The following is a 110,138-nucleotide window of genomic DNA, read 5'->3' as shown; positions in this document are numbered from 1 at the left end:
AGCAGCTTCGTCTGCCGTAGCTTCTTCGGCGGCAGTCTCTTCCGCGGTGGCTTCCGCCGCGCCTTCCGCGTCAGCAGCGGCCTCTTCGGTATCGGCCTCTTCTCCGGATGGGGCCTCCGTCGCTGCGCCCGCTTCGGTTTCAGCCGTTGCAGGAGCCTCTTCGATGATGGTTACGGCGTCTACCGTTTCGCCTTCCTGCGCCCAGCCTTGGGCAGCAAGGGTCAGCGCGGCCACGGCCGTGAGGGTCGTGATTCTCATGGTCATGCTTGCCTCTCCTTACTCGGCAGGATGGGTTTGTGCGGCGTGGTGCGCGTTAAAGTCTTCCTCGATCGTCGAGGGCATCGGCTCGGGCTTCTCGATGATGCCGAGGAGCGGCAGGATCACAAGGAAATAGGCGAACCAATAGGCCGAGCCAGCCAGCGCGATATAGGGATAGATCCCCTCTGCCGGCATGGCGCCCACCCACATCAGAACCACGAAGTCGATGCAGAGCAGCCAGAACCACCACTTGAACTGAGGACGAAACCGGCCAGAGCGGACCCGGCTGGTGTCCAGCCACGGCACCAGAGCCATAACCAGGATCGCGCCGAACATGGCCAGCACACCGAAGAACTTTGCGTCGATGATCCCGAAGGACACGAAGTTCACCAGCTGCACGACCCAGACATCGGCGGTGAAGGCGCGCAGGATCGCGTAGAAGGGCAGGAAATACCATTCCGGCACGATATGTTCCGGCGTCGCCAGCGGGTTCGCCTCGATATAGTTGTCGGGGTGGCCCAGATAATTCGGCATGAAGCCGACCACGGCAAAGAAGAGCACCAGGATCACCGCCAGAGCGAACAGATCCTTGATGACGAAATAGGGCCAGAATGGCAGCGTGTCCTTTTCCGCCTCGGCCTTCGATGTGCGGCGAACCTCGATCCCGGTCGGGTTGTTGTTGCCGGTCGAGTGGAAGGCCCAGATATGGACGACCACCAGCCCGGCAATGACGAAGGGCAGCAGATAATGCAGCGAGAAGAAGCGGTTCAGCGTGGCATTATCCACCGCCGGCCCACCGAGCAGCCACTCCTGGATGCTCGGGCCGATGCCGGGGATGGCGCCGAAGAGCCCGGTGATCACGGTCGCGCCCCAGAAGGACATCTGACCCCAGGGCAGCACATAGCCCATGAACGCGGTGCCCATCATGCACAGATAGATCAGCATGCCGATGATCCAGGTCACCTCGCGCGGGGCTTTATAGGACCCGTAGAACAGCCCGCGGAAGATGTGCAGATACACCGCAAAGAAGAACAGCGAGGCACCGTTCATGTGCAGATAGCGGATCATCTGGCCGCCATTCACGTTACGCATGATATGTTCGACGCTGTCGAAGGCCATGTTCACATGGGGCGTATAATGCATCGCAAGCACGATGCCGGTGACGATCTGCAACGCCAGGCAGAAGGTCAGGACGATGCCCCAGATCCACATCCAGTTGAGGTTCTTGGGCGTCGGGATCATCAGCGTGTCATAGATGACACCGGCGATCGGCAGGCGGCGATGCAGCCAGCGCTCGGCGCCCGTTTTCGGTTCATAGTGATCGTGCGGGATTCCGGACATTGGGCGCCTCCTCAGCCGAGTTGCAGCGTTGCGTCGTCGACGAAGGACGCCACGGGAATATCCATGTTGCGGGGCGCGGGACCGCGGCGGATGCGGCCCGCCGTGTCGTAATGCGAGCCGTGGCAGGGGCAGAACCAGCCGCCGAAATCGCCCGCACCCTCGCCGATCGGCACGCAGCCGAGATGGGTGCAGACACCGATCTGGACCAGCCATTCGCCCTCGGGGTCGAGGGTGCGGTTTTCATCGGTCGCGGGTTCCTCGCCCGACAGATTCGCGTTCTGCGCGACCGGGTCGATGAGATCAGAGACATCGACGGCGCGACCGGCCTCAATCTCTTCCGGGGTGCGGCGGCGGATGAAGACCGGCTTGCCGAGCCATTTGACCGTCAGCTGCGTGCCCACATCGACGCCGCTGATATCGACCATGATCGAGGACAGGGCCTGCACATCGGCCGAGGGATTCATCTGGTTGATGAGCGTCCAGGCGGCGGCACCCGTCGCGACCGCTCCGGCCCCGGCGGTAGCGTAGTAGAGGAAATCCCTCCGCGTGCCTTCGTGTTCTTCAGCGTGGGTCACGGCAATTCTCCGGTTCAGGCCCGGCGGGCGGGCCTTCTATGTTGTATCGGGCCGCTTGAATCGCAGCCTTTGCGTGCTCATCTCTAGCGATCAATTTCGTGCCAGTCCAGAAGGGGCGGGCGCGGTATTTCGGGCAAATCACCGCATGTGTTGCGTTTTCGTCTCCGCATCCCGCGCCGGATTGCGACATTCCGACGCAGCCCGACCATGCGCCCCGTGGCCGCGCCGCATAGGAAAGACCTATCCGCGCAGAAAACGGCGCAGCAGTTTTTCCAGCTTGGCCGCGCCCAGTGGCGCCATCTGCTTGGTGTGATCATGGCTGATAGATTCGTCAGACATGCCCGCGCCCATATTGGTGATGACCGAGATCGCCGCGCAGCGCAGGCCGAGGAACCGGCCGAGGATGATTTCCGGCACGGTGGACATGCCGACCGCATCCATCCCCAGCACACGCGCCGCGCGAATCTCTGCCGGCGTCTCGAAGCTTGGGCCAGAGAACCAGCCATAGACGCCTTCGGGCAGTTCTACCCCTTCGGCGGCGGCGGCCTCTCTCAGCGCGGCGCGCATCTCCGGGTCATGCGCCTCGGTCATGGGGACAAACCGCGCGTCGGTCTTTTCCCCGATCAGCGGGTTGGTGCCTGCAAAGGCGATATGATCGTTCAGCAGCATCAGCCCGCCCGGCGCGAGTTCGGCATTCACAGCCCCCGCCGCATTGGTGAGGATAAGCTTTTCGGTGCCAAGCGCCGCGAGCGTTTCCAGTGGCAGCCGCATCGCATCGGCCTTTCCGCTCTCATAGTAATGCGAGCGCCCGCCGAACACCGCGACGCGAGCGCCCTCCAACGCGCCGATCACAAGCTGCGGAACATGACCCGACACACCCGCATGAGGAAAGCCGGGCAGCGAGTCGTAAGGGATCGCGACCCCATCCACAGCCTCGGAGAGATGCCCGAGCCCCGAGCCGAGGATCAGCCCGTATTCCGGCGCCGCCTCCCCTGCCCGGCTGCGGATGAGATCGGCGAGTTCAGCGCTCTTTGACATAGGGTTCTCCGCCCGCGCGCGGCGGGATGGCGCGGCCCACGAAGCCGGCAAGGATGATGACGGTAAGAATATAGGGCAGCGCGTTCATGAACATGGACGGGATGGTGATCGGGCCCAGATCCAGATTGGGATAGCGGTTGGCGATTGCCTCCAGCAGGCCGAACAGGAAGGTCGCGAACAGCGCCCCCCAGGGCCGCCACTTGGCGAAAATCAGCGCCGCCAGCGCGATGAAGCCGCGCCCGGCGGTCATTTCCTTGACGAAACCCGCAGACAGGCCCGTGGCCAGATAGGCCCCCGCCAGCCCGCACAGCACCCCTGCAATCGCAATGGCGACATAGCGCAGCCTTGTGACCGACACCCCCGCCGTATCGACCGAGGCCGGATTCTCGCCGACCGCGCGCAGGCGCAGACCGAAACGGGTGCGGAACAACAGCCACCAGGTCAGCGGCACCGCCAGGAACGCGACATAGACAAGGATCGAATGTCCCGAGATCAGCTCGTCATAGATCGGCCCGATCACCGGCACCGGCGCAAGCGCATCGGCGAAGGGCAGTTCGATCGAACCGAAGCGGCCCGCGCCGGACAGGGGCGGTGTGCGCCCGCCAAGGCCGAACCATGTCTGCCCGAGCAGCACGGTCATGCCCGAGGCCAGAAAGTTGATCGCCACGCCCGAAATCAGCTGGTTGCCACGGAAGGTGATCGAGGCCACGCCATGCACGATGGACAGCAGCAGCGAGCCCGCCACCGCCGCGATCAGCCCAAGCCATGCCGAGCCGGTGACAGCCGCCACCGCCGCCGCCGAAAAGGCCGCCATCAGCATCTTGCCTTCCAGCCCGATATCGAACACGCCCGAGCGTTCCGAATAAAGCCCGGCCAGACAGGCCAGCAAAAGCGGCGTCATCAGCCGCACGGCGGAATCGAGGATCTGGATGATCGTGTTGATATCCATCACGCGCTCCTCTTCTTGCGGCGCGCAACGAAAAACGCCTCGAGCGGCATCCGCACCATATTGTCCAACGCGCCGGTAAAGAGGATCACGAGGGCCTGGATCACCACGATCAATTCACGCGGGATCGAGGTCCATAGCGCAAGCTCGCCTCCGCCCTGATAGAGAAATCCGAAGAGCAGCGCCGCCAGCGCCACGCCAAGCGGGTGATTGCGGCCCATCAGCGCCACGGCGATGCCGATGAAACCGGCGCCCTCGACATTGTTCAGCACCAGCCTTTCGGCCTCGCCCATCACATTGTTGATCGCCATCATTCCGGCCAGCCCGCCCGAGACCAGCATGGCGATCACGGTGATTTTCACCGGCGAGATGCCGGCATAGCGCGCAGCCGTCTCGGACCGGCCGAGCGCGCGGATCTCATAGCCGAGCTTGGTGCGCCAGATCAGCAGCCAGACCATGACGCAGGCGGCAAGCGCGATCAGGAAGGTGACATTGACCGGGGTATGCGTGCCCCATTCTATGCCGAACGCGGCGAAGAAGTCGGTGATTTTCGGCAGATGGGTGGCCTCGGGGAAGTTGGCCGAGGCCGGGTCCATGCTGCCAACCGGGCGCAGCCAGTTCACCAAGGCCCAGTTCAGCAGCGCCGCGGCGATGAAGTTGAACATGATGGTGGTGATGACGATGTGGCTGCCGCGCTTGGCCTGCAAGATTGCCGGAATGAAGGCCCATGCCGCGCCGAACGCCGCCGAGGCCAGCATTGCCGCGATCAGCGCCAGCGACCAGTGCGGCCAGGGCAGAAACAGGCAGACGATGGCCACGCCAAGACCGCCGAGCCCCGCCTGCCCCTCGCCCCCGATATTGAACAGCCGCGCGTGATAAGCCACCGCCACCGCCAGACCGGTAAAGATAAAATTTGTCGTGTAATACAGGGTGAAGCCCCAACCGTAGCTGGAGCCGAGCGCCCCGGTCACCATCGTCTGCAACGCCACCCAGGGGCTTTCCCCGATAGCGAGGATCACCAGGGCGGATATGGCAAACGCCAGCACCAAAGAGATCAGCGGCGTGAGCAGCACATCCGCCCATTTCGGCATCTTATCCATTATTCACCCTGCTCGATCTGCTGAATCCGGTCATGCGCCGAGCGACAGCTATCCTGTTTCGCCAGCCGTGGCATGCGGTCATCCCCGGCCGCCTCTGCGGCACCAAGCGACAGTCGCACCGGCATTTCATAGTCCCGGCCGGTCTCGGAGATCGCGGAGAGGGTGAAGGTCATCACCCCTTCCGCGTCCGGCCCGACCACGTCGCGAAGCTCGCATAATCTTCCATCCGACAACTCGATTCGCTCGACAGCCCCGCCCGCAGGGGCCGCATCGCTGTAAAGCGGTGCGAGTGCGGCATCGGGCAACTCCGGCATGTCCGGTATCTCGGCGTCGTCCCCCGGCGCTGCATCCGGTGCGGGCGTCACCGTGATCTCGGTATCAGAGCCGGCCGGTGCGATCTGCACAGCCTCCCGCCAGACGACATCAAGCAAGAATAACGCGAAGATGAGATCCAGAATCGACATCACCCGCCCCCAACGCCGAAACGCCTGTCACCGATTGCCGGGATCATGGGCGGTCCGCCGGGTTCTGCGGCGCCTCGCCGTGATCGACCGGGTGGCTGTGTTCTGGCGGGATGCCATCCTCGGCAGAGGCGTGCTCGGTATCGGTGACGCCGGCCATGAGCAGCCCGAGCTCGCGCGCCGAGGTGTTCTCGGCCCGTCTCTCACCCGTGATGGTGCCGTCGAACATCACCAGGATCCGGTCGCTGAGCGACATGATCTCATCCAGCTCGACGCTGACCAGCAACACCGCCTTGCCGGCGTCGCGAAGCTCGACGATGCGTTTATGAATGAATTCGATCGCGCCGATATCCACGCCGCGGGTCGGCTGGCCGATCAAAAGCAGATCCGGGTTGCGCTCGACCTCTCGGGCGACGACGATCTTCTGCTGGTTCCCGCCCGAGAAATTGCGCGCCGCAAGATCGCAGCTTGGCGGGCGGATGTCGAAGCGCTCGATCTTGGCCTCGGCATCCTTTCGGATCGCGATGCGATCCATGAAGATCCCGTTCGAATACTCCTCGGAATGGTGATAGCCGAAGGCGACATTCTCCCACGCCGCGAAATCCATGATGAGCCCCTCGTCCTGCCGGTCCTCGGGCACATGGCCGATGCCGCGCGCGCGCCGTGTCGCCGCGTCGGATTTCGAGCCGGTGAGGTCCAGCGAATCTCCGTTCATCACGATCTCGCCGCTGACCGTCGCGCCTTTTTCCGGGAACCCGCCCAGCAATTCCAAAAGCTGGGTCTGGCCGTTGCCGCTGACACCGGCAATGCCGACGATCTCGCCCGCGCGAATCTCGAAATCGATGCCGCGGATACGCTCGACCCCGTCCTCATCGACCATGCGCAGATTGCGGACCTGCAACACGGTATCTCCGGGCTGGGCCGGTGTCTTGTCGACCTCCATCAGCACCTTGCGCCCCACCATCAGCTCGGCCAGCTCCTCTGGAGAGGTCTCGGCGGTCTTGACCGAGGCCACCATCTCGCCGCGCCGCATCACGCTGACCGTGTCGGTGATATCCATGATCTCGCGCAGCTTGTGCGTGATGAGAATGATCGTCTTCCCCTCGTCGCGCAGCCCCTGAAGAATGCGGAACAGGTGATCTGCTTCGGCAGGGGTCAGCACGCCCGTGGGCTCGTCGAGGATCAGGATATCAGCCTGTCGATACAGCGCCTTGAGGATCTCGACCCGCTGCTGATGGCCGACCGACAACTCCTCGACCGTCTCGTCGGGATCGACCTGAAGTTCGTATTCCTCGGCCAGTTCACGAAGTCGGGTGCGCGCACGCGCCAGAGACGGGCGCAGCATCGGCCCGTCCTCGGCACCAAGAATGATGTTTTCGAGAACAGTGAAGTTCCGCACCAGCTTGAAATGCTGGAAGACCATGCCGATCCCGGCGCGGATCGCGGTCATGGAATCGGTGATCTGGATTGGCGTGCCGTTGATGCGGATCTCGCCCCGGTCGGGCTTGTAGAAGCCATACAGGATCGACATCAGCGTCGATTTACCGGCGCCGTTTTCGCCGATGATCCCGTGGATCGAGCCGCGCGCGACGGTCAGGTCGATATCCTTGTTGGCCTGAACCGGACCAAAGGATTTGGAAATCCCGCGCAACTCGATGGCGGGCGCCGCATCTTTCGGAGCGTTATGGGGGGCCGCGGACGGCCCCCCTGCATTGGTCGCGCCGTCCGGCATCAATCCACCGGGCAGCTATTATCGGTCATGTAGTCATGCACCTCGATCTCGCCGGAGGCGATCTTTTCGCGGGCCTCGTCGACGGCGGCCTGCATCTCATCGGTGACCAGCTCGGCGTTGTTGTCGTCGATGGCGACCGTCACCCCGTCCGAGGCCACGTCCCAGACTTTCACGCCCGGCTCGACCTCTTCTCCGGCGGTGAAAGCGTCGAACACCGCGACATCGACGTTCTTGACCACCGAGGTCAGCACCTGCCCCGGGTGAAGATGGTTCTGGTTACTGTCCACGCCGATCGACAGGACGCCCTCATCGGCGGCGGTTTGCAGCACACCGATCCCGGTGCCGCCCGCTGCGGCATAGATCACATCGGCGCCTTGCGAGATCTGGGCGCGAGTCAGTTCGCCGCCCTTCACCGGGTCGTTCCACGCTGCGGGGGTGGTGCCGGTATAGTTGATCAGCACCTCGCCTTCGGGATTCGCCGCCAGGAAGCCCTGACGATAGCCGCATTCGAATTTGTGGATCAGCGGAATGTCCATGCCGCCGATAAAGCCTACCGTGCCGGATTCCGAGGCCTGCGCGGCCATGATCCCGGCGAGATACGAGCCCTCGCCTTCATTGAAGACATTCGACTGCACATTGGGCTGTTCGACGACGGCGTCGATGATGACGAATTTCGTGTCCGGATAGTCGGGGGCGATCTTGTTCAGCACCTCGCCGAAGGCAAAGCCGGTCATCACGATCGGGTTCGCACCGCTCTGCGCCAGACGCCGCAGCGCCTGTTCGCGCTGTGCTTCGGACTGCATTTCCAACTCCTTGTAGGAGTTGCCGGTTTCCTCGGCCCAACGCGCCGCGCCAGTATAGGCGGCCTCGTTGAAGGATTTGTCGAATTTACCTCCCAGATCGAAGATCAGCGCCGGCTCTGCCGACGCCATGCCCGCCATCAGGCCGAACGCAGCGGCCGAGGCGAAAAGGGTTTTCTGCACCGTCATGGCAACCTCTTATGTCCTGCGGGCGAGATAGCCCGCGATGGTCCCGAGTTTAGGGCGAAAGCCGGGCCGGGGGTCAAGGCGGTTTCTTGCCACTGACCCAAGGTCAGCACCGGGAGGCAACCGGCGATTCCTGAAAAAAGCGTGCCGTGCGCAGTCGGTGTGAAGCTTTGGGAAGCCGGGCGCTCTCAGGCTTTGTCGTGCGGCCGGGTTAAGTTTTTCTTAATCAGCCATGCCCATGCTGACGCCATGCCACCGAATCGAGACCGGTTTCACGGAACGCCCCTGCCCCTGTTCCGACCGGACGGGGACGAGGCGATACCCGACGGCCCGGCGTTACGTGCGGGCCGTGTTCCATCCTACCTGGCGGATCACCGCGCCCGGCTGCGGGAACGTTTCATGGCGGGCGGGGCTGAAGCGATGCCGGATTACGAATTGCTGGAACTGGTTCTGTTCCGGGCCATTCCGCGTCAGGACGCAAAGCCTCTGGCACGCCGCCTGATCGAGACATTCGGCGATTTCGCGCGGGTGCTGGCCGCGCCTCCGGCCCGCCTGTCCGCGGTCACGGGGGCCGGGCCCGCCGTGGTGACCGAGCTGAAGATCGTCGCCGCCGCGGCCCAGCGCATGGCGCGCGGGCGGGTCCTGCAACGCCCTGTGCTGTCCAGCTGGGACGCGCTGCTCGATTACTGTCACACCGCGCTGAGCCATGCGGGCACCGAGGAATTCCGCGTGCTGTTTCTCGACCGCAAGAACGTGCTGATCGCGGATGAAGCGCAGGGGCGCGGCACGGTCGATCACGTTCCGGTCTATCCGCGCGAAATTCTGCGCCGCGCGTTGGAGCTTGGGGCCTCGGCGCTGATCCTTGTCCATAATCACCCCTCTGGCGATCCCACCCCTTCGGAGGCGGATATCGAAATGACGCATCGCATCCTGACCGGGGCCGAGGTCATGGGAATCGCCATTCATGACCATCTGGTGATAGGCGCGGGGCGCGAAGTGAGTTTCCGGCGCGAAGGGCTGCTCTGATCGCATCACCGGACCGGGGCGCTGCCCCGGAGCCCGAGATATTTCCATTGCCGAAGACGAAGAAAAGCGTGCAGGAGCGCGCGCCGAACAGCACCGCGCTGCCCTTTGAGGTTGCGGCGGAGACCTGCCGATGCTCCGGCTCTCGAAAAATTTTTTAATGATTGTTAACGGGTTGTGCGCCATTGCGGAGTCGGCAGTGCGGCTTGCGCTTGCCTCTGGTTAACACTCCGGTCAATCTCTGAACCGAACCGACTAGGACGACCAGATGAAATATCTTGTTCCGCTTGCCGCGATTGCGGCGTTGAGTGCCTGCGGCGGCTCTTCAAGCGCTTCCCGGAGCGGGGGGTCGGGCGCGGCCCTGCCACTGACGCCCTCGATCCTCTATTGCCAGAGGGTCGGCGGAGAGGTGATCGCGGCGACGGCGGGCGGGCGGCGCGCCGATCTGTGCAAACTGCCAAGCGGTCGGACGGTCCGCGCCGCCGATCTGCTGAACAGCGATAACAGCCTGTAAGATCGCCGGCGGGATGCGCGCGGTCAGAGCGACCGGAAGCTGTCGCGCTGCCGTTCGGTCCAGTTCACATGAACGGTCAGCCCGTCATCCGTGGCCTCTTCGCGTTCGACCACCCCAGCCTCGTGCAGCCAAGCCCTGCGGCGTCCGTCACTGAAATCGAGACTCAGCCGCTCCTGGCTTCGAGGCTGCTCGAGCGCAGTTTCCAAAGCCTCGTCAATGGCTTGCGACAGCTCATCAAGCCCGTCCCCGGTCAGCGCGCTGACTGCCTGCACCCCTTCGGTGCGCTGATCTGCGCGGCGCAGCGCTTGCTGGGTGGCCGGGGTCAGCGCGTCGATCTTGTTCCACACCTCGATCAGCGCGACATCCTCGGCGACGCCGAGCGAATCCAGGATCTCGGCGACATCCGCGGCCTGTTCCTCGGTCTCGGGATGGCTGATGTCGCGGACATGCAGGATCAGGTCGGCCTCAAGCACCTCTTCCAGAGTGGCGCGAAAGGCGGCGACCAGTTCGGTCGGCAATTCGCTGATGAACCCCACCGTGTCCGAAAGGATGATCTGCCGCCCGCCCGGCAGCCGGATCGCGCGCATGGTCGGGTCGAGCGTCGCAAACAGCATGTCCTTGGCCATGACCTCGGCCCCGGTCAGCCTGTTGAACAGCGTCGATTTTCCGGCATTGGTATAGCCGACAAGCGCGACGATCGGATAAGGCACCTTGGCGCGCGAGGCGCGGTGCAGCGTGCGCGTCTTTACCACCCGGTCAAGCTGGCGGCGCAGCCGGGTCATCTGTTCATCAATCGCACGGCGGTCGGCCTCGATCTGGGTTTCGCCGGGGCCGCCGACAAAACCCAGCCCGCCACGCTGGCGTTCCAGATGGGTCCAGGCGCGGACGAGCCGGGTCCGCTGATAAGAGAGCGCGGCGAGTTCGACCTGCAACACACCTTCGCGCGTCCTTGCGCGGTCGGCAAAGATTTCGAGGATCAACCCGGTCCGGTCGAGGATCTTCACGTCCCAGGCTTTTTCCAGATTGCGTTGCTGAACCGGGCTGACCGGCCCGTCGACCAGCACCAGTTCGGCCTCGGCTGCTTTCAGCGCGGTCGCGACCTCTTTCAGCTTGCCGGCTGAAAAAAGCTGCCCCGGAGAGGGGTTGCGCAGCCGCACGACCTGCGATCCGATGATCCGGGTCCCCGGAAGCGCTTCCGCGAGTGCGACAGCCTCTTCCAGAGCATTCTCAGGCGTCCGGCGATTGCCGCCGCTGCCGTCGATATCGGGATGGATCACAAAGGCGCGGGTCGGGGCGCGTTCGGTGATATGGGCCTCGGCCAATCAGTCTTCACCTTCATACAGGCTGATCGGTGCGCCCGGCATGATCGTGGAGATGGCCGATTTATACACCAGCTGCGACTGGCCGTCGCGGCGCAGCAGCACGCAGAAATTGTCGAACCAGGTGATCACGCCCTGCAACTTGACCCCGTTGATCAGAAAGATCGTGACCGGGACCTTGGCCTTTCGGACGTGGTTGAGGAAGGCGTCCTGAAGATTTTGCTTGTCACCGGCCATGGTCGGAACCCTGTTCTAATTGTTTTCCAAAACTTAAGAGACGAATCGGGTACTGACAAGCATGTGAGCACGAAGTGAGCCGCGCTGTGGCCGATCCGCGACTCAGCGCCGCCAAAAATCCGGTGTGAGCAGGGCCAGAATCACCAGCGTTTCGACACGGCCCACGATCATCGCGCCCGCGAGCACGGTTTTCGGCAAGGTCGCGAGGCCCGACCATCCCTCCCATGGGTTCGAGGCAATGCCGGCGCTGGCTTCAAAGCTGGGAGTCAGCGCGATGGTCCCCGCCAGCGGACCGGTATTGGTCAGCGCCGACACCGACAGCATCACTGCCGTGTCGAACTCGATCTGGTGGATCGAGATCAGGATCACTGTCGCCGCGATGGATAGGGCGAACAGCATGAAAAAGATAAAGGCGAGATAGGCCCCCTCGCCGCGCAGACGCCGCCCCATACGCCCGCCGCCGGAAACCGAGGTCGGGTGCACGATACGTTCCAGTTCGCGCTCGCTCTGCCGTGCCAGAGCAAACACGCGGAGCAGCTTCACCCCGCCCGCCGTCGTAGCGATGCCGCCGCCCATAATCGCCAGCCCGGCCAGCAGCAGCCCCGGAGATTCCAGCCCCGACCAGCTTCGCGCGCCCTGCCAGTCGACGGAATTCCAGCCGGTGGTGGTCAGGAAGGACAAAGCGTTGAAAAGCCCTCCCCATGTGGCCAGCGCCGCGTCCTGAAGCGTGATCAGCAGCCCCGTCGCAGGGTCCTCGGCGTCGGTCACCTGTTCAAACGTGGCAAAGAAATGCCGCGCGAAAAGCACCGCGGCCACCAGCAGAACCACCCCGACGCCAAGGCGCAATTCGGGGTCGCTGCGCAGCGAGTCGGTCGCGCGGAGTTGCTCTCCTCCGGGCCAGAACCGCCGCGATGTGGCGAGGATCATGAAGGCAAACACCATCATTTCGCCGAAAATGCCGGAATGCACCCCCGTCGCCCCCGAGACCGGCGAGATGCCCGATGTCGAGATGGTGCCCATGGCCCGAGACAGCGCGATCAGCCCCGGATCGCCGCCCAGCAACAGCAGCACCCAGAGCACCAGGGTGAAGCCCGCATAATAGGGCAGGACATCAAAGAGCGACCGAAGCGCGCGCGAACTGGGCGTGCCTCGATCGCCATCGGCGAGGTAATATTGCGCGGCTTGTTTGGGCGGACCGGCGCTGTCAGGCAGACGCGGGAAACGCTCATCGCGCCCATAGGGCGAAGAGAGGATCTCGAATCCGCCGACCTTCAACGGGGCAAGGATGGCGACGGCGGTGACCAGGATGAAAAGCCCACCCATCCAGCCGACCAGAGAGCGCCAGAGATGCAGCGGCGGGGCCAGCATCTCGGCGGCATAGAGCGTTGCGCCGGTGGTGGTCAGGCAGCTCACCATTTCCCACCAGGCGTTGAACATGCCCGTATCGGGCAGCGACATGGCCAGCGGCAGGCCCAGCGCCACCGGCAGCAGCCCGAACACACCGAGCATCGTCGCAAGCGCCGAGCGACCATGAGGTCCGGACGAAATCGGGCTGGCGGCGAGCGCCACGGCAAGCAATGCGGCCATCACCAGCAACAGGATACCGCTGAAGAAGAAATTCCGCGCGATGGCGTTCCAGTCTCCTGCCGCGGCATAGCCCGCGGGCAGCATCATCGCCGCCCCGGCAACACCGATGAGCAGCACGAAGAGTGGCAGACGCGACAAACGCTCCATCAGAAGAAGTCGATGGCGACCTGCAACAGCCGCTCGACCTCCGGAACATCCGCGGTGAGCGCGAAGATGCAGACGATATCGCCCTCTTCGATGCGCGTATCGGGGTTCGGCTTGATGATCCGGTCATCCTTCATGACCATGCCGATCAGCGCGCCCTCGGGCAGGTCGATATCGCGGATCGTCCTGCCCGACATGGACGAGGTGGGAAGGATCTGCGCCTCGATCACCTCGGCCTCGGCGTCGCCGATCGAATAGATGTCGCGCACCCGCCCGTGGCGAACATGGCGCAGGATGGTCGAGACCGTGGTCGAGCGCGGATTGATATAGGCGTCGATGTCCAGAGGCCCCATCAGCGGCACCAGCGTCGGATCGTTCACGAGGCTGACCACCAGCTTGGCACCGGCCAGCTTGGCGCGCACCGCGGCGAGGATGTTGACCTTGTCGTCATGGGTCAGGGTCAGCACCGCGTCGGCCTTTGCGACAGCCGCCTCTTCCAGCAGCTCGCTCGACAGACCGTCGCCATGCAGAACGATGGTGCGTTCCAGCACGTCGGCGCTGATTTCCGCCCGCTCGCGATTGCTTTCGATGATCTTGGTGCGGACGCGGTTGCGGCTTTTTTCCAGCTCGCGCGCGACGGCGAGCCCGACATTGCCGCCGCCGATGATGACGACGCGCTCGGGCCGGGTGGTTTCCTTGCCGAAGATTTCCAAGGTGCGGACCACATCGTCGCGATCCGTGAAGACATAGATCTGATCGCCAGCGAAAAGCTGGTCATTGGCCTCGGGCGCGAAGAGCCGCCCCTCGCGGCGCACCCCGACGACGATCGCGCGCAGGCTCGAGAACAGGTCGCTCAGCTGTCGCAGCGGCGTGTTCAGTGCCGGGCTGTCCTGATCCAGCGCCAGCCCGAGAAGCCGGACCCGCCCGTCGAGGAAATCCTCGGCCTCGAAGGTCTGCGGCGCGCGCAGCCGGGACAGCGCGGCCTGCGCGACCTCGCGCTCGGGGCTGATGACCACATCGATGGGCAGGTGATCGGTGCGGTAAAGATCGGAATAGATCGCATCCAGATAGGCCGAGCTGCGCAGCCGGGCGATCTTGCGCGGCACCCGGAACACCGAATGGGCGACCTGGCAGGTGACCATGTTCACCTCGTCCGAGAATGTCGCCGCGATGATCAGATCGGCATCGCGGGCGCCCGCCCGGTCGAGCACGTCGGGATGGCTGGCGAAGCCTTCGACGCCCTGCACGTCCAGCGACTCGGTCGCGCGGCGGACGAGTTCGCCGTTATTGTCGATGATGGTGACATCGTTGCGTTCGCCCGACAGGTGGCGCGCGATCTGCCACCCGACCTGCCCTGCCCCGCATATGATGATCTTCATGCCGACCCCTTCGCCTTTGCGCCAGCATTAGGCGCATGGGCACGGGTGGTCAATCAGACGCCTCAGCGTGCCGGAGTCGGCTTGACCACCTCGTCGAGATCCTCGCCCCCAGCGGGTTCGGGCGTCTCTGACGGGCGCGGCGGTGGCGGGCCGTCGCGATAAAGCAGCGAGTTCCCCTCGTGGAAGAGATGCATGACCTCGGGATCGGCGGTCAGCCGAACCGTCTGGTGATTCAGCTGGCTGTGGATGCCGGGCAGTTTGGCGATGACCGGATCGGCCTCCTGCCCGGTGCCGAAATACAGAAGCGTGACCTCGCCCAGGGCTTCCGTCAGATCGACCTTGCCCTCGAACAATGACGGGCCATCGGTGATGCGCATATCTTCCGGGCGAACGCCGAGATTGACCTGCATCCCCTCATCCTCGGGCTTCGTCGGGATCGCAACCTCGCATTCGCCACCGCCATCGAGCCGGACACTGGTGCGCGCGCCGGTGCCGGTGATCCGGCCCGGCAACAGATTCATCGCAGGAGAGCCGATGAACTGGGCCACGAATTCATTGACCGGACGTTCGTAAAGCTCCAGCGGGGCGCCCACCTGGGCAATGCCGCCACCGGCGAGGACGACGATGCGGTCGGCCAGCGTCATCGCCTCGGTCTGGTCGTGGGTGACATAGATCATCGTGCGGTCAGGCATCGATTCCTTGAGCTGCGCGATCTCGATCCGCGTCGCCACGCGCAATGCGGCATCAAGGTTTGAAAGCGGCTCGTCGAAGAGATAAACCTTCGGGTCGCGCACGATGGCCCGGCCGATGGCCACGCGCTGCCGCTGACCGCCCGACAGCGCCTTCGGCAGGCGGTCCAGATAGGGCGTCAGTTGCAGCATCTTTCCGGCGCGGTCGGTGGCCTGCTGGATCTGATCCTTGGACTGGCCTGCGATCTTCAGCGCGAAGGCCATATTGTCGCGCACCGTCATATGCGGATAGAGCGCGTAGGACTGGAACACCATCGCGATACCGCGCTGGCTGGGCGGAATATCGTTCATTTTCTCCCCGTCGATCTCCAGCGTGCCGCCGGTGATCCGTTCCAGCCCCGCGATCATGCGCAGAAGCGTGGATTTGCCGCAGCCAGAGGGGCCGACAAAGACAATGAACTCGCCCGATTTGATGTCGAGATCGATATTCCGCAGCACATTCACGTCGCCATAGGATTTGGCGATATCCGTCAGCTTCAGATCGGCCATGTTGTTCTCCCCCCGGTTGCGGTCCGGCTATGCTTCAGTGATCTCGACCTGCCACGGTCCCAGCCCGTCCGCATCCGTGTCGGACAGGTTGATGCGCAGCGTGACGCGGTCGTCATTCTCGCGCCGTTCGATGGTCAGCACGTTGCGCTCGGCCCGCAGCTCCTGCGTGCCGGTCTGCAAGGCGCGATGCTTGTGGCGCAGCGCGATGGCGTTGCGGTAATGGTTCAGCGCCGAGCCGGCGCGCTGGTCCTGCTCGGACACGGCGAGCGAAAGATGCTCGGCCGGGATCGGCAGCCACGGCACGCCGGTGGTAAAACCGGCATTGGTATTGGATTGCGCCTGCCAGACCATCGGAGTCCGGCAGCCGTCGCGGCCCTTGAATTCAGGCCAGAACTCGATGCCATACGGGTCTTGCAACGCTTCGAAAGGCACATCCGCCTCGCGCAGCCCAAGCTCTTCGCCCTGATATATGCAGACCGATCCGCGCATCCCCAGCAGAACATGCGCATAGGCGGCAACGGCAGCGTCGCTGAGCCCCCAGCGTGTCGCGTGGCGCACCACGTCGTGATTGGAAAACGCCCAGCAAGGCCAGCCGTCCGGGGCCTTTTCAGCCACGTCTTCGAACACATCTATGACGCGCTGCGCCGTCAGGTCGCGGCCCGAGAGAAACTCGAACGCATAGGACATATGCATCCGCTTATCGCCTGACGTGTATTCGCCCAAGAGCTCCAACCCGCGCTGGCTGTCGCCGATCTCGCCAACGGCGGCGGCGTTGTAAGGCTCCATCACCGCACGCAGCTTTTCGAGGAAGATCAGGTTCTCGGGGCGCGATTTGTCATAGAGATGCAGCTGGTGATTATAGGGGTTCACCTTGGGCGCGGTCTGGTCGTTACGCTCTTCCGGCGGCAGGGCCGGGTTGTCGCGCAGCTCGGCGTCATGGGTGTAGAAGTTGATCGTATCCAGCCGGAACCCGTCCACGCCACGTTCCAGCCAGAACTTCGCCACATCGAGAAGCGCCTGCTGCACATCCGGGTTGTGAAAATTCAGATCGGGCTGCGCGGTCAGGAAATTATGCAGATAATACTGCTCACGCCGGGAATCCCACTGCCAGGCAGAGCCGCCGAAGATCGACAGCCAATTATTCGGCGGCGTCCCGTCCGGCTTCGGATCGGACCAGACATACCAGTCGGCCCTGGGATTGTCGCGGCTGGCGCGGCTTTCGACGAACCAGGGATGCTGGTCCGAGCTGTGCGACAGCACCAGATCGATCAGCACCTTCAGCCCGAGTTCATGCGCACGCAACACGAGCGTATCGAAATCGGACATGGTCCCGAAGATCGGGTCGATGTCGCGGTAATCGCTGACATCATAGCCGAAATCCTTCATCGGCGACCGGAAGAAGGGCGAGATCCAGACCGCATCCGCCCCGAGCGAGGCGATGTAGTCCAACCTGTCGGTGATGCCCGCCAGATCGCCCGTCCCGTCCCCCGTCGTGTCCTGATAGCTGCGCGGATAGACCTGATAGATCACCGCGCCTTTCCACCAGTCCTTCGCCTTGTCCAACTGTGTCATCATCCACCCTTGACCGATCCTGCCAGCAGGCCGCGGACCAGATATTTCTGCATGGCGAAGAACACAAGCAGCGGAACGGCAATCGAGATGAATGCAGAGGTGGCGAGGATTTCCCAGTCACCGCCGCGCGACCCCATCAACTCGCGCAGCACGCCGGTCATGACCAGCTGTTCACGGGTATTGCCGAGGAACACGGTGGCCACGAGAAGGTCGTTCCAGACCCAGAGGAACTGGAAGATCGCAAATGAGGCCAGTGCCGGGAAGGACAGCGGCAGGATGATCTTGCGGAAGATCTGGAACTCCGTCGCGCCGTCGACGCGGGCGGACTCGATCACCTCGCGGGGCAGTCCGGCCATGTAGTTGCGCAGCAAATAAACCGCCAGTGGCAGACCGAAGCCCGTATGGGCAAGCCAGATGCCGACATACCCCTTGCCGAGCCCGATCTCGTTGTGAAGCCTCAGCAGCGGGATCAGCGAGACCTGTAGCGGCACGACCAGCAAGCCGACCACCGCCGCGGTCAGCAGCGCTCGGCCCGGGAACTCCATCCACGCCAGCGCATAGGCTGCGAAGGCCGCGATCAGGATCGGGATCACCGTCGCCGGAATGGTTACCGTCATGGTGTTCATGAAGGCACGACCGATCCCCTCGGCGTTCAGAACCCGGCTGTAATTCTCGGTGGTGAAGCTTGGCGGGCTCTCGGTAACGACGAAGATCCGCTCGCCGCGCCGCATTTCGAAGGGCACGGTCGATTCGAGCCGATAGCCGCCATTCTCGGCCACGCTCAGCGTGGCGCCGTCCACCTCGGTCGAATCCCCCGGCGCGAAGGCCCCCGGATCGCGCGAGCTGGTGCCCCAGGCGGCAAGCGTCTGACCCTCTTCGACGAGGCTGCCCTCAAGCACGTAAAGATCGCCATCCTGCACCTGATCGTCCGCTCCGCCCGTGCGCACGAAGCCGGTCTGCTCTTGCGCGACCATGGATTTCCACCACCCCGTCGCCGAGATCTGATCGCGGTCGCGGAAGGACGAGACCAGCAGACCCGCAGTCGGGATGGTCCAGAGGATCACCAGCAGCAGAGCTGCGATATTCACCGCCCAGGTGAGCGAGGATTTCTGTCCGGCCATGCCTTCCATCAGCGCATCTCCTTGCGGACGTTCCTGATGTTCCAGATCATGATCGGCAGCACCAGCACCATCAGCACGATGGCGATGGCCGAGCCGCGTCCGTAATCGGGCGTCCCGCGGAACATCCAGTCATACATCAGGTTCGCCAGCACCTGCGTGCCCCACTGGCCGTTGGTCATCACGAAGACGATGTCGAAGACCTTCAGCACGGTGATGGTGATCGTGGTCCAGACAACGGCGATGGTGCCCATGATCTGCGGCACCTTGATCTTGAAGAAGATCTGCCAGTGCGAGGCACCGTCCAGCACCGCGGCTTCGATGGTTTCTTCGGGGATGCCGCGCAACGCGGCCGAGAGGATCACCATGGCAAAGCCGGTCTGGATCCAGACCAGCACGATCATCAGGAAGAAGTTGTTCCAGGGCTGAAGTGTCAGCCAGGTCTGCGGGTCGCCGCCCAGCGCCTGAACGATGGCATTCAGCAGACCGATCTGCTCGGCTCCGGGCTCGCGATATTCATAGATCAGCTTCCAGATGACACCCGCACCCACGAAAGAGATCGCCATCGGCATGAAGATCAGCGACTTGCCGATATTGCCCCAGCGGATGCGGTCGGTCAGCTGTGCGGCGATCAGCCCGAACAGCGTCGACAGCGCCGGCACGATCAGCAGCCAGAAGAAATTGTTGATCATCGACTCCTGGAATTTCGAGTCGCCGACCAGCCAGGTATAGTTATCGACGCCGATGAAGCGTGTGCTCGACCCGTTCAGAAGCGACAGCCAGAGCGAGTTCACCACCGGGTAGACAAGATACACCCCGAGAAACAGGATCGCCGGGCCGAGAAACAACCAGGGGCGGATCGTGCTGGCACGGCGGATATTCTCGCCCGCATTCGGCCCGCGCGGCGGATAGATGGAATCGAGGACGAAATTCGATCCCCAGAACCACAATACGCAGCCGAAAACGCCGATGATGATCGTGCCCACGGCCAGCAGGAATAATTCCATCCCCGTTCCTCCCCGAAAATGGGCCGGCCCCGGCTGGGGCCGGCCGGTTTCGCCTCAGTTCAGCGTGTCCCAGGTGGACTGGATCGCGGCTGCCGAGTCTTCGGCGGACTGCCCGCCGACATAATCGACCATGCCGGTCCAGAACGCGCCTGCCCCGATCGCGCCCGGCATCAGATCCGAGCCGTCGAAGCGGAACGTGGTCGCGTTCAGAAGGATGTCGCCCATACGCTTCAGCGTCTCATCGCCATAGACCTCGGTATTGACCCCGGTATGCGGCGTCAGGAAGCCGGTTTGCGCCATCCAGATTTCCTGCGCGATCGGAGTCTTGAGGAACTCGATGAAGGCCATCGCCGCCTCGTTTTCCGTCAGCACCGAAAACAGCGTTCCGCCGCCCAGAACCGGCTGGCCCTGATCGTTTTCGGACGAGGCCGGGAGGTAGAAGAAATCTACATCTTCACCGATGAAGGTGCCCTCCGGGAAGAAGGTCGGGATGAAGCTCGCCTGGCGATGCAGATAGCAGCCGGGCGGGTATTCAAAGAGACCGGCGGGGCTTTCACGGAAATCGGTAGCCGCCACCGAACCGACACCGCCCGATACGAAATCCTCGTTCTTTGCGAACCAGCCGAATTCCTCGATCGCCGCGAGCACCTTGGGATCGTTGAAGGGGATCTCGTTGGTGGTCCAGGCGTCGTAATCCTCCGGCGAGTTCAGCCGCAGCATCAGATCTTCGACCCAATCGGTCGCCGGCCAGCCGGTCGCGCCGCCCGAACCCAGCCCGATGCACCAGGGCGTTTCGCCATCCGCCGCAATCTGCTCGGTCAGCGCCTTGAGATCCTCGAGCGTCTCGGGGACTTCATAACCGGCATCCTCGAAGTTCTCCGGGACATACCAGACCAGCGATTTCACGTCGGCCTTGTAGGGGAAGGCATAGACCTGTTCTTCGCCTTCGGGTCCGGCATAGGTGACAAGGTCGGCCCAGCTTTCGCCGGCGGCATAGTTGTCGACGATCCACTGGCGGGTTTCCTCGGGCAGCGGCTGAAGCTGGCCCTTCGCGGCCAGACCCGCGGCCAGGCCCGGTTGCGGGAACACGGCCATGTCGGGCGGAGAGCCGGCCTCGCTGTCGATCACGATCTGCTGCTCGAAACTGTCCGAGCCATTATATTCGACCTGAGCGCCGGTCGCTTCTTCGAAATAGGGCAGCACCGATTCGAACAGTTCGAGATCCTGACCGAGCCAGGGCCCGAGGATCGTGAAGCTTTGCCCGTCGAGCCCGGAATACTCCTCGGCAAAGGCATCGAGGCTGTCCCAGTTGAAACGATCGTCCTCGCCCGGCTCGAAGATCATCTGCGCCTGAGCGACACTCGCTGTGAGCGCTATCACAGCCGCGGAGCCCATAATTATTCTTGTCATCACATCTCCTCCGTTGGTTGTCCCGCCAGGCGGGTTTCTCTCAAACTCAGCGCGCAGAGCGGGAATGTCAAATGGTCACCAGCACTGACACATCGGCGCCGCCTGCGGCCCGCAGGCCCGGCCACGAAACCTGGTTTTTGGCGGGCGATCTGCCCGAAATAGACGCAGCTCGTCTTCGCACGCGGAGCTTCTCAGTCGCGGCATTAACCATTAACATTTAATTAACCCTAACTAATTGAAACTTTAGTTAAAAATTGATGGTTAGCGTTGATTTTGTTGGACAGCAGGCGTCGAATTGGGAATCTCATTCGCGTCATGCTGAGTTTCTCTTTACCTTCCGTTTTCATCGCTCAATTGCAGCGCCATGCAGCGATCTCGGCGGACCTGTTCGAACGAATCGGTCTGATTCGTTCTCGTCAGGTGCGACTCGCCGATGGTGACATGATCTTCTGCGGAAACGAGCGGACGGCGCAGAGCTGCGTGATCGCGCAAGGGATGGCAATCTGCCAGCTCAAGGTCGACAGCGAGCATCGCAAGCGGGTGATCACCGGGCTGAAGGTTCCGGGCGATATCGTTGCTCTGGACGGGTTCATACTCACACGGTTGCTGCATGGGCTCGTCGCCTGCGGACCGACCACGGTCAACTATATCGACCACGAAGAACTGCGTCGCGCGACCACCGAAAGCCCTCGGCTGGCGAGGCTGTTCATGAGCCTGACAGCGCGCGAGGCCGCGATCAGCCGGCAATGGCTCGCCGCGTCAGCCCGGCTAAATGTCGCTGGGCATCTGGCCCATCTGCTCTGCGAGCTGCATTTCCGCCTTTCAGAGGCGGATGCGGTGAATAGCGGTGTGTTTTCGCTGCCGATTCTGCAACGCGATCTGGGCGACGCGCTTGGCTATTCGCCGGTGCATATCAACCGCGCCGTGCGCGAGCTGCGCCAGAGGGGGCTGATCGAATGGCACGGTCAGCAAATCCGACTGCTCGATCTGGAACGACTCACGCGGCTGGCGAGGTTCGATCCGTCCTATCTCAAGCTCTGCGCAAATCTCGACGCGGGAACGCTGTGAGCCCCGGAGCGACCGCGTCGCAAACCCAGATACTCGGAAGCGCCGCAGGGGTGGTGCCGGTGATAGGACTCGAACCTACGACCCCATCATTACGAATGACGTGCTCTACCAGCTGAGCTACACCGGCCCCGTCTGCGTGCCGCGCCGGATAGCAGTTTCCGGCGCGGGGGAAAAGACCCTATCGGCGCGAATTTCGCCGCAATCAGCGCGGCTTGTCGGCCTTGTCGATCGGCTCGACATCGGGCCGGGGTGGGTTGTCCGCATCGAGCACAAGACGGCTGGACCGGTCGGCCTCGCGGGCCGGGGGGAGCGAGGCGTCTTCGGGCGGCTCTACATCAGGCCGCACTGGCTCGTGTAGCGGCTCGGCATCGCGCCCGTCGACTGGGGTGCGGGTCGTGACAGTGGTCTCGTCACGCGCAGGCGTCGGTTTCGCATGCGCCGGAGTGGGGGATTCACTGGCGGGCACGATCTTGGGTGCCGGCGCCTGCTTCGCCTGCGTAACAGCCGGCTCGTTAACGAAGTCGGATTCGCGCGGCACGATGCCCGGCGCAACATCCGCAACCACAGAACCGCTCGCCGCGCCATTGGCTTGAGCAGCTTCCGGCACAGACTCGGTTTCGTTCACCGGTTGCGCGTTATCTCCCGGCGTCGTCTCGGGCTCATCCCTGTCCGAGGGACGCCCCACCAGTAGCGGCAACAGCTCGGCCCCGGAGGTCGCAACCGAGGTGCCGCGCTTCTGCGCAGGCTCGCGCCAGCTGAGCGTGTCGAAACCGCCACAGTTTTCGCAGATCGGCGCCCATTCATCCATGACATGTTCGCATTTGTCACAGACCCATTGCGGCCCGCGCGAAGCGTTCATCGCCTTGACCAGCCAGGCCCGGACCGCCGCGTCGTCCCCGCCCTCGCCACGTTCCACAGCGGCCATGATCGACAAGGTCCGCGTCGTCGGATGGGTCTCGGCCAGATCGCCGAGCGCCCGGCGCGCGCCGGGGAAATCTTCGTTGGCGAGCAGCAGCTCGGCGCGCAGAAGCCGGGTTTCCTCGTGATCCGCGTTCTTCTTCATCAGTGATTCGAAGCGCCGCAGACGCTGGTTCGGGGTCTCGTCCGGTTTGATCGCGGCAAAGGTCGCGGCGAGATCGGGATGCGGGTTGACCGACCAGGCCTTCTCCAGCAGACGCTCGGCATTGCGCGGATCCTTCTGCGCCATATAGCTGCGCGCCGCCAGCACCACCGCCGGGATCAGATCGGGCGAGGCCTTCGCTGCCGAGATCGCCGCCTCGCGCGCGGAAACCGAGGTGCCGCCGGCCAGCACGTTGCGCGCTTCCTGAAGTGCCAGCACGGCATCGCGGCGGATATGGACGTCTTTCGGCAGATCGCCCTGACGACGCTTGTCCTTGAGAATGCCACGAGCGCCCTTCCAGTCACCCTGCTTGGTGGTCAATTCGAGAAGCGTGTTCTGCGTTTCGGTATGACGCGGGCGCAGCGCATAAGCCTTCTGCGCCAATTGCAGCGCCGTTTCGGTGTCGCCCGCCGAGAGCTTCTGTTTCAGCAGACCGCGCACGCCCACAAAGCGGGTGCGGTCGTCTTCGAGCATCTCGCGATAGACGGTCTCGGCCTGGCTGTCATCGCCGGCAACTTCAGCCGCCTGCGCGGCCAGAAGCCGCGTCGCGCGCTTGTCGTCCAGATATTTATTCGCTTTCGCGGCCTGACTCTGCGCTTCCTTGGCGTCGCCTGCCGCCACGGCCAGCAGACCCTGCGACAGCGCCTCAAGCCCCTTTTCGCGGCGCGACCGGGCGAAATAGCGGTTGATCGCCGTTTCATCCCCCATCACGAAGCGCAGGAACGCCCAGGCAATGCCCAGCAGTTTGAACAGCAACCAGACCGCGACCAGCAGGATCAGCAGTGCGACAACCGCCTGGATCGGGCCGAGCGTGTATTCGGTTCCGGCCAGCACGACCCGCACCCCTTCCGAGGTCGCCGACAGCGCATTCAGCCCCAGCGCGACCGCGAGGATCACGGCGAAGAACAGAAGGATCTTCAACAAAGACAGCAGCATGATTAACCCCTCAGTTCAGCGTGTTTGCGACGTCGTTCAGCGCGGCTTCGGCAGCGAGATAGGCCTCTGCCTGGGCGCGCCAGTCGGCCATCGCCTCCTGCCCGGCATCCGGCAAGGCCTGAAGCTCCTCCAGCGCGGTGCTCAGATCGCCCTGTTCGACCAGCGCCCCGGCGCGTGACAGGATCGCATCGGCGCTGTTGCCTTCCCGCGGCTCGACCGAGCGCGCGCCAGTCTGCATACGCAGGAAATTCCCGACTGCGCCCATCGCGCCGCCATTGCCGTCCCCGGCCTGCAACGAGGCCCGCAGCGCCGCGCGCGAGGCCGCGTCGAAGCCGATCTGGACCTGGTCCAGCGTCGGAAGATCTTCCTGCGCCAGCGGCTCGGGCACCTCGACGCCGGAATTCTCGAGCTGCTCGACCGCCTCGGTCGGCGAACCGCCCCGCTCCAGAGCCGCGCCAAGGGCTGCGACTGATGCGACCGCCTGCGCCCGCTGCGTGGCTGCCTCGGCCTCGGACTGGACCGAGGACAGGCTGTCGCGCGCTTCGGCGGCGGCGGACTCGATTTCCGATTTGACCTGCTCTGCGTTCTGGGCAAGCGTCTCGACCCGCTCGAGCGCCTCGGGATCGACCTGCGGACGATTGGAGAGTTCGGCGATGGTTTCCTGCTGAGCCGAGAGCTGCTGGCGAAGTTCCTCGAGCTGCGCCGCCATATCCGGGCCGGCCGATGCGCTTTCGGTCGGCTCGTCCGAAGCGGTGCCTTGCTGTGAAGGTACGTCGCTGCCGGAACCCGATGCCGGGGCCGCCGCGCTCTGTTCCTGCTGCGCCAGAGCCTCCTCAAGGGCGGCGATCTGTTCGGCTTGCGCCTGAAGCGCCGCCTGGACCTCTGCCGTGGTGTCCACCCCTTCGGGCATCTCGGCGATAATCTCCTGCGCGGCCTGTGCGCCGGCCTCTTCGGCAGCGGCGACCGCCTCGTCGCGAAGCCCTGCCACCTCGGCTCTGGCAGCCTCAGTGGCAGCAGCAACTGCGTCGGAGGTCACCGCATCCGGGTCGATTTGTTCCACAGCGGCCTCGTCGCCGGTGCCGTCAAGATACGGCATTGCAATGATCGCTGCTGCGGCACCCAGCCCTGCGGCCACCACACCGCCAAGCGCGGTCGGCCAGAACCCCGAGCCGCCCGCAGAGGATTTCTTGCGCGACGCGGACCCTCCGCCGACAGCTGCGGCGGGAACATCGCCCTTCGGCAGATCGCTTTGCTTGGCTTCGGCGGCGGTTTCGGTGCGGCCCTGGGTATTCGGCAACGCGCTTCCGCCGGATTTCGTCGCCGAAGCCTTCCGCGAGGCGGGCGTGGTGCCCTCTGCGCCGCCAACGAGCCCTGACTCGATCGGCTGCGAGGGCGGTATCCGCGAGACTGTGGCCTCGCCCGCATCGACCTTTGTCGACGGGACGACCGTCTTGTCGGAAGGCTGCGATTTCCTGGCGGTTGTCTTCTTTCCGTTCTTGTTCGGCTTACCGGACGTGGCCACGTCTTATCCCCCTGAAATTACGTCGGTCGACGGCTTGGCCGGACCGGTTTCGAAGGCAGTCTAGCGACCGCCCCTTTCCGCCTCAACCCACGGCTGACCGCTTCGTTCCAATGAAATCAGCGCCATGACCGCATCGACCATCGCCTGCCGCGCCGGATACTCGGCGATAAGCCGCCGCACCGATTTGCCGCGATAGGCGGCATCGGACCGGGCGCTGATCGCCACGCTGACGATCGATGCCGCGGCACTGGCGGCAGGGCCCGAGATCAGCGCAGCGCTGCGCGGGGAAAACAGCGGCAGGATCAGCGGTCGCTTGCCGTCAAGCGCCTTTTGTCCGGCCTCTGACAGGGGCATCGCAAGCTGATCATAGACCACGATCCCCGGCACAGGCAGCTGGACCGCGACATGGCGTCCGCGCAGATGCAGCCAGCCGGGCCGCTCGCGAAGCATCGGGATCAGCCCGTCGCCATCGCCCGGTCCCTCGGTCACGGTAAAGCCGGCCTCTCGCGCCGCCTGGGCCGTTTGCGGCCCGACGCAGAGCGCGGCGCGGCCCTGCCCCGGCCCTGCCGCGCCGACCGCATGGGCCGATGTAAAGACCAGCCCCGGAGCCGCGTCGACCTGGCTTCGTTCAAACGGGACCGCGACGATGCGCAACAACGGCGCGATCAGGCAGTCGACACCGGGCAATTCCGCGGCGAAGGCGCGGGATTGCGCCTCGGGTCGGGTCAGAAGGCAAAGAGGCGCGGTCATTGCGGCTCCGCTGTCGGGGGGCTATCTGGATGGAGTAGCCGCTCCGGGCGAAGGACCGCAACCATGACACTCGTTTTCCTCGGCATCGAAAGCAGCTGCGACGACACCGCAGCCGCCGTCGTGCGCGATGATGGCAGCATATTGTCGTCCGTCGTCGCCGGGCAGAACGATCTGCACGCCGCGTTCGGCGGCGTCGTGCCCGAGATCGCCGCCCGCGCCCATGCCGAGAGGCTGGATCTCTGCGTCGAGGCGGCTCTGGATGAGGCAGGGCTGGATCTCTCCGGGCTTGACGGAATCGCGGTGACCGCGGGGCCCGGGCTGATCGGTGGGGTGATGGCCGGGGTGATGCTGGCCAAGGGCATCGCCGCGGGCAGCGGGCTGCCTCTTGTCGGGGTGAACCATCTGGCCGGTCACGCCCTGACCCCGCGCCTGACCGATGGGATCGCCTACCCCTATCTCATGCTGCTGGTGTCCGGCGGGCATTGCCAGTTTCTGCATGTGGCGGGACCGGATCGCTTCCAGCGTCTGGGCGGGACCATCGACGACGCGCCGGGCGAGGCCTTCGACAAGGTGGCCCGGTTGCTTGGACTGGCGCAGCCCGGCGGCCCCGCAGTCGAGGCCGAGGCGCAAACGGGCGACGCGGCGCGTTTCGCCCTGCCCCGCCCGCTATTGGACCGGCCAGGCTGCGACATGTCGTTCTCGGGGCTGAAAACCGCCGTGCTGCGGCTGCGCGACGATCTGAGCGCGCGTCAAGGCGGGCTGACGCGGCAGGATCGCGCCGATCTCTGCGCCGGGTTTCAGAGCGCAGTGGCCGAGGTCATGGCCGAAAAGACCCGGCGCGCGCTTTCCGCCCACCCGGCTCCGGTCCTGGCTGTGGCGGGCGGGGTGGCGGCGAATGCGACGATCCGCGAGGCGCTGAAAATCGTCGCAGCCGAGGCCGGGGCGCGGTTTCTCGCCCCGCCGCTGCGGCTTTGCACCGATAATGCCGCGATGATCGCCTGGGCCGGGATCGAGGCTTTTCGCCTCGGTCGCCGCGACGGCATGGATCTGGCCGGCCGCCCCCGCTGGCCGCTGGATGAAGCCGCGGTCCCGATGCTGGGCGCGGGGCGCAAAGGAGCCAAGGCGTGAGCCCGGAGCTGCAAATCCTGTCCGTCAATGCCACCATCCTGGCAACGGCCTATCTGGGGATCTACCCCACAATGCGGCAGCGGACGCTGAACCGGATGCTGCGCACGGATCTGGTTTTGACGGGGATCGCGTTGGTAACGGCATGGGGGCTGTTCGGCGGTGCCCGCATCAGTTTCGACGCCCTCCTTTTCGACACGAACTGGTTCCTGTTCAGCCTGCTGTCGCTTTCCTTCATGGAAACGCCACTTTTCCTGTGGTTCTGCAAACGCAACGGTATCGACCTGACCGCGGGGGATGAGCAATGATCGGGATCCTCGGCGCAGGCGCTTTTGGCACCGCTCTGGCCTGCGCGCTGAGCGAGACTCAGCCGGTGACGCTCTGGGCCCGGCGGCTGCCAAAGGGGCGCGAGGCGCCGCGTCTGCCCGGTGTGCCTATCCCCGATACGGTGAGGCTGACCGAGGATCTCGAACAGGCCCGGCAGAAGATCGTGATCCTCGCCTTGCCGGCGCAGGCGCTGCGCGGATTTCTTGCCGATCACGGCGCGGCGCTGGACGGGCGCGCATTGGTCAACACGGCAAAGGGGATCGATCTCGCGACCGGAGATTCGCCGTCGACACTGATCGCGCAATCCTGCCCAAAGGCCAGCATCGCCATACTCACCGGCCCTAGCTTCGCCGCTGATATCGCTCGCGGCCTGCCCACCGCACTGACACTCGCCTGCGCCGATCAAGAGGCCGAGGCGTTGCAGCACAGCCTGTCGACCCCGACGCTGAGGCTGTATCGGACCGACGATCTGCGCGGGGCAGAGCTGGGCGGCGCGCTGAAGAACGTGATCGCCATCGCGGCGGGTGTCGCCATCGGCGCCCGGCTGGGCGACAGCGCCCGCGCCGCGCTCATCACCCGCGGATTTGCCGAGATGACCCGGCTGGCAATAAGGTTGGGGGCGCGGGCCGAGACGCTGGCCGGGCTGTCCGGTCTGGGTGATCTTGTGCTGACGGCCACATCGGACCTGTCGCGAAATTTCCGCTATGGCCGTGCGCTCGGCGCGGGTGAAAGCTTTGACGGCACGATCACCGTCGAGGGCGCGAAAACCGCGCAGGCGGTCAGCGCGCTCGCCGCGGATCGCGGCATCCCGATGCCGATTGCCGATTCCGTCGCAGCGCTTGCCGAAGGCCGCGCCAGCGTGGCAGATACCGTTCTGCAACTGCTCAGCCGACCACTGAAGGAGGAATGATGCCGCTTTACGCCGTGATCTGCAAAGACAAGGAGGGCGCTCTGCCCATTCGTCAGGAAAACCGCCCCGCCCATCTCGATTATATCAACGAGACCGGCATCGTCATGCTGGGCGGCCCGCTGATGGAAGACGGGAAAATGTGCGGCTCGCTGGTCATTCTCGAAGCGCCGGATCTGGACGCCGCGAAGGCGTGGGCCGCTGGCGATCCCTACGGCAAGGCCGGTCTGTTCGAAAGCGTGAGCGTCACCGAATGGAAGAAGGTGATCGGCTGATGGGCTACTGGTTGTTCAAATCCGAACCGAATGTCTTTGGCTGGGACGATCTGGTGGCCAAGGGCGATGCGGGCGAGGAATGGGACGGCGTGCGCAATTATCAGGCGCGCAATAATATGCGCGACATGAAGAAGGGCGATCGCGGCGTTCTGTATCACTCGAATATCGGGAAGGAATGCGTCGGCATCGTCGAGGTGGTGGCAGAGGCTCATCCCGATTCGACCACCGATGACGAGCGCTGGGAATGCGTCGACATCAAGGCGATCGAACCGCTCCGGACGACGGTCACGCTGGATCAGGCCAAGGAAGAGCCACGGCTGAAGGACATGGTGCTGGTCAATAATTCGCGCCTATCGGTCCAGCCGGTGACCGAGGCGGAATGGCAGGTGCTGATGGAACTCGGCGGCATGGGCTGAGCCTCGTCGCCATGGGCGGCCAGACACCGGAGAAGCAGGCAGATCAGATGCTCGCGGCCATGTCCGGGCGGATCAGCCAGTCAAGGGCCAGCGCCGGCAGATCGTCATAGCTGCGCAGCAACGCATCCGGGTTCAGCCGCCTGATGTCTTCGCCCTCTGGTCCGAACGCGACGAGCGCCACCCTGACACCCGCTGCCGCGGCGGTTTTCGCGTCGGTGACGGTGTCTCCGATCAGAAAGGATTCTGCGACCTCGCCCCCGGCGCGTTGCACCGCCTCGCGATAGGGCATCGGGTCGGGTTTGCGCACCGGCAGCGTATCCGCACCTATCATCGCCGCGAAGGCATCGCGGATGCCGAGCTCGCGCAGTAATTTTTCGGCCAGACCCTCGGGCTTGTTGGTGCACACAGCGAGCAGGTGCCCATCGGCGGCAAGCTGGCTCAGCGCGGGCTCGACCCCCGGATAGAGCCGCGTCTGCGCTGCGATATTTGCGTCATATTCCTCGAGCAGCCGGGCCAGATCGGCGTCCTCCGCGCCGGGCGGGATAAGAAACTCGTCGCCGGCCCGCGCATAGCCTTCGCGCAGCATCGCCCGCCCGCCGTGAAAGGCAATCGCCGCATCGGCAGCCGGGTCCAGCCCGTCCAGCCCCCGAGCGGCAAGTGCCGCATTCGCCGCTGCGATCAGGTCCGCTGCCGTATCCGCCAGCGTGCCGTCAAGGTCGAAGACAACCGTTCCCGCCATATTGAAACCTTTCGTCAAAACCTGTGAAGCAGCCCGGCTTGCGGCCAGCCGCCCGCTAGGGGTAAACCGCTGGACAAGAAACAGCAAACGACGAAGCGGGCAGCATGACGGCGGGACAGCAGGATCAGGACATCGCAGTGGTCATTCTGGCCGCCGGACAGGGCAGCCGGATGAAGTCGGACCTGCCGAAGGTGCTGCACAAGGTGGGCGCGGTCCCGATGGTGGGCCATGCGCTTGCCGCCGCGCGCAGCCTCAACCCGTCGCGGATCATCGTTGTGGCCGGGCACGGGGCCGAGCATGTGACCAAGGCCGTCGCGAAGCTGGACGGGTCGGCGCAGATCGCGCTTCAGACCGAACAGCTCGGCACCGGACATGCGGTCGCGCAGGCGCTGCCGGCGCTAGAGGGGTTCGCGGGCCGGGTGATCGTGCTTTACGGCGACACACCCTTTATCGGCGCGGCGACGCTGGCTGATCTGGCCGCGCATGATGCAGATGTGGTGGTGCTCGGATTCGAGGCAGCCGATCCGGGCCGCTATGGGCGGCTGGTGACGGATGCCGATGGCACGCTGGAGCGGATCGTCGAGTTCAAGGACGCGGATGAAGCCACCCGCGCGATCCGGCTGTGCAATTCCGGCGTGATGGCGGCCGATGCGGCGCTGCTGCGCGAATTCACCGCGCGGCTCGGCAATGACAATGCGTCGGGCGAGTATTACCTGACCGACATTCCGGGCCTCGCGCGCGCAGCCGGCCATCGGGCCGCGGTCGTGACCTGCGACGAGGCAGAGACGCTCGGCGTCAATTCCCGTGCCGAACTGGCCCGCGCCGAGGCCATTTTCCAGACCCGCCGCCGCGCCGAGGCGCTGGCCGAGGGAATTACACTAACCGCGCCTGAAACGGTTTGGTTTGCGCTTGACACCCATATCGGACGCGACGCGATCATCGGGCCGAATGTCATCTTCGGCCCCGGCGTCACCGTGGAAAGCGGCGCCGAGGTGCTCGGCTTCTGCCATCTCGAGGGGTGCCACCTCTCCACCGGCGCGACGGTCGGGCCCTTCGCTCGCCTGCGCCCCGGCGCCGAGCTAGGCGGCGATGCCCATGTCGGTAACTTCGTCGAAATCAAGAACTCCGTGCTGGAGGAAGGCGTGAAGGTCGGCCATCTGACCTATCTCGGCGACGCCCATATCGGCGAGCGGACCAATATCGGCGCGGGGACGATCACCTGCAATTATGACGGGGTGATGAAGCACCGCACCGAGATCGGGGCCGAGGCCTTTATCGGCTCTGACACGATGCTGGTTGCGCCGGTGCGTGTGGGCGCCCGGGCGATGACAGGCTCTGGCTCGGTCATCACCCAGGATGTGCCCGAGGACGCGCTTGGGCTGGGACGGGCCCGCCAGACCAACAAGCCAGGATTGGCAGGGCGCATCATGCAGGCATTGCGGGATCAGAAATCAAAGAAGGACACGGCCTGATGTGTGGCATTATCGGAATTCTCGGCAGCCACCAGGTCGCGCCACAGCTGGTCGAGGCGCTCAAGCGGCTGGAATATCGCGGCTATGACAGCGCAGGAGTCGCCACGATTGACGGCGAAGGTCGGCTGGACCGGCGGCGTGCGGTGGGCAAGCTGGTGCATTTGTCCGACCGGCTGGTCACCGAGCCGCTCTCGGGCCGCTCGGGCATTGGCCATACGCGATGGGCAACTCATGGAGCGGCGACCGAGATCAACGCACATCCGCATCGACGCGGGCGGGTGGCGGTTGTCCATAACGGAATCATCGAGAACTTCAGGGAACTCCGCGAAGAGCTGGTCGCGGCAGGATATGCCCCCGAATCCGACACCGATACCGAAACCGTCGCCATGCTGACCGCGAAGCATATGGATGAGGGCAAGAGCCCGGTCGAGGCTGCGCGCGCGACGCTCTCTCGCTTGCAAGGGGCCTTCGCACTCGCCTTCCTCTTCGACGGAGAGGGCGATCTGATGGTCGCCGCGCGCAAGGGCAGCCCGCTGGTCGTCGGTCATGGCGAGGGTGAGATGTTCGTCGGCTCGGACGCGATCGCGCTCGCCCCGTTCACCGACCGGATCACCTATCTGGAAGATGGCGATCATGTCGTCGTCACGCGCGAGGGCAGCGATATTTTCGATGCCGATGCGAACCCGGTCAGCCGGGACATCGCCCAGATCGATGTCGGCGCGACCGCCATCGACAAGGGCGGCTACCGTCATTTCATGGCCAAGGAGATCGCCGAACAGCCCGCCGTTCTCGGCGATGTGCTGAACCACTATGTGAAGGACGACCGGATCGTTCTGCCGGATGGGATGGATTTCTCGACCGTGGACCGGCTGACGATGGTCGCATGCGGCACCGCCTATCTGGCCGGCCATGTCGCGAAATACTGGTTTGAACAGCTCGCCGGCCTGCCCTGCGATCTCGATGTCGCCTCGGAGTTCCGCTATCGCGAGCCGCCGCTGTCGGAAAAAAGCTGGGGGCTTTTCATCAGCCAGTCGGGCGAGACCGCAGACACGTTGGCGGCGCTGCATTACGCGCGCGGCAAGGTGGCCAGGACGATCGGCGTGGTGAATGTCGGCACCTCTGCCATTGCGCGCGATACCGACACCGCCCTGCCGACACTGGCCGGGGTCGAAGTCTGCGTCGCCTCTTCCAAGGCCTTTACCTGCCAGCTTGCGGTGCTTGCGGTGCTGGCTCTGAAAGCCGCGCATGACCGTGGCTGTATCGACGATGCCGGGCTGGCAGCACATCTGGCCGATCTGCGCGCGATCCCCGCCCTGGTCAATCAGGCATTGAACAGCGCCGAGGCCTGCGCCGAACTGGCCGAGTGGCTATCGGAAGCGGATGACGTGCTGTTTCTGGGCCGCGGGCCGCTTTATCCGGTAGCACTCGAAGGGGCGCTGAAGCTGAAGGAGCTCAGCTATATCCATGCCGAGGGCTATGCCTCGGGCGAGCTGAAACACGGCCCCATCGCGCTGATCGACCAGAACATGCCCGTGGTCGTGGTGGCGCCGCGCGATGCGCTGTTCGAGAAGACCGTCTCGAACATGCAGGAAGTCATGGCGCGTCACGGTCAGGTGCTGCTGATCTCGGATAATGACGGCCTCAGCGAGGCCGGAGACGGGATTCGCGCCGGGCTGGCAATGCCTGAAGGCGGCGGGGTGTTCCGGCCCATCGTCTATGCGGTGCCGATGCAGTATCTGGCCTATTACACGGCGGTCGCCAAGGGGACCGATGTCGATCAGCCGCGCAACCTCGCGAAATCTGTGACGGTGGAGTAACCGCCCGGCGCGGCGCGTTCCCTGCCCGGCAAGACAGTTGCGCGCGGGGCCGCCGCTTGCCAAGCTGCGCAGAAAGGAGAACTCCATGCCCGTCAAGAACCGCTTCGCCGAGCTGTTGCCCGAGATCACTGCCTGGCGCCATGATTTCCATGCCCATCCCGAGCTGGATTACGATGTGCATCGCACCGCTGGCCGGGTGGCCGAGCTGTTGCGGGAATTCGGTGCCGACGAGGTCACCGAGGGGGTCGGCCGCAGCGGAGTTGTGGCCGTGATCCGGGGCCGCAACGACGCGTCGGGACGGATGATCGCGCTGCGCGCCGATATGGACGCGCTGCCGATCCACGAGGCAACCGGGCTGGAATTCGCTTCGACCGCGCCCGGCAAGATGCATGCCTGCGGACATGACGGCCACACCTCCATGCTGCTCGGTGCGGCGAAATATCTGGCCGAAACACGGAATTTTGACGGCACCGCGATACTGATCTTCCAGCCCGCCGAGGAAGGCGGCGCCGGTGCGCGGACCATGCTTGAGGATGGGCTTCTCGAACGCTGGCCGGTGCAGGAATTCTATGGGCTGCACAATATGCCCGGCATTCCGGTCGGACAGTTCGCCATCCGCGAGGGCGGCATCATGGCCGCTGCGGATGAATTCGAGATCACCGTCACCGGCAAGGGCGGCCATGCCGCAAAGCCCGATGAGTGCATCGACACGCTGCTTGTCGCCTCGCAGATCGTGGTGGCGCTGCAATCGGTGGTGTCGCGCAATGTCGATCCGCTGAAAAGCGGGGTCGTGTCGTGCTGCACGATGAGCACCGACTCTACCGCGCATAACGTGATCCCACAGGTGGTCAAGATCCGCGGCACCGCCCGCAGCCTTGATGACGGCGTGCGCGAGCTTCAGGCCAAGGCGATTGCCCGCGTGGTCGAGAACACCGCCGCCGCGTTCGGTGCCCGGGCCGAACTGGATTATCATTATGGCTATCCGGTGACGTCCAATCACGCCGAACCCGTGAGGCACGCCGCCGAGGTTGCCCGCGCCGTCGCTGGCGATGTCGATACCGATGTCGCCCCGATGATGGCCGGAGAGGATTTCAGCTTTATGCTCAACGAGCGGCCCGGCGCTTATATCTTTCTCGGCAACGGCGATACGGCGATGCTGCATCATCCGGAATACCGCTTTGCCGATGACGCGATCCCCTTCGGGGCAAGCTGGCTGGCCGAGATCGTGGAACAGCGGATGCCCATCGCCTGAGACGCTGCGCGAGGCTGCGCCGGCAAAGGGGTGCTGTCAGCCGCCGGTATGGCTCATGTGACGGCTCATCTGGCCTGCGACGCGCTGGCGGGAATAGTCGAAATCATGGCCCTTGGGCTTGCGGGCAATCGCCGCGCGGATCGCCTCTGTCAGCAGCCCGTCATCAGGTGACGCACGCAGGGGCGCGCGCAGATCGGCGCGATCCTCCTGACCGAGGCACATGAACAGCTCGCCCGTGCAGGTGACGCGGACCCGGTTGCAGCTTTCGCAGAAATTATGGCTCAGCGGGGTGATGAAACCGATCTTCTGGCCGGTCTCTGCCAGCCTGACATAGCGCGCCGGCCCGCCCGTGCGCTCGGCCAGATCGACGAGCGTATAGCGCGCGGCAAGGCTCGCGCGCAGATCCGACAGCGGCCAGTACTGATCCAGCCGCGCCTCTTCGCCCATGTCGCCCATCGGCATGACCTCGATGAAGGTCAGGTCGTGATCTTCTGCCGCGCACCATTCGACCAGATCGAACAGCTCGGAATCGTTGAAGCCCTTCAGGGCCACGGCGTTGATCTTGACGCGAAGCCCGGCGGACTTTGCGGCTTCGAGCCCCGCCATCACCTGCGGCAGACGCCCCCAGCGGGTGATGCGGGCGAATTTCTCCGGATCGAGCGTGTCGAGCGACACATTCACCCGGCGCACACCGATTTCCGCCAGTTCTCCGGCAAAACGCGCGAGTTGGCTGCCATTGGTGGTGAGCGTCAGCTCGTCCAGCCCATCACCCAAATGACGCGACACGGCGCGGAAAAAGGACATGATGTCGCGCCGGACCAGCGGCTCACCCCCGGTAATGCGCAGCTTGCGCACGCCCAGCCCGACAAAGGCCGTGCACAGCCGGTCAAGCTCTTCCAGCGACAGCAGGTCACGCTTGGGCAGGAACTGCATATGTTCGGCCATGCAGTAGGTGCAGCGAAAATCGCAGCGATCGGTAACCGACACCCTGAGATAGGTGATGGGGCGGGCGAACGGGTCAATGAGCGGTTGCGGCTGCATCTTCCCGAGATAGGCCGAACCCTGCCCCGCTTCAAGCGCGGCCATTGCGCCGCGCCCGGCGCGACGCTAGCCTCCGGCGGAAATCGAGAGGAATCGAGCATGATCCGCACCCAGACCGCCACGGCGCTTTGCCTGGTAACGATGATGATGAGCGCCTGCGGCCTCGCCGGCGGCACCGGGATCGTGTCCCGCGAGCAGGCCGCGGCGCGCGAAGGGCAAGCGGCAGGCAGCGAGACCGGCGGTTATGTCGAGCCCGCTGCCGACGCTGCACCGGCCTCAGCCGCCGTGCCCGCGGGTGCCTCGCAATCCGCGGGCGCTATCTTGCAGGGCGGCGCGCAGACCGTCGCCGCGCTGGACACGACCACCGCCGAGGAAAAAGCCGCGGCAGCGGCTCCGGCCAGCGGTGGCGGAATTATCGGCACCACCGTCGCATCATTGGGCGACGCCACCGAGGGCGGGTTCTGGCTGAAAACGCCGCTTGTCGATGCCCCAGCGAAAGGGCGCGTGGTCAACCCGGAAAACGGCAAATCGGCAAATGTCGATTTGCAGCCCCTCGCGGGCGGCGGCGCGGGCAGCCAGATCTCGCTGGCCGCGATGCAGACGCTGGGACTGTCCGTCACCGATCTGCCCGAGCTGGAAGTGTGGCGGAACTGACCGCGCTGGCTGCGGTATCGGCGCAGGGATGCGCTGGTAGCTAGACATGAAAACGGGGCAGGATCGCAATGTCCCGCCCCGCTCGAATTCCGGCGACCCGCTTACTCGGCGGTGACAGCCTTGTTCATCACGTGGAAGATCAGGTTCTGCTCGATCACGCCCCGGAACAGATGCGACCAGGGTCCGGCGGCCATCAGGGCGACATCCTCGCCCGAATGGGTTTCAGAGGTCATCGGGATCAGCGCCTGCTGCATATAGTCCGGATCGGTCGCTTCATCCTGGGTCAGATCGGGACGCGAGCCCGAGAACTCTGCCGGACCCTGCTGCGCGGCCTCACTCTCAGCCGAAGCCTCGGGCTGCTGCGCGCCATCGCCTTCCGCGTCGGCAGCATTCGGATCATCCTCCGGCACGATCTCCTTAAGGATCGACCCGGCCCCGTTCAGATAGCCTGCCACGGTATAGGGCTTGCCATCCAGACCCTGAGCAGGCTCGTCGCTATGCGTGCTGCCATTGTCGTCGACATTATAGCAAAGCCCGGTGATCGGGGAGCCAATCCCGCAATAGCCATTGAAGGCGATGGCGTGCTCGTGGTCGGCGGTTACGATGACCAGCGTTTCTTCGAGATCCACCTTGGCGATGGCCTGCTCGATCGCTTCGGCGAAGGCAGCGCCATCGGTGACGGCGCGGTGCAGATTGCCGTCGTGATTGGCGTGATCGACACGGCCCGCTTCGACCTGCAGATAAAAGCCCTCTTCGTTGCCCGACAGGTTGTCGATCGCCATCGAGGTCATCTCGGCGAGGCTCGGTTCATCCTCGCGGTCTTCCTCATACTGCATGTGGCTGGATTCAAAGAGGCCCAGCACCGGCTGACCCGGCTTGATGCCGGCTGCGGTCTCCGAGTTCCAGACATATTGCCAGCCCTTCTCCTGAACTTCGTCGATGAGGTTCCGGTCATCGGTGCGGCGGCCCTCATCGCCTTCCTCATCGGTGATGCCGTTGGGCAGGAAATGGCGGCGACCGCCGCCCATGACGAAATCCACCGTTCCTGCGTCGATTGCATCGACAAGCTGCGCTGCGATATCCTTCTGGGCACAGTTCTCCGGAAGCTGGGTGTCGTCCTCCCAGTCGCGATTGGTGGTCTTGGCATACACCGCTGCCGGGGTGGCGTGGGTAATCCGCGCGGTCGAGACGATGCCGACGGACTTGCCCATGTCGGACACCATCTCCGAGAAGGTTGTCAGGCCAGCATTCGCCGCACCTTCGCAATTGTCATAACCGCCCGCATCACCGACATTGATCGTCCCGTTGCGCGACTTGATGCCGCTGTTCATGGCGCTGGCGGTAGGCGCGGAATCCGGGGTCTGGCCGTTGGTGGTATAGGTCTTGACCAGAGCGAGGTTCGGGAATTCTTCCTGCGGCAGGACATGGCCTTCGCCATTGCCGCCGTCCTGCTGCCCGACGAACAGGCGCGTCGCATAGTTGGTGCCGACGCCATTGCCGTCCGCGATGAACAGAATGACGTTCTTGGCTTTGCCCGTGTTCGGCTGCACTGCTTCCAGCTCGGCAATACGGCTCTGCGCATCGCTGAACCACTGGTCGTCCTGCTGACGGATCTCGATTTGGGCGAGCGCCGTAGAGGCGAAGAAGATCCCGGCGAGGGACAGGGTGAATTTCGAGATATTCATGGCGGTCTCCGGAGTTGTTCGACGCGGTACATGGCAGCGCCCTGTAACAGCGGTCTGACAGTTTTGCGGAGCTCGGGTGACAAGAACGCGCCACGAGGCGAAGCCGATAAAATCATTTCTGTCCAGAAAGTTAGGCTGCCGCCGCGCCGAGGCCTGCGGTCCCGCATGTTTCCGGGCGCGAGCGCTGCCCGGACGACCGCGAACTGCCGCGCGCGTGTTTATCTTTGACGAAAAGAAACCCGTTGAACCGGCCGATCTGGCGTGTGGCAGGGTTTGAACAGGCCAAGTCGGATCGGCGCCTTCTGGTGAGTTGGCCTGCATGGATGCTGCCGCACGCGGCGCGCTGATTCCCCGGCATGTATATGGCGCAGCGGCGGGATCATGCATTCACAACTTTCCCGCGACGACCTGACTGCCACCACACGCAACTTGGTCCGCATCGGCAAGAAACCGCGGAAAGACCTGTCAGAATAGCGGTGTCCCGCCTTCGGCTGTTTCCCAAACGTCATAATTCTGTGGAAAAGAAGCCTGCGGCTCAACTATCAAGTAAGCAGTAAAATCCGGGTCTTGTCATGTCATATCCAGTTTTCAGTTTCGTCCGCCCGCGCCACGCGCCCCTTCTTGCCGTCCTGACCGCGCTGGCTGGCTGTGCCGATCCGAATTTCGGGCAGGATCCTTCCGCGCTGACCACATCGACGCAGCGGCTGGCCGAGTTGCGCGGGGATCTTCAACGCGATCCGAACGACTCGGCGGCGCTGCGCAATATCGGCGACATGCAGGCGGAAAGCGGCAATTGGAGCGAGGCGATGGGGGCCTATCGCGAGGCGCTTCTCGTCGATTCGACGGATCGGCAGGCGCGGCTTGGCTTCGGCGAAGGCCAGCTCGCGCTCGGGGATTATTCCGGCGCGCTCGAGACCGTGCGGCAGGCCGGAGGCACCGATATCCGCTCGACCCTGCTAAGGGCTGGCGCGCTGGCAGGGCTGAACAGGCTCTCGGAAGCGCGGCAGGTTCTGGATGCCGCCAGTGCGACGGCGCCGCGCAATCTGGATGTGCGCACCAATATCGCGATTGTCGGCGGGCTGTCAGGCGATCCCGAAGCCTATGCGATCGCACGCGCTGCCGCATTCGCGCCGGATTCGACCTATTCGCATCGGCGAAATCTGGTTCTTGTCGGCGGCATGACCGGTTATGACGCCTTCGCCCGGCAGGATGGCGCGCAGCTTGGGCTGGGATCGGATGAGATCAACGAGATCCTGACCCTTGGCCGCCGCGCCCGGACCAAGGGCATGGACGCCTTTGGCGTGCTGGCAAGCTGAGATCATGCGCGACGGGCGGCGGCAGCCATCCGGCCGCCAAACCACTCTAATATGGCATCTGTGGCGCGTATGGGTCGTAAGGCGCCCCGCCCTGCCCTGTCAGCATCCGTCCCGTCGGTGCAGAACCCGGCACATCCGGCACCCCTGAGGTGATCGGCGGCTCTGGATTGACATAGCTATCAACGGCGCGGCCCACGGGCCCCGCTGGCGGCGGACCGGCCGGACGCGGCGCGACGAGATCCGACGGATTCACCACCTGCCGGGCAAAGGCCACGTCGCGTTGACAGGCCGAGGCCGTGCCGGAATAGCTGGAGGCCCGGCCCAGGCATGAGCTGGGGATGATCTGGCCGCCCTCGCTATAGGTATAGGCGGGATCGGCTGCATTCCGGATCACATCCGAATCCTTGATCATCGGCTCGGCACAGGCGGCGAGCATCAGCGGGGCAAGGAATATAAGCCTTTTCATCGTGTCATGAACCCCACGCTGGCTTGCGGCGCGCGGCGCTGTGCACGTGGCTGCGCGACGTCACGCGCTTCCGAGAGATAGGGCGTGATGAAGATGATCAGCTCGCGCTCGCGCCGGGTGCGGGAATTATTTCCAAGCACATTGCCGAAGCCCGGCACGCCCTGCGATTCGTTTTCGGAGAATTGTTCGTACAGCCCGGCAATCGCGAAGGTCTGGCCGCTGGCCACCTCGACCGTCGTATCGGCCCGGCGCACCGAGACGCCCGGCACCTGAAACCCCTCGACCGAGACAGAGCTCGAGGCGTCGAGAAAGCTCACCTCGGGCTGAACCTCGATGGCGATGCGATTATTGGGCAGGATGGTCGGGGTGAAATCGATGGACACGCCATATTCCTTGAACCCGGCCGAGATCACCCCGTCGCCCTGATTGATCGGATAGGCGATCTCGCCCCCGGCGCGAAAGCTGGCCCGCGTGCCAGAGGTGGTCGTCAGCGTCGGCTCGGACAGGATTTGCACCGCGCCGCGTGTTTCCAGCGCGTCGATCAGCGTGTCGATGGTGAAGCTGCCCGACGTCGCCGCGCCTCCGATGGCCGGCCCGCCCGCGCTGCCGCCGCCGATGAAGCCGCTCGGATCGGCCAGCCCCGTGGTCACCCGCAGCGGCCCGCCGGACGACGATCCGAGCGCAGCAAGATTGACACCCAGCCGTTGCAGATCGTTGCGCGATGCCTCGACAAAGCGCACCCGCAGCGAAACCTGCGTGCCGCCGCTATAGCTGGTCTGGTCCTGCACCTGGAGCCCTTGGGATTCGAACGCGCCCTGCGCCGCCGCAACTGAGCGCGCCGCGTTCACATTGCCCGCATTCCCCGAAATGATGACGACATTCTCGCGCTGCTGCGCCGACAAACCGTCATCCAGCAATGCCCCGGCACCGCCGCCAGCGGCCTGCACCTCGATCGTGTAGGTGCCGATCTGGTTATTGTTGATGTCACTCAAGACGAGATTTGTGCGTCCCGAAGACATCCCGGTCACATAGATCGAGCCGGGAGCCATGGCCTGCGCGTCGGCGATGCTGGGATCGGCGACGAAGACCGTCTCGGTCCCGGCGGGAAGGTCGATGGCGCGGCCCTCTCCTTCGGTGATGACCATGCGGGTCTGGGCCACGGCATCGGTCGTCAGCATCATCATGACGAGAATGGCGCCGAGGGCCAGGGAAAGCGGTAAACGGATCAACTGGTTCATTTGATTGTCAACATGGCGAGAGGTTGGACCTTGTAATTGGGCGCGACTTCCTTGTGCGACATCACCGCAAGGTTGATGTCGTGATTGGCCAGGAAGCGGCGCAGGAACCGGCGAATATCCATACTGGACAGAAACACCGGTGGGCGGACATGGCCGGACACATCGCCGACCGCGGATTTCAGCGTATCGAGAAGCTTGCGCGATTGCTGCGCCTCGAGCGCAAGATAGACGCCGGAGGGCGCCTGACGGATGGCGCCGCGAATCGTTTCCTCGATATCCGCTTCGACGACATAGGCCGGGATGAGGCGATCCTCGTCGGCATATTTGAAGCTGATCTGCCGGGCGAGCGCGGCGCGAACATATTCGGCCAGAAGTTCCGGGTCTTTCTCGCGCGGGGCCCAGTCCACGATGGTTTCCAGAACGATCCGCATGTTGCGGATCGGGATCTCCTCCTCCACCAGACGGCGCAGCACTGCCGCGATCTTCTGCAAGGGCAGCGCCTTCTGTGCCTCGGCGACGAGGCTGGCATAGCGGGCCTCGGTTGCGGAAAGCAGCGCGCTGACCTCCTGCACACCGAGAAATTCGGCGGCATGACGCGGCAGGCGGGTGCCGACCATGCGGACAAGCGCGTCGGACGGGGTCTGAAACGGGATACCGGCGCGGCGCAGATCGTTCGCCGCATCCTGCGGGCACCACCAGCCTTGCAGATCCGCCGCTGCGTCGCCTCCGCGTTCGACCGGCGCCCCGGCGATGCGCGCCGCATCGGGCTGATCGGTCAGCCGCAATTTGCGCACCGGCATCTGACCTTCGGCCACCGGCACATTCTCGACCCGCAACTGCCAGCGATCCTCGGGCATCGCCGGATCGGCGGAAAGCTGAAGCCGTGGAAATGGCACGCCGAGTTCGTCGAAGAGCCGCGTGCGCTCACGCAGCGCGGCATCCTCGAATGCCCCGCGCTCGACACTGCCCAGTATCCCCGAGCCGACCGAAAGCTGCACCGGCGGCATCGGCACCATCAGCAGATCCTGCCGCGTTTCCACCCGGCCCTGATTGGCCTCCAGCGCGGCCTCGTCGCTCGCACGGGCGCGGCGCGAGGCGAGCAGCCCGGCCACCGCGAAGGCCGCCGAAAGTGCGATGAAGGTCAGGGTCGGGAAGCCCGGGATCGCGGCGAAACCCAGCAACACGACCGCGGCGACATAGAGCGGGCGCGCGCTGCCACCGATCTGTGCGGCAATATCGCGGCCGAGATCCGACGATCCCTCATGCGTGATCCGGGTGATGACGATGCCCGAGCTGATCGCGATGATGAGCGCCGGGATCTGGCTGACCATCCCGTCACCGACGGTCAGCACCGAATAGAGTTGCAGCGCGTCGGGGAAACTCATCCCGTTCTGCCCGACGCCGACGCCAAGCCCGCCCAGAATATTCACCGCAATGATGATCAGCCCGGCAATCGCGTCGCCCTTCACGAATTTCATCGCGCCGTCCATGGCACCGTAGAATTCGCTTTCCATCTGCAATGCTTCGCGGCGGCGTCGCGCCTCGGCCATGTCGATCTCGCCCGCGCGCATGTCGCTGTCGATGGACATCTGCCGCCCCGGCAGCGCGTCGAGCGAGAACCGCGCCGAGACCTCGGCCACACGCTCGGATCCTTTGGTGATGACGATGAACTGCACGATGGTGATGATGAGAAACACCACGATGCCGACCACCAGCGAACCGCCGAGCACGAATTCCCCGAAGGTCTCGACGATGCGCCCGGCATCCGCCTGCAACAGGATCATCCGCGTGGTCGAGATGCCGATGGCCAGCCTGAACAGCGTCGCAAAGAGAAGGATCGCCGGCAGCGTCGAAAGCGAAACGGGATTGCGCAGATAGACCGCGACGATGAGGATCAGCACCGAAAGCGACAGGTTGAAGCCGATTGCCAGATCGATCAGCCAGGTCGGCAGCGGCAGCACGATCATGAACACGATCAGGATCAGCAGCACCACAAGCGCCAAGTCCTGGCTGGCGGTCACGCGACGCAGAAACCCGGTGACGAGGTTCATGGCGCGTCTCCGGCCGATGCGCCGGTTGCTGCGATCTTGCGCGCGATGGCCATTTCGTCCTGCGCGGCCTCGATATTTCCGCGCCGATAGAGCACTCGCGCCGCGAGATAATGCCGCGCCGCGCGTTCGGCCTGGCTAGGCGTCTCTTCCAGCCCGTCATCGCGGTCGAACCGGCTCAGCACGCTCAGCGCCTGTTCGGGATCGCCCGCAGCCAGCATCGCCTCGCCGACCATGAGGATTGTGGCCGGGCGCAGATCGCCCATCGACATTGCCGCAAGACCCAGCACCATCGCCCGCGCCGGATGGTTATGACGCAGATAGACCAGCCCGAGCCCGGCAAGCGTCCGCCCATGTTCGCGCGGCAGCGTTTCATCCCGCCCAGCCCAGCCGGTGCCAGCGTCGTCGAAACTCCAGCCGCTCAGATCGGTGATCTCTGGCGTATCGGCGTAAAGCTCGTCGTCGAGATAGCGCGCATCTATGGGGAGGGACTGAGGAAGCTGAGACACGTCGTTCCGATCCGGCTAGACGCCACGCAGGTCGAGATAGCGGGCCAGCTTGCGCGACTCGTCCTCGATCACCGCAGAGACGAGCTTGCCCAGGCCCGGCACGGCCTTATCCGCCATCGCCGCATGGTCGCGTGCGGCATCGAGCGCCGCGACGAGCTCCAGCGCGTTGGGCAGGCGCGTCTGGCCCAGGCCGTCCTGCATGATCGCAGCAAAGCCCTGAAGCCGTTCGGCGGGCGCTTCGCTGCGACGCGGCTCGCCCTGTTGCGGGGGTTGCGGGGCGGAAACCGGGCTGTGGCGCGGGGCCTGGTCGGCCCGGCTTGGCGCAAGGCTGCGGGTGGGCGGAAAGGGCGTGATCTGGTTGGCCATGACGCTCAGAACCGCACGCTGATCTGTTCGCCGTCCCGCTCCAGACCGACCTCCCCGCGCGAGATCGCCTCGACCGTCCAGCCATCGCCCGTCTGATCGCCGACGCGCAGCACATCGCCGCTTCGGGTGCGGATCTCGGGATCCTGACCCAGCCAGACAGAGGCGATCGCCAGAACCGGCTTGGGCTGACCCTCGCTGATCTGGGCGACAAGCGGCAGGCTCTGCCCGTTCTCGGCTTCGAATTTCGCCCTCAATTCGCGCCAGACGCCAGCTTGTTCAGCCGACATCGTGCCATCGACGCGCAGCACACCATCCTCGGCGCGCAGCGTCAGACCGGTCAGCCCGGCATCGCGCATCCGGGCGCGGAATTCTGTCGAAATCCCCTCGACGCATTCCGCATCGCAGCTCAGCCGGGGCGAGGTGGCGACAAGCCGCGCGGCGCCGGTTGTCGTCGTTTCGAAATCTTCCGCGGTAGCGTCTGCCACGCCCGGAGTGCCGGCAGCCGCAATCGCTGTATCGGCGCTCTCGACCGCGCTGAAGGCGGCATTGGCCGGCGTCGCCGGACCGCCGAATTGCGCACCGATCCACAACCCCGCCGCCAGCGCCAGCCCGGCAGCACCGGCACCGGCCCGCAGGCCACGCTTTGCCGGACCATGCGCGCCGGTGCGCGAAAGCAGGATGCTCGTTTCGGCATCGAGCCGTAGCGTCGCAGGCAACTCGGCCTCATGGGTCTTGTCGGCCCGGAGAATCCGCAGCTCGCCGCTGTGATGATCCTCGTAACGGATCTCGGCACCTGCGGGGCGCAGCCGCACGCGATCATCCGTCAGGCGCAGCGCCAGACGATCGGCCGGCAGACCCGAGAGCACGATCCGGTCGCTTTCTCCGCCGCCAATGGAAAAGCGACCCGAGGCAATGCGGGCGGTGGCGCCGGCATTGGGGCCGCTGAGAACTGTCAGCAAAAAGGGCTTCGCTTGGCTGGTCATGGGTAACACCGCATCGCTTAACCGCGTCGCCCGATCCGGCCGGGCCGGACCGCGAAACGCATTATTCGGGAATGGGCGCGACCGGAGCCGCGCCCGAAAGACAACGGAGACTTACCCGCTTACCTTGTCCCAGGCCTTCTTGGACGCGTCTTTCGCGGCCATGGCGCTGTTGAACAGCATCTGCTGCTTGTTGATTTCGGTCTGGGTGGCCAGAGCCGTTTCCTGCATCTTCTTCATCTCAGCGAGCGAGGAACCGATATTCAGCATTGTAGCACTCTCTCTTTACAAGGGGTTTTGGTCTTCATTGATGGATGCCCACAGCTTCGGCAGCGCATCGATGCCAGCATCATACGCCTGAGCGAGAAGGGAGAGCCGGGCATATTCGTCAGTGCTCACCCCACGGCCCATCTCCTGGACCACACGCCCTTTACCTGCCTCAAGCCGTTCCGTGAGGCGCTTCAGCTCGACCCCGTCAGGATCATTCCCAAAGCGCCTGTCCAGCTCGACGATCTCGATTGCACGTTCGGACACATCTTCCTCCATTCGGATCGTCATTCACGGATGCCGTACAGAGGTGCACGACATCTTCACCCGGAGGCTCGACGAGATTTATGACGGCGGCAAGACAATATCATCGCGCATAAGTAACAACTATTCCGACTGGCAGATTCTCGCGTGTCGTGCGGTTTTGTTACGCAGCTTTCCGCGCAGGGTAAGGCGCTGCCACTAAATCGTCACATTCTTTCTGGACAGTAAGCCTCGCTGGCGACTGAGTAGTGTTAACCACCGTAAAGAGGGATGACGATGACAAGCATCAGCAACACCTACAATTACTTCACGCCTCAATGCTCCGGGACGACCGGATGCCAGTCGCAGCGGGGGTTTGGCGGCCTCTTTGGCGGCGCGGGGTCGAACTCTGGCCTGCAGGGCTTCGACATGCTGATGGCATTTGCCGGGCTTGCAAGCCTCGCGCGGATGCTGGGCGGCAATGAAAGCGGCAGCGAAGGCAGCGGAAGCGCCAGCGGCGCGGGGGAGTTCTCGTTCCTCGACGACGCGCTGTGGAACGGCTCGAAAGGGTTCGACGGCGAATCGCTTTGGAACGCCTCCGAACAGACCGAACAGCCCGCCATCTCGGGCTCGGCGCGGATCTGGGGCGACCCCCATTTCATCGGCGCCGATGGCGGCAAATACGATGTGCAGGGCGAGGCGGGCAAGACCTACAACCTGCTCTCCGATCGCGGCTTCCAGATGAACGGCACCTTCGAGAAATGGGGGAATGGCGGCGCGACCGTGGTCGGCAAGGCCGGAATCACCGCCGGCAGCAACTATGTCGAGGTCGACAAGAGCGGCGCCGTCATCGTTAACGGGCAGGCGCTGAAGGATGGCGACCGCGTCGGGCTGAGCGGCGGCGGCTATGTCGAGAAGAACGGCGACGATATCACCGTCAAGAAAGGCGAGTGGGAGGTCGAATTCCAGACCAAGGGCAACATGATCAACATGGATATCGATACCGCCAACGCGGTGTCGGACGGCGTGCGCCCCCACGGTCTGATCGGCCAGACCTTCGACGGCGACGGCAAGGCGCGCAACGGCGACAAGGGCAAAGGCGCCCAGGGCGGCGGCGCGATCGAGCGGGCCGACGGCTCCATGTCGCGCCGTGGTGACAAGGACACGGTAGAGAGCTACGAGGTCGGCGCGCTGTTCGACACCAGCTTCGGCAGCCACAACGCCGACGACGCCCAGAACAGCCGTTATGTCGACATGGCGCAGGAAACCATGCAGTTCGCGATGATGCTGGGTTACGCCACGCTCACCAACTCGCTGCTCTCCTCGGCGAGCAACTCGGGCTATAACAGCTGGAACAGCTATAGCTGATACTGGCGACCCGGTCATTGAACCCATGACAATCACGGCCCCGCCCCTCACCGGGTGGGGCTTTTTCTGGTCATCGGTCGCCGTTTCGCGCAGCAACGCACGCAGGAAGATTCCGCTGCAAGCTTCGGCTCAGCCCGGCCGCAGGAAATGCGCAATCGCTTCGATCTGATCGTCCTCGACAACATAATCGCCGACCGCCACGCCGGAAATCGCCGCCACCGCTGCCGGATCGTGGCTGATCCGGATCCTCGCCGCTGCTGCGCGCAAGATGCGACTCACCGAATCACCGCCGCGCGCGCGGATCACCACGAGCGGCGCGGGGGTGTCCCCATCGACATAGCGCAGCCCGACGACGCTGTTCGGTGCGTCATGGATCAGCGCCGTGGCCTGCGACAGCCCGGTGGGACGCTCGACCATCGCCCGCTGGTCCTGACGCATCTGGCCTTTCAGAAGCGGGTCGCCATCCTGATCCTTCAGCTCACGCTTGAACTCGGTGATCGACATCTTCTGTTCGCGCATGAACTCCGAGCGCTGCACGAGGTAATCCAGCAACATCGCCACGACCAACATGGTCAGCAAGGCGATGAGCAGCGGCACCAGCATCGCCTGTATCGCCTCGCCCATGCATCCCAGCCCGCAGGGCGGCGCCGCCATCAGAGCCCCGAAGCTGCCCCATAGAATCAGCGCCGGTGCGACCAACAGCGTGATCAGCCGAACGCAATGCATCAGGAACCCCATCATCGCGCGGCGCCCGAAGATCTTTTTAAACCCGCCAGCCGGGTTGATCTTGTTGAAATCCGGGATCAGCGGATGGGTCGAGAAGACCGGCCCGCCCGAAACCACCACCCCGCCCAGAACCGAGACGGTGACAACGGTGATGAGAATCGGCAGCACGATCCCCACCGCCAGCCTGAAACAGATCCGCGCCTTTTCCGCGAGCGCCCCGGCAAATCCCGCATCGGTGACCTCCTCCAGCATGAACAGCGTTTGAAGATCCGCGCTGATCGCGTCGCGGCGCATGAACAGATAGATCAGCACCGCAGCCATCGAGACCGAGGCGAGCGCTTCTTTCGAGGTCACCACCTGCCCCTTTTCGCGCGCCTTGCGCAGCTTGTGCTGCGACGGCGGAAGGTTTTTTTCTTCCGAAGTCTCGTTACTCATCGACGCTGCCCCGCAGGAAGGGTGCAAGCGCCTCGGTTCCGAACGGGCCCTGCCCGATCTGGCTCATCGCATAGCTGGCGAGCAGCACCGTATAGACCAGCATCAGCAACGCATTCACGCCCTGCTTGATCGACATCGACAGGAACATCGCATTGATCTGCTGGGTGTATTTCGTGGCAATCGCGACCACGATCTCGGTCAGCAGGAGCGGGATGAGGATCGGCAGCGCCATGATGACCCCGGCGCGAAGAAGCTGATCCAGCAGGCCGAGCGCCAGCGCGCCCTGACGCGGATCGGGCAGCGACAGGCCGGAGAGCGCCGGAAACAGGCGATAGCTCTCCATTAGGGGGCCGAAAATGGTCGGAAACAGCACGCCCTCTGCCGCCAGAACGAGAATGCAGGTCAGAAACAGCAGCGTGCCCGTCACCGAGGTCTCGCCCGAAGATTGCGGGTCCATCAGATTCGCCATCGAAGCGCTTCGCTGGTTGTCGATCAGATCGCCCGCCGCCGAAGCTGCCCAGAACGGGATTCCGGTCATCAGACCCAGCAAGGCGCCGATGAACAGCTCGGCCAGGATCAGCCCCGGCACCGCGGCGGGCGCGACGATGCCCGGATCTGCCGTAATCATCGCCGCGGCCCCGGGCAGCACCGGCGCCACCATCGCCACGATGACCGCGCCGCGCAGCACGCCGCTGCTGATGCCGAACCGCCCGAAGATCGGATGCAGCATCACGAAGCCCATAGGCCGCGCGCCCACCACTGCGAGCAGCACGAGAATCCGCGTCACGCTGTCAGGCAACGTGTCGGCAAGTTCGGTCATCCCGTCGCGATCCGCGAGAACACGTCCTCGGCGAACGCCACAAGCTGCGCGGCCAGCCCGCCGCCGAGGATGATGATGACCCCCGCCACCGCCAGCAGCTTCAGCGCGTGGGGCAGGGTCTGATCCTGGATCTGGGTCAGCGCCTGCACCAGCCCGATGACCAGCCCGACAGCGGTCGCCGCGATGATGACCGGCAGCGACAATTGCAGGATCAGGATCAGCGCCTGGGTGAGCGAATCATACAGTCTCATGCTCAGGCCCCCGGCACATAGCTCATGACCAGCCCGTGGGTCAGCCGCGTCCAGCCATCAACGGCGACGAAGAGCAGCACCTTGAAGGGCAACGATATCAGCGTCGGAGAGACCATCATCATCCCCATCGCGGTCAGGATATTGGTGATGACCAGATCGACCACGATGAACGGCAGATACAGCAGCACGCCAATCTCGAATGCGCGGGTCAGCTCGGCCGTGACAAAGGCCGGGGCGAGGATGAAGATGTCGCTGTCCGAGGGCGTCACCGTGGTGTCGGCGTGCATTTCCTCAGCAGCCGAGAGGAAGAACGCCCTGTCCTCGTCCGTCGTGAAGCGCAGCAGGAACTCGCGCACCGGCTCCAGCCCGCGCTGCAACATCCCGGGCCATTCCGTCGGATCGGGCAGCGCGGTCATGTTGCCGTTATTGGTCATCGCGGCGAAGGATTCTGCCAGGACCGGCGACATGACATAGGATGTCAGCACGATGGTGACGCCATACAGCACCAGATTCGGCGGCGTCTGCTGCACGCCAAGGGCGCTGCGCACAAGAAAAAGCACCACGGCGATCTTTACGAATGCCGTCAGGCTGACGACCAGAAACGGGACGATCATCAGCCCCGTGGCGGCGATCAGAAGCGGAAACGGGCTTTCCATATCGCGCGTCAGTCGTCGCCGAAGAGGCTGCGGATCTCGACCGCGCGCTGCCCGGCGACGGCGATCACCTCGCCGGTGCCGATGAGCTGGCCATTGGCGAGAATATCGACAACCGCTCCGTCCGGGCGATCCAGCGTCACCACCGTCCCCGGCCCGGCCTTGCGCAGATCCGCAACCGACATGAGCGTCTCGCCCAATCGGAACGACAGCCGCATCTCGACCGCATCGAGCGTCGAGGGCTGTTCGGGCTCGGGCTGGCGCGGAGGTTTCGCCGCGCTCGTTTCAGTCTCGTCATTCCGCCCCTCGGCCTGCTTCTCGTCAGTGCGAGGCGCGGTCTCGGCGGCGGGGTCTTTCGGCGTATCATCGGACATCGTGATTTTCGACTCGTCACTTGAGATCAGGGAAAAAGGCGCGCGCGGCGCAAAGCCGGATTGCAGCACCCAGCGATCGGGCAACGGCCCGTCAGAGCCCGGCATTGCCGGGGCGATCAGCTGCGATTCGATCAGCACATGACCAGCCTGCGGCAGATCCGGCAGGACAAGCGCATCGCCTGGCACGAGAGAGCGCAGCTCTTGCATACTCAGCCGCATTGAATCGATCTCGGCGCTGACCTTCAGGAAAACTCCGCCGGGGATGCCGCGGGGCCGGTTCCAGCGCGTCAGCGCGGCGGCAAAGCTGCGCCCGGCCTCGGCAGAAAGCGCCAGCGGCAGGTTCAGTCGCTGTGGCGCCGGCGCGCTGCGGCTGCGCAGCTCGGCCCGGAGGCTGAAGCGCAACATGGTGTCGTCAGGGGCCTCGGCGGACAGCCGCGTCAGCCGCAATGACAGGCTGGTCTGATCCTCGACATCGTCCAGCCAGCCCGACAACGCCTCTTCGATCAGCAGCGCGGCGTCGCCGGGGTCGGCGCTTTCCAGCGGCAGCCCGGTCAGGCGGCGCGCGTGGCCCCAGGACAGACCGATCCGCGCGGGATAACTGTCGATCTCCAGCCCCAGCCAGACCCCGCCCGCAGGCATGTTAATCGGCGCGGCGAGCCAGGCCTGCAAGGCCACGCCGCCGGCGCGCAGCGTGACTGGCCCGCGATGACGGCAGAGCAGGTTCTGAACATCAGCCTGCTCGCGGCCAAGCCGGCGCCGCGCGAGAACCGCCTGCCGCGGCGCGTCGCCCTCAGCCACTCCCGAAGCTGGACCAGAGAGCACCAGCCGCCCGGTCAGCGCCTGCGTATCGAGCCCGGAATCTCTCATCGCGCGTTCTCATCCAGCATGGCGGCTGCGCTCGTGACACGACGGATCATGCGGGTTTCTTCGGCCTCGGCCTCCTCGCGCCGTTCACGCTGCCGCGCAATGGCTTCGGCAATGGGCGCGCGCATCCGGCGGCGCTTTTCCGACAGACGGCATGCACGCAGCAGGGACGTTCGGGCCTCGTCGAGCTCTTTTTCGGCGGCGGTGATCGCCTGAGCGGCGGCGGCAATCGCCGCCTGCGCCTGCGCCTCGCGGTCGCGATCCGCCTCGAATGTGGTCAGCACCGATGACAGCGCTCCGCGCAGCTGCGCCGAACCGATAAGCGGATCGCGCAATGCCGCGCGCCGCTCGGCCTGTTCGCGGGACAGCGCCGCCAGCGCCGCCTCGGCCCGACGCTTCTCGGACCGCTGCTCCGACAGGGCATGCAGCGCCGCCGCCACCCCGCGCCGCGCTGCCTCTTCACGCAGCTCGGCAAGCTGCACCAGCCGGTCGACCTGATACAGACGCTGTGTCATGGCTCACTCACCAGAGCCGCGAGCGCCCCGAGCGTCTCGTCGCGCGAGCTGCGCTCATCGCTGCCCTGACGCAGGAAGGCTTCGGTCTGGGCGCGCATCTTCAGCGCCTCGTCGGCCAGGGGATCGGCGCCGGCGCGATATTCCCCGACCTGCACAAGGATCTCGATCTCGTTCAGCTTCGCCAGCCGCGCGGCGATGCGCTGGCTCTGGCTCATCTGATCGGGTGCAGAGACGGCCCCCATGATCCGGCTCTTGCTGCGCAGCACATCGATGGCAGGGTAATGCCCCTGCGCGGCCATATTGCGTGACAGGATGATATGGCCGTCCAACAGGCTGCGCATTTCGTCCGCGACGGGATCGGCATCGTCATCGTCGCCCTCGACCAGGATCGTATAGATGGCGGTGATCACCCCATCGCGCGTCCGTCCGGGTCGTTCCACCAGGCGCGGCAGCGCGGCAAAGACCGACGGTGGGAAGCCGCGCCTGACCGGAGGCTCACCAGCGGCGAGCCCGATTTCCCGCAGCGCGCGGGCGACACGGGTGATGCTGTCGATCAACAGCAGCACGCGTTTGCCGCGCCGGCGCAGATCTTCGGCGCAGGCCGTCGCTGCCAGCGTGGCGCGCAGCCGTTCCGTGGCGGGCCGATCCGAGGTGGCGACGAACACCGCTGCCCGCTTGCGCCCCTCGGGGCCGAGATCGCGTTCCAGAAACTCGGCCACCTCCCGCCCCCGCTCGCCGATCAGTCCGAGCACGATGGCATCGGCATCCGCACCCCGGATGATCTGCGACAGCAAGGTCGATTTCCCGACACCGGCGGCGCCGAAAACGCCCATGCGCTGCCCCTCTCCCATGGTCAACAGCCCGTCTATGGCGCGCACCCCGGTCGCGAAGGGCCGGTCGATCACAGGCCGCTGCAATGGCCCCGGCGGGGCCGCGTTCAGCGACGCCGAGCCCTTGATTGCCGCGCCGTCATCGAGGGGACGGCCGAACCCATCCACCACGCGGCCCAGAAGCTCCGGCCCGGCGGGCCCCAGCGGTTCGGCGCGGGTCGGCAACACTTCGGTGCGCGACGACAGACCACGCACATCGCCCGACGGCGCGAGAATCGCCTCTTCGCCGTCGAAGCCGATGATCTCGGCGGTGATCTCGACCCGGCTGACCGGATCGCGCAGCAGACATTCCTCGCCCACGCGCCCATCGGCCATCCGGGCATGAACCACGCAGCCGAGAATGCGCGTGACCCGGCCACGCAACTCGACCGCTTCGATCCGGCTGGCGCGGGCGCGAAGCTGATCCAACAGCGGGTTGGCGGCGATCTCGGTCATGATCCGTCCCCATCCTGGCCGCCTGTTGCATTGCTGCGTTCCCAAGGCGAAAGCGCCTGTGCCGTCAGCCTGTCCAGCCCGATTTCTGTGCTGCCCCGGTCGCTGCTCAGTACGGCGCTGCCGCGCTCCATCGCGGGATCGGGGATCACCGACAGGATCTCGGGGCCGTTCTCGCCCAGATCGTCCACGGCGCGACCCACCGGCCCCGCCATCTCCGGCGCCGCGAAGATGCGACCGCGCCGATGGTCGCGCAGTTTCGACAGAGCCTGCCGCGCGGCAAGATAGCTGGCCTCTTCCGGCTCGAAATCGCCGAGAATGCTGCGCACGGTCTGCGCCACCAGCCGCGCCAGCTCGGGTTCCAGATCGCGCAGCCGTGCCTCGGCGGCCTCTTCAGCCCGCGCAATCAGGCTGGCTGCGGTCCTGGCCGATTCTCGCATCGCCTTCAGCCGGGCCTCGCTGACGATATCCTGTTCCAGCTTCGCGCTGTGTTCGCGGCTTTCCCGTTCGGCCCGTTCTGCGTCACGCAGGATGCGGTCAGCCGCGCGCAGCCGGCCCACCTCATCGCGGCTGAGAATGCGCGAACGGCTCATGCGGCAACTTCCCCGCGCGCAGACCCAGAGAGGGCCTCAATCGCGGCATTCAGCGCGGCAAGAAAGCGGTTCTCCTGCCGCGCGGCGCCATGCGAACCCAGCACGACTTGCGGCGCGCGGCGCAGGCGGAATCGGCGCTTACGCGGCGCCGGAGCGGAGCCGGGCTTCGCTGTCGGCATCTCAGGCAGGGACGCGCCGCCGCCATATTCCGCCGCAAAGGGCTCGGGCAGAGTTGACGCCCACAGTGCCGCCAGCTGACCCACAAGTTTCGCATGATCCGGAAGGGTGTCGTCGTCGGGCAGGGACAACGCCCGGTGCCGCAGCGCAAAGCCGCGCGCCTCGGCCGAAATACCCGAACCGGCCAGCGCATCAGAGGTGATGAGCCGCGACAGCCGCGTCGCCATCAAAGCCGCCGCGGCAGCTTCGAAGACGCGCGCCGCAAGGTCGCGGTCCAGAACCAGATCAAGACCCGAGGCATCATAAGTATCATCTATATTCAACGGGGCCAGATCCTGGCCCAGACGTCCGGCCAGACGGCCCTTCGCCGACAACCCGGGATGCGTCCTCACCGCACGCGCTGCCATCAGCCGCGCCCGTCTCTGCGCTGCTGCGCCCTGCGCCGGATCGGTGCGGGACGCGCCGGCGCTCATGGCCCTGCCTCCTCGCCAAGATCGTCTGTCAGGACCGGCGATGTCGCGGACCGGCGCGGTTTTCGGCTGCCGCGCCACAGCATCAGTCCCAGCCCCGCCGCCAGCGCCAACACAGCCGCCGCCAGCCCGCCGAGCGTCAGCCAAAGGCGCTGCTCAGAGCCCGGATGGGTCCAGATCCCGAGCACATTGGCGAATTCGACCGGCGCGGCCTCTTCGGCATCCGCGGCCGCGGGCACCATGACTACGGTGATATTGTCGTAGAGCAGACCCTCGATGGAATTCGCCACCAGCAACTTGATCTGCGAGGCGTAGTCCTGAACATTCGTATCCGCCGCATAGCGCACGAAGACCGACGCCGAGGATGGCTTTACGTCACGGCCAAGCATGTCCGATTCCGGCAGCACGACATGGATCCGCGCCGACAGCACCCCGTCGATTTCGGCCACGGTTCGGGAAAGCTCCTCGCTCAGCGCATAGATCAGCCGGGCACGTTCCTCGGTTGGAGAAGACACGAGCCCCTCTTTCTCGAACACCTCGCCCATGCTCTCGTATTGGCGCGCTGGCAGGCCGCGCTTGTCCAGCAGAGCCATCGCTTCGGGGAAACGCGCCTCATCTACCGAGACCGCGACACCTTCGGCCCCACCCGTCTTAGATGCGGGGATGCCGGCCCCCATCAGCGCCGCGACCATTTCATTCGCCTCGCGCTCGGTGAGCCCGGTATAGAGTTCGGCCTTGCAGCCCGCGAGGGCGAGCATCGCACAGAATGCGATGAGAAAACGATATATACGCATCACAGTGACCCGGCTGAGCGCGGCTCAGGTCCCTTTCAGGAAGCTGTTGAGATTATTTCCGAGGCTCTGCGAAATCGAGGTCGCCATCGAGAACTGCACGATCTGGCTTTGCACCTGCGAGGCGGTGCGGAACGCATCCGCCGCAGCCTGCACCGACCGGGCGAGATCGTCTCCCTGTCCCGACGCCACGCCGGTGGCCGGGGCGGCCTCGGTCTGGCTGCGCATGGCAACGGCGCTTTCGTTGAAATTGCTGTGCATATTGCCCAGCCGTTCCAGCGTCGCCTGTGCGAGATCGCTCAGCACCGGATCCTGTGCAGGCGTGGCGGCGGCGGGGGTTGCGACGGCGTTAACTGCTGTGACCATGTCTTGGGCCTCTCGTCATTCTCTGGACTGGCTCCGCCTCGTGGCGCGGAGTAATCGGCACATGTCGGACCTTGACCGCATCGCCCGGACTGCCGCCGCCGCCGCCCGCAAGGCCGAGGCCAAGGGCAGTCAGGCAGTGAAGGCCGGGTTGGATACGGATGGTCAGGGAAAGACGGCCCGGGTTGCAAAGCCGGACACGGCGCGCCGTCAGGACGCGGCCCACCGCCCGGGACAGGCGGAGGAACGGGTTGGACAGACGACCGCCCGCGCGCCGTGTCATGCGGCGGCGAAGCCATGCCCGCATCAGCGCGGTGTTGCGCGCTGTGTCGTGGCTGTCTGTGGCGGGTCGGGTCATTCTGGTCCGTTAACTATCTGTTTCATGTGGCCCGCGAGCGGCGGGCGAAAAGGCGGGAAAAGAGGGTGGAAGTTGCTGGCGACCGATCCCCCTTTTCCCGGCCCGAAATTCAGTATTCAGCGCCTCCGCCGATACCGCCGGCAAGATTGCCCATCATGCCGCTGAAATTCAGGAACGAGCTGGCCAGAGCGAGCTGCGGGAAGGCCAGTTTCATCAGCGCGCCGAATGGCGAGTTCAGAAGGCCCGAAATGCTTTTCATGATCTGGCCGAGACCCAACGCCTTGCCGATGCCGCCAAGCGCGTTGGAAATTCCGCTAAACAGTCCCATTTACGTCTCCATCCTGGGTATCATGCCCGCTCTGCATCCTGACCGCCGCGCGCGAGCTCGGCGTCGGTCGCCATCGCAAGGCCCTGATTTCCCTGCGTGGTCTCTGGGACACCATCCACCAGAAGATCGGTGAAGGCTTCGGCAGCCCCTCCGGTGCCCTTCAATTCCTGCTGAAGGCGGCGTGCCTCGTCGTGCTCATTCTCGATCGACTTGCACATGGCGAGGATCGCCCGCGCCTCGTCCCGCCCTTCGAGATCCGAGCCGATGATCCGGGTCAACCGCTCATCCGCCTCCGCGAAACGGCCTGCCACCATCTCCTGAAGCGCGATGCCGATCTCGCCCGCCGCATATTGCGGCATCCATTCGCCAATCGCTTCGAAGATCGGGGTCAGATCGGTATCGATGCCTCGCATTACTCCGCTATATCCGGCTTCGATCAGCAGCTTCATATCGGCGCGGTCGATCTTCATGACGGGCTCCTTCGGATCAGCGGGCGAGTTCGGGCATGTCCTGTTCGAGCGAGGCAAGCACCTCGCGGGCCTGATCGACCCGGGTCTTTGCGGTCTCGGCAGCCTGGGCGATCATCTGGTATCCGGCCTCGGCATTGCCGTTCCCGATCATGAACAGGCCGCGCCCGATATTGGCGAGCGCGTCTTCGGGATAATGCTGCGCCCAGCTGTCGAAGATCGGCATCAACTCGGCCTCGACCCCGCGCTGACCGCATAAGATCGCGGCCGCCATCATCAGATGCAGATCGTCGATCCGGTCGGCATTATCCTGGTTCATGGTCATGAGTACTCCTTGATATTGCATTCCGCGCCGATCATTGCCGGACGCGGCCCCTTCCGCGGATGACCGTGGGCAGTCTTTTTTCGGCTGGCGCGGTTTCTTCGCGGGTGGCGGTCATATGCGCCGCCAGCTCGGCCACCGCATCGGCATAGCCCTGCGGCGCCACCAGCCGCGCCATCTCGGCGTCGGCACCGCCGCGCAGCGGGTAGCGGTCGCTTGCCAGGCCGGTTTCGGCAAGCTGATCGCGCAACTCGCCGATGCTGAAACCGTTCAGCGGAATCAGACGGCTGACCATGCTGCCCGCGCCCTCGATATGGATCGCGCGCCCGTCGAACCACCAGGCCGCCTTACCGTCGCGCGCCATCTCATCCAGCAGATCACGCAACGTGCCGTCAGGATTGGAAACAGAGACCCGTCCGCCCAGATTCTCGGCGAGAATCACCGGCATGTCGGTCTTGCTCATCACGTCCTGCATCATCGCCTCGATCTGCACTTCATTCGCCTCATAGGGAAACGGAAGCTCAAGCATTTCGTTATCGCTAGACACGTCCAGCTGAGCCCGCGCTTCGCCCAGTGTTGCGACCAGCATCGTCAAGCCAAGCGAAATCAACCGGAGGACCGGCGCAATCCGTGACATCTGAGCGCCGAAATCTCGTAACATTCACTTCACCCGCAGGCAGGCTAGGACAGGGACTGTGACAGGTCCATGAAGACAAATTGCGATAAGCGTGTATTTGCTGGTCGGATGCAGGTTTCGGCAGCTTCTCGCGCACAGCGGCGCGCGGGTCATGCAAGCATCACCCGATCGCGCCAGTATCGTCATGTCCGTTGTTCAGCAAAGGAGCCAGGCATGGCTGTCCTGACCAGAAAAATTGCGCTGACCTCGCTTTTGGCCTCATGTGCCGCCACGGCGGGCGCAGCCCCTGCCGATCCCGATATCTGGGCACCTCGCATGGCGGAGGCCTATCAGAAAATGATGGGCAGCGAATCGCAGCCCGAGGACGCCGCTCAGATCGAAGAGGACATGCGCCGCCTCATCTCTGCCTATGCTGTCGAGCCGCTTCTCGCGGAAAAGGCACCGCCCGCTTTCGTGCAGGCTGCGACTCTGGCCCGAGAGGGCAGCGAGCCCGCGACGCGTGGCGCGATGTATGATCTGGCGCGTGACACGCTGACCACCGCCGCCGCCCTCTCGGGCGAGCCGGCCGGCAGCTTCGCCCCGCTCGCGGCATGGGAAGAGGCTGACCCGTTCGAAGAGGAGCTGATCACCGGCATGGGTCTGGCCAGCAGCGATGTGGCCGCGCTCGGGCGGATGAAGGCGCTGCAGGATCAGGACGGGCTGTCGGTCATCCCCGAGGGCGATCCCGCCGCGCTCGTTCACGAGGCCTGGGACGGCGAGGGACAGCAGGTCAATCTGGTCTTCCCGACCCGGCTTCAGGCCTGGGCGGACGGGGTCGAGGCGGCCTGGCCCGAGCTGGACGCGTCCGAACGCGAAGCCGCGCTCGCAGTTCTTTTCCGGGAAGAAATCCCGCCCGCCGCGACGATGGAAAAGATCCTCGGGACGGACGATGTGATCCACTGGCTTGCGGCGGTCGATATTCCGATGACCGATGCCGAGCGCGAGGCCAGCCCCGAGCTGATCCATTTCATGGAAATGGGCGCCTTTGCCGGACCGTTGAAAGAACCGCTGATGGAGATCGCGCAGCTTCGCGCGGCGCAGGGTTCCATGTCCGGGATGAGCTCGGCGGCAAATCAGCTCATGCGACTGAACAACTGGGGAGCGGGTTCATACGAGATGCATAGCTGGGAATCGTATCGCTACATGACGCAGGGGTTCTGAGCTCCGCCGGCGCATCGAACGAGGCCCGGCGCGATGCCGGGCCTTTCTTCGCGTCGGTGGCTTTCACTGTCCCGCCATCGGCTCCGGCGGCTGAGCGACAAGGCGCACCGAGACATATGGGCCGGGGTCTTTCGTGTGCACGACCAGTGCCGCATCAGTGCCATAGGCCCTGGCGTCGGTGCCGACCAGACGCGGCTCGCTGGTGAAGGCGACCTGCTCGACGATCTCGTCGTCGCGGGTGAACACCAGCAGCGCATCATCTTCGTACCAGCTCTCGCGCAATTTGGCGAGTTCAGGGCGGTAGGCGGCACCCAAGGCCTGTTCCAGCATCTCCGGCGGCATGGTCGCGCTGAAACCATAGACCTGGTCCCAGTCGAAATCGGTCACCTCGGCCAGATTCAGCGCCGCACCGTTCGGGCCTGCCGCGGCAAACTCGGCTATTCTGTCGATCATGGCCGTCTCTTCTATCTGCGCCTCACCCGCCGAGCCGGTTGTGTTTTCGGCGTCGGCACGCATCTCCCACAGGCCGATCAGACCGGCAATACCGAGCGCGGCGATGATCAGGCTGTTCCGCTGTCTCTTCATCACGAGGTCGCATCATCGAGTTGCGGCGGAGCGTTTCCGCCAAAATGCGGTGCGTCATCGGCGATCCCGGTCGCTCCGATGGCGACCTGATCGGAATAAGCCAACTCGTTCTGGCCGTCGATAACCAGCAATTCGCCATTCTCAAGCGCCGCATAGACCAGATCGGCGAGTTCATCGGCAGTGGCATCGGGGTTTTCAACGGCGATGCGGCGTCCGACCTCGTTGTTATAGAGATCCATCGCCTCGCGATCCGCCTGGTTGTTGGGCACGCCCTCATGCGCCGTGGCGAAGGATGCGGCGTAATCCTCGCCGAAGCGGCTCGTCATCGTCGCATTCCAATAGGCGTGGCGGAAAGCATCGTTATGCCCGTCATTGCCGCCGGCCACGGGCATGCCATCCGCACCGGTCTGCGGGATCTGCGCATCGGCCCGCGCATAGGCGGCGTCCTTGATGTCCTTCATATCCTTCAGCTCGAACGCGCTCAGCCGGTCCAGCAGATCGGCTTCGGCCCTAGTCACGCGCTGCGCCGGAAACACCGAGATTTCGACGCCTGCGAATTTGGGGCGATATTCCTCGACCATCTGGTCCTCGCGGACCTGATATTCCTGCAGGATCCGATCCAGATCAGCGCGACCACCGGCGTCGCCGGGACCAGCTGCCGGCGCGGGCGAAGGCGCGGCGGGATCGGTTTCCGCGGGCGCTTCGCTGGCAGTCGGTGCCGGATTCTGCGGTCCGTAAACCGGGCCGGGCGACGGCTGTGGGCTACTGGCAGAACCGGGGTATCCGGGCGGCACGGGCTGCGCACCGCTGCCGCTTGGAAGATCAGGCGAGGTCTCGTCGTCCGATACGCGACCCGGCTCCGCCCCGGATGTCGGTTCCGGGTTGGTCGGCACCTCGCTTCCCGGCGACCCTGAACGCTCGGAGGTTGCGCGCTCGGGCGCGAGCGGCGAACTCGCAGCCGGAGGCGTCGCCGGTTGCGCTATCGTCTCCGGCTCCGGTCCGCGTGAAGTGCCGGGCATATAGACGGTGTCGCCCTTGAAGATAAGCGACGGGTTTTGCAGGTGATCGCGGTTCAGCGCCACCATTTCCTGCGGGTCCGCTCCGTATTGCTTGGCAAGATCCCAGAGATTGTCGTCATTTTCCACTGTCACCGCGTCATAGCGCTGGTGTTCCAGCGACGGGTTGGTGCGCCCGGTCGCGTCCATCGCGCCGGTAGCGCTGCTATGCGGGGCCAGAATGTCGGCGGCGACCCAGCCCTCGACGGGGCGATCGTTCACATCGGTGCCGCTGACCTTGATAAAGTCATTTCCGGCGGCATCGGTCCCGCGATCGCCTGTGTCGCGCAGAAAGCTGCCACTCTGGATCACCGTGTCCTGCGCCCCGCCGGGCGCGTCCCTCATGGCCGCACCGCTCCATGGTGTGACAACAAATGTCTTGCCGTCATCCTCCGGTCCCGGCGGGATCCGGGTGGCGCCGGTTGATCTCGCCATGCCGCCCGGCAACCCCTCCGCGACCGCCTTCGGGTGACCGGCTGAGACGGTGAGGCTGTGCTCGGCGGTGATCTCGTCCACGCCGCTTTCGAAAATGACCGAGGCGTCGACATTGCCGATCCCGAAGTCGAAGCTGACCCCGCTCACAGTGTCCACACCGGAGCGCGAAATTTCCTGGCTGTTCAGTTCGACCTCGGCACCGCTCGCGGCCGCCGCGCCTTCGAAATCGCCGTCGCGGAGCCGCGACATGGCGGTTTTGATTTGATCGGGGTCATTTAACGTGACCTCTGCCGAAAGACGGCGCAGATCGGTGCGGGACGGATCATGAAGCGACTGCGCGCTGAACTCGGCCTCCTGACGAAGCTGCACAGAATCGAGTTCCAGATCGCCCTTTCCGGTCAAGGCATCATATTCCGGCACCGGTCGACCGCCGGGTGAGCGGGTCGGATCGGTATTGGCGGGAAGTTCGTAGTTCAGCGTTACCTCGGTGCTGGCCGAGGCGAGATCCTTGAGGTTCGCGACGCGCCCGCCGATCCCGGCACCCTGCGCCTCGAAACCCTTCTTCAGCTTTTGCGAGCCGGTCACATCCACTCCCGCCCGCATCGTATAGCTCAGACTGCCCGCCTGAGTGTCGGTGGCCAGTTCGACGCGGCGCGTGATCCGCTGGGTCGGATCGACACGGCCCTCGACGGCGGCGTCGAAATGCTTAACATCGCCGCCCAGTTCCAGCGCGAGGCGCTGACGTCCCCCGAATGTGGATTCATAGGCGGTGATATTCTCCTCGAGATGGGCCATATCCTCGGCCGAGACTCCCGCCAAACGCTGCGCGAGTGGACCCGGCGCGCCGTCCCCGTTCAGCGGGTTTGCCAAAGGATTACCGCCAGAGCCGGTCGCAATTCCAATAGGCCCCAGGCCGGGGCCGGTCGCACCGAACACATCGCCTGCAGCATCCGCCAGCGTCAGTCGTTGCAGCGTTTCGGCGGCGCGGATCGCGTCCTCCTTACTGTCGAAGGTCATTTCGACCGCATCGAAGGACTGTCCGCTGAGCGCAGCCTTCCCGGCGGCGTCGACGGGCAGATCCTCGCCCGTCTTGTCAGCGCGTCCGCGACCCAGAGTATCGGTGCCCATCTTCCCGGTCGCACCGGCAAGCGCGTGTTTTTCATAGCGCAGCGTATAGGTGGCGTCATCGCCCTCGCCATTCTGCGTCACCCGCATATCGGCGCCCAGCATCGCCTCTCCGCCGAGTTCCGCCACGCGCAAATTTCCCGCCGCCCCGATGGCGGGGGTCATGCGCAGATAGGCGGAATCGCCCTCTCCGTTCAGCCCGTCGACGCCCTCTGCGATCAGAACCCCGTCCTTCGCGCCCTTGGCGGCATCGACGATGCCCGAGCCAGTGCCGTCGCCAAGCGGCTCGACCTTGACCGGTGGCTCACCGCCGCGCCGGCCAGAGCCGGTATCGGGCAGTTTCACCTCCGGCAGATCGGTGCATCCGCCATTGCGCTCGGACGATTTCGGTTCGGGTTTGGGGGCGAACTGGCGCGGTAATGCGGTGATCCGGTCGGCGATCTGCTGCGGGCGAAGACCCAGGACAAACATGCTCGTTACTCCCGTATGGCAGGCTCGCATCGGCCAGGACGATGCGACGATGGATGGCGGACAGCCAAGGCAGTTCCATCAAGAGCAAGACTGTATGACGCTTTCCTGTCGGTCCACGACAAATCCGGGCGGCTTGACCGGTTCGGCGGAAACTTGCGCCAAAAGCTGAACGCCTTGGTGCGGACCAGACGCTGCGGTTCGTGCGGCCCCAGGCCGCGCGCCGTGCTTGCACCACGCGCGCCGCCGGACCAGAGTTGGACGGGCGATCACAGGAGAGCCGCAGATGCAGCAGGGACGAAGAAACCTCATCACCGACATCGCCGGTCTGCGGGTCGGGAACGCGCATGACGAGGCGCTGCGGTCGGGCACGACGGTGCTTGCTGCGGACAAGCCCTTCGCGGCGGCGGTGCATGTCATGGGCGGCGCACCCGGTACGCGAGAGACCGATCTGCTGGCCCCCGACAAGCTCGTCGAACAGATCGATGCGCTTTTCCTGTCGGGCGGCTCTGCCTTCGGGTTGTCGGCGGGGGATGGGGTGATGGACGGGCTGCGGGCGCAGGGGCGCGGCTTTGCCGTCGGCGACGCGCGCGTGCCCATCGCGCCGGGGGCCATCGTCTTCGATCTGCTCAATGGCGGCGACAAGGGCTGGACAGGCAACCCCTATCCGGCGCTGGGACGCCGCGCGTTCGATGCGGCGGGGGACGCATTCGAGATCGGCACTGCAGGCGCAGGTTTCGGAGCGATGACCGGCACGCTGAAAGGCGGGCTCGGCTCGGCCTCGACGGTGCTGGATTGCGGCGTGACGGTCGGAGCGCTCGTTGTTATCAATGCGCTCGGCACTGTCACGATGGGCGATGGGCCACATTTCTGGGCCGCGCCCTGGGAGCTCGGAGGAGAGTTCGGCGGGCTCGGCCTGGCGCCGAACCCCGATCCCGGCCATGAGCCCCTGCCGGTGAAACAAAGCGGAGAAGCCACGACCATCGCCATCGTCGCCACCGACGCGGCGCTGAGCAAAGCCGCGCTGCAACGGCTCGCGACGGCAGCGCATGACGGCATGGCCCGCGCCATTGTGCCCAGCCATACGCCGTTCGACGGGGATCTGGTCTTTTCTGTCTCGACCGGCGAAAAGCCGCTGCCGGACCCGGCCGTCACGCCGTTCCAGCTCGGCCATGCCGCCGCCTCGGTGCTGGCGCGCGCGATTGCCCGCGGTGTCCATGCCGCCCGGCAACGGCCCGGAGACCTTCAAAGAAGCTGGCACCAGATCGCTGATCCGGCGGGATAAAATGAAAAAGGCGGGGCCGAAACCCCGCCTTCCCGATCGCCAAGAGGGAACTTAGCGATACACGTAAACGATCTTGCGGTCGTCCGGGTTCACCAGAACGCGCTGACCGTTGATGGTCACATACTGATACTGCTCGTTTTCCGGGATGTCGTAGAGCGTGACTTCTTCCGGGATACCGGCGCCGACGACGACTTCACCTTCCAGCATGACCGGCTCTTGCGGGTTTTCCTCGACATAGGTGGTCACGGTCTCTTCCGGCTCGGTTGCAGCGGCGCCCGCAGCGGTGCCTGCCGTCGCCCCGACGATGGCGCCCAGCGGGCCGGCGATCAACGCGCCCATCGCGGCACCGGTGCCTGCGCCGACGGCGGCGTTCTGGCCCTGCTCTTCAGGGTCGATCTCTTCGCTCTCGATGATGGTAACGCCGATTTCCTGGCGATTCGGATAGATCGGCTTGAACTCTTCACCGACCTTGGCGGCCAGATAATCGCCGTAAGCCCAACCGTTCTGATCGCCGTAATTCACCTCGCACCAGTTGGCCGACTCGATGCAGCCCACGACGCTGACCTCGTCGCCGCCGGTGATGACGCCGGTCACCTCATGCTGGACGCCGGGACCGGCGCGCAGGTTCAGATCGGTGCCCGCAGTTGCGGCGGTCTGTGCAAAGGCCGTGCCCGCGAAAACCAGCGAAGCGGCGGTGGTGGCTGCGAAAATCTTGTACATATCTCACTCCAGTAGCTGAGCCGGTTCCCACCGGCGATGAGCTGACAACATCCGCCATGCAGGGATCGTTGCATCACGTCGGCTACGCAAATGCGTGATCCGAAGTTGTTCACCCCTCGCTCGGCAAACAGGCGCGCCTCGCCCGGTTCCAGGCCGAGATGCGGGCTTGTCATGACGGGCCAAACGCGCGAGCGTAACTGAAGCCCCAGACAAGGACAGGACGCCATGACCAAGCATGCCACCGATCTCAAGATGCAGCTCAAGGACCCCTCGCTTCTGGAGACCCGCGCCTATGTCGCGGGCGAGTGGATCGATGCCGATGACGGCAAGACGTTTCAGGTGACCAACCCGGCGCGCGGCGATGTCATCGCCGAGGTTGCCGACCTGTCCCGCGCCGAGGTGGCCCGCGCCATCGATGCCGCCGCCGAGGCGATGAAGGACTGGTCCGCACGCACCGCCAAAGAGCGCGCCCAGATCATGCGCAAATGGTTCGATCTGATGATGGACAACCAGGAGGATCTGGGACGTATCCTCACTGCCGAGATGGGCAAACCGCTACAGGAGGCCAAGGGCGAAATCGCCTATGGCGCCAGCTTCATCGAATGGTTCGGAGAAGAGGCCAAGCGTGTCTATGGCGAGACCATCCCCGGCCACCAGCCCGACAAGCGGCTGACCGTGATCCGCCAGCCCATCGGGGTGGTCGGCTCGATCACGCCGTGGAATTTCCCCAACGCCATGATCGCCCGCAAATGCGGCCCGGCCCTCGCCGTGGGCTGCGGCTTTGTCGGACGCCCCGCCGCCGAGACCCCGCTTTCGGCCCTGGCCATGGCGGTTCTGGGCGAACGCGCCGGGCTGCCGAAGGGGATCTTCTCGATCGTGACCTCCTCGCGCAGCAGCGAGATCGGCAAGGAATTCTGCGAGAATCCGCTGATCCGCAAGCTGACCTTCACCGGCTCGACGGCGGTGGGTCGGATCCTGCTGGCGCAGGCAGCGGATCAGGTTCTCAAATGCTCGATGGAGCTGGGCGGCAATGCCCCCTTCATCGTGTTCGACGATGCCGATCTGGATGCGGCGGTCGAGGGCGCGATGGCGTCGAAATTCCGCAATAACGGCCAGACCTGTGTCTGCGCCAACCGGATCTATGTGCAGTCGGGTGTCTATGACGCCTTTTCGAAGAAACTCGCTGCCGCCGTCGAAAAGCTTCGCGTCGGTGACGGGATGGAAGACGGCGTGACCACCGGCCCGCTCATCAACGAGGATGCGGTCGAGAAGGTGCAGGAACATATCGCGGATGTGGTGGATCATGGCGGCGAAATCGTGACCGGCGGAAAGCGCAAGGACGGGTTATTCTTCGAACCGACCGTCGTGACCGGCGTCACTGACGAGATGAAGGTCGCGACCGAGGAAACCTTCGGCCCGCTCGCCCCGCTCTTCCGCTTCGACAGCGACGACGAGGCGATCAAGAAGGCCAACAACACCATCTTCGGCCTCGCCTGCTATTTCTACGCCCGCGATATCACCCGCATCACCCGTGTGCAGGAGGCGCTGGAATACGGGATCGTCGGCGTGAATACCGGCATCATCTCGACCGAAATGGCACCGTTCGGTGGCGTCAAGCAATCGGGTCTTGGGCGCGAAGGCAGCCGGCACGGCATCGACGACTATCTGGAGATGAAATATATCTGCCTGTCGATCTGACCTGCTCACACGCTGACACAGTTACGCGAACTGGGCCCGTATAAGCTGCCATTCAGCAAAGATATGCGCATTATCTCGCGCGACGCGCCCCGCGCGCGAGACCCGCGAAAACAGAAGAAACAGAATTGAGGCATCTCATGTTCGGCAGGCTCCTCTCGGCAACCGCCATCACCGTTGCGCTCTGCGTGCCCGTCTGGGGGCAGAACGCCGCCAACCCGATCATTTTCCCGGTCGGCGAGACCGGCACCCGGATCGAGGGCAGCATCGCCGGACGCGAAGTCGCCGATTTCGCGCTCACCGCGCGAAAGGGCCAGACGCTGTCGGTCCGTATGGAGACGGATAATCCGACCAGCTATTTCAATATATTCGCCCCCGGCGCGACGCCCGGTGAGGATGAGGCGATCTTTATCGGCAGCACCGCCGGGCTCGAGGCGACGCTGACCATGCCCGCAGAGGGCAGCTATCTGATCCGCGCTTATCTGATGCCGAGCGCGGGGCGGCGTGGCGAGACGGCGAACTACACCCTCGCGGTCAGTGTCGATGGCGGCGAAGCGACGGGCGGTGACGGCGCGACGATCTCTGCCGAAGGGCCGGATCTCTGGACCGTTTCCGGTGTCGACGGGCAGCTGAACATCCGCTCGGAGCCGTCGACCGATGCCGAGGTGCTGACCACGGTCGGCAATGGTGCCGAGCTGCGCAATGACGGCTGCAAGCCGCTAGGCGGGACGCAGTGGTGCCAGGTCAGTACCACCAGCGGAACGGCGGTCACCGGATGGGCGGTTGGCACGCATCTCTCGGCGGCAGAGCCCGGCGCAGAAGCGCCCGAGCCCGCGACGATCGGATCGACCGCCCCGCCCGCGAAACCGGCCGAAGCAGCGAGCCGCATGGCCGTTGACGACACCCGCCCGTCCGATGCCCCGGACCGGTCGCCGTCGTCAGAGCCGCCGCGCGAAAGCCCCGCGGTCTCTGCCAAGAAACCGGCCCCGAAACCGGATTCCGCTGCGCCCGATGCGACGGGTGAAGTTCCCTGTTCGGTCGCCGCCGGAATGCCGACGCGCAACTGCGCCATGTCGGTCACGCGCACAGGCGAAGGCACGGCCACCGTCACCATCGCATGGCCGGATGGCGGCAGCCGCGAGATCCGTTTCGAAGCCGGCGCTCCGGTCCCGGCAGAGGGGCTGAGCAGCGAGCGACGCGGAGATCTGACCGTGGTGACCATCGGCGAGGAACGCTACGAGATCCCCGATGCCGTCGTGAACGGCGGCTGATCGCGGTTCAGCGGTTATGAAAAAGGCCCCGGTCGATCCGGGGCCTTTTGCATCATTCCGAACGACTCAGCGCTTGTCGTCGCCGTCATCCTCATCTGTGTCGTCACCCGAATCCGGCAGGTTGAAGAAGCTCTCCGCGTCATATTCGCGCTCCTTCTCCTTTTCCTCACCGTCTTCATCCTTGGACAGCGAGAAATTCTCCAGGCCGGCAATCGCGCTCGGCAGGCGGGGCTCGTCCTCCATCGACAGCGAGGTTTCGGTCGAGACCAGCTTGCGGCGCTCGTCATCCGACATCACACCGCCATCGGCAGCCTGTTTCTTCGCGGCTTTCTGCACTGCAGCGTCCAGCTCGGTCTGTTTTGCCAGTCCCAGCGCCACCGGGTCGATGGGCTGAATGTTCTGGATATTCCAGTGGGTCCGCTCGCGGATCGCCTGGATGGTCGGCTTGGTGGTGCCGACAAGCTTGGCGATCTGGGAATCGGCCAGCTCGGGGTGGAACTTGACCAGCCAGAGGATCGCCGCCGGACGGTCCTGCCGCTTCGACAACGGCGTATAGCGCGGCCCGCGACGTTTTTCCTCGCCCTCGGCGGCGGGGTTGTATTTCAGCTTCAGCTTATAGGCCGGATCCGCCTGCCCCTTTTCGATTTCCTCGTGATCGAGCTGATGCGAGGCCACGGGATCGAACCCTTTCACGCCGGCGGCAACGTCGCCATCGGCGATCCCCTGCACCTCCAATTCGTGCAGGCCGCAGAAATCGGCGATCTGCTTGAAGCTGAGCGTCGTGTTGTCGATCAGCCAGACGGCAGTGGCTTTGGCCATCAGCGGTTTGTTCATCGGATCACTCCTTGCGCATATCTCTCCCGGCCGGGAAAACGGCTTTTTGGCGGCTGCCAGTCCACGTTTTCTGGGGAATTGCAGCGGTATATATGCCGATGCGCGGCCAAGGAAAAGAGGTTTTCGGGGGTTTTTGCAGGACATCGCGCGGATTCATCCTGATAAAAATATCCATTCGGCGGTTTTTGCCCGGCGCCACTGGCCGGTGCAGCGCGCAACGAGACGCTCGCCTCCGCCGCGACTTCCGGCTAAGAATGCGGCGTCAGACCGGAGTTTCCGAATGCCTCGCACAGCGCCCGCCGCCATGGCCATCATCGCCGCCGCGTTTGCCGCCGCCTTGCCGCTTTCCGGCGCCGCGCAATCGCATCGTGCAGGCGAATTCGACTATTATGTGATGGCGCTAAGCTGGTCCCCTAGCTGGTGCCGCGCCGATGGCGACAAGCGCGGCGCGACCCAATGCGAGACCGGCGGCAAGGTGGATTTCGTGCTGCACGGGCTCTGGCCGCAATATGAGGAAGGCTGGCCGCAGAACTGCCGCACCGCCGAGCGCGACCCGTCGCGGGCGCAGTCTCAGGCCATGGCCGACATCATGGGGTCTGGCGGGCTCGCCTGGTATCAGTGGCAGAAACACGGGCGCTGTTCGGGGCTGTCGGCAGCGGATTACTATCAAACCTCGCGCGAGGCATTCGGTTCTGTCGCCTTGCCCGAATACTTTGTCGATCTGGACAAGGATATCTCGATCCCGCCGGCACTGATCGAGCAGGCTTTCATGGAATATAACCCCGCCATGTCCGCAGATGGCATCACCGTCACCTGCCGCAGCGAGGCGTTGCAGGAGGTGAGGATCTGCCTCACCCGCGATCTTCAGCCCCGCGACTGCGCCCCCGATGTGCGCGAGGATTGCCGCCGCGAGGCCGTCATCATGGAACAGGTGCGCTGAGCGTCAGAGCCCGCTACCGCCGACCGAGCCGAAATACTCTCCGGTGATATAGCTCGCTTCATCCGAAGCCAGCAGCACATAGATCGGCGCGATCTCGACCGGCTGGCCGGGGCGGGCCAGCGGCTGCGACTTTCCGTGCTCGGCGGCCTTCTCGGTCGGCTGACCGCCCGAGATCTGCAATGCCGTCCAGTAAGGACCGGGGCAGACCGCATTCACCCGGATCCCGCGCGGCCCGAGCTGCTTGGCCAATGACTGCGCATAGGCCACATTCGCAGCCTTGCTCTGCGCGTAATCGAACAGGATCCCTGCCGGAGAGAAGGCTTGCACCGACGAGGTGATGATGATCGACGCCCCGCTTTCCAGATGCGGCAGCGCTGCCTTGGTGATCCAGAACGGCGCATAGATATTGGTCTTCATCGTCGCATCGAAGGACTCGGTCGTGAGATCGGCGAGATCGTGGCAGAACTGCTGCCGCCCGGCATTGTTCACCAGCACATCCAGCCCGCCCAGACCCGAAACGGCCTGCTCCACCAGCGAGGCACAGAACGCCTCGTCGGTGATGTCGCCCGGTATGGCGATGGCCTTGCGGCCCGCAGCCTCGATTGCGGCGATCACCCGGTCGGCATCTTCCTGTTCCTCGGGCAGATAGTTGATCGCCACATCGGCCCCCTCGCGCGCATAGGCGATGGCCGCCGCAGCCCCGATGCCGCTGTCGCCGCCGGTGATAAGGGCACGCTTTCCAGCCAGTCGCCCTGTCCCGCGATAGCTTTCCTCGCCATGATCCGGGAGCGGGTCCATTTTCGAGGCAAGCCCCGGGAACGCCTGCTCCTGCGCCGGAAAGTCGGGGCGCGGCAAGCGCGGATCGCTCAGCGCGCCGCTGCGGAAAGGTTGGTCGGGGGCGTGGTCGTCAGCCATGAAGATGATCCTTCTAGAAACCATATTCCGTTCAACGACCCCGCCATGCCGGGAGTTTCAGCCCCTGCGAAAGATCAATCCCCGGCCACCCGCATCACGATCTTGCCGATATGGACGCTGCTCTCCATGCGTCGATGCGCCTCGGCCGCCTCGGCCAGATCATACTCGCTGTCGATCAGGATACGCACCCGCCCGGCCTCGATGAGCGGCCAGAGATGGCGGCGCAGCTCGGCCGCGATACGTGCCTTCGCCGCGTCAGATTGGGGCCGCAGCGTCGAGCCGGTCATGGTCAGCCGCCGCGTCATGAGATGGGCGAAATTGATCTCTGCCTTAGGCCCCTGAAGAAAGGCGATCTGGACGAGCCGCCCGTCCATATCCAGCGATTTGAGGTTCTTCTGGATATAATCTCCACCAACCATGTCGAGGATCAGGTCGGCACCGCCCGCCTCGCGCATGACGGCGACGAAATCCTCGTCGCGATAGTTGATCGGCGTGGCACCCAGATCCTTGCAGGCGGCGCATTTCTCATCGGTACCCGCGGTCGCCCAGACCCGCGCGCCCAGCGCCGTCGCCACCTGTATCGCCATCGTGCCGATCCCGGACGAGCCGCCATGCACGAGAAACTTCTCGCCCGCCTGCAAGCCGCCACGCATAACCATATTCGACCAGACGGTGAAGGCGGTTTCGGGCAGTGCCGCCGCCTCGCGCAGTGACATCGTCTTGGGCACCGGCAGCGCGTGGAGATGGTGGCAGGCGACATATTCGGCATAGCCGCCGCCCGGCAGCAGCGCGCAGACCCGGTCGCCGGGCTTCCAGCCGGTGACCCCGCTGCCCACGGCGACGATCTCGCCCGCGCCCTCCAGCCCCGGCAGATCAGAGGCGTTGGGCGGCGGGGCGTAATTGCCCAGACGCTGCGCCACATCGGGGCGGTTCACCCCGGCATATGCCAGCCGGATGACAATCTGGTCATGGCAGGGCATCGGCACCGGACGCTGAACCTCGACCAGCATGTCGGGGCCGCCTGGTTCGGCGATCTCTATCGCGCGCATTGCGTCGGGCAGCGTCATGCCTGTCCTCCCTCATCAGCGGATTTCGGGGCGCGGATCCAGCCGGTCGCCAGATCGGCCAGCATGGTCGCGCCGGGGATCTTCCGAGCGCTGGCCTTCAGCTTTTCGAACCGCATCACCCCGTCGATGCGCCGGTCTATGAAGGCCCGCGTGTCGGCATAACCTTCGGAGTTGTCTCCCAGCCAGTAGAGCACACAGGCCGAATGCACTGCCGAGAGCGTCGCGCGCTTGGAATACCAGTTCACATCCCGCGACGTATCGCCCAGCCCGTCCCAGATCGTATCGGCGGTTTCCCAGACCAGCCTGGCGGCAAGCGGCTGGTTTTGCGGCAGCGCCATCACCGAAGACGCGGCGCGAACCATCTCCTTATCCGTCGCCTCGAGCCGGAACATGATCGCATCGGCAATGCGGTCCCGGATCTTTCCGCCGGGCGCAGTTTCCAACCAGTCGGCAAGCTTGCTGTCGCCGCGCCGGTGCAGCCAGCCCGCCAGATCCGCGCCGCCGCCTGGAAAGAATGCCTCGGCGATATCCGGAGACAGGCCCAGATCTCTCGCGCCCGCGCGCACCGCCTTGATGTTCATCCCGTCGAAGGGCACATGTGTGATGGCTGCCTCGGCAAGCCTGTCGCGTGTGTCGGTCATCGGTTCCTCCGGGCTGGACAAGAGGGCAAAATCGCCCTATATCGTCGCTTCCTGCAATTTCGATCAACTCTAACCTAGGAAGGTGGTGACAACCACATGCAGGTTAACGTTCGCGACAACAACGTCGAACAGGCAATGCGCGCCCTGAAGAAAAAGCTTCAGCGCGAAGGCGTGTTTCGCGAGATGAAGCTTCGGCAGCATTTCGAGAAACCCTCCGTCAAGAAGGCCCGTGAAAAGGCCGAGGCCGTGCGCCGCGCCCGCAAGCTGGCCCGTAAAAAGGCACAGCGCGAAGGCGCTCTGTAAGACAAGCGGACCGATTGAGGTTCAAGACCCCCGCAGGCCCGGCCGGCGGGGGTTTTCCATTCTGCGAGGCAGCTTATCGGCACGCACCGCCTCGGTTCACGTCAAATTTGGATGCAGCACGCCACGCAAGCCTCTATCCTGTCGCGAAATGACGGAGACGGATATGACAAGGCTAACTACGCTTGTCTTCACGGGACTGCTCGCAGCCTGCCAGGCCCCGGCCCTGCCCGAGGCCGAGCGAATCGATGGGATCGACTGGAAGCTGACGCAGCTCAACGGGCTGCCCTTTGCGCAGGATGTCTCGCTGCGGCTCGACGGCGACCGGCTGAGCGGGGTGCTGCCCTGCAACGCCTATTCCGGTGCCCGCGCAGGCACCGCTCCCGCCTTCGGCGCGCAGGAGATCGCGACGACGGAACTGGCCTGCGCCGACCCGGTCCGCCAGCAGGCAGAGGCGGAGTATCTCGCGTTGCTGCCCCGCGCAGAGGTGATCGAACGTGACGGCAGCCGGCTTGTGCTGAGCGGACCCGGCTTGCAGATGATCTTCGAACCCAGAGAGGCACGCGGCGATGAAGTTTTCTGATCTTGTTCTGGCGGGGGGCCTGTTATTGGCGGGATGTGGGCAGACGCCTCCGGGTTTCGAGGGCAGCTATCGGCTGCTCGACATCGACGGCGCGCCGATCCCGGGCAGCGCCACATTGCACATCGCGCAAAACAGCGTGTCGGGACAGGGCCCCTGCAATCTCTATCGCAGCGAGAATGTCTCGGACTGGCCGCAGGTCGATCTCGGGCCCATCGCGATCACCCGCCGCGCCTGCCTTGCCGAAACCGGAGAGGATACGTTTTTCGGCGCGCTGGAACAGACGGCCATCGCGGCGCGTGACGGTCGCATCCTGACGCTTACCGGGCCGGATCACGTGATGAGGTTCCGGGCCGAGTAAGCCGCGCCACCAGCCGGTCGCGCGCCGCGGGCAAGGGCCGCGCGACATGTTCCGCCGCCAGCCAGCGATGCAGAAAATGACCGGTCAGCCGCAACGCATGGCCGAGTTCATCATTGCTGGGCGGACCGCCCAGTATCTTCGGAAGGCGCAGCAGGCGCGGCGCATAATCCCCCGCCGCGGCCGCCGTCACCGCCCGGCCCGTGCTGGGGCTGACATAGCTCAGCCCCTCGGTCGCCCCGCTGAGCGCGCAGCGCGACAGGTCCAGTCCGAAGCCCATCTCGTCCAGCAACAACACTTCCCAGCGGAGATAGTCCTCGGCCCAGTCCGCGCCCGCATCCATCGCATCCCAGAGCGTTTCCGAAGCCTGCGCCAAGCGCGGATGCGGGTCGCGTTCCGGCAGGGCGAAGCGCAGCAGGGCGGCGGTGGCGTTCATGCCGTCAAGCGCCGCCGCGTCGGCCAGAAGACCGGGCCGGGCCCCCGCCGGTTCGGCGGTGAAGGTGCCAAGCTGATCTTCCAGCCGGGCCCGCCACGACAACGCCACGCGATTGCCGGGTTGCAGCATCGCCGCCTTTTTCCGGCTCGCCCCGCCCGGCACGATGCCCGAAACACGCCCCGCATCGAGGCTCAGCACCTCTAACAGCACCGCATGTTCGCCATGCTTGCGACGCGCAATTACCGTGGCTTCGCCGCGCCACTCCATCAGGCGGTGAAATCGGCCGCGCGTGCACCGCTGACACGCATGAGATCGTCAGGAGATATCGCGAACACATGGCGCGGCGTCCCCGCGGCGGCCCAGACCCGTGCGAACTCGGTGAGGCGCGGGTCAAGATAGGCAGCGACCGGCGACAGATGCCCGAGCGGCGCGACACCGCCAATGGCAAAACCCGTCTCGGCCCGGATCAGCGCGGCATCTGCCTTTCCGAGCGGCTCTCCCGCCAGTTCGGCGGCCTTCTTCGCATCGACGCGATTTCCCCCGGCGGTGAGAAAAAGCACGACATGCCCGCTGCTCTCGCCGCGGAAGATGATCGACTTGGCGATCTGGTCCAGCGCGCAGCCCACCGCCGCCGCTGCATCCGCCGCGGTGCGCGTATCGCCCATCTCGCGGATCTCACTGGCAATCCCGGCCTCTCGCAGCGCGGCTTCGACCCTTGCCAAACTCTTGCTCATCACGCACTCCCTTGCTGAACCAAGAGTTAAGGGGGCGCGGATGGCGCAACAAGTCTATACGCTGCTGGTGCAGGTCGGCCGCTCGGAAGGGGACGGGTTGCCCAGACGGGCCACCGGGGCGGGGCTGTTATGCTATGCCTCGGGAAAGGACGAAGACGAAGCGGTCCGCGAGACCGTCGCGATCCTGAAACAGGCCGAGATGGCGCCGCTGGATGTCACCGGCTACGGCACGCTGGAAGAGCGTGAAGCGGAAGGCCACGAAATCGGCGAAGAGGACCGGGCCCTGATGCAGCGCGCCCTCGACGAGAACGCGGTGATCGTCGCGCAAATAGAGCCATTTTTCGCCGATGAGCGACCGCAGCATTGATCGGCGATTTTCCGCCGACGCCCCCGGCGCTGCACCACCCGGTTTTCCTGACAACTGAGCTGCGCTATCGTGCCCGTAAATCACCTTCAAAGGGCAGGGATAAGATGAGCAGAACCATCACCAGATTGACAATTTCGGCGGCCGCGCTGGCCATTCTCAGCGCCTGCGCCACGGCGCCGGTCGGCTCGGTCTCGACCGGGTCCTCGACCACGCCAGAGCCGATCCCCGCCGCCTCGCCGGCCTCCGAGGCCGGGTTGCAGAACTGGATCCAGAATTTCCGCCCGCGCGCCCTGTCCTCGGGCGTCAGCGCCGCGACTTACGACAATGCGATGCGTATCGCTCGCTATAATCCCGAGGTGATCCGGCTGGACCGCAAGCAGGCCGAGTTCAATCGCCCGGTCTGGGAATATCTGGACAGCGCTGCATCGGACAGCCGCACCACCAAGGGCCGCGGACTTGCGCGGACCTATTCCAGCACGCTGAGCCAGATCGAAGGGCGCTATGGCGTTGACCGGAATATCGTCATGGCCATCTGGGGGATGGAATCGAATTTCGGCGGCAATCGCGGCAAGATGCAGATCATCCCCTCTCTGGCGACCCTCGCCTATGACGGGCGGCGTGGCGAAATGTTCTCGAAACAGCTCATTGCGGCGCTGAAGATCATCCAGGCGGGCGATGTGAACCCGTCCGGCATGCTGGGAAGCTGGGCGGGTGCGATGGGGCACACGCAGTTCATGCCGACCTCCTATCTGGAATATGCGGTCGATTTCACCGGCGACGGACGTCGCGACATCTGGTCTGATGACCCGACGGATTCGCTTGCGTCCACGGCGGCCTATCTGAAGCGGTCGGGCTGGGTCACGGGCCTGCCGGCGGTGGTCGAGGTGCGCCTGCCCCAGGGCTTCAACTATGGCCAGACCGGGCGCAGCAACACCAAATCCGGCAGCGCATGGGCCGCGCAGGGCGTGCGCTCGGTCAGCGGGCAGTCGCTTCCGGCAGGCGGGATCATCGCGCCGGCAGGGCGTTCCGGCCCCGCCTTCCTGGTGACGCGCAACTTCATGGCACTGCGGGCCTATAACGCTTCGGACAATTACTCGCTGGGCGTTGCAATGCTGGCCAACCGCATCGGCGGCGGGCCGGGCATCGTCGGCAGTTTCCCCCGCGCGGCCGGGTCGCTGACCCATAATCAGAAGGAAGAGGTGCAGCGTCTGCTGAACCGGCTGGGCTATAATGTCGGCGAGCCGGACGGCGCCATCGGCGAGAACACCATCGCCGGGATCAAGGCGTTCCAGCGCCGCATCGGGGTCGAGCCCGACGGCTATGCGAACACCACCCTGCTCAAGCAGTTGCAGCAGGCGACCTGAGACGAGGCCGGGGGCGCTGCCCCCGGACCCCCGGGATATTTCGATCAGGATGAAGAAAGGCGCAGGAGCAACCCCGCGCCTTTTTTCTGTCCGGGACCGGCAGGTTCAGACGGTCTCTTCCTCTTCGACCGCGCGACCGCCGACCACTCCGAGCGATTTCAGCTTGCGGTGCAGCGCGCTGCGCTCCATCCCGACAAATTGCGCGGTGCGGCTAATATTGCCGCCGAAGCGGTTGATCTGGTTCACCAGATATTCCCGCTCGAACAGCTCACGCGCCTCGCGCAGCGGCAGAGAGGTGATGCGGGGCCCGAGTGTCAGCGTATCGGCACCGCCGCCTTCGGCGCTCTGCCCCTGCAATTCCGTCGGGTTGATGGGACCGCTATCCTCGGCCAAGATCAGCACCCGCTCGATCACGTTGCGCAGCTGGCGGATATTGCCCGGCCAGTCCATCACCTGAAGCGCCGCCGCGCTGTCATCGGAAAGCTCGCGCATCGCGAGACCCTGTTCGTCATGCATCTGCTGCATGAAATGCAGTGCCAGCATCGGGATATCCTCGCGCCGCTCGGCGAGCGAGGGGACCACCAGCGGCACCACGTTCAGCCGGTCGTAGAGCTCTTGCCGGAAGCGACCGGCGGCGATCTCTGCCGTCAGGTCGCGATTGGTCGAAGAGATCACCCTCAGATCGACCCGCACCTTGTCCGAGCCACCGGCGCGGGCGAATTGCTGTTCGGTCAGCACGCGCAGGATCTTGGGTTGGGTGCCCAGGGGCATGTCGGCCACCTCGTCGAAATAGATCACCCCGCCATGCGCCTGTTCCAGCAGCCCCGGCTCGACCCCGCGATCCGGGCTCTCGCGACCGAACAACACCTCTTCCATGCGTTCGGGCTCGATCGTGGCGCAGGGCACGACCACGAAGGGCGCCGCAGCGCGCGGGCTGTGCGAATGGATATAGCGCGCCGCCAGTTCCTTGCCCGCGCCCGGCTCGCCGGTCAGCATCACACGGCCATTGGATTTGGACAGCTTGTCGAGCTGGTCGCGCATCCGTTTGAAGGAAGCCGAGCTCCCCAGCATGTCCGCCGCCTTCACATCGCCGCGGCGAAGCTGAGCGTTCTCACGCCGCAGCCGGTTGGTTTCCATCGCCCGGTTGATGACCACCAGAAGCTGGTCGATATTGAAGGGCTTTTCGATGAAGTCATAGGCACCCTGCCGGATCGCGGCGACGGCGATTTCGATATTGCCGTGCCCCGAGATGATGATGACCGGCACATCGGGGTTGTTGCGCTTGACCTGCTTGAGAATGTCGATCCCGTCCATGCGGCTGTCCTTCAGCCAGATGTCGAGGATCATCAGCGCCGGTTCGGCCTCGTTGAGCGCCCCCACCGCCTCGTCCGAATTGGCTGCGGTGCGGGTCACGAAACCCTCGTCCTGAAGAATATCCGCGATCAGCTCGCGGATGTCCTTTTCGTCGTCAACGATCAGAATGTCGCTCATGTCACGTCCTGCTCTTTGTTTTTGCGTGCGAAGCGCACGGGGTTTCGTTCGCGCGGCAGGCGGATCTCGGCCATAGCGCCGCGCTCGGGGGCGTCGGTCAGGGTCAGACCGCCGCCATGTTCCTCGATGATCTTCTTGACGATGGGCAGGCCGAGCCCGGTGCCGCCGGGTTTCAGCGTCACATAGGGCTCAAACAGCCGCGACCGGTCCTCGGGCAGGCCCGGCCCGTTATCGGCGATGGTGATACCCACCCAATCCGGCCCCTCCTCCATCTCGACGCGGATCGTCGGCTGCCAGCCCTCGGGCGGGGCGTCGCGCATCCCGTCAATCGCTTCCGAGGCATTCTTGAGAAGATTGGTGAAGACCTGCGCCATCATCGTCGGGTCGCAATCGATACGCAGCGGCTTGGCAGGAATGTCCGTGATAAGTTCCGCGTTCACCGCATCCTGTTGCAGCAGCACCGTATCGCGCAGCAACTTGGCGATGTCGGTCTCACGCCGGTCCGGCTCTGGCATCCGGGCAAAGCGCGAGAACTCGTCGATGATCCGGCGCAGATCGTTGGTCTGGCGGATGATGACATCGACATAGGAATCCACCGTCTCGCGTTCGGCCCCCTCGGGCGCGATGCGCGTGAATTTTCGCCGCAACCGCTCGGCCGAAAGCTGGATCGGGGTGAGCGGATTCTTGATCTCATGGGCGACGCGGCGGGCGACATCGCCCCAGGCCGCCATGCGCTGCGCGCTGACCAGATCGGTCACATCGTCGAACGCCACCACATAGCCTTCCAGCCCGCCATCGGCGCGGTGCCGCATCGCCAGCCGGACCAGCAGGCTCTCCATGCGGCCGTCGCGAACCAGCCGGATCTCGTCCTGCACCGACTCGTTGACGGTGCCCGAAAGCCGTTCGAGCAGCGGCGCGAATTCCGGCACCACCTCGCCCAGGGGACGGTCATGGTCGCGCGCGGGATCGACCCCGACCATGCGCATCGCCGAGCGGTTCATGAAATCGACATCGCCTTCCTCATCCAGCCCGATCACCCCCGCCGTGACGCTGGAGAGCACGGAATCGAAAAGCCGCCGCTGTTCTTCACTGCTGCGATGGGTCTCGACAAGCTGCTCGCGCTGTGCCTTGAGCTGGCGGGTCATTCGGTTGAAGCTCTGACCGAGTGTCTGGATCTCATCGCCCGTATCCGGTTCGGGGATCTGCAAGTCCAGATCGCCCTCGCCGACCCGCTCAGACGCTTCGGCGAGCCGTCCGATTGGCCGCGACAGCCGGTCGGCAAACCACAGCGCCAACCACATCGCCGCCGCAATCAGCAGCAGCGCAAAGCCGAGATAGACCAGCGAGAACTCCAGCAGCACCCGGCCCCGGTCCTGTTCCAGCTGGCGGTATTCGCCGATCGTTTCTCGGGTTTCGTCCAGCAGGCCAAGCAGACGCCCGTCCACGTCACGCGCAACATACAGGAAGCGGTCGGCCAGCGGTGGCAGCGCCACGAGCGCGCGGAACGCGTTTTGATTCCAATCTTCGATCAGCACCACCCCGTCGGCGCGGGCAGCGTCGAATTGTTCGGGCGTGGGATCGACATACCAGAAGTCATAGGACCGCTCGCCGCGGGCATGGATCGCCCCCGCGGCGTCGATCACATAGGCCTCGCGCAGACCACGTTGGATACCTGCCTGCTGCTCGGTCAGGATAAGCCGCAGATCGCCGTCTCCGATCAGCGGATCGGCGGCGGCGGCCCGGCGCAGGACCGAGGCGATATAGGTTGCGTCCTCGGTCAGATCCTCGCGATGCTCGGTCTGATAGGCGATCGCGGCGGATTGCGCGTTGGTCACCACCTCGCGGACCCGGTCCGAGAACCAGCCCTCAAGCCCGATATTGATGACCACCCCGGCGAAGAGCGCCACCAGCACGGTCGGCACCATCGCGATCAGCGCGAAGATTCCGACCAGCCGGGCATGCAGCCGCGAACCCGCGCGCACACGGCGCCGCGCGGCGATCATCTGCGCGAGCCGGGTCAACACCATCCCCAGCAGGAACAGCAGATAGACGAAATCGAGCACGAGGATCAGGCCGAGCACCCGCGATCCGCCCGCAATGCCGACGAAAATCAGCGCCGCGACGGTTGCCACGCCCAGCAACACGCCGACCATCACGATGGTCAGCGTCGCCGCCGTGCGCCAGCGGCGCCGCGCCGCCAGCCGGGCCAGCCTGTCGGCCAGCCGCGACGTGCGCATGGATGTCAGGCCGGGTGCTGCCATGGCCTCGCTCTGCTCGGTCTGCGCCGCTTCTTGGCGGCATCTTGTTGCACGGGCGCGACGTTCTGCGCGTCCCTGTGACCGTTTTACATCACCCGGCGGCGGCGTGTCACCTGAATATTCAGATCGCTGAGCTTCTTACGCAGCGTATTGCGGTTGATCCCCAGCAATTCCGCGCAACGAAGCTGGTTTCCGCCGGTCGCGTCGAGGGCGATTTCCAGCAGCGGCACTTCGATCTCGCGCAGGATACGGTCGTAAAGCCCCGGTGGCGGAAGCGCATCGCCATGAAGGTCGAAATAACGTTGAAGATGCTCCGCGACCGACGCGGAAAGCTGCCCCGCCCGGCCCTGACCGCGCCCATTCGTCGAGGCGCGCTGGGGCTCGGCGGTTCCACGCATCGGCGCGGGAAGCCCCGGCATCTCGGTCAGCTCCTCGACGCTGACCGGGCCAGATCCGGTCAGCGCCAGCCGCCGGATCAGATTTTCAAGCTGGCGGACATTGCCCGGATAGTCCTGACCGCGCAGCTCGGCCAGCACGGCGTCGGGCAGCTCGCGCCCGGCGAGCCCCTGCGCCGTGGCGCGCGCCATCAGGTGCCGCGCCAGCGCCGGAAGGTCGTCGCGACGCGCCGCAAGCGGTGGAACCGAAATGGTCGCGCCGGCCAGACGATAGAACAGGTCAGGCCGCAGCCGGCCCTCATCCATGTCCTGCTGCGGATCCGGCCCGCCGGTCGAGATCAGCCGCGGCGCGTCGTTCATCCCGTCAAGCTGCTCCAGAAGCGCCAGCAGCCGGGTCTGCGCCGCGGAATCGAATCCGGCCGGGTTCTCGATCAGCAAGCTGCCGCCACGCGCCGCCTGCACCGCGCCAGACAGCGCTTCCGACGCGCCATCGGCGGGGGTCAGAACCCGCAGCGGCCCCGAGCTACGATCCGAGAAATCATGCAGCGCTCGGGCAATTGTCGATTTGCCGACCCCGGCCTGACCGCTGACCATCACCGGCAGATCCGCGTTCAGCACCTTGGCCACCAGCCGGAACAGCGCCTGCATCGACGGCGCGTGTCCGATCAGCGGCAGCGTGCCCTCCTTGGGGCTTTCGGACGTGCTCAGGTCGGTCGGCGGGCTCTGCGGCACCTGCGGGGTCAGCTCGGCTTGCCGCGGCCGGCGCGACAGCGCGTCGCGCGCGCGGGCCAGCAAATCGGGCAGGTCGAAGGGCTTGGGCAGATAATCGAACACCTCCGCCTCGGTGGCGCGGATGGCGGTGACGATGGTGTTCTGCGCCGAGATCACGATCACCGGCAGCGCCGGGCGTGCGCGGCGGATCGCAGGGATGGTGTCGATCCCGTTGCCGTCCGGCATCATCACATCGGTCACCACCAGATCGCCGCGCCCCTCCTCGACCCATTTCAGCAGTTGCTGGAGGCTCCCAGTGGCATGAACCCGGCACCCCGCGCGTGTCAGCGCCTGGCTCAGCACGGTGCGAATGCTTCGGTCGTCATCGGCGATCAGAATGGTTCCGTCCATAAAATCAAGCCTTTGGTAGAGAAATGCGGAAAACGGTGCGTCCCGGCCGAGACTCGAACCGAAGCCAGCCGCCATGATCCGCGACGATTTTCGACACCAGTGACAGCCCCAGCCCGGTGCCGTTCTCGCGCCCCGACACGAAGGGTTCGAAAATCTGGGCCGAGATCGTCTCTGGGATGCCCGGACCGTCATCTTCGATCTCGATCTGAAGCGGCAGGGCGCGGCCATGAGGGGCATCCGGCGACGGCGACAGCCTTAGCGCCCCGTCATAGAGGCTGCGGATACGGATGCGCCGTCCGCCGGGGCCACGTTGCAGCGCCTCGGCGGCGTTTTTCAGCAGGTTAAGCGCCACCTGTATCAGCTTGTCTCCATCTCCGAGCGCATCGGGCAGCGAGGGATCATAATCTGTCACCAGGTCCAGATCGCGGGCAAATCCCAGCGCCGCCGAGCGCCGCGCGCGCTCGAGCACGTCATGCAGATTGACCGCGCGCAGATTGGGGGCGGTGGTGTCGCCAAAACGCTCGACCTGTTCCAGCAGCGCGACGATCCGGCGGGACTCGACGACGATGAGATCGGTGAGTTCGCGATCCTCCGGCGCGGCGCTCATCGACAAAAGCTGCGCCGCGCCGCGAATCCCGGCCAGCGGGTTCTTGATTTCATGGGCCAGCATCTCGGCCATGCCGACAGCCTGGCGAGCCGCGCGGCGGGCGGCGTGGCCCGGCGCCAAACCCTCGGCAGCATCGGTGGGCGCGATCAGCACCGCGACACCGCCCGCGAGCGCCTCGGGGGCGGGGCCGAGATGCACATCGCCGAAGCGCGGCGCATGCCCGCCCGATCGGTCGCCCAGATCGAAGCGCATTCTCGGCTGACCGACCGGCGCCTGTGTCGCCCGCACGCGCGCGACAAGCGGGTCGAGCGCCGGGGTGATGCGCAGCCGCGCCTCGATCAGCTCCTCGGCCAGCCGGTGCCCGAGCGCCAGCCGCCGCGACAGGTTCAACCATTGCTCGGCAGCATCGTTAAGCCCGACGAGACGCCCCTCCCCGTCCAGCATCAGCCCCGGCAGCGGCAGCGCGTCGAAGCTCGGGCCGAGGATGAAACCGGGCAGGATCGTCATGCGGCGGCTCTTTCCTGCGGTCCGGGACTGTCGGCGAAGATGGCGCGGATCAGCCGCAGCGTTTCGGCGGCGCTTGCGGCGCGAAACAGCTCTGGCTTGCCGGCCGCCACGCCATTGGCATCGGCATACCAGCCAAGATGCTTGCGCGCGACGCGCAGCCCCGGATCGGTCCCGTAAAATCCGATCATGTCCTCGTAATGTGCAGCTACCAGATCGGCCAGCGCCGCGCCGCGCGGGATCTCGGGTGCGGGGGTGCCGTGCAGGGCATGGGCGATCTCTGCCAGCTTCCAGGGCGCGCCCTGCGCGCCACGCCCGATCATCACCGCGTCCGCGCCCGATTGCGCCAGCGCCGCCAAAGCCGAGTCCGCATCGACGATATCGCCATTGGCGACCAGCGGAGGCCGGCCAGGCAGATTGGCCACACCGCGGATTGCCGCCCAGTCGGCCCGCCCCTTGTAGAACTGGGCGCGGGTGCGCCCATGCACGGTCAGCATCCGCACCCCGGCATCGCGGGCGCGCGCCGACAAATCGGCCGCGTTCAGGCAGGCATCGTCCCAGCCGAGCCGCATCTTCAGCGTGACCGGCAGATCGACCGCGCCGACCACCGCGTCGATCAGGCTCAGCGCGTGATCCAGATCCCGCATCAGCGCCGCGCCGGACAGACCGCCCGTCACTTTTTTCGCCGGACAGCCCATATTGATGTCGATGATCCTCGCCCCCATCCCGGCGACGATCCGCGCCGTTTCGGCCATCGGCGCGGGCTCGCGGCCGGCAATCTGGACAGAGACCGGCGTCGCCCCCTCGGTCAGCGCCTTGGCCCGCACCGAGGCGCGGGGCGAGGGGCGCGTCGTCACCATCTCGCTCGACGCGACCATCTCGCTGACCACCAGACCCGCGCCGAACCGCGCCACCGCCCGGCGGAACGGCAGATCGGTGATCCCGGCCATCGGCGCGAGAAACACCGGTATGTCGATCGTCACCTGACCGAGCCGGATCGGATCGTGGCAAATCGGGGTCATCCTGGTCTCCATCACGTCAAAAGGCCGCGCCGCTGCGGCTTTTTCAATCAGCCCACGCGCACAGCCGCCTTGCGCACCGAGGTCGTTGCTCAACAAATAGGCAAATATCCGGCATCTGACCACAGGCAAGGCACAGCCCGCACCGTGTCGCTGCGGCGTCGGAGCCGGGTGCGGGTCGCTGCTGTTGGCGGGAAGCTTGCCGCGCAGTGCCGGATTAAGCTATGGCAGGCGAAAGAGCCAAGACCTAAGAACGCTCCGGAACTCTAACGAAGGACAGAGAGATGAAACTTCGCTTCGCCCTGGCGCTTTTGCCGCTCGCGCTCGCCGCCTGCGACGAACAGGCCATGCAGGATCTGCGCATGCCCTGGGATCAGCCGCTCGACGCCACGCCCGATCCGCAGGCCGAGGCCGAGGCAGAACCCGTCGATCCGATGCAGCGCCCCTTCAACGCGCCGGAAGTGTCGCCGACCCAGGTGCCGATCGAGGTCGAAGGCAATCGCAGCGCCGTCGCCACCGCGGAATCGCAGACGCTCAACACCGCTGCCTTCTTCGCGCGCGGGAACGAGCCGTTCTGGCGCGTCGATGTCGCCAACGGAACCGCGAAATATGCCACGCCGGAAAACCAGTCGGGTCGCAATATCGCCGTCAACCGGCTCGTCTACCGTCAGGGCGTTGAATATGTGGGCGAGCTGAATGGCGGGCCGTTTTCGCTAAATATCCGCAGCGTGAACTGCACCGACACCATGTCGGGCGAGGCCTTCCCGATGACCGCCACGCTCCGCGTCGGCGCGCGCCGGCTTCAGGGCTGCGCCGGCCCCGCCCAGGCCGCGCCCGCTGCGTCCGCCGATGCGCCCGCGCCGCGTCCGGATCAGAGCTGAGCCGAACCGGGCCGCCTCGTGCTGCTGCATGTCGGTCGGGCGCGCGCGGCCCGGCCGGACATAAGCGCAACAGCCTCGGCTTTCCGCCCGAGAAAATGCCCGCCCGCCATTGGCCCCGCGTCCTGCCCCGCCTATAGTCGCCGCAATCTATTGCCGAGGACCATCATCCATGCGCCGCCGTTTCCGTCCGCTGCTTCTGACTTCCACCGCTCTTCTGACGGCCTCCGTATCCGCCCTTGGCGGGGCCGGGCCGACCAGCGGGCAGACGCTGAACACCTATGGCATGCCCGGCGCGATCGACACGCCGAGCGCCGTCGCCCCCCCCGAGGGTGAGCTTGCCGCGACGGTCAGCCGCAGCGATTTCGGTCGCCGCGTCACCCTGTCCTTCCAGCCCAAGCCGCGCCTGACCACGGCGCTGCGCTATTCGCGGATCGAGGGGATCGACCCAAAACGCGACGCGCTGAAGGATCGCAGCTTCGACGTGCAGTATCAGCTTCTGACCGAGGCAGATGGCTGGCAGCCCTCGGTCGCCATAGGCCTGCGCGACTTCATGGGGACCGGCGTCTATTCCGGCGAATATTTCGTCGCCACCAAGACCGTCTCGCCGCGGCTGCGCGTCAGCGGCGGTCTCGGCTGGGGGCGGCTTGCCGGGGACTGGCGGCGCACCGATTACGAGGATGAGGGCGGACGACCCAATATCGACGACTGGTTTACCGGCTCGGTCAAACCCTTCGCGTCGGTCGAATGGATGGCAACGGACCGGCTGTCCGTGCTCGCCGAATATTCGCATGACGACTATCAGCCCGAGGTCGAGGGCGGCGGCGCGGATGAGCCGGAGTCGAAGTTTAATCTCGGTGTCAATTACCGGATCGGCGATGTCTATCAGATCGGCGCCTATACGATTGGCAGCGATGTGATCGGCATTCGCGGCTCGGTCGCGCTGAATGCACGGGAATCGCAATATCCCTCTGGGCTGGAACCCGCCCCCGCGCCGGTCCGCCCGCGTCCGGCGCCCTCCGCCGATCCGGACGGATGGTCCGGCGCCTGGACCGCCGACGCCACAGCGCAGCCGGTGATCCAGAACGCGCTCAGCAAGGCGCTCGCCAATGAGGGGCAGACCCTTGAGTCCATGGCGCTTTCGGCCAATCGCGCCGAGATCCGCATCCGCAACAACCGCTATAACCTGCAATCCGAGGCCATCGGGCGCAGCGCGCGGCTGATGACGCGCGCCCTGCCGCCTTCGGTCGAGACCTTCGTGATCACCTCGGTCGAAAACGGCATGCCGGCCTCGTCTGTGGTGCTGCAACGCTCGGATATCGAGCGGCTGGAGAACACCGCCTCTGCCCGCATCGCGCAAGAGGCGCAGATCGTGAATGCCGATCCGCGACCGGGCGGTCTGGTCATGACCGAGGGGCTCTATCCGAAATTCTCCTGGAGCCTGCGGCCCTATCTGAATATCGGCCTCTGGGACCCCGACGAATCCTGGCGCTACGAAGTCGGCGGTGAGGTTCGGGCCCGCTATGAACCGCTGCCCGGTCTGGTGCTGTCCGGCGCGCTGCGTCAACGCGCCTTCGGTTCTGCCGATCAGGAGGCCCCGGACGAGCTGACCCCCGAGGAATATCTCGCCGATGGCAGCGACACCAACAAGAACGGCGTGCCGCGAGTGCGCTCGGACGGGCGGATGTATTCGGGCAATAGCGACCCGCATATTCCGGAACTGACCCTGTCCTGGTTCGCCAAGCCGACGCCGACCACCTATACGCGGGTGACCTTCGGCCTGCTGGAACGCGCCTATGGCGGCGTCTCGGCCGAAGCGCTGTGGAAGCCGGTGGACAGCCGTCTGGCGCTCGGCGCCGAGATCAACCGGGTGCGCAAGCGCGATTTCGACCAGCTGCTCGACTTCCGCGACTACGAAGTGACCACCGGCCATGTCTCGGCCTATTACGATTTCGGTCAGGGGGTCTGGGGCCAGATCGACGCGGGCAAATATCTTGCCGGCGATGTCGGGGCCACCGTCGCTCTGAACCGCGAATTCGAAAATGGCTGGCGCATCGGCGCCTATGTCACCAAGACCGATATGAGCACCGAGGATTTCGGCGAAGGCTCCTTTGACAAAGGCGTGGTCATGTCGATCCCGCTCAGCTGGGCCACCGGAACCCCGTCCAAGAAACGCGCGGTCAGCGATGTGCGGTCGCTCTCGCGCGATGGCGGCGCAAGGCTGCGTGTGGATGGCCGGCTCTATGAGGCTGTCCGCGACAGCCATACCGGGGAACTTTACGACGGATGGGGGAAATTCTGGCGATGAACGGCGTGATGAAACCTGCGGCGATGCTTGCGGCGGCAGTGTCGCTGCTGACCGGCTGCGGCTCTTCTGACGAAAGCAACGAGACCATCCTCGGCCAGCTGAGCCAGACCGCGGCCCCGGCGATCGCCCGCGTGACCGGGCGTGGCGAGGCTGCCGAAGCTGCGCCGCAGCTCAGCCCCGAAGAGATGGCGGCCCGCGCGCTGGCGGCGAACCCGAACCCGCTGATCCTTGTCAATCTCGAAAGCGCCGGCACCACTCAGGTGATGGCGATGGTGGGCGAGAATAACGGGATGCGCACCTATATGACCCCGAATGAGCAGGCGCTCATCATGCGCGGCGGGATGCTGGTGGGCACCAAGGGGCTTGGCAACGATCTCTCGGTGGCGGAGGTTGCGAACAGCGCCGCGCTGATCCGCGCCCGTCGCTCGGGTCAGGCCAGCCGGATCAACCGCTATATCGGCGGCGACAGCGTCGAGCGTCCGCTGCCCATGCAATGCAGCATCGCCACCGGGCAGGGCCAGAGCTTTGCGCTTGGCGGAGCCAGCATGTCTGCGACGCAGATCGTCGAAAGCTGCGATGCAAGCGGTGTCGAGGTGCAGAACAGCTATCTGGTCACCGCCTCGGGCCAGATCCCCGTCTCGCGGCAATGGATCGGCCCGGAGCTGGGCTATGTGACCATCCAGACGATCCGCCCCTGACGGATCGCGTCTATTCTGACGGCAAACGCCCGGCCTGAACTGGCCGGGCGTTTTGCTTTGCAGGACACCGCGCTTGCCGCAGTGGTGCCCGTGTCCGGAATAGCGATGCGAGGCCCCGCAACGGAAAAGGGCTGGCGCAGCGGCCAGCCCTTCCGAAATCAAGTCCTTGCGGACGAAGATTACGAGTCGTCGTCGTCCGAAGCGACTGCGGCGATGACGCCGAGCAGCAGCAGGGCCGGGACAACGAGGCCAGCGTTCGAGGAAGCCGGCTCAGCGGCGTCGACGACAACCGGCTCGACTTCAACGACGGGCTCAACATAGCCGCCGGCCAGAGCCGAGGAAGCGGTCAGGCCGAGGGCCGCAGCGAAGGTAGCAAATTTGGTCATGATCATGCTCCGTTTGGTCTTGTGAAAGCTGCCAATTACAGCAGCATCGGGGCGACAGTCTCACAAACTGCTTGGCTTTGAAAGTCGGATTAATTCAAATCCCCAGCGGGTTTGCCTCAACTGTTGCATATTTCACAACACCCCCCAAAGGCCCTGGTTCCGGCCGCTGCGGGGCCATCCGTCGGGGATGTGACAATTATGCCGAACTCCGCCGAAATGGCAGCAGGCACAGGAAGAACAGCGCCGCTGCAGCAATGATCGAGGGCCCTGCCGGGGTGTCGGCCTGCAGGCTCGCTGCCAGACCTGCCGCAACGGAAGCCAGCCCGATCAGCACCGAAATCACGGCCATGTGTTCCGGGCTACGGGCGATTCCACGGGCGCTCGCGGCGGGAATCACCAGCAGAGCCGACACCAGAAGCGCCCCCACAACCCGAATCGCGACCGCCACGGTGACCGCCATAGCCAATGTCAGGATCAGCCGCTCGCGTGCGGGGTCTATCCCCGACGCCATCGCCAGTTCGTCATTCACCGTCGCCGTCACCATCGCCTGCCAGCGCCAGACCAGCAGCGCCAGCACGAAACCGGCACCGGCCCAGACCCAGATCAGATCGGCGCGCTGCACGGTTAGAATATCGCCGAACAGCCAGCCATTCAGATCGTTGCGCAACCCCGGCACAAAGCTCGCCGCGACCAGCCCCGCCGCCAGAGCGCCATGCGCCAGCACCCCCAGCGCCGTGTCCACCGCCTCGCCGCGCCCGGCCAGATGCGCCACCAGCCACCCCATCACGAGCACCACCCCGAGCGTCCCGAGATAGACCGGCGCCCCGAAGCCGAGGCTCAGCGCCACGCCGAGGATCGCTGCATGGGCGGTCGCGTCGCCGAAATAGGCCATGCGCCGCCAGACCACGAAACAGCCCAGCGGCCCCGCGGCCAGCACCAGGCCGAACCCGGCAATCGCGGCACGCACCAGAAAATCGTCAAGCATGGTGATGTGCCCCGCGATGATGCCGCTCGCCCTGTGTGTCGTCGTGATGGTGATCGTGGTCATGCCGATACAGCGCCAGCGTCTGCGCCGAATCCGCGCCAAACAGCGCCTGATATTCCGGCGCGGCGCTGACATGCTCCGGCGTGCCATGGCAGCAGACATGACCGTTGAGACAGATTACCTGATTCGAGGCCCGCATCACCACCAGCAGATCGTGGCTGACCATCAGCACCGCTGCGCCGGATTCCGCCCGGATCTCTTCCAGCAGCCGATAGAACGCCACGATCCCCGGCTGATCCAGCCCCTGCGTCGGCTCATCCAGCACCAGAAGCCCAGGCTTATGCAGCAGCGCGCGGGCCAGCAGCACCCGCTGGAACTGCCCGCCCGAGAGCCGGGTGATCTCGCGCCGTTCCAGCCCCGCCACGCCGGTGCGCGACAGCGCCGCGGCGGCCTCGGCATCGCCAACACGGCGCGGCAGCGACAGGAAGCGCCGCACGCTCAACGGGATGCGGTCGTCAATATGGACCCGCTGCGGGACATAGCCGATGCGCAGCCCGTCCGCGCGCCGCACCTCCCCTGCCGCTATCGCCACATGGCCCAGCACCGCACGCACCAGCGTCGACTTGCCTGAACCGTTCGGCCCGACCACCGTCACGATCTCTGCGGCGCGGATGGTGAAATCCACAGCGCGCAGGATCGGCCCGGTTGCCCCGCGATGGCGCACGGTCAGCCCGCGCGCCGCGATCAGAGTATTGCCGCTCATGCCGCGCCCGCCTCGTCCTGCGCACATCGCGCACAAAGCCCGAGCGCCTCGATCGTCGCGCGCTCGACCGCGAAGCCGGCCTCCGCCGCGCGTCCGGTCAGATCGCCACGCAGCGAGGCGGCATCCATTTCAGCCACTTTCTGACAGCTTCGGCAGATCAGAAAAGCCGGGGCCTCGCCATCGTCATGCCGCCCGACACAGGCGGTAAAGGCATTCAGCCGCTGGATGCGATGGGCCAGCCCATGCTCGACGAGAAAATCCAGCGCCCGATATGCGACCGGAGGCTGCTTGCCCAGACCCTCCGCCGCCAGCCGCTCAAGCACGTCATAGGCGCCCATTGCACGATGCTGCTCCAGCAGGATCTCCAGCACCCGGCGGCGCACCGGGGTCAGGCGCAAAGATTGCTCCGCCGCAAGCCGGTCGGCGCGGGCCATTGCCGCATCGGCGCAGGCATGATGATCGTGGCGTTCAAACACTCTGCTCATGTGATACTATAACATTCCACTTGACGTGTTACGTTATTACATACAGTTTTCCGCGGCATTCTCAAGAAGGAGCTCCGATGAATCCGCGTCCCGCCCGCCTCGTCTTTCTTGCCGCCCCCCTCGCGCTCATGCTGGCGGCACCCGCCGCCGCCGCGCCGCCTGCTTTGGTGACCGACAGCCCGGTCACGGCAGCGCTCGCGCAACAGGTGATCGGCGATCTGGGCGAGGCAACGACGCTTCTCGACCGCAATGCCGATCCCCATGATTTCCAGTTTCGCCCCAGCCAGGCGCGGCAACTGCAAGAGGCCGGGTTGTTGATCTGGGTCGGACCCGAACTGACCCCATGGCTTTCCGAAGCCGCCGGGCAGCTCGACGAATCGCGCCGGTTGACCCTGCTCCACCTCCCCGAAACAGCCACGCGGGACTTCGCCGCCGGCCACGACCACGAGGGCCATGCGCATGTCGATCACGATCACGGCGACGAAGATGCTTCCGCCGAAACAGGCGAAACAATGCTCGACCCGCATGCCTGGCTCGACCCGGATAACGGCGCGGCATGGGTTGGCGCCATTGCCGAACGTCTTTCGGCGCTCGACCCCGAAAACGCCGCAACCTATCGGGAAAATGCCGGTGCCGCGCAGCAGCGCATCGCCCGTCTCGACGCCACGCTGACCGAGCGTCTCGCCGCCCTGCCCGCGCGGCCCTTCGTAACCGGCCATGACGCCTATGGCTATTTCACGAAGCATTTCGGCCTGCCCGACGCGATCCCCGTCGCGCTTGGCGATGCAACGGCACCCTCTGCCGCGCGGCTGACCAGGATTCGCGACGAAATCGCCGCCTCGGGCGCGGTCTGTGCATTCCCCGAAATGGCCCAGTCGCCGCGCCTGCTGGCCACCGCCATCGAGGGCACCGGCCTGCGCATGGGCGAGCTGCTCTCGCCAAACGGAGCCGAAAGAAAATCGGGATCAAATGCTTACGATGATCTTCTCACCGGGCTGGCTGAGCGGATCATCGCCTGTGAAACAGAGGAAAATTAATTTCCGACAAAAATACTTTGACCCTCCATGACGGGTCGCGCAGAGTGTCTTTGACGCATCAACGAATATGCAGAAACGAGGACAGACCATGACCGCGACCCGCCCCGCAGAGTTCAGCAATGTCAGCGTGACCCCGGTGAACAACCTGCCCGCACATGACGCGACCGCCCTGACGCAAGGCGGCAATCAGGCGCTCATCGTGCTGAACGAACAGGTCTATAATCTGCGCATCACCCGCGCGGGCAAGCTGATCCTGACGAAGTAGTCAGCTTTTCGGGCGGCGCGGCCCGCCGCCCGGCTTGCCGCCGGCGGGTTTTCCTCCACGCGGGGCACCCGGCCGGCCCGAGGGCTTGCCGCCCGGTCTCGGACCCGGCTTGCCCTCACGGCGCGGCCCGCCGCCGGTGGGCTTGGCCCCGCGGCGCGGCTTTGGCCGATCCGCATTCTCTGAACCGAAACGGCGCGGCCCCTTGCCGCCTTCCGCAGCCCGCGGGCGATCGCCACGGGGGCCATCTGTGCGGGGCCGATCACCACGGGGTCCATCGGCCCGAGATGATCCGTCGCGCCGCGTAAACGGCTTGTCGCTGCGTTTTTCAAAGTTCTTTCCGCCACGCGGCCCGCCGTCGCCTGCACCGCTACGGCCGGATCCGCGGGCACCGTCCCGCGCCGGGCGGTCATCTGTGCCGCGCTTATGGCGCGGCTTGCGCGCGCCGTCTTCGCCTTCTCCGAAGCGCCGCCGCTCGCGCCCCTCGGCCCCGGCGGCACCGTCCCGCGCCCCGAACCGACCCCGCGCGCCTTCATCACGGCTATGGTAAGACTTTTGCCCGCCATCGTGGCGGCGGGCATAGGGTTTGCGGTCCCCGTCCTCGCGGCGTGCATAGGGTTTGCGGTCCCCGTCTTCGCGGCTTGCATAGGGCTTCCTGTCGCCATCGCCGCGGCGGGCAAAACCTCTGCCGGTCTCGCGATCCTCGCGTGGTCCACGCGCCTCGTCCGGGCGGCGTCCGCCGAATTTCCGCGGTCCGCCCATGCGGTCACGATCATTGCGCCCGCCATCGTCACGACCGCCACCCCGGCGATCATCGCTGCGCGCACCGCGCCGATCCTCATCGGCACCGCGCTCGCGGAAGGGCCGATCCTTTTCCTCGGCCTCGCCGGTCAGCAAGCCGCCAAGCTGGTCGCGCAGCACACGCCGCTTGATCTCGCGCACCTCGTTGGCTTCCAGCCCGGTCAGCTTGAACGGGCCGTAACCGATGCGGATCAGCCGGTTCACCTGCAAGCCGACATGCGCCATGGCGCGGCGGATCTCGCGGTTCTTGCCCTCGCGGATGCCGACGGTCAGCCAGGCATTCGCGCCCTGCTGACTGTCCAGCTTGATCTCCATCGGGGCAAATTCCTCGCCGTCGATCTCGGCCCCCCGGCGCAGCGGCGCGAAGGTCAGATCGTTGGGCTGGCCGTTCACCCGCACCCGATAGCGCCGCAGCCATCCGGTTTCCGGCAGTTCCAACCGCCGCTTCAGCTCGCCGTCATTGGTCAGCAGCAGCAGCCCTTCCGAATTCAGGTCGAGCCGCCCCACCGACATCACCCGAGGCAGATCGCGGGGCAGCGCGTCGAACACCGTCTGCCGCCCCTTCTCGTCATTCTCCGAGGTGACCAGCCCGACCGGTTTGTAATACAGCCAGAGCCGCGTTTCCTGCGGTTCCTCCAGCTTCTTGCCGTCGACGGTGATCTTGTCCGAGGGCAGCACATCGAGCGCGGGGCTGTCGATCTTCTTGCCGTTCACCGTCACGCGGCCTTCGACGATCATGCGCTCGGCCTCGCGGCGCGAGGCGAGCCCCGCGCGGGCGATCACCTTGGCGATGCGGTCGGCTTCGGCGGGTTTGTCGGGATTGGGCTGGTCGGTCATGGCGATTCTCCTGTGACGCATCGCTGCGGCGAAAGAGGGTGTGATACGCCGAGTGCCGCGCAAATGAAAGAACTTCCACAACCGGGCGCCGCCATGCGAGAAGACGGCGATGACCGGGTTTATCTCTCACATGCCGCTCGCACTTGCCGAGGCGCGCGCCGCTGCGGCGCGTGGCGAGGTGCCGGTGGGCGCGGTGCTGACCGATCCGGCGGGCCGCGTGATCGCACAGGCCGGGAACCGCACGCGCGAGCTCAGCGACCCGACCGCCCATGCCGAGATCCTCGCCATTCGCGCCGCCTGCGCGGCACGCGGCTCGGAACGTCTGCCCGGCCACCGGCTCTGGGTCACGCTCGAACCCTGCCCGATGTGCGCCGCCGCCATTTCCGCGGCACGGATCGAGATCCTTTATTTCGGCGCCGACGACCCCCGCATGGGCGGGGTGCGCCACGGCGCGCGGCTGTTCGAGCATCCGCAGTGCCACCATCGTCCCCATATCCATGACGGGATCGCCGCAGAGGAAAGCCGGTCGATCCTGCGTGAATTTTTCGAGGCACGGCGTTGAAACACATATATCTCTTTCAGAGGGCGGCGTCTAGCCGCCGGGTGGGCGCACCGGCCTCTGGGCGTTTCGCTTTATTCCTCACCTCCGCCGAACGGATACGCTGCGTGGACCGGCCAGGAAGCGTCCGCCCGAGGGGGCGGCCGGACGCTGCCCGGCGGCGCTGCGCGCCTTGATTCCGGGCGGGCTTGCAGCGGCGATCTAAAGAAAACTCTGCGGATCGATATCCACCGATAGCCGCATATTCACCGGCAGCTTCACCGGCCCCAGCCAGTCCGAGATCGCCTTCTGCAACGCCGCCTGCCTTGGCGCACGGATCAGCATCCGCATCCGGTGCCGCCCCCGGATGCGCGCGATGGGCGCGGGCGCGGGCCCCCAAAGCTCGGCCCCCGCCTCGGCAATCGGGGCGGCGCGGCCAGCCAGATGCCGGGCGAAATCGGCCAGCGTCGCGGCATCGGGATGCGACAGGATGATCCCCGCCAGCCGCCCGAATGGCGGCATTCCGGCCTCGCGGCGCATCGCCGCCTCGGCATCCCAGAACCCCTCGTCATCCCCGGCAAGGATCGCCCGGATGACAGCATGATCCGGCTGATGGGTCTGCAACAAGGCCAACCCCGGACGATCCCCCGCCACGCGACCCGCGCGGCCCGCCACCTGCCGCATCAGCTGAAACGACCGCTCGGCGGCGCGCAGATCGGCGCCTTGCAGACCCAGATCGGCATCGATCACCCCGACCAGCGTCAGCCGGGGAAAATTATGCCCTTTTGCAACCAGTTGCGTGCCGATGATGATCTCCGTATCGCCCTCTGCGATCTCGGCGATCGTCTCTTTCATCGCTCGGGCCGAGCCGAACAGATCCGAGGACAGCACCGTGGCCCTGGCGTCGGGAAACCGCGCCGCGACCTCTTCGGCCAGCCGCTCGACCCCCGGCCCGACCGGGGCCAGCCGGCCCTCGACCCCGCAGGACGGGCATTCGGCGGGAATGGGCCGCGACTCGCCGCACTGATGGCAGACCAGCCGGTTCTGGAAGCGATGCTCGACCATCCGCGCATCGCATTGCTGACAGCCGATCTGTTCGCCACAGGCCCGGCAGACCGTCACCGGCGCATAGCCACGGCGGTTCAGGAACAGCAGCGACTGCTCGCCCCGCGCCAGCCGCGCCTCGACCGCCTGCGCCAACGTCGGAGAGATCCACTGCCCGCCCGGCATCTTTTCGGCGCGCAGATCGATCGTCGCCATCTCGGGCAGTTCCGCCTCGCCATAGCGCGACCGCAGATCCAGCCGCTTATACTTACCCGACCCCGCATTCACCCAGCTTTCAAGGCTCGGCGTGGCCGAGGCCAGCACCACCTGCGCAGAAGCCCCGGCCCCGCGCAGGACCGCCATGTCGCGGGCTGAATAATAGACCGTATCTTCCTGTTTATACGATGAATCATGCTCTTCATCGACCACGATCAGCCCCAGATCGCGGAACGGCAGAAACAGCGAGGACCGCGCGCCGACCACCAGCGAAACCTCGCCCTGCCCGGCCATGTGCCACAGCCGCCGCCGCTCGGTCCGGCTGATGCCGGAATGCCATTCGCCGGGCCGCGCGCCGAACCGCGCCTCGACCCGGTCGAGGAACTCGGCAGAGAGCGCGATCTCGGGCAGCAGGACAAGCGCCTGCCGCCCGGCGCGCAGGCAGGCGGCGACGGCCTCCAGATAGACCTCGGTCTTGCCCGATCCGGTCACCCCGCGCAGAAGCGTGGTGCCATAGCCGTCCGAGGCTACCGCCTCGCGCAGCGCGGTCGCCGCCTCGGCCTGATCCGGGGCCAGCGCCTTGCCCGGCAGATCGGGGTCCAGCTTCGGATAGGGCATGTCGCGCGGCGCCGAGACCTCGACCAGCGTGCCGGCTGCGACCAGCCCCTTGACCACGCTGGTCCCGACCCCGGCCATCTGCGCCAGCTCGGAGGGCGCGAAGCCCGCCCCGCCGTGATCGTCCAGTACGCGCAGCACCGCTTGACGCGCCTCGGTCATGCGCGAGGGCGGAGGCCCGGCGCGGTGGATGATCTTCCGTTCGGCCGGAGGCTTGCCCAGATCCGGCGCGCGCATCGCCATGCGCAGCATCATCGGCAAGGGCGTCAGCGTGTATTCCGCCGCGCGGCTGAGGAAATCGCGCAGTTCCGGCGAAAGCGGCGCGGCATCGACCAGTCGCGCCACCGCGCGCAGCTTCGCCGCGTCAAAGGCCCCCTCGCCCGGCCCCCAGACGGCACCCATCACCCGGCGCGGACCCAGCGGGCAGATGACGATCTGCCCCTCGGCCACGCCGCCCTCCGGCGCCAGATAATCCAGCAGCCAGACCGGCTCGGTCGTCAGCACACCGATCCTCTGGCCTTCCTCGTAGAAACTCACGTCCTGCCCTTCACACGAAGTCCCGGCAGACTTGGCCCGAGACCGCGCGAAAAACAAGCGCCCGGTGCTTCCCGCACCGGCGCCGATGCGCTATCACTCCGCCAGACGCAATGCAGGAGAGCGCCATGAAATTCTTTGTCGATACCGCCGATGTCGATGCCATCCGCGAGCTGAACGATCTGGGCATGGTCGATGGCGTGACCACCAACCCCTCGCTGATCCTCAAGGCGGGGCGCGACATCGAGGAAGTGACCCGCGAAATCTGCGATATGGTCGAGGGCCCGGTTTCGGCCGAGGTGGTGGCCGAAAAGGCCGACGACATGATCCGCGAAGGTAAGCATCTGGCCAAGATCGCCGATAATATCGCGGTGAAGGTGCCACTGACCTGGGACGGGCTGAAGGCCTGCCGTGCCCTGTCGGATGCGGGCCATATGGTCAATGTCACGCTGTGCTTTTCTCCGGCGCAGGCGATTCTGGCCGCGAAGGCCGGGGCGACCTTCATCAGCCCGTTCATCGGCCGCCTGGACGACATCCATCTGGACGGGATGGAGCTGATCGCCGACATTCGCGAGATCTACGACAATTACGGCTATGACACGCAGATCCTCGCCGCCTCGATCCGCTCGGTGAATCACATCATCGAAGCGGGCCGGATCGGCGCCGATGTCATCACCTCGCCGCCCAATGTCATCAAGTCGATGGCCACCCACCCGCTGACCGACAAGGGGCTGGCGCAGTTCAACGCCGACTGGGAAAAGACCGGACAGAAGATCGGATGAGCGACACCTCGCTGACCCCTGAACAGCGCGAGGCGCTGATGGAGGATCCCAGCGCGATCCTCATGGACCGGGACCTGATGCGCGCGATTGTCGGTGCGCATGAGGAAGGCGTGGGCGAGAATGTCATCGACATTCGCGGCCGCGCCATGGCGGCGCTCGAGGCGCGGCTCGACCGGCTGGAATCGGCGCATGAGACGGTGATCTCGGCGGCCTATGAAAACCAGTCGGGGATGAACACCATCCACCGCGCCGTGCTGTCACTGCTGCAGCCCGTCACCTTCGACGATTTTCTTGAGAACATGCAGACCGATCTCGCCGACATTTTGCGGGTCGATACGCTGGTGCTGGTGATGGAGACCGCGACCAAGGAAGGCGCGCCGGAAATGGGCGGGCCGCTGACCATGGTGCCTGCCGGAACCGTGGCCCGCGCCATCGCCGCAGGCCGTCGCGGGCAGAACTCGGGCGAGGTGATGTTGCGCCGCGCCTCCAAGATCAGCGCCGGGCTGCACGGCACGCCGGTCGCCTCCGAGGCGCTGATCCCGCTTGATCTCGGCCCGACCAGGATGCCTGCCATGCTGCTCATGGGCTCGGACGAGCCGGGCCGTTTTACCGCCGCACAGGCCACCGACCTGCTGCGCTTCTTCGGCCAGGCCTTCCGGCTGATCCTGCTGCGCTGGCTCGAGGACTGAAAGGATGAGCGCGCCGCTCGCGTTGTCGCCCGCCATGTCGGATGCGGTGGCGCGCTGGCTCAGCGGCGAGGCCGGGACGCGCGACCGTTCCGACCACACCATCACCGCCTATCGGGACGATGTGATCGCGTTTCTGTCCTTTCTCGGCGGCCATCACGGCGCGGCGGCCACGCCGAAATCTCTGGGCTTACTGACCCAATCCGACATGCGCGGCTTTTCGGCGAGCGAGCGGGCGCGCGGCTTGTCGGCCCGCTCTCTCGCCCGGCGGCTGTCGGCAATCCGCAGTTTCCTGCGCTGGATGTCGGATCGCGAAGGTTATGACCTCTCGGCGGCGCTCTCGGCGCGGATGCCGAAATATCAGCGTTCGCTGCCCCGCCCGCTCGCCCCGGATCAGGCGCGCGAGTTGCTGGACCATGCCGGGCATCACCACCCGGACGCGTGGATTTCGGCGCGCGACGCCGCCGTGCTGACCCTGCTCTACGGGTGCGGGCTGCGTATCTCCGAGGCGCTCACGCTGGAGGGGCGCGACTGGCCGCTACCCGAGACGCTGACCATCTCCGGCAAGGGCGGGCGCGAACGCCGGGTGCCGGTCCTTCCCGCCGCGCGCGACGCCATCGCCGCCTATCTCGAATTATGCCCCTGGCCGCTGAAACCCGACGGCCCGCTGTTTCACGGCGCGCGCGGGGGACCGTTGCGCGCAGGCGTGCTTTCGGGTGCCATGGCCCGGATGCGCCAGTCGCTCGGCCTGCCGCCCAGCGCCACGCCTCACGCCATGCGGCACAGCTTTGCCACCCATCTTCTGTCGGCGGGCGGCGATCTGCGCAGCATCCAGGAATTGCTGGGCCATGCGAGCCTGTCGACCACGCAGGTCTATACCGGCGTCGACGATGCCCGGCTGATGGAGGTCTATCGCAAGGCCCATCCCCGGCGCTGAGGCGCGGCCCCGACCCTAGGTCCAATGTCCCGGACGCACTCGCCGCGCAAGAAGGCATCGAGATCATTCCCGACCTGTCGCCGAGCCTGCTCGGCAGCCTCCTGATCCTCCCCATCGGCTCCGCCACCGCGGCGAGACCGTGGTGCGGCATTGCTTTCGGGCGCATCCGATCCCCGCCAAGAGCGAAGACCGCGCGTCCCACGGCCCATTCAGTGGAACTGGATATCGACGAAGAGATTTGCTTCGGGCGCGCGGGGCGTCAGAAACTGGCGTCGGACCCGCGCCCCTGAACGCGGCGAAGTTGTCTGCGCGCCTCAGGCAACATATCCTTGTTGCCCAGCCCCGTCTCTGGTCGCGTCGGCGGCGCGTCACACGCCCGGTCTACGCTCGGTGTGCACATGGTGCGGACCGAAACCCCGCTTGCGTGGCGATGCTGCCAATGCGACAAACCGCGGATGGATCTTCGTGTCAAAGCCCTCTCCGTCCATCTTCTCACCGCCAGCGGCGCGGTTTTCTCGATGCTGGCCATGCTCGCCGCCGTTGAAGAGAAATGGTCCGCCATGTTTCTCTGGCTTCTCGTCGCGCTTGTCGTTGACGGCGTAGACGGCCCGCTCGCCCGCCGCTACCGGGTGACCGAGAACTGGCCGCTTTATGACGGGGTGATCATGGACATGATCATCGACTTCCTCACCTATGTGTTCATTCCCGCTTTCGCCCTGTTCGAATCCGGTCTGCTGCCGGGCTGGACGGGATGGTTCGCGATCATTGTCATCACCTATGGGTCGGTCCTGTATTTCTCGGATACGAGAATGAAAACAAAGGATTACTCCTTTGCCGGCTTCCCCGCCTGCTGGAATATGCTGGTGCTGGTGCTCTTTGCGCTGAAGCCGAATTTCTGGATTATCCTGATCCTCGTGATCCTGCTGACCGTGGCGATGTTCTCGAATGTGAAATTCATCCATCCGGTGCGCACCAAGCGCTGGCGGGCGCTATCGCTGCCGGTCGCCGCGGCTTGGGTGAGCTTTGCGCTCTGGGCGATCCTGGTCGATTTCCACCCGGCAAGCTGGGCCAATTGGGGACTGGTGCTGACCAGCATCTATCTGGTCGTGGCCGGGCCGATTCAGCAGATGACCGAGCGAGAGTGACCCTTCTGAACCAGTGAGGTTCCTTTCCTTGAGTGTTGTTTTGACAGAATAATTCCTGCGCCCCATTGCATCGCCGTGCCTTCCCGTGCCTGGCCGCCGGGGCGAATTCCCTTGAAAGGCACGGATTTCGCAGCATTATCATCGCCGAACCGAAGCTATGGGGGGAAGCATGTTCCACCACTGGAAGACCACCACCGCAGCCGTTGCGTTGATGGCCACGCCCGCGCTTGCCGCGCAGGACACGATCACGCTGGGCATGGTGTTGGAACCGCCGAGCCTCGATCCGACCGGCAACGCCGCCGCCGCCATCGACGAGGTGGTTTATGCCAATATCTTCGAGGGGCTGACCCGTTTTGGCCCGGACGGCACCATCCAGCCCGGTCTCGCCCAAAGCTGGGAGGTCGAGGATGACGGCAAGAGCTATGTCTTCTCGCTGGCCGAAGGCGTCACCTTCCATGACGGCGCCGAGTTCACCGCCGAGGATGTAGTGTTCTCGCTTGACCGCGCGCGGGCCGAGGATTCGACCAATGCGCAGAAGACGCTGTTCGAAGGGATCACCTCGGTCGAGGCGGTGGACCCGCAGACCGTGCGCGTGACGCTTTCGGCAGCGGATGCGATGTTCCCCTTCAAGATGGCCTGGGGCGATGCCGTCATCATGGACGAAGCCTCGGTCGATCAGGCGGCAACGAACCCCGTCGGCACCGGGCCATTTCGCTTCGTGAACTGGACTCAGGGCGATTCGATCCAGATCGAAGCCTATGACGGCTATTGGGGCGAGAAGCCCGCCCTGCAATCGGCCACTTTCCGCTTCATCGCCGATCCCGGCGCCGCCTTCGCCTCGATCATGGCAGGCGATGTCGATGCGTTTCCGATCTTTCCGGCGCCCGAGAACCTGTCCCAGATCGAGGCCGATCCGCGCTTCAAGGTGATCGTCGGAACCACGGAGGGCGAGACGATCCTGACCATGAACAAGGCGGTGCCACCGCTGGACGACGTGAAGGTCCGCGAGGCCATCGCCCATGCGGTGAACCGGCAAGAGCTGATCGACGGCGCGATGTTCGGCTATGGTACGCCCATCGGCACGCATTTCGCGCCGCATCACCCGGATTACGTCGATCTGACCGAACAATCCGCCTATGACCCCGACCGCGCGAAAGAGCTTCTGGCCGAGGCCGGGGTCGAGGATCTGACGCTGCGCCTCGCCCTGCCGCCGACGCCCTATGCGCGCCGCGGCGGCGAGCTCTTGGCGGCGCAGCTTCGCGCCGTCGGCATCGAGACCGAGGCGACCAATATGGAATGGGCGCAATGGCTGGAGACGGTCTATACCGGCAAGGATTATGACCTGACCATCATCAGCCATGTCGAGCCGATGGATATCGGGATCTATGCGCGCGACGATTACTATTTCAACTACAGCAACGACGCGCTGAAAGAGGTCATGGCCGAGGTGAATACCACCGTGGACGAGGCGGCGCGCTCGGAATTGCTGAAAGAGGCGCAGACGATCATCGCGGATGATTATGCCAATGCCTATCTGTTCCAGCTGGCCAAGACAGGCGTGGCGAATGCCAATATCGAAGGGCTCTGGCAGAACTCCCCCACCCCGGCGAATGATTTGTCGCAGGTCCGCTGGACAGAGTGATCCGCGCGGATAAGGCGCGGCATCACTGCTATTGCCCAAATCGAAGCCCCGCAGCGTGTCGCCGCTGCGGGGCTTTCGCATGGTCGCCACCAACAGGAACCGCGCGAGGCAAGCGCGCCGATGGCGGCTCAGTTGCGCAGCACGATGCAGCGTATGCCGACCACGCGGGCCTTTTGACAGAAGCGGTTGGCCTCGCCGCGTGAGTTCCAGCCGACCTGCGCCGTATAGACCTTGCGCGCCCCGCCACGCAGCGAGCGGTGCACATAGCTGACCCGGTTGCCGTTGAGGATCGGTGAGAGCGCGCGGTTCAGCCGGTTGATCTGACGCTGCGCCCCGCCGCGGGTCGGGTGCGAGGCGAGGATGACGCCCCAGGGCATGACCGGCGGCGGGGTGACGCCGAACTCGCGAAGCTCTCGATTTCCGGCGAGCCGGGTGCAGGCTTCGAGAAACGGCGTGTCTCCATCCAGCCGGAGGTCAAGCTTGTCCGGCCCGGGCGGGTCCTCGCGCCAACGCCAGGCATTGAAGCCGGTGATCGCCTCGACATAATCTTGGGTTTCATAGGGCAGCGTTCCGCCCGATTGCAGGAAGCGCGCCGCCCGCGTCTCGCCGCCATTATAGGCCACCGCCGCCAGCCCGATTGAGCCATAGAAATCGCGCAGGCGACGCAGATAATTGGCCGAAACCTGGATCGCCTCGGCGGGGTTATACGGATCGTGCAATCCTACGATATCGGCGGTGCCGGGCATGAACTGGGCGATCCCTTCAGCGCCGACCGGAGACACCGCGCTCGGCTCAAACCGGCTCTCCTTCCACAGCAGGCGGGCGAGGAAATTCTTGTCCAGCCCCTCGCGCGAGGCGGCGCGTTCGATATTGCGGCAGACATCGGCGACATAGCTCTGGCGATAGATGCAATAGATCCCGTCCGCCGTGCAGCGCTTATCCTCTGCCTCGGGCTCGGGCGGGCGGCCTTCGACGGCGTCCACCGCCGGACGCGACACGGCCGGACCCGCCGTTATTGCCATCATCAGAATTGCCGTCAGAACCCGGCGCACCACCCGCATCCACAGTACCTGCCCATGATGCCACCCGATTAGCAAATCGGGACGATCAGGGAAACCGCGAGATTGCGTCGCGCGCGGTTTGCGGGCTGGTTACTTTGGCATGAGGTTTGCCGACGCCTTGCGGATGCGGCGTGTGACCTTGCGGAGCTTGCGCTGCGCCTTTTCAGCCTTCTCCTGCGCAACCTCAGCGGCCTTGCGGCGCTTCTTGCCGCCCTTCTTCTCGGCCTGCTTGGCGGCCTTCTTCGCCTTGGCTTCGGCCTTCTCGGCCTTGGCACTGCGGCGCGCGGCCTTGTCCTTCAGCTTGTCGATCTCATCCGGTGCCGCCTTTTTCCGCCTGCCCTTCTTGGAGCTTGCGGCATCGGCCTTTGCCGCCGGAAGCAGGCTGGCGGCGATGGCGGGGGCGGCAATATCGGCGTCGCGTTTCTGTGCCTTTGCACGGGCTCTCGGCGATGGCTTCGAAGCCGGTGTGTGGGAAGTCTCGCGCGATGACGAGACTTTCCCGGAACCGGTAGCGGCGGCGGCCTCAGGCGAGGCCGGTTTCGCGGCCGTTGAGCGGCCTGCTTTGCCCGCGGCAACCTTGCGTCCGCCGCTGCCCCTGCGGTCCGTGCTCGCGGCGCTGCCGGATTTTGCGCTGCGGCCACGCCCGCCACTGCGGGAGGCCACCCTGCCAGATACGCCGGGCTGTGTCTTGCGCGCCGTCTTCGCGGTGCCGGAGCTGGTCGACGAACCCTCTGCCTTGCGGCGGCGGTTGCGCTCGGCATTGGCACGGCGCAGCGCGGCGCGCAGGAAGGTCATGCGCTGCGTCTCCGAAGCAGAGGCGCCCGCGTCAGATGTCGCCTGCGTATCCCTAAACTCGCTCAGCCGAGAGATGATGTCCGAGAGCGCGGTATCCGACAGTTCACGAACCTTTGGACTGCGCGTCCGGGTGGCCAGTTCAAGCTCGTCCCCGGACAGGACCTTCTGCTCGTCCTTGGAAAAATTGGGCATATCGCTCCTCGCGTGGCTTTCAATCTTGATAGCCGAGACGGCGTGTCATTGAAAGTTCCTTGAAAATCCAGCGGATGAACGGAAAACGCCCCGGCCTTTCGGTCGGGGCGTTCCAAACGGGTTGCGGTTGCCGGATCAGCCGCGCACGGCGCTTTCGACCGGGCTCACACCGGGCGCCGTCGTGGTCGTTGTCGCCGCCGGGGTCTGGTCCACCGGCAGGGCATAGCCTTCGGGCGATTCAACGACCGGGCCTTCATACTGACGGCTTTCAGCTGCCGAGCGGACATGGACAGGGGTGTTGTCCGGCACGCGGTTGAACAGATCCATGATGTCCTGGTTGAACATGCGAATACAGCCTGCCGAGGTCGCCTTGCCGATCGAGGACGGGTCCATCGTGCCGTGGATCCGATAATAGGTGTCACGGCCGCCGCGATAGAGATACAGCGCGCGCGAACCGAGCGGGTTGTCCAATCCCCCCGAGACGCCGCCTTTCAGCGGGCCGTAAAGTTCAGGCTGTTCAGCGACCATGTTCGCAGTCGGGGTCCAGCTTGGCCAGGCGACCTTGCGGCGGATCACCGCGTCGCCGGTCAGTGTCTTGCCGGCCTTGCCGACGGCCACGCCGTAACGCTCGGCCATCCCGCCGCCCTGCACGTAATAGAGCAGCCGCGCATAGGGATCGACGACGATGGTGCCAGCGCTTTCGGGACCGTTATAGGGCACGGTCGTGCGCATGGTGCGCTCGTTCAGATAGGCGGACTTCACGGCCTTGATCTCGACAGGCTCGCCATTCGGGCCAGTATCGGTCCGGGCCTCGTAATAAGAGGGGACGAATTTCGCCGAGGCCATGTTATCGGCGGGCACTTCTGCGGTGGGTGCACAGGCGGCGAGACCCAGGGCAACTGCAATCGCAACGGGGATGATGCGCATGATGACTTCCTTCCTTTCGTCCCGGGGCAGACCGGAGACGCAAACTTTCAGCTCGGCAGCGCGGGGCGTGCCGTATCCCTACGAGCTATCGCCTTCCGACGCATGTGAACGCAAGCGGATCGCCGCCGAGTTCCCTTATATTTGAACAAAATGCGACCATTCAGGCGCATCCGTGTCACTTTTGCCGCACTGCGCGCCTTTTAGGACGCGACGGAAGCATCGGGGCGAGATAGCGCCCGGTGTGGCTTTCGGCCACCTCGGCCACATCTTCCGGCGTGCCGGCGGCCACGATCCGCCCGCCGCCATCGCCGCCTTCGGGGCCGATATCGATGATCCAGTCGGCAGTCTTGATAACGTCGAGATTATGCTCGATCACCACCACCGTATTGCCCTGTTCGACAAGGTGGTGCAGCACCTCCAACAACTTGCGGACATCCTCGAAATGCAGTCCGGTGGTCGGCTCGTCGAGGATATAGAGCGTCTTGCCGGTCGAGGCGCGGGACAGCTCTTTCGCCAGCTTGACCCGCTGCGCCTCACCGCCCGACAGCGTCGTCGCCTGCTGCCCGACCTTCACGTAGCCCAGGCCCACCTGCATCAGCGCATCCATCTTGCGCCGGATCGAGGGCACCGCCTTGAAGAACTCCTGCGCCTCTTCGATGGTCATCGCCAGCACATCAGCGATGGACTTGCCCTTGAACAGCACCTCCAGCGTTTCGCGGTTATAGCGCTTGCCGTGGCAAGTCTCGCATTCGACATAGACGTCGGGCAGAAAATGCATCTCGATCTTGATGACGCCGTCGCCCTGGCACGCCTCGCAGCGCCCGCCCTTGACATTGAAGCTGAACCGCCCCGGCTTGTAGCCGCGCGCCTTCGATTCGGGCAGATTGGCGAACCAGTCGCGGATATGGTCGTAAGCGCCGGTATAGGTCGCCGGGTTCGAACGCGGCGTGCGCCCGATCGGGCGTTGGTCGATGTCGATGACCTTGTCGAGATTCTCCAGCCCCTTGATCGTCTCGCAGGGCGCGGGTGCCTGACGGGCGCCGTTCAGGCGCTGCGACGCCGTCTTGAACAGCGTCTCGATGGTCAGGGTGGACTTGCCGCCGCCCGACACGCCAGTGACGCAGACGAATTTGCCAAGCGGGAATTCGGCGGTGACATCCTTCAGATTGTTGCCGGTCGCACCGACGACGGTGACGGCCTTGCCCGTGCCCTCGCGGCGTTCCTGCGGCACGGAGATTTCACGGATCCCGGCCAGATACTGCCCGGTCAGGCTGGCCGTGTCGGCGGCAATTTCCTCGGGCGTGCCCTTGGCGACGACCCCGCCGCCATGCACCCCCGCGCCCGGCCCCATGTCGAAGACGTAATCGGCATTGCGGATCGCATCCTCGTCATGTTCGACCACGATCACCGAGTTGCCCTGATCGCGCAGCCCTTTCAGCGTGGTGATGAGCCGGTCATTGTCCCGCTGATGCAAGCCGATCGAGGGCTCGTCCAGCACATACAGCACCCCGGTCAGCCCCGAGCCGATCTGGCTTGCCAGCCGGATCCGCTGGCTTTCGCCACCCGACAGCGTCCCCGCCGCGCGGCTGAGCGTCAGGTAGTCCAGACCGACATTGACCAGGAAACCGAGCCTCTCGCGGATCTCCTTCAGGATCGCGACGGCGATTTCGTTTTTCTGCTTGCCGAGATGGTTCGGCGCGCCGGTGATCCAGTCGAGCGCCTCGTGAATGGATTTCTCGACCACCTGGCCGATATGATGGTCGGCAATCCTGACGCAGAGCGCCTCGGGGCGGAGGCGATAGCCGTTGCAGACCTGACAGGGGCGGTTGTTCTGATACCGCTCCATCTCCTCGCGGACCCAGTTGCTGTCGCTCTCGCGCAGGCGGCGCTGCATGTTGGGGATGACGCCCTCGAACTGGCGCGTGACCTCGTAGATGCGACCGGCATCGTCGAAGCGGAACTTGATCTCATCCTTGCCCGAGCCATAGAGGAACAGCTTGCGGACCGCCTCGGGCAGATCGCGCCACGGGGTTTTCTTGTCGAAACCGTAATGTTTCGCCAGAGCGTTGACGGTCTGGGTCAGATAGGCGGATTTCGACTTGGCCCAGGGCGCGAGCGCCCCGCCGGCAATCGACAGCGCCTGATCCGGCACAACCAGATGTTCGTCGAAGAACAGCTCGACCCCCAACCCGTCACATTCCGGGCAGGCCCCCATTGGCGCGTTGAAGGAAAACAGCCGCGGCTCGATTTCCGGCAGGGTGAAGCCGCTGACCGGGCAGGCGAAATTCTCGCTGAAGGTGATGCGCTCCGGCTCGCCTTCGGTCGGCGCGGTTTCCAGAATGGCGATGCCGCTGGCCAGATCGAGCGCGGTGCGCAGCGAATCGGCCAGCCGGGTTTCCATGCCTTCGCGCACGACCAGACGGTCGACCACCACGTCGATATTATGGCGGTATTTCTTGTCCAGTTCGGGGGGTTCGTCGATCTCGTAGAACGCGCCATCGACCTTGACGCGCTGGAAGCCCTGTTTGCGAAGTTCGAGGAATTCCTTCTTATACTCGCCTTTCCGGTCCCGCACGATGGGGGCCAGAAGATAGCCGCGCGTCCCCTCCTCCATCGCCATGATCCGGTCGACCATGTCCTGCACCTGCTGCGCCTCGATGGGCAGGCCGGTGGCGGGGCTGTAGGGCGTGCCGACGCGGGCGAAAAGCAGGCGCAGATAGTCATAAATCTCGGTCACCGTGCCGACGGTCGAGCGCGGGTTCTTGCTGGTCGTCTTCTGCTCGATAGAGATCGCAGGGGAAAGACCGCTGATATGGTCCACATCCGGCTTGCCCGCCATGTCGAGAAATTGCCGCGCATAGGCCGACAGGCTTTCGACATAGCGGCGCTGCCCCTCTGCATAGATCGTGTCGAAAGCAAGGCTGGATTTTCCCGACCCCGACAGCCCGGTAATGACCACCAGCTGATCGCGCGGAATATCCATATCCACGTCTTTGAGATTATGTTCGCGCGCACCGCGAATTTCGATGAACTTCTGTTCCATGGACATGTCCCGCCGGTTCTGGCCCCAGTCGCATCAGATAGTCATGGAGCCGGAAAGCACAAGCTGTTAGAACATTAACAGAACATGCAGGAGGGTGAAATGGCTGTTCAGCATTATTCGGGAAGCTGCCAATGCGGCGCCGTCGCGTTCGAGGTCGATGCGGATCTGGATCAGGTGAATGCGTGCAATTGCTCACGCTGCCGAAGGCTAGGCTGGGTTCTGACTTTCCTGCCTGAATCGGCTGTCTCGATGGTCAGGGACGGGCCGACGACGGAATATCTGTTCAACAAGAAAAATGTTTCACATCGGTTCTGCCCGACCTGCGGCATCGAAACCTATGCGAGGGGTGAACAGGACGGTCAGGTCGTCTACGCGATCAACGTCAACTGCCTCGACGGCGTCGAGGCGCGCAGCCTCTCGCCCAAATGGTCGATGGCGCGAGCGCGTAACGTAGAAGGGCGGCGGGAAAACCCCACCGCCCTTTCGATACACATGGCAGCGCCACATATCAGAAATGAATGGCGCGCCCATACGCATCCAGAACCGATTCGTGCATCATCTCGGACAGGGTTGGATGGGCGAAGATGGTTTCCATCAATTCAGCCTCGGTGGTTTCCAGCGTCTTGCCGACGACATAGCCCTGGATCAGCTCGGTCACTTCGGCGCCGACCATATGCGCGCCCAGAAGTTCCCCGGTCTTTTCATCGAATACAGTCTTGATGAGCCCCTCGGATTCGCCAAGCGCGATGGCCTTGCCGTTGCCGATGAAGGGGAAGCGGCCGACTTTGACCTTGTAACCCTGTTCCTTCGCCTGAGCTTCGGTCAGACCGACCGAAGCGACCTGCGGGTTGCAATAGGTGCAGCCCGGGATCGAGTTCGGCTTGATCGGATGCACATCCTGCCCCGCGATCATCTCGGCCACCATCGTGCCCTCATGGCTGGCCTTGTGGGCAAGCCAGGGCGCACCGGCGACGTCGCCGATGGCATAAAGCCCGTCCACCCCTGTCCGGCAATATTCGTCGGTGACGACATGGGTGCGGTCGATCTTCACGCCCAGCTTTTCAAGCCCGAGATTTTCGACATTGCCGACGATCCCGACCGCAGAGATCACCGTGTCGACCTCCAGCTTTTCGGTCTTGCCATTCGTCTCGATCGTGGCGGTCACCTTGTCGGATTTGCGGTCCAGCGACTTGACCGTCGCCTTTTCCATGATCGTCATGCTCTGCTTTTCAAACTGCTTCTTCGCCAGCTTGCTGATGTCGGCATCCTCGACGGGCAGCACGCGGTCCATCACCTCGACGACGGTGGTGTCTGCGCCGAGCGTGTTGAAGAAGCTGGCGAATTCAATCCCGATCGCGCCAGAGCCGATCACAAGCAGTTTCTTCGGCATATGCGGCGGCTTGAGCGCGTGCTTGTAGTTCCAGACCCGCTTGCCGTCAGGCTCCAGCCCCGGCAGTTCGCGGGCGCGCGCGCCGCTGGCAAGGATGATGTTCTTTGCGGTCAGGTCTTCGCTGCCCTTGTCGGTCTTGACGCTCACCTTTCCGGCGGCAGGGATGGTGGCCTCGCCCATGATGACGGTGACCTTGTTCTTCTTGAGCAGATGACCGACACCGCTGGTCAACTGCTTCGCCACCCCGCGCGAGCGCTCCACGACCTTGTCCAGATCATAGTCGAAATTCTCCGCCGAGAGACCGAAATCCTTGGCCCGTTCCATCAGATGGTAGACCTCGGCCGAGCGCAGCAGCGCCTTGGTCGGGATGCAGCCCCAGTTCAGGCAGATGCCGCCAAGATGCTCACGCTCCACACAGGCGACCTTGAGCCCGAGCTGCGCGGCACGGATGGCTGCAACATATCCGCCGGGTCCGGCCCCGATCACAATCACATCGAAATTCTGCGCCATGCGATACTCCTGGGAAAATTTAGTTCAGCGTTAAACCAATTACCCGTCATCAGCAAGCGACAGCCGCCCCTGCACCATGGCGCCGTAGCCGCCCTTATCCAGGAAATCGCGCTCCTGCGGGGTGGTTTCGCGGCCAAGTGCGGCGTTGCGCCAGGGAAAGCGGCCAAAGCGTGCAATCACGTCGCGATGCAGCCTGGCATGGCGAATATTGTCGCCGGGCATCCGTTCTTCGAAGAGGGAAACGGCGCGGTTCTGGTCGCCCATTTCCTCGGAATGCATGAAGGACATATAGAAAAATTGCCGCGCCGGTTCTTCGGTTTCCAGATCGAAACCGGCGTCGAGCGCGGCCGAGGCGATGCGCCGCGCCAGCTTGTCGGTGGCAAAGCTGCGCGCATCGTCGCGGAACATGTTGCGCGGCAACTGATCGGTGAGGATCAGCGCGGCCAGCGCCCCCTCACTCGTGCCCTGCCATTCCGCGCTCAGCGCCTCGGCGCGTTCCCATGCGGGAAGAAACCGGTCGCGGCATTGCTGGTCGAGCTCGTCGGTGGCGTTATACCACCCTTTCGGGCCGACCTCGTTCAGCCAGAATTCGTTCACCTCTTGCGGCGTCACCTTTTGCGGCGTCATGGGCGGTCCCCCCCTTTTGGGGCATGGTTGCAGCGTGACGCGCGCTCCGCAAGCGGGTTTTCGGCGCCGGGCAGAAGCCCGCGCCTGGGCGGCCCGCTTTTACCGAAGATCTCCGGGCGCCTCGTCGCCCGGCATGTCTAGGCCGGGGGCGTCACCCTCGGCGCCATCATCATCATCCTCGTCCGCCAGCCCGTCCTCGTCATCTTCAATCCCGTCCTCGGCCCGCATACCGGACCCGATGGCGCCGTAATCCTCAGGCGCGACGAGATCCTCATCCGGGCTGTCGGCGGGGCCATAGCCGTCATCGGGTTCCGGCGCGGCGACGGGATCGCTCTCGGCCTGTTCGTCGATCTGTGCGGCTTCGAAGTTATACTCGACCGCGACCGGGCTCGCCGAGGGTGTGATGACCGCAAAGCCGCCCGTCTCACTCGCCGCGGCGCTTTCGCGCTGCAACATGCGCCAGCCCGTATAGGCAGCGAGGATGGACATCAGCAGGCCGATATAGATCCAGTAACCGTCCGGCCCGACAATCGCCATGAGTCGGCCCACGATCAGCGGGCCGCCGACCGCGCCGAGCCCGTTCAGGAACATCAGCCCCGCCGATGCCGCCGCCATGTCGTCTGCGTCGAGCAGGTCGTTGGCATGGGCCAACAGCAACGCATAGACGGGGTTCGCCACCCCACCCGCGACAGCCGCGGCGACGATGATTCCCCAGATCCCGAAATCGAGGCTGAGCACCAGCGTCACCGCCACCACCCCGACCAGCAACAGATGCAGCACCAGCTGACGCCGGTCCATCCGGTCGGACAGCCAGCCGATCGGAAACTGCGCGGCCAGCCCGCCCAGATAGATCGCCGCGACCACCGCCGAGATGTCGCGCACGTT

The 110,138-nt window shown here is 65.1% G+C and carries 108 protein-coding genes, 1 tRNA gene and 2 pseudogenes (1 of these 111 cut by a window edge); 36 read left to right on the top strand and 75 right to left on the bottom strand.

Annotated elements, in window-relative coordinates; translation table 11 throughout:
- Positions 1 to 276: 276 nt before the first annotated feature.
- The 8 genes from petB to PAF18_RS01905 form a co-directional block, all read right to left on the bottom strand.
- A complete protein-coding gene (petB, locus tag PAF18_RS01940) occupies positions 277 to 1,599 on the bottom strand; it encodes a cytochrome b (RefSeq protein WP_271116966.1) in 1,323 nt (440 codons plus the stop codon).
- An 11-nt stretch (positions 1,600 to 1,610) separates the two neighbouring features.
- Positions 1,611 to 2,174: a ubiquinol-cytochrome c reductase iron-sulfur subunit gene (gene petA, locus PAF18_RS01935; RefSeq protein ID WP_271116965.1), complete on the bottom strand. Its 564-nt coding sequence runs from the start codon at positions 2,172 to 2,174 to the stop codon at positions 1,611 to 1,613.
- A 240-nt stretch (positions 2,175 to 2,414) separates the two neighbouring features.
- A complete protein-coding gene (locus PAF18_RS01930) occupies positions 2,415 to 3,212 on the bottom strand; it encodes a purine-nucleoside phosphorylase (RefSeq protein WP_271116964.1) in 798 nt (265 codons plus the stop codon).
- Entirely contained in the window at positions 3,196 to 4,161 is a 966-nt protein-coding gene (locus PAF18_RS01925) for an ABC transporter permease (RefSeq protein WP_271116963.1), read from the bottom strand. The genes PAF18_RS01930 and PAF18_RS01925 overlap by 17 nt, the downstream gene beginning before the upstream one ends.
- On the bottom strand, positions 4,161 to 5,258 hold the full coding sequence (locus PAF18_RS01920) for an ABC transporter permease (RefSeq protein ID WP_271116962.1): 1,098 nt from the start codon (positions 5,256 to 5,258) through the stop codon (positions 4,161 to 4,163). Before PAF18_RS01920 ends, PAF18_RS01925 begins: the two co-directional genes overlap by 1 nt.
- A complete protein-coding gene (locus PAF18_RS01915; RefSeq protein ID WP_271116961.1) occupies positions 5,258 to 5,722 on the bottom strand; it encodes a hypothetical protein in 465 nt (154 codons plus the stop codon). Before PAF18_RS01915 ends, PAF18_RS01920 begins: the two co-directional genes overlap by 1 nt.
- Positions 5,723 to 5,765: 43 nt before the next feature.
- Positions 5,766 to 7,451 (bottom strand): ABC transporter ATP-binding protein, encoded by a 1,686-nt coding sequence (locus tag PAF18_RS01910; RefSeq protein WP_271116960.1) that lies wholly within the window; start codon positions 7,449 to 7,451, stop codon positions 5,766 to 5,768.
- Complete coding sequence (locus PAF18_RS01905; RefSeq protein ID WP_271116959.1) at positions 7,451 to 8,440, bottom strand: BMP family lipoprotein; 990 nt, start codon at positions 8,438 to 8,440, stop codon at positions 7,451 to 7,453. Before PAF18_RS01905 ends, PAF18_RS01910 begins: the two co-directional genes overlap by 1 nt.
- A gap of 246 nt (positions 8,441 to 8,686) precedes the next feature.
- Between PAF18_RS01905 and radC the strand changes: the two genes are divergently transcribed.
- Together radC and PAF18_RS01895 are read left to right on the top strand one after the other, a co-directional pair.
- Positions 8,687 to 9,463 (top strand): RadC family protein, encoded by a 777-nt coding sequence (gene radC, locus PAF18_RS01900; protein ID WP_271116958.1) that lies wholly within the window; start codon positions 8,687 to 8,689, stop codon positions 9,461 to 9,463.
- A gap of 265 nt (positions 9,464 to 9,728) precedes the next feature.
- Positions 9,729 to 9,974, top strand: coding sequence for a hypothetical protein (locus PAF18_RS01895; protein ID WP_271116957.1), 246 nt, complete (start codon positions 9,729 to 9,731; stop codon positions 9,972 to 9,974).
- A gap of 23 nt (positions 9,975 to 9,997) precedes the next feature.
- Here PAF18_RS01895 and hflX read toward each other — a convergent pair whose 3' ends face one another.
- From hflX to PAF18_RS01850, 9 genes are all read right to left on the bottom strand, one after another.
- Positions 9,998 to 11,296, bottom strand: a complete 1,299-nt coding sequence (hflX, locus tag PAF18_RS01890) for a GTPase HflX (protein ID WP_271116956.1) — start codon at positions 11,294 to 11,296, stop codon at positions 9,998 to 10,000.
- A complete protein-coding gene (gene hfq, locus PAF18_RS01885) occupies positions 11,297 to 11,530 on the bottom strand; it encodes an RNA chaperone Hfq (protein WP_271116955.1) in 234 nt (77 codons plus the stop codon).
- A gap of 102 nt (positions 11,531 to 11,632) precedes the next feature.
- Complete coding sequence (locus PAF18_RS01880; protein WP_271116954.1) at positions 11,633 to 13,264, bottom strand: potassium transporter TrkG; 1,632 nt, start codon at positions 13,262 to 13,264, stop codon at positions 11,633 to 11,635.
- On the bottom strand, positions 13,264 to 14,640 hold the full coding sequence (gene trkA, locus PAF18_RS01875; RefSeq protein WP_271116953.1) for a Trk system potassium transporter TrkA: 1,377 nt from the start codon (positions 14,638 to 14,640) through the stop codon (positions 13,264 to 13,266). Before trkA ends, PAF18_RS01880 begins: the two co-directional genes overlap by 1 nt.
- A 62-nt stretch (positions 14,641 to 14,702) precedes the next feature.
- Entirely contained in the window at positions 14,703 to 15,878 is a 1,176-nt protein-coding gene (locus tag PAF18_RS01870) for an ABC transporter ATP-binding protein (protein WP_271116952.1), read from the bottom strand.
- A gap of 27 nt (positions 15,879 to 15,905) precedes the next feature.
- On the bottom strand, positions 15,906 to 17,450 hold the full coding sequence (locus PAF18_RS01865) for an alpha-glucosidase (RefSeq protein WP_271116951.1): 1,545 nt from the start codon (positions 17,448 to 17,450) through the stop codon (positions 15,906 to 15,908).
- Positions 17,450 to 18,580, bottom strand: coding sequence for a carbohydrate ABC transporter permease (locus PAF18_RS01860; RefSeq protein ID WP_271116950.1), 1,131 nt, complete (start codon positions 18,578 to 18,580; stop codon positions 17,450 to 17,452). Before PAF18_RS01860 ends, PAF18_RS01865 begins: the two co-directional genes overlap by 1 nt.
- Positions 18,580 to 19,575, bottom strand: a complete 996-nt coding sequence (locus PAF18_RS01855; protein WP_271116949.1) for a carbohydrate ABC transporter permease — start codon at positions 19,573 to 19,575, stop codon at positions 18,580 to 18,582. The genes PAF18_RS01860 and PAF18_RS01855 overlap by 1 nt, the downstream gene beginning before the upstream one ends.
- Positions 19,576 to 19,629: 54 nt before the next feature.
- Positions 19,630 to 20,985, bottom strand: coding sequence for an ABC transporter substrate-binding protein (locus PAF18_RS01850; protein ID WP_271116948.1), 1,356 nt, complete (start codon positions 20,983 to 20,985; stop codon positions 19,630 to 19,632).
- Positions 20,986 to 21,405: 420 nt separating this feature from the next.
- Here PAF18_RS01850 and PAF18_RS01845 point away from each other — a divergent pair, with 420 nt between their 5' ends.
- The gene (locus tag PAF18_RS01845; RefSeq protein WP_271116947.1) at positions 21,406 to 22,053 is read left to right on the top strand and encodes a Crp/Fnr family transcriptional regulator; all 648 of its coding nucleotides are present in this window, start codon (positions 21,406 to 21,408) and stop codon (positions 22,051 to 22,053) included.
- 51 nt (positions 22,054 to 22,104) lie between these two features.
- Here PAF18_RS01845 and PAF18_RS01840 read toward each other — a convergent pair.
- The 4 genes from PAF18_RS01840 to PAF18_RS01825 all read right to left on the bottom strand — a co-directional run bounded on the left by PAF18_RS01840 (position 22,105) and on the right by PAF18_RS01825 (position 26,381).
- Positions 22,105 to 22,180 (bottom strand) — tRNA-Thr (locus PAF18_RS01840).
- 75 nt (positions 22,181 to 22,255) lie between these two features.
- On the bottom strand, positions 22,256 to 24,109 hold the full coding sequence (locus tag PAF18_RS01835; protein WP_271116946.1) for a heme biosynthesis HemY N-terminal domain-containing protein: 1,854 nt from the start codon (positions 24,107 to 24,109) through the stop codon (positions 22,256 to 22,258).
- A 10-nt stretch (positions 24,110 to 24,119) separates the two neighbouring features.
- Positions 24,120 to 25,631, bottom strand: coding sequence for a COG4223 family protein (locus tag PAF18_RS01830; protein WP_271116945.1), 1,512 nt, complete (start codon positions 25,629 to 25,631; stop codon positions 24,120 to 24,122).
- Between the two features lie 60 nt (positions 25,632 to 25,691).
- On the bottom strand, positions 25,692 to 26,381 hold the full coding sequence (locus tag PAF18_RS01825; protein WP_271116944.1) for a uroporphyrinogen-III synthase: 690 nt from the start codon (positions 26,379 to 26,381) through the stop codon (positions 25,692 to 25,694).
- 63 nt (positions 26,382 to 26,444) lie between these two features.
- Here PAF18_RS01825 and tsaD point away from each other — a divergent pair, with 63 nt between their 5' ends.
- The 5 genes from tsaD to PAF18_RS01800 are packed head-to-tail and all read left to right on the top strand — an operon-like array spanning position 26,445 to position 29,431.
- The gene (tsaD, locus tag PAF18_RS01820; RefSeq protein WP_271116943.1) at positions 26,445 to 27,509 is read left to right on the top strand and encodes a tRNA (adenosine(37)-N6)-threonylcarbamoyltransferase complex transferase subunit TsaD; all 1,065 of its coding nucleotides are present in this window, start codon (positions 26,445 to 26,447) and stop codon (positions 27,507 to 27,509) included.
- Positions 27,506 to 27,814, top strand: a complete 309-nt coding sequence (locus PAF18_RS01815; RefSeq protein ID WP_271116942.1) for a hypothetical protein — start codon at positions 27,506 to 27,508, stop codon at positions 27,812 to 27,814. Before tsaD ends, PAF18_RS01815 begins: the two co-directional genes overlap by 4 nt.
- Positions 27,811 to 28,743, top strand: a complete 933-nt coding sequence (locus tag PAF18_RS01810) for an NAD(P)H-dependent glycerol-3-phosphate dehydrogenase (RefSeq protein ID WP_271116941.1) — start codon at positions 27,811 to 27,813, stop codon at positions 28,741 to 28,743. The genes PAF18_RS01815 and PAF18_RS01810 overlap by 4 nt, the downstream gene beginning before the upstream one ends.
- On the top strand, positions 28,740 to 29,015 hold the full coding sequence (locus PAF18_RS01805) for a YciI family protein (RefSeq protein WP_271116940.1): 276 nt from the start codon (positions 28,740 to 28,742) through the stop codon (positions 29,013 to 29,015). The genes PAF18_RS01810 and PAF18_RS01805 overlap by 4 nt, the downstream gene beginning before the upstream one ends.
- Entirely contained in the window at positions 29,015 to 29,431 is a 417-nt protein-coding gene (locus PAF18_RS01800) for an EVE domain-containing protein (RefSeq protein ID WP_271116939.1), read from the top strand. Before PAF18_RS01805 ends, PAF18_RS01800 begins: the two co-directional genes overlap by 1 nt.
- Positions 29,432 to 29,474: 43 nt before the next feature.
- Here PAF18_RS01800 and PAF18_RS01795 read toward each other — a convergent pair whose 3' ends face one another.
- Positions 29,475 to 30,170 (bottom strand): HAD-IA family hydrolase, encoded by a 696-nt coding sequence (locus tag PAF18_RS01795; RefSeq protein ID WP_271116938.1) that lies wholly within the window; start codon positions 30,168 to 30,170, stop codon positions 29,475 to 29,477.
- A 104-nt stretch (positions 30,171 to 30,274) separates the two neighbouring features.
- Between PAF18_RS01795 and glmU the strand changes: the two genes are divergently transcribed.
- From glmU to PAF18_RS01780, 3 genes are all read left to right on the top strand, one after another.
- The gene (gene glmU / locus PAF18_RS01790) at positions 30,275 to 31,642 is read left to right on the top strand and encodes a bifunctional UDP-N-acetylglucosamine diphosphorylase/glucosamine-1-phosphate N-acetyltransferase GlmU (protein WP_271116937.1); all 1,368 of its coding nucleotides are present in this window, start codon (positions 30,275 to 30,277) and stop codon (positions 31,640 to 31,642) included.
- The gene (glmS, locus tag PAF18_RS01785) at positions 31,642 to 33,459 is read left to right on the top strand and encodes a glutamine--fructose-6-phosphate transaminase (isomerizing) (RefSeq protein ID WP_271116936.1); all 1,818 of its coding nucleotides are present in this window, start codon (positions 31,642 to 31,644) and stop codon (positions 33,457 to 33,459) included. The genes glmU and glmS overlap by 1 nt, the downstream gene beginning before the upstream one ends.
- An 85-nt stretch (positions 33,460 to 33,544) precedes the next feature.
- A complete protein-coding gene (locus PAF18_RS01780) occupies positions 33,545 to 34,711 on the top strand; it encodes a M20 aminoacylase family protein (RefSeq protein WP_271116935.1) in 1,167 nt (388 codons plus the stop codon).
- 36 nt (positions 34,712 to 34,747) lie between these two features.
- Here PAF18_RS01780 and moaA read toward each other — a convergent pair whose 3' ends face one another.
- Positions 34,748 to 35,752, bottom strand: a complete 1,005-nt coding sequence (moaA, locus tag PAF18_RS01775; protein WP_353620697.1) for a GTP 3',8-cyclase MoaA — start codon at positions 35,750 to 35,752, stop codon at positions 34,748 to 34,750.
- Positions 35,753 to 35,851: 99 nt separating this feature from the next.
- On the opposite strand from moaA, the gene PAF18_RS01770 reads away from it, so the two are divergent.
- Positions 35,852 to 36,406 carry a hypothetical protein gene (locus PAF18_RS01770; protein WP_271116933.1) on the top strand — a complete coding sequence of 185 codons (555 nt, stop codon included), beginning with the start codon at positions 35,852 to 35,854 and terminating at the stop codon, positions 36,404 to 36,406.
- A 101-nt stretch (positions 36,407 to 36,507) separates the two neighbouring features.
- Here the strand turns inward: PAF18_RS01770 and PAF18_RS01765 are convergent, their stop codons facing one another.
- A complete protein-coding gene (locus PAF18_RS01765) occupies positions 36,508 to 38,091 on the bottom strand; it encodes an alkaline phosphatase (RefSeq protein WP_271116932.1) in 1,584 nt (527 codons plus the stop codon).
- Between the two features lie 572 nt (positions 38,092 to 38,663).
- Here PAF18_RS01765 and PAF18_RS01760 point away from each other — a divergent pair.
- Positions 38,664 to 39,407 (top strand): tetratricopeptide repeat protein, encoded by a 744-nt coding sequence (locus PAF18_RS01760; protein WP_271116931.1) that lies wholly within the window; start codon positions 38,664 to 38,666, stop codon positions 39,405 to 39,407.
- Between the two features lie 46 nt (positions 39,408 to 39,453).
- Here PAF18_RS01760 and PAF18_RS01755 read toward each other — a convergent pair whose 3' ends face one another.
- From PAF18_RS01755 to PAF18_RS01720, 8 genes are all read right to left on the bottom strand, one after another.
- On the bottom strand, positions 39,454 to 39,873 hold the full coding sequence (locus PAF18_RS01755; protein WP_271116930.1) for a hypothetical protein: 420 nt from the start codon (positions 39,871 to 39,873) through the stop codon (positions 39,454 to 39,456).
- Complete coding sequence (locus PAF18_RS01750) at positions 39,870 to 41,111, bottom strand: type II and III secretion system protein family protein (protein ID WP_271116929.1); 1,242 nt, start codon at positions 41,109 to 41,111, stop codon at positions 39,870 to 39,872. The genes PAF18_RS01755 and PAF18_RS01750 overlap by 4 nt, the downstream gene beginning before the upstream one ends.
- A complete protein-coding gene (gene sctV / locus PAF18_RS01745) occupies positions 41,108 to 43,162 on the bottom strand; it encodes a type III secretion system export apparatus subunit SctV (RefSeq protein WP_271116928.1) in 2,055 nt (684 codons plus the stop codon). Before sctV ends, PAF18_RS01750 begins: the two co-directional genes overlap by 4 nt.
- Positions 43,159 to 43,668 carry a tetratricopeptide repeat protein gene (locus tag PAF18_RS01740; protein WP_271116927.1) on the bottom strand — a complete coding sequence of 170 codons (510 nt, stop codon included), beginning with the start codon at positions 43,666 to 43,668 and terminating at the stop codon, positions 43,159 to 43,161. Before PAF18_RS01740 ends, sctV begins: the two co-directional genes overlap by 4 nt.
- A 15-nt stretch (positions 43,669 to 43,683) precedes the next feature.
- Positions 43,684 to 44,034, bottom strand: a complete 351-nt coding sequence (locus PAF18_RS01735; protein WP_271116926.1) for a hypothetical protein — start codon at positions 44,032 to 44,034, stop codon at positions 43,684 to 43,686.
- 5 nt (positions 44,035 to 44,039) lie between these two features.
- Positions 44,040 to 45,017 carry a SctD/MshK family protein gene (locus tag PAF18_RS01730; protein ID WP_271116925.1) on the bottom strand — a complete coding sequence of 326 codons (978 nt, stop codon included), beginning with the start codon at positions 45,015 to 45,017 and terminating at the stop codon, positions 44,040 to 44,042.
- A 111-nt stretch (positions 45,018 to 45,128) separates the two neighbouring features.
- Positions 45,129 to 45,284: a hypothetical protein gene (locus PAF18_RS01725; protein ID WP_271116924.1), complete on the bottom strand. Its 156-nt coding sequence runs from the start codon at positions 45,282 to 45,284 to the stop codon at positions 45,129 to 45,131.
- A 15-nt stretch (positions 45,285 to 45,299) separates the two neighbouring features.
- Positions 45,300 to 45,560, bottom strand: coding sequence for an EscE/YscE/SsaE family type III secretion system needle protein co-chaperone (locus tag PAF18_RS01720; protein ID WP_271116923.1), 261 nt, complete (start codon positions 45,558 to 45,560; stop codon positions 45,300 to 45,302).
- A gap of 261 nt (positions 45,561 to 45,821) precedes the next feature.
- On the opposite strand from PAF18_RS01720, the gene PAF18_RS01715 reads away from it, so the two are divergent.
- A complete protein-coding gene (locus tag PAF18_RS01715) occupies positions 45,822 to 46,892 on the top strand; it encodes a hypothetical protein (protein ID WP_271116922.1) in 1,071 nt (356 codons plus the stop codon).
- A gap of 129 nt (positions 46,893 to 47,021) precedes the next feature.
- On the opposite strand, the gene PAF18_RS01710 is transcribed toward PAF18_RS01715, so the two are convergent.
- The 15 genes from PAF18_RS01710 to PAF18_RS01640 form a co-directional block, all read right to left on the bottom strand.
- Positions 47,022 to 48,053 carry an EscU/YscU/HrcU family type III secretion system export apparatus switch protein gene (locus tag PAF18_RS01710; protein WP_271116921.1) on the bottom strand — a complete coding sequence of 344 codons (1,032 nt, stop codon included), beginning with the start codon at positions 48,051 to 48,053 and terminating at the stop codon, positions 47,022 to 47,024.
- Positions 48,046 to 48,873: an EscT/YscT/HrcT family type III secretion system export apparatus protein gene (locus PAF18_RS01705; protein ID WP_271116920.1), complete on the bottom strand. Its 828-nt coding sequence runs from the start codon at positions 48,871 to 48,873 to the stop codon at positions 48,046 to 48,048. Before PAF18_RS01705 ends, PAF18_RS01710 begins: the two co-directional genes overlap by 8 nt.
- Complete coding sequence (sctS, locus tag PAF18_RS01700) at positions 48,870 to 49,124, bottom strand: type III secretion system export apparatus subunit SctS (RefSeq protein ID WP_271116919.1); 255 nt, start codon at positions 49,122 to 49,124, stop codon at positions 48,870 to 48,872. The genes PAF18_RS01705 and sctS overlap by 4 nt, the downstream gene beginning before the upstream one ends.
- A 2-nt stretch (positions 49,125 to 49,126) precedes the next feature.
- On the bottom strand, positions 49,127 to 49,780 hold the full coding sequence (sctR, locus tag PAF18_RS01695) for a type III secretion system export apparatus subunit SctR (protein WP_271116918.1): 654 nt from the start codon (positions 49,778 to 49,780) through the stop codon (positions 49,127 to 49,129).
- Between the two features lie 8 nt (positions 49,781 to 49,788).
- Entirely contained in the window at positions 49,789 to 51,018 is a 1,230-nt protein-coding gene (locus PAF18_RS01690) for a FliM/FliN family flagellar motor switch protein (protein ID WP_271116917.1), read from the bottom strand.
- Positions 51,015 to 51,530 (bottom strand): hypothetical protein, encoded by a 516-nt coding sequence (locus PAF18_RS01685; RefSeq protein WP_271116916.1) that lies wholly within the window; start codon positions 51,528 to 51,530, stop codon positions 51,015 to 51,017. The genes PAF18_RS01690 and PAF18_RS01685 overlap by 4 nt, the downstream gene beginning before the upstream one ends.
- Positions 51,527 to 52,855, bottom strand: coding sequence for a FliI/YscN family ATPase (locus tag PAF18_RS01680; RefSeq protein WP_271116915.1), 1,329 nt, complete (start codon positions 52,853 to 52,855; stop codon positions 51,527 to 51,529). Before PAF18_RS01680 ends, PAF18_RS01685 begins: the two co-directional genes overlap by 4 nt.
- Positions 52,852 to 53,445 (bottom strand): hypothetical protein, encoded by a 594-nt coding sequence (locus PAF18_RS01675; protein ID WP_271116914.1) that lies wholly within the window; start codon positions 53,443 to 53,445, stop codon positions 52,852 to 52,854. The genes PAF18_RS01680 and PAF18_RS01675 overlap by 4 nt, the downstream gene beginning before the upstream one ends.
- Positions 53,442 to 54,095, bottom strand: coding sequence for a hypothetical protein (locus PAF18_RS01670; RefSeq protein WP_271116913.1), 654 nt, complete (start codon positions 54,093 to 54,095; stop codon positions 53,442 to 53,444). The genes PAF18_RS01675 and PAF18_RS01670 overlap by 4 nt, the downstream gene beginning before the upstream one ends.
- A complete protein-coding gene (gene sctJ / locus PAF18_RS01665; protein ID WP_271116912.1) occupies positions 54,092 to 54,886 on the bottom strand; it encodes a type III secretion system inner membrane ring lipoprotein SctJ in 795 nt (264 codons plus the stop codon). Before sctJ ends, PAF18_RS01670 begins: the two co-directional genes overlap by 4 nt.
- A gap of 24 nt (positions 54,887 to 54,910) precedes the next feature.
- Positions 54,911 to 55,249 (bottom strand): hypothetical protein, encoded by a 339-nt coding sequence (locus tag PAF18_RS01660; RefSeq protein WP_271116911.1) that lies wholly within the window; start codon positions 55,247 to 55,249, stop codon positions 54,911 to 54,913.
- Between the two features lie 464 nt (positions 55,250 to 55,713).
- Positions 55,714 to 55,932: a hypothetical protein gene (locus PAF18_RS01655; RefSeq protein WP_271116910.1), complete on the bottom strand. Its 219-nt coding sequence runs from the start codon at positions 55,930 to 55,932 to the stop codon at positions 55,714 to 55,716.
- A gap of 20 nt (positions 55,933 to 55,952) precedes the next feature.
- Positions 55,953 to 56,402, bottom strand: coding sequence for a hypothetical protein (locus PAF18_RS01650; protein WP_271116909.1), 450 nt, complete (start codon positions 56,400 to 56,402; stop codon positions 55,953 to 55,955).
- Between the two features lie 16 nt (positions 56,403 to 56,418).
- Complete coding sequence (locus PAF18_RS01645; RefSeq protein ID WP_271116908.1) at positions 56,419 to 56,724, bottom strand: hypothetical protein; 306 nt, start codon at positions 56,722 to 56,724, stop codon at positions 56,419 to 56,421.
- Between the two features lie 31 nt (positions 56,725 to 56,755).
- Positions 56,756 to 57,250: a hypothetical protein gene (locus PAF18_RS01640; RefSeq protein ID WP_271116907.1), complete on the bottom strand. Its 495-nt coding sequence runs from the start codon at positions 57,248 to 57,250 to the stop codon at positions 56,756 to 56,758.
- 321 nt (positions 57,251 to 57,571) lie between these two features.
- Here PAF18_RS01640 and PAF18_RS01635 point away from each other — a divergent pair, with 321 nt between their 5' ends.
- Positions 57,572 to 58,558, top strand: a complete 987-nt coding sequence (locus PAF18_RS01635) for a hypothetical protein (RefSeq protein WP_271116906.1) — start codon at positions 57,572 to 57,574, stop codon at positions 58,556 to 58,558.
- A gap of 63 nt (positions 58,559 to 58,621) precedes the next feature.
- Here PAF18_RS01635 and PAF18_RS01630 read toward each other — a convergent pair whose 3' ends face one another.
- On the bottom strand, positions 58,622 to 59,143 hold the full coding sequence (locus PAF18_RS01630; protein WP_271116905.1) for a hypothetical protein: 522 nt from the start codon (positions 59,141 to 59,143) through the stop codon (positions 58,622 to 58,624).
- Complete coding sequence (locus PAF18_RS01625; protein ID WP_271116904.1) at positions 59,143 to 62,229, bottom strand: DUF6973 domain-containing protein; 3,087 nt, start codon at positions 62,227 to 62,229, stop codon at positions 59,143 to 59,145. Before PAF18_RS01625 ends, PAF18_RS01630 begins: the two co-directional genes overlap by 1 nt.
- 283 nt (positions 62,230 to 62,512) lie before the next feature.
- Between PAF18_RS01625 and PAF18_RS01620 the strand changes: the two genes are divergently transcribed.
- Positions 62,513 to 63,511 carry a P1 family peptidase gene (locus PAF18_RS01620; RefSeq protein ID WP_271116903.1) on the top strand — a complete coding sequence of 333 codons (999 nt, stop codon included), beginning with the start codon at positions 62,513 to 62,515 and terminating at the stop codon, positions 63,509 to 63,511.
- Between the two features lie 51 nt (positions 63,512 to 63,562).
- On the opposite strand, the gene PAF18_RS01615 is transcribed toward PAF18_RS01620, so the two are convergent.
- Positions 63,563 to 64,231 carry a DUF1236 domain-containing protein gene (locus tag PAF18_RS01615; protein WP_271116902.1) on the bottom strand — a complete coding sequence of 223 codons (669 nt, stop codon included), beginning with the start codon at positions 64,229 to 64,231 and terminating at the stop codon, positions 63,563 to 63,565.
- Positions 64,232 to 64,456: 225 nt separating this feature from the next.
- Here PAF18_RS01615 and PAF18_RS01610 point away from each other — a divergent pair, with 225 nt between their 5' ends.
- A complete protein-coding gene (locus tag PAF18_RS01610) occupies positions 64,457 to 65,929 on the top strand; it encodes an NAD-dependent succinate-semialdehyde dehydrogenase (RefSeq protein WP_271116901.1) in 1,473 nt (490 codons plus the stop codon).
- Between the two features lie 137 nt (positions 65,930 to 66,066).
- Complete coding sequence (locus PAF18_RS01605; protein ID WP_271116900.1) at positions 66,067 to 67,197, top strand: SH3 domain-containing protein; 1,131 nt, start codon at positions 66,067 to 66,069, stop codon at positions 67,195 to 67,197.
- Positions 67,198 to 67,263: 66 nt separating this feature from the next.
- On the opposite strand, the gene PAF18_RS01600 is transcribed toward PAF18_RS01605, so the two are convergent.
- Together PAF18_RS01600 and PAF18_RS01595 are read right to left on the bottom strand one after the other, a co-directional pair.
- Positions 67,264 to 68,031: a DUF1013 domain-containing protein gene (locus PAF18_RS01600; protein ID WP_271116899.1), complete on the bottom strand. Its 768-nt coding sequence runs from the start codon at positions 68,029 to 68,031 to the stop codon at positions 67,264 to 67,266.
- A gap of 4 nt (positions 68,032 to 68,035) precedes the next feature.
- Positions 68,036 to 68,206, bottom strand: a complete 171-nt coding sequence (locus PAF18_RS01595; RefSeq protein WP_271116898.1) for a hypothetical protein — start codon at positions 68,204 to 68,206, stop codon at positions 68,036 to 68,038.
- Positions 68,207 to 68,311: 105 nt separating this feature from the next.
- Here PAF18_RS01595 and PAF18_RS01590 point away from each other — a divergent pair, with 105 nt between their 5' ends.
- Entirely contained in the window at positions 68,312 to 68,971 is a 660-nt protein-coding gene (locus tag PAF18_RS01590) for a ribonuclease T2 family protein (RefSeq protein WP_271116897.1), read from the top strand.
- Between the two features lie 3 nt (positions 68,972 to 68,974).
- Here PAF18_RS01590 and PAF18_RS01585 read toward each other — a convergent pair whose 3' ends face one another.
- The 3 genes from PAF18_RS01585 to PAF18_RS01575 form a co-directional block, all read right to left on the bottom strand.
- A complete protein-coding gene (locus PAF18_RS01585; RefSeq protein WP_271116896.1) occupies positions 68,975 to 69,886 on the bottom strand; it encodes an SDR family oxidoreductase in 912 nt (303 codons plus the stop codon).
- A 74-nt stretch (positions 69,887 to 69,960) separates the two neighbouring features.
- The gene (locus tag PAF18_RS01580; protein ID WP_271116895.1) at positions 69,961 to 70,953 is read right to left on the bottom strand and encodes an NAD(P)H-quinone oxidoreductase; all 993 of its coding nucleotides are present in this window, start codon (positions 70,951 to 70,953) and stop codon (positions 69,961 to 69,963) included.
- Positions 70,950 to 71,594, bottom strand: a complete 645-nt coding sequence (locus PAF18_RS01575; RefSeq protein ID WP_271116894.1) for a COQ9 family protein — start codon at positions 71,592 to 71,594, stop codon at positions 70,950 to 70,952. Before PAF18_RS01575 ends, PAF18_RS01580 begins: the two co-directional genes overlap by 4 nt.
- A gap of 96 nt (positions 71,595 to 71,690) precedes the next feature.
- On the opposite strand from PAF18_RS01575, the gene rpsU reads away from it, so the two are divergent.
- The 3 genes from rpsU (at position 71,691) to PAF18_RS01560 (ending at position 72,835) form a co-directional block, all read left to right on the top strand.
- Positions 71,691 to 71,897 (top strand): 30S ribosomal protein S21, encoded by a 207-nt coding sequence (gene rpsU, locus PAF18_RS01570; RefSeq protein WP_090524370.1) that lies wholly within the window; start codon positions 71,691 to 71,693, stop codon positions 71,895 to 71,897.
- A gap of 163 nt (positions 71,898 to 72,060) precedes the next feature.
- Positions 72,061 to 72,477, top strand: a complete 417-nt coding sequence (locus tag PAF18_RS01565; protein WP_271116893.1) for an META domain-containing protein — start codon at positions 72,061 to 72,063, stop codon at positions 72,475 to 72,477.
- On the top strand, positions 72,464 to 72,835 hold the full coding sequence (locus PAF18_RS01560) for an META domain-containing protein (protein ID WP_271116892.1): 372 nt from the start codon (positions 72,464 to 72,466) through the stop codon (positions 72,833 to 72,835). The genes PAF18_RS01565 and PAF18_RS01560 overlap by 14 nt, the downstream gene beginning before the upstream one ends.
- Here PAF18_RS01560 and recO read toward each other — a convergent pair.
- Positions 72,795 to 73,535 carry a DNA repair protein RecO gene (gene recO, locus PAF18_RS01555; protein WP_271116891.1) on the bottom strand — a complete coding sequence of 247 codons (741 nt, stop codon included), beginning with the start codon at positions 73,533 to 73,535 and terminating at the stop codon, positions 72,795 to 72,797. The two genes, PAF18_RS01560 and recO, sit on opposite strands and share 41 nt — an antisense overlap.
- The gene (locus PAF18_RS01550; protein ID WP_271116890.1) at positions 73,535 to 74,002 is read right to left on the bottom strand and encodes a YbaK/EbsC family protein; all 468 of its coding nucleotides are present in this window, start codon (positions 74,000 to 74,002) and stop codon (positions 73,535 to 73,537) included. The genes recO and PAF18_RS01550 overlap by 1 nt, the downstream gene beginning before the upstream one ends.
- Before the next feature lie 40 nt (positions 74,003 to 74,042).
- Between PAF18_RS01550 and PAF18_RS01545 the strand changes: the two genes are divergently transcribed.
- Both PAF18_RS01545 and PAF18_RS01540 read left to right on the top strand, forming a co-directional pair.
- Positions 74,043 to 74,369: a DUF8846 family protein gene (locus PAF18_RS01545; RefSeq protein ID WP_271116889.1), complete on the top strand. Its 327-nt coding sequence runs from the start codon at positions 74,043 to 74,045 to the stop codon at positions 74,367 to 74,369.
- A 104-nt stretch (positions 74,370 to 74,473) separates the two neighbouring features.
- Positions 74,474 to 75,733 (top strand): lytic murein transglycosylase, encoded by a 1,260-nt coding sequence (locus PAF18_RS01540; RefSeq protein WP_271116888.1) that lies wholly within the window; start codon positions 74,474 to 74,476, stop codon positions 75,731 to 75,733.
- Between the two features lie 105 nt (positions 75,734 to 75,838).
- Here PAF18_RS01540 and ntrX read toward each other — a convergent pair whose 3' ends face one another.
- The 5 genes from ntrX to dusB all read right to left on the bottom strand — a co-directional run bounded on the left by ntrX (position 75,839) and on the right by dusB (position 83,144).
- Positions 75,839 to 77,224, bottom strand: a complete 1,386-nt coding sequence (gene ntrX / locus PAF18_RS01535) for a nitrogen assimilation response regulator NtrX (RefSeq protein WP_271116887.1) — start codon at positions 77,222 to 77,224, stop codon at positions 75,839 to 75,841.
- Positions 77,221 to 79,485: a sensor histidine kinase NtrY-like gene (locus PAF18_RS01530; protein ID WP_353620672.1), complete on the bottom strand. Its 2,265-nt coding sequence runs from the start codon at positions 79,483 to 79,485 to the stop codon at positions 77,221 to 77,223. The genes ntrX and PAF18_RS01530 overlap by 4 nt, the downstream gene beginning before the upstream one ends.
- A gap of 83 nt (positions 79,486 to 79,568) precedes the next feature.
- Positions 79,569 to 80,999: a response regulator gene (locus PAF18_RS01525; protein ID WP_271116886.1), complete on the bottom strand. Its 1,431-nt coding sequence runs from the start codon at positions 80,997 to 80,999 to the stop codon at positions 79,569 to 79,571.
- Positions 81,000 to 81,003: 4 nt separating this feature from the next.
- A complete protein-coding gene (locus PAF18_RS01520) occupies positions 81,004 to 82,113 on the bottom strand; it encodes a two-component system sensor histidine kinase NtrB (protein WP_271116885.1) in 1,110 nt (369 codons plus the stop codon).
- Positions 82,110 to 83,144, bottom strand: a complete 1,035-nt coding sequence (gene dusB / locus PAF18_RS01515) for a tRNA dihydrouridine synthase DusB (RefSeq protein WP_434802234.1) — start codon at positions 83,142 to 83,144, stop codon at positions 82,110 to 82,112. Before dusB ends, PAF18_RS01520 begins: the two co-directional genes overlap by 4 nt.
- 269 nt (positions 83,145 to 83,413) lie before the next feature.
- Here dusB and PAF18_RS01510 point away from each other — a divergent pair, with 269 nt between their 5' ends.
- The 3 genes from PAF18_RS01510 (at position 83,414) to PAF18_RS01500 (ending at position 87,013) form a co-directional block, all read left to right on the top strand.
- Positions 83,414 to 84,010: a COG3650 family protein gene (locus PAF18_RS01510; protein ID WP_271116884.1), complete on the top strand. Its 597-nt coding sequence runs from the start codon at positions 83,414 to 83,416 to the stop codon at positions 84,008 to 84,010.
- Positions 84,011 to 84,179: 169 nt separating this feature from the next.
- Positions 84,180 to 86,315 carry a YjbH domain-containing protein gene (locus tag PAF18_RS01505; RefSeq protein ID WP_271116883.1) on the top strand — a complete coding sequence of 712 codons (2,136 nt, stop codon included), beginning with the start codon at positions 84,180 to 84,182 and terminating at the stop codon, positions 86,313 to 86,315.
- Positions 86,294 to 87,013 (top strand): YjbF family lipoprotein, encoded by a 720-nt coding sequence (locus tag PAF18_RS01500; RefSeq protein WP_271116882.1) that lies wholly within the window; start codon positions 86,294 to 86,296, stop codon positions 87,011 to 87,013. The genes PAF18_RS01505 and PAF18_RS01500 overlap by 22 nt, the downstream gene beginning before the upstream one ends.
- A 179-nt stretch (positions 87,014 to 87,192) precedes the next feature.
- Here PAF18_RS01500 and PAF18_RS01495 read toward each other — a convergent pair whose 3' ends face one another.
- The 4 genes from PAF18_RS01495 to PAF18_RS01480 all read right to left on the bottom strand — a co-directional run bounded on the left by PAF18_RS01495 (position 87,193) and on the right by PAF18_RS01480 (position 89,632).
- Positions 87,193 to 87,399: a hypothetical protein gene (locus PAF18_RS01495; RefSeq protein WP_434802233.1), complete on the bottom strand. Its 207-nt coding sequence runs from the start codon at positions 87,397 to 87,399 to the stop codon at positions 87,193 to 87,195.
- Positions 87,400 to 87,595: 196 nt separating this feature from the next.
- The gene (locus tag PAF18_RS01490) at positions 87,596 to 88,384 is read right to left on the bottom strand and encodes an iron chelate uptake ABC transporter family permease subunit (RefSeq protein ID WP_271118169.1); all 789 of its coding nucleotides are present in this window, start codon (positions 88,382 to 88,384) and stop codon (positions 87,596 to 87,598) included.
- A complete protein-coding gene (locus tag PAF18_RS01485) occupies positions 88,377 to 89,147 on the bottom strand; it encodes a metal ABC transporter ATP-binding protein (RefSeq protein WP_271116880.1) in 771 nt (256 codons plus the stop codon). The genes PAF18_RS01490 and PAF18_RS01485 overlap by 8 nt, the downstream gene beginning before the upstream one ends.
- The gene (locus tag PAF18_RS01480; protein WP_271116879.1) at positions 89,144 to 89,632 is read right to left on the bottom strand and encodes a Fur family transcriptional regulator; all 489 of its coding nucleotides are present in this window, start codon (positions 89,630 to 89,632) and stop codon (positions 89,144 to 89,146) included. Before PAF18_RS01480 ends, PAF18_RS01485 begins: the two co-directional genes overlap by 4 nt.
- A gap of 77 nt (positions 89,633 to 89,709) precedes the next feature.
- On the opposite strand from PAF18_RS01480, the gene PAF18_RS01475 reads away from it, so the two are divergent.
- Both PAF18_RS01475 and hemP read left to right on the top strand, forming a co-directional pair.
- Positions 89,710 to 90,669: a zinc ABC transporter substrate-binding protein gene (locus tag PAF18_RS01475; RefSeq protein ID WP_271116878.1), complete on the top strand. Its 960-nt coding sequence runs from the start codon at positions 89,710 to 89,712 to the stop codon at positions 90,667 to 90,669.
- A gap of 88 nt (positions 90,670 to 90,757) precedes the next feature.
- A complete protein-coding gene (gene hemP / locus PAF18_RS01470) occupies positions 90,758 to 90,934 on the top strand; it encodes a hemin uptake protein HemP (RefSeq protein WP_271116877.1) in 177 nt (58 codons plus the stop codon).
- Here the strand turns inward: hemP and PAF18_RS01465 are convergent, their stop codons facing one another.
- Positions 90,935 to 92,569, bottom strand: coding sequence for a pseudouridine synthase (locus tag PAF18_RS01465; protein ID WP_271116876.1), 1,635 nt, complete (start codon positions 92,567 to 92,569; stop codon positions 90,935 to 90,937). It abuts the gene before it with no gap.
- 109 nt (positions 92,570 to 92,678) lie between these two features.
- Here PAF18_RS01465 and PAF18_RS01460 point away from each other — a divergent pair, with 109 nt between their 5' ends.
- Positions 92,679 to 93,131, top strand: a complete 453-nt coding sequence (locus PAF18_RS01460) for a nucleoside deaminase (protein WP_271116875.1) — start codon at positions 92,679 to 92,681, stop codon at positions 93,129 to 93,131.
- A 198-nt stretch (positions 93,132 to 93,329) separates the two neighbouring features.
- Here PAF18_RS01460 and PAF18_RS01455 read toward each other — a convergent pair whose 3' ends face one another.
- Positions 93,330 to 95,519 carry a primosomal protein N' gene (locus PAF18_RS01455; RefSeq protein ID WP_271116874.1) on the bottom strand — a complete coding sequence of 730 codons (2,190 nt, stop codon included), beginning with the start codon at positions 95,517 to 95,519 and terminating at the stop codon, positions 93,330 to 93,332.
- 125 nt (positions 95,520 to 95,644) lie between these two features.
- Here PAF18_RS01455 and fsa point away from each other — a divergent pair, with 125 nt between their 5' ends.
- The 5 genes from fsa to PAF18_RS01430 all read left to right on the top strand — a co-directional run bounded on the left by fsa (position 95,645) and on the right by PAF18_RS01430 (position 100,708).
- Complete coding sequence (gene fsa / locus PAF18_RS01450) at positions 95,645 to 96,298, top strand: fructose-6-phosphate aldolase (protein ID WP_271116873.1); 654 nt, start codon at positions 95,645 to 95,647, stop codon at positions 96,296 to 96,298.
- Positions 96,295 to 96,987, top strand: coding sequence for a DUF484 family protein (locus tag PAF18_RS01445; RefSeq protein ID WP_271116872.1), 693 nt, complete (start codon positions 96,295 to 96,297; stop codon positions 96,985 to 96,987). The genes fsa and PAF18_RS01445 overlap by 4 nt, the downstream gene beginning before the upstream one ends.
- 4 nt (positions 96,988 to 96,991) lie before the next feature.
- On the top strand, positions 96,992 to 97,921 hold the full coding sequence (locus tag PAF18_RS01440; protein ID WP_271116871.1) for a tyrosine recombinase XerC: 930 nt from the start codon (positions 96,992 to 96,994) through the stop codon (positions 97,919 to 97,921).
- A 455-nt stretch (positions 97,922 to 98,376) separates the two neighbouring features.
- Positions 98,377 to 99,066 (top strand): CDP-alcohol phosphatidyltransferase family protein, encoded by a 690-nt coding sequence (locus tag PAF18_RS01435; protein WP_271116870.1) that lies wholly within the window; start codon positions 98,377 to 98,379, stop codon positions 99,064 to 99,066.
- 169 nt (positions 99,067 to 99,235) lie between these two features.
- Positions 99,236 to 100,708 (top strand): ABC transporter substrate-binding protein, encoded by a 1,473-nt coding sequence (locus tag PAF18_RS01430; RefSeq protein ID WP_271116869.1) that lies wholly within the window; start codon positions 99,236 to 99,238, stop codon positions 100,706 to 100,708.
- A gap of 128 nt (positions 100,709 to 100,836) precedes the next feature.
- Here the strand turns inward: PAF18_RS01430 and PAF18_RS01425 are convergent, their stop codons facing one another.
- From PAF18_RS01425 to uvrA, 4 genes are all read right to left on the bottom strand, one after another.
- Positions 100,837 to 101,733 carry a lytic transglycosylase domain-containing protein gene (locus PAF18_RS01425; protein WP_271116868.1) on the bottom strand — a complete coding sequence of 299 codons (897 nt, stop codon included), beginning with the start codon at positions 101,731 to 101,733 and terminating at the stop codon, positions 100,837 to 100,839.
- Between the two features lie 126 nt (positions 101,734 to 101,859).
- Positions 101,860 to 102,756 carry a hypothetical protein gene (locus tag PAF18_RS01420; protein ID WP_271116867.1) on the bottom strand — a complete coding sequence of 299 codons (897 nt, stop codon included), beginning with the start codon at positions 102,754 to 102,756 and terminating at the stop codon, positions 101,860 to 101,862.
- Between the two features lie 135 nt (positions 102,757 to 102,891).
- A complete protein-coding gene (locus PAF18_RS01415) occupies positions 102,892 to 103,683 on the bottom strand; it encodes a L,D-transpeptidase (RefSeq protein WP_271116866.1) in 792 nt (263 codons plus the stop codon).
- Between the two features lie 175 nt (positions 103,684 to 103,858).
- The gene (gene uvrA / locus PAF18_RS01410) at positions 103,859 to 106,726 is read right to left on the bottom strand and encodes an excinuclease ABC subunit UvrA (RefSeq protein WP_271116865.1); all 2,868 of its coding nucleotides are present in this window, start codon (positions 106,724 to 106,726) and stop codon (positions 103,859 to 103,861) included.
- An 84-nt stretch (positions 106,727 to 106,810) separates the two neighbouring features.
- On the opposite strand from uvrA, the pseudogene PAF18_RS01405 reads away from it, so the two are divergent.
- Positions 106,811 to 107,092: pseudogene (locus PAF18_RS01405) on the top strand (GFA family protein); the annotation flags it as partial.
- A 142-nt stretch (positions 107,093 to 107,234) separates the two neighbouring features.
- On the opposite strand, the gene lpdA reads toward PAF18_RS01405, so the two are convergent.
- From lpdA to PAF18_RS01390, 3 genes and pseudogenes are all read right to left on the bottom strand, one after another.
- Positions 107,235 to 108,626, bottom strand: a complete 1,392-nt coding sequence (lpdA, locus tag PAF18_RS01400) for a dihydrolipoyl dehydrogenase (protein WP_271116864.1) — start codon at positions 108,624 to 108,626, stop codon at positions 107,235 to 107,237.
- Positions 108,627 to 108,665: 39 nt separating this feature from the next.
- A complete protein-coding gene (locus PAF18_RS01395) occupies positions 108,666 to 109,253 on the bottom strand; it encodes a DUF924 family protein (protein ID WP_271116863.1) in 588 nt (195 codons plus the stop codon).
- Positions 109,254 to 109,586: 333 nt separating this feature from the next.
- A pseudogene (locus tag PAF18_RS01390) lies at positions 109,587 to 110,138 on the bottom strand (MFS transporter); its annotated part runs 690 nt beyond the window's last position; the annotation flags it as partial.

The organism is Paracoccus sediminicola, from assembly GCF_027912835.1.
Classification (GTDB): domain Bacteria; phylum Pseudomonadota; class Alphaproteobacteria; order Rhodobacterales; family Rhodobacteraceae; genus Paracoccus; species Paracoccus sediminicola.
The sequence above is the reverse complement of the archived record's forward strand: the minus strand, read 5'-3'. Positions and strand labels throughout refer to the sequence as shown.

Excerpts from the sequence above, each read along its gene's own strand:
- petB (WP_271116966.1), bottom strand. The coding sequence starts at position 1,599 with ATGTCCGGAATCCCGCACGATCACTATGAACCGAAAACGGGCGCCGAG.
- PAF18_RS01930 (WP_271116964.1), bottom strand. The coding sequence starts at position 3,212 with ATGTCAAAGAGCGCTGAACTCGCCGATCTCATCCGCAGCCGGGCAGGG.
- PAF18_RS01925 (WP_271116963.1), bottom strand. The coding sequence starts at position 4,161 with ATGGATATCAACACGATCATCCAGATCCTCGATTCCGCCGTGCGGCTG.
- PAF18_RS01920 (WP_271116962.1), bottom strand. The coding sequence starts at position 5,258 with ATGGATAAGATGCCGAAATGGGCGGATGTGCTGCTCACGCCGCTGATC.
- PAF18_RS01915 (WP_271116961.1), bottom strand. The coding sequence starts at position 5,722 with ATGTCGATTCTGGATCTCATCTTCGCGTTATTCTTGCTTGATGTCGTC.
- PAF18_RS01910 (WP_271116960.1), bottom strand. The coding sequence starts at position 7,451 with ATGCCGGACGGCGCGACCAATGCAGGGGGGCCGTCCGCGGCCCCCCAT.
- PAF18_RS01905 (WP_271116959.1), bottom strand. The coding sequence starts at position 8,440 with ATGACGGTGCAGAAAACCCTTTTCGCCTCGGCCGCTGCGTTCGGCCTG.
- radC (WP_271116958.1), top strand. The coding sequence starts at position 8,687 with ATGCCACCGAATCGAGACCGGTTTCACGGAACGCCCCTGCCCCTGTTC.
- PAF18_RS01895 (WP_271116957.1), top strand. The coding sequence starts at position 9,729 with ATGAAATATCTTGTTCCGCTTGCCGCGATTGCGGCGTTGAGTGCCTGC.
- hfq (WP_271116955.1), bottom strand. The coding sequence starts at position 11,530 with ATGGCCGGTGACAAGCAAAATCTTCAGGACGCCTTCCTCAACCACGTC.
- PAF18_RS01880 (WP_271116954.1), bottom strand. The coding sequence starts at position 13,264 with ATGGAGCGTTTGTCGCGTCTGCCACTCTTCGTGCTGCTCATCGGTGTT.
- trkA (WP_271116953.1), bottom strand. The coding sequence starts at position 14,640 with ATGAAGATCATCATATGCGGGGCAGGGCAGGTCGGGTGGCAGATCGCG.
- PAF18_RS01870 (WP_271116952.1), bottom strand. The coding sequence starts at position 15,878 with ATGGCCGATCTGAAGCTGACGGATATCGCCAAATCCTATGGCGACGTG.
- PAF18_RS01865 (WP_271116951.1), bottom strand. The coding sequence starts at position 17,450 with ATGACACAGTTGGACAAGGCGAAGGACTGGTGGAAAGGCGCGGTGATC.
- PAF18_RS01860 (WP_271116950.1), bottom strand. The coding sequence starts at position 18,580 with ATGGAAGGCATGGCCGGACAGAAATCCTCGCTCACCTGGGCGGTGAAT.
- PAF18_RS01855 (WP_271116949.1), bottom strand. The coding sequence starts at position 19,575 with ATGGAATTATTCCTGCTGGCCGTGGGCACGATCATCATCGGCGTTTTC.
- PAF18_RS01850 (WP_271116948.1), bottom strand. The coding sequence starts at position 20,985 with ATGACAAGAATAATTATGGGCTCCGCGGCTGTGATAGCGCTCACAGCG.
- PAF18_RS01835 (WP_271116946.1), bottom strand. The coding sequence starts at position 24,109 with ATGCTGCTGTCTTTGTTGAAGATCCTTCTGTTCTTCGCCGTGATCCTC.
- PAF18_RS01825 (WP_271116944.1), bottom strand. The coding sequence starts at position 26,381 with ATGACCGCGCCTCTTTGCCTTCTGACCCGACCCGAGGCGCAATCCCGC.
- tsaD (WP_271116943.1), top strand. The coding sequence starts at position 26,445 with ATGACACTCGTTTTCCTCGGCATCGAAAGCAGCTGCGACGACACCGCA.
- PAF18_RS01810 (WP_271116941.1), top strand. The coding sequence starts at position 27,811 with ATGATCGGGATCCTCGGCGCAGGCGCTTTTGGCACCGCTCTGGCCTGC.
- PAF18_RS01805 (WP_271116940.1), top strand. The coding sequence starts at position 28,740 with ATGATGCCGCTTTACGCCGTGATCTGCAAAGACAAGGAGGGCGCTCTG.
- PAF18_RS01800 (WP_271116939.1), top strand. The coding sequence starts at position 29,015 with ATGGGCTACTGGTTGTTCAAATCCGAACCGAATGTCTTTGGCTGGGAC.
- PAF18_RS01795 (WP_271116938.1), bottom strand. The coding sequence starts at position 30,170 with ATGGCGGGAACGGTTGTCTTCGACCTTGACGGCACGCTGGCGGATACG.
- glmU (WP_271116937.1), top strand. The coding sequence starts at position 30,275 with ATGACGGCGGGACAGCAGGATCAGGACATCGCAGTGGTCATTCTGGCC.
- glmS (WP_271116936.1), top strand. The coding sequence starts at position 31,642 with ATGTGTGGCATTATCGGAATTCTCGGCAGCCACCAGGTCGCGCCACAG.
- PAF18_RS01780 (WP_271116935.1), top strand. The coding sequence starts at position 33,545 with ATGCCCGTCAAGAACCGCTTCGCCGAGCTGTTGCCCGAGATCACTGCC.
- moaA (WP_353620697.1), bottom strand. The coding sequence starts at position 35,752 with ATGCAGCCGCAACCGCTCATTGACCCGTTCGCCCGCCCCATCACCTAT.
- PAF18_RS01770 (WP_271116933.1), top strand. The coding sequence starts at position 35,852 with ATGATCCGCACCCAGACCGCCACGGCGCTTTGCCTGGTAACGATGATG.
- PAF18_RS01765 (WP_271116932.1), bottom strand. The coding sequence starts at position 38,091 with ATGAATATCTCGAAATTCACCCTGTCCCTCGCCGGGATCTTCTTCGCC.
- PAF18_RS01760 (WP_271116931.1), top strand. The coding sequence starts at position 38,664 with ATGTCATATCCAGTTTTCAGTTTCGTCCGCCCGCGCCACGCGCCCCTT.
- PAF18_RS01755 (WP_271116930.1), bottom strand. The coding sequence starts at position 39,873 with ATGAAAAGGCTTATATTCCTTGCCCCGCTGATGCTCGCCGCCTGTGCC.
- PAF18_RS01750 (WP_271116929.1), bottom strand. The coding sequence starts at position 41,111 with ATGAACCAGTTGATCCGTTTACCGCTTTCCCTGGCCCTCGGCGCCATT.
- sctV (WP_271116928.1), bottom strand. The coding sequence starts at position 43,162 with ATGAACCTCGTCACCGGGTTTCTGCGTCGCGTGACCGCCAGCCAGGAC.
- PAF18_RS01735 (WP_271116926.1), bottom strand. The coding sequence starts at position 44,034 with ATGGCCAACCAGATCACGCCCTTTCCGCCCACCCGCAGCCTTGCGCCA.
- PAF18_RS01730 (WP_271116925.1), bottom strand. The coding sequence starts at position 45,017 with ATGACCAGCCAAGCGAAGCCCTTTTTGCTGACAGTTCTCAGCGGCCCC.
- PAF18_RS01725 (WP_271116924.1), bottom strand. The coding sequence starts at position 45,284 with ATGCTGAATATCGGTTCCTCGCTCGCTGAGATGAAGAAGATGCAGGAA.
- PAF18_RS01720 (WP_271116923.1), bottom strand. The coding sequence starts at position 45,560 with ATGGAGGAAGATGTGTCCGAACGTGCAATCGAGATCGTCGAGCTGGAC.
- PAF18_RS01715 (WP_271116922.1), top strand. The coding sequence starts at position 45,822 with ATGACAAGCATCAGCAACACCTACAATTACTTCACGCCTCAATGCTCC.
- PAF18_RS01710 (WP_271116921.1), bottom strand. The coding sequence starts at position 48,053 with ATGAGTAACGAGACTTCGGAAGAAAAAAACCTTCCGCCGTCGCAGCAC.
- PAF18_RS01705 (WP_271116920.1), bottom strand. The coding sequence starts at position 48,873 with ATGACCGAACTTGCCGACACGTTGCCTGACAGCGTGACGCGGATTCTC.
- sctS (WP_271116919.1), bottom strand. The coding sequence starts at position 49,124 with ATGAGACTGTATGATTCGCTCACCCAGGCGCTGATCCTGATCCTGCAA.
- sctR (WP_271116918.1), bottom strand. The coding sequence starts at position 49,780 with ATGGAAAGCCCGTTTCCGCTTCTGATCGCCGCCACGGGGCTGATGATC.
- PAF18_RS01690 (WP_271116917.1), bottom strand. The coding sequence starts at position 51,018 with ATGAGAGATTCCGGGCTCGATACGCAGGCGCTGACCGGGCGGCTGGTG.
- PAF18_RS01685 (WP_271116916.1), bottom strand. The coding sequence starts at position 51,530 with ATGACACAGCGTCTGTATCAGGTCGACCGGCTGGTGCAGCTTGCCGAG.
- PAF18_RS01680 (WP_271116915.1), bottom strand. The coding sequence starts at position 52,855 with ATGACCGAGATCGCCGCCAACCCGCTGTTGGATCAGCTTCGCGCCCGC.
- PAF18_RS01675 (WP_271116914.1), bottom strand. The coding sequence starts at position 53,445 with ATGAGCCGTTCGCGCATTCTCAGCCGCGATGAGGTGGGCCGGCTGCGC.
- PAF18_RS01670 (WP_271116913.1), bottom strand. The coding sequence starts at position 54,095 with ATGAGCGCCGGCGCGTCCCGCACCGATCCGGCGCAGGGCGCAGCAGCG.
- sctJ (WP_271116912.1), bottom strand. The coding sequence starts at position 54,886 with ATGCGTATATATCGTTTTCTCATCGCATTCTGTGCGATGCTCGCCCTC.
- PAF18_RS01660 (WP_271116911.1), bottom strand. The coding sequence starts at position 55,249 with ATGGTCACAGCAGTTAACGCCGTCGCAACCCCCGCCGCCGCCACGCCT.
- PAF18_RS01655 (WP_271116910.1), bottom strand. The coding sequence starts at position 55,932 with ATGGGACTGTTTAGCGGAATTTCCAACGCGCTTGGCGGCATCGGCAAG.
- PAF18_RS01650 (WP_271116909.1), bottom strand. The coding sequence starts at position 56,402 with ATGAAGATCGACCGCGCCGATATGAAGCTGCTGATCGAAGCCGGATAT.
- PAF18_RS01645 (WP_271116908.1), bottom strand. The coding sequence starts at position 56,724 with ATGACCATGAACCAGGATAATGCCGACCGGATCGACGATCTGCATCTG.
- PAF18_RS01640 (WP_271116907.1), bottom strand. The coding sequence starts at position 57,250 with ATGCTTGAGCTTCCGTTTCCCTATGAGGCGAATGAAGTGCAGATCGAG.
- PAF18_RS01635 (WP_271116906.1), top strand. The coding sequence starts at position 57,572 with ATGGCTGTCCTGACCAGAAAAATTGCGCTGACCTCGCTTTTGGCCTCA.
- PAF18_RS01630 (WP_271116905.1), bottom strand. The coding sequence starts at position 59,143 with ATGAAGAGACAGCGGAACAGCCTGATCATCGCCGCGCTCGGTATTGCC.
- PAF18_RS01625 (WP_271116904.1), bottom strand. The coding sequence starts at position 62,229 with ATGTTTGTCCTGGGTCTTCGCCCGCAGCAGATCGCCGACCGGATCACC.
- PAF18_RS01620 (WP_271116903.1), top strand. The coding sequence starts at position 62,513 with ATGCAGCAGGGACGAAGAAACCTCATCACCGACATCGCCGGTCTGCGG.
- PAF18_RS01615 (WP_271116902.1), bottom strand. The coding sequence starts at position 64,231 with ATGTACAAGATTTTCGCAGCCACCACCGCCGCTTCGCTGGTTTTCGCG.
- PAF18_RS01610 (WP_271116901.1), top strand. The coding sequence starts at position 64,457 with ATGACCAAGCATGCCACCGATCTCAAGATGCAGCTCAAGGACCCCTCG.
- PAF18_RS01605 (WP_271116900.1), top strand. The coding sequence starts at position 66,067 with ATGTTCGGCAGGCTCCTCTCGGCAACCGCCATCACCGTTGCGCTCTGC.
- PAF18_RS01600 (WP_271116899.1), bottom strand. The coding sequence starts at position 68,031 with ATGAACAAACCGCTGATGGCCAAAGCCACTGCCGTCTGGCTGATCGAC.
- PAF18_RS01595 (WP_271116898.1), bottom strand. The coding sequence starts at position 68,206 with ATGGATATTTTTATCAGGATGAATCCGCGCGATGTCCTGCAAAAACCC.
- PAF18_RS01590 (WP_271116897.1), top strand. The coding sequence starts at position 68,312 with ATGCCTCGCACAGCGCCCGCCGCCATGGCCATCATCGCCGCCGCGTTT.
- PAF18_RS01585 (WP_271116896.1), bottom strand. The coding sequence starts at position 69,886 with ATGGCTGACGACCACGCCCCCGACCAACCTTTCCGCAGCGGCGCGCTG.
- PAF18_RS01580 (WP_271116895.1), bottom strand. The coding sequence starts at position 70,953 with ATGACGCTGCCCGACGCAATGCGCGCGATAGAGATCGCCGAACCAGGC.
- PAF18_RS01575 (WP_271116894.1), bottom strand. The coding sequence starts at position 71,594 with ATGACCGACACACGCGACAGGCTTGCCGAGGCAGCCATCACACATGTG.
- rpsU (WP_090524370.1), top strand. The coding sequence starts at position 71,691 with ATGCAGGTTAACGTTCGCGACAACAACGTCGAACAGGCAATGCGCGCC.
- PAF18_RS01565 (WP_271116893.1), top strand. The coding sequence starts at position 72,061 with ATGACAAGGCTAACTACGCTTGTCTTCACGGGACTGCTCGCAGCCTGC.
- PAF18_RS01560 (WP_271116892.1), top strand. The coding sequence starts at position 72,464 with ATGAAGTTTTCTGATCTTGTTCTGGCGGGGGGCCTGTTATTGGCGGGA.
- recO (WP_271116891.1), bottom strand. The coding sequence starts at position 73,535 with ATGGAGTGGCGCGGCGAAGCCACGGTAATTGCGCGTCGCAAGCATGGC.
- PAF18_RS01550 (WP_271116890.1), bottom strand. The coding sequence starts at position 74,002 with ATGAGCAAGAGTTTGGCAAGGGTCGAAGCCGCGCTGCGAGAGGCCGGG.
- PAF18_RS01545 (WP_271116889.1), top strand. The coding sequence starts at position 74,043 with ATGGCGCAACAAGTCTATACGCTGCTGGTGCAGGTCGGCCGCTCGGAA.
- PAF18_RS01540 (WP_271116888.1), top strand. The coding sequence starts at position 74,474 with ATGAGCAGAACCATCACCAGATTGACAATTTCGGCGGCCGCGCTGGCC.
- ntrX (WP_271116887.1), bottom strand. The coding sequence starts at position 77,224 with ATGAGCGACATTCTGATCGTTGACGACGAAAAGGACATCCGCGAGCTG.
- PAF18_RS01530 (WP_353620672.1), bottom strand. The coding sequence starts at position 79,485 with ATGGCAGCACCCGGCCTGACATCCATGCGCACGTCGCGGCTGGCCGAC.
- PAF18_RS01525 (WP_271116886.1), bottom strand. The coding sequence starts at position 80,999 with ATGGACGGAACCATTCTGATCGCCGATGACGACCGAAGCATTCGCACC.
- PAF18_RS01520 (WP_271116885.1), bottom strand. The coding sequence starts at position 82,113 with ATGACGATCCTGCCCGGTTTCATCCTCGGCCCGAGCTTCGACGCGCTG.
- dusB (WP_434802234.1), bottom strand. The coding sequence starts at position 83,144 with ATGGAGACCAGGATGACCCCGATTTGCCACGATCCGATCCGGCTCGGT.
- PAF18_RS01510 (WP_271116884.1), top strand. The coding sequence starts at position 83,414 with ATGAAACTTCGCTTCGCCCTGGCGCTTTTGCCGCTCGCGCTCGCCGCC.
- PAF18_RS01505 (WP_271116883.1), top strand. The coding sequence starts at position 84,180 with ATGCGCCGCCGTTTCCGTCCGCTGCTTCTGACTTCCACCGCTCTTCTG.
- PAF18_RS01500 (WP_271116882.1), top strand. The coding sequence starts at position 86,294 with ATGGGGGAAATTCTGGCGATGAACGGCGTGATGAAACCTGCGGCGATG.
- PAF18_RS01495 (WP_434802233.1), bottom strand. The coding sequence starts at position 87,399 with ATGACCAAATTTGCTACCTTCGCTGCGGCCCTCGGCCTGACCGCTTCC.
- PAF18_RS01490 (WP_271118169.1), bottom strand. The coding sequence starts at position 88,384 with ATGCTTGACGATTTTCTGGTGCGTGCCGCGATTGCCGGGTTCGGCCTG.
- PAF18_RS01485 (WP_271116880.1), bottom strand. The coding sequence starts at position 89,147 with ATGAGCGGCAATACTCTGATCGCGGCGCGCGGGCTGACCGTGCGCCAT.
- PAF18_RS01480 (WP_271116879.1), bottom strand. The coding sequence starts at position 89,632 with ATGAGCAGAGTGTTTGAACGCCACGATCATCATGCCTGCGCCGATGCG.
- PAF18_RS01475 (WP_271116878.1), top strand. The coding sequence starts at position 89,710 with ATGAATCCGCGTCCCGCCCGCCTCGTCTTTCTTGCCGCCCCCCTCGCG.
- hemP (WP_271116877.1), top strand. The coding sequence starts at position 90,758 with ATGACCGCGACCCGCCCCGCAGAGTTCAGCAATGTCAGCGTGACCCCG.
- PAF18_RS01465 (WP_271116876.1), bottom strand. The coding sequence starts at position 92,569 with ATGACCGACCAGCCCAATCCCGACAAACCCGCCGAAGCCGACCGCATC.
- PAF18_RS01460 (WP_271116875.1), top strand. The coding sequence starts at position 92,679 with ATGACCGGGTTTATCTCTCACATGCCGCTCGCACTTGCCGAGGCGCGC.
- fsa (WP_271116873.1), top strand. The coding sequence starts at position 95,645 with ATGAAATTCTTTGTCGATACCGCCGATGTCGATGCCATCCGCGAGCTG.
- PAF18_RS01445 (WP_271116872.1), top strand. The coding sequence starts at position 96,295 with ATGAGCGACACCTCGCTGACCCCTGAACAGCGCGAGGCGCTGATGGAG.
- PAF18_RS01440 (WP_271116871.1), top strand. The coding sequence starts at position 96,992 with ATGAGCGCGCCGCTCGCGTTGTCGCCCGCCATGTCGGATGCGGTGGCG.
- PAF18_RS01435 (WP_271116870.1), top strand. The coding sequence starts at position 98,377 with ATGGATCTTCGTGTCAAAGCCCTCTCCGTCCATCTTCTCACCGCCAGC.
- PAF18_RS01430 (WP_271116869.1), top strand. The coding sequence starts at position 99,236 with ATGTTCCACCACTGGAAGACCACCACCGCAGCCGTTGCGTTGATGGCC.
- PAF18_RS01425 (WP_271116868.1), bottom strand. The coding sequence starts at position 101,733 with ATGATGGCAATAACGGCGGGTCCGGCCGTGTCGCGTCCGGCGGTGGAC.
- PAF18_RS01420 (WP_271116867.1), bottom strand. The coding sequence starts at position 102,756 with ATGCCCAATTTTTCCAAGGACGAGCAGAAGGTCCTGTCCGGGGACGAG.
- PAF18_RS01415 (WP_271116866.1), bottom strand. The coding sequence starts at position 103,683 with ATGCGCATCATCCCCGTTGCGATTGCAGTTGCCCTGGGTCTCGCCGCC.
- uvrA (WP_271116865.1), bottom strand. The coding sequence starts at position 106,726 with ATGGAACAGAAGTTCATCGAAATTCGCGGTGCGCGCGAACATAATCTC.
- lpdA (WP_271116864.1), bottom strand. The coding sequence starts at position 108,626 with ATGGCGCAGAATTTCGATGTGATTGTGATCGGGGCCGGACCCGGCGGA.
- PAF18_RS01395 (WP_271116863.1), bottom strand. The coding sequence starts at position 109,253 with ATGACGCCGCAAAAGGTGACGCCGCAAGAGGTGAACGAATTCTGGCTG.